At 28.6% G+C, this 115,343-nt stretch carries 127 protein-coding genes, 3 riboswitches and 3 other annotated features (1 of these 133 running past the window's edge); of the genes, 89 read left to right on the forward strand and 38 right to left on the reverse strand.

The annotated features are described in order from the left end of the window. From GSH19_RS00005 to GSH19_RS00040, 8 genes are all read left to right on the forward strand, one after another. Positions 1–355: YdcF family protein (locus tag GSH19_RS00005; RefSeq protein ID WP_237025862.1), on the forward strand; the 355-nt coding region annotated here is incomplete at its 5' end. 107 nt (positions 356–462) lie between these two features. Beyond that, positions 463–708, forward strand: coding sequence for a hypothetical protein (locus GSH19_RS00010; protein WP_237025863.1), 246 nt, complete (start codon positions 463–465; stop codon positions 706–708). 114 nt (positions 709–822) lie between these two features. Beyond that, positions 823–1,407, forward strand: coding sequence for a LemA family protein (locus tag GSH19_RS00015; RefSeq protein ID WP_237025864.1), 585 nt, complete (start codon positions 823–825; stop codon positions 1,405–1,407). Between the two features lie 54 nt (positions 1,408–1,461). Next, the gene (locus GSH19_RS00020) at positions 1,462–2,406 is read left to right on the forward strand and encodes a M48 family metalloprotease (protein ID WP_237025865.1); all 945 of its coding nucleotides are present in this window, start codon (positions 1,462–1,464) and stop codon (positions 2,404–2,406) included. A gap of 159 nt (positions 2,407–2,565) precedes the next feature. Beyond that, entirely contained in the window at positions 2,566–3,054 is a 489-nt protein-coding gene (locus GSH19_RS00025; protein WP_237025866.1) for a hypothetical protein, read from the forward strand. 5 nt (positions 3,055–3,059) lie between these two features. Then, positions 3,060–3,203 (forward strand): hypothetical protein, encoded by a 144-nt coding sequence (locus GSH19_RS00030; protein ID WP_237025867.1) that lies wholly within the window; start codon positions 3,060–3,062, stop codon positions 3,201–3,203. Positions 3,204–3,277: 74 nt separating this feature from the next. Next, positions 3,278–4,594 carry an MFS transporter gene (locus GSH19_RS00035; protein WP_237025868.1) on the forward strand — a complete coding sequence of 439 codons (1,317 nt, stop codon included), beginning with the start codon at positions 3,278–3,280 and terminating at the stop codon, positions 4,592–4,594. A gap of 14 nt (positions 4,595–4,608) precedes the next feature. Beyond that, positions 4,609–6,297 carry an alpha-glucosidase gene (locus tag GSH19_RS00040; protein WP_237025869.1) on the forward strand — a complete coding sequence of 563 codons (1,689 nt, stop codon included), beginning with the start codon at positions 4,609–4,611 and terminating at the stop codon, positions 6,295–6,297. A gap of 123 nt (positions 6,298–6,420) precedes the next feature. Here the strand turns inward: GSH19_RS00040 and GSH19_RS00045 are convergent, their stop codons facing one another. Together GSH19_RS00045 and GSH19_RS00050 are read right to left on the reverse strand one after the other, a co-directional pair. Continuing rightward, positions 6,421–7,785: a GH25 family lysozyme gene (locus GSH19_RS00045; RefSeq protein WP_237025870.1), complete on the reverse strand. Its 1,365-nt coding sequence runs from the start codon at positions 7,783–7,785 to the stop codon at positions 6,421–6,423. Positions 7,786–7,838: 53 nt separating this feature from the next. Then, complete coding sequence (locus tag GSH19_RS00050; protein ID WP_237025871.1) at positions 7,839–8,315, reverse strand: C40 family peptidase; 477 nt, start codon at positions 8,313–8,315, stop codon at positions 7,839–7,841. A 337-nt stretch (positions 8,316–8,652) separates the two neighbouring features. Between GSH19_RS00050 and GSH19_RS00055 the strand changes: the two genes are divergently transcribed. Both GSH19_RS00055 and GSH19_RS00060 read left to right on the forward strand, forming a co-directional pair. Continuing rightward, positions 8,653–9,729: an AEC family transporter gene (locus GSH19_RS00055; protein ID WP_237025872.1), complete on the forward strand. Its 1,077-nt coding sequence runs from the start codon at positions 8,653–8,655 to the stop codon at positions 9,727–9,729. Positions 9,730–9,747: 18 nt separating this feature from the next. Continuing rightward, positions 9,748–10,746, forward strand: coding sequence for an NAD(P)-dependent oxidoreductase (locus tag GSH19_RS00060; RefSeq protein WP_237025873.1), 999 nt, complete (start codon positions 9,748–9,750; stop codon positions 10,744–10,746). A gap of 58 nt (positions 10,747–10,804) precedes the next feature. Here the strand turns inward: GSH19_RS00060 and GSH19_RS00065 are convergent, their stop codons facing one another. The 4 genes from GSH19_RS00065 to GSH19_RS00080 form a co-directional block, all read right to left on the reverse strand. Next, positions 10,805–11,044 carry a hypothetical protein gene (locus tag GSH19_RS00065; protein ID WP_237025874.1) on the reverse strand — a complete coding sequence of 80 codons (240 nt, stop codon included), beginning with the start codon at positions 11,042–11,044 and terminating at the stop codon, positions 10,805–10,807. 232 nt (positions 11,045–11,276) lie between these two features. Next, on the reverse strand, positions 11,277–11,630 hold the full coding sequence (locus GSH19_RS00070; protein WP_237025875.1) for a hypothetical protein: 354 nt from the start codon (positions 11,628–11,630) through the stop codon (positions 11,277–11,279). 75 nt (positions 11,631–11,705) lie between these two features. Then, positions 11,706–12,902, reverse strand: coding sequence for an MFS transporter (locus GSH19_RS00075; RefSeq protein WP_237025876.1), 1,197 nt, complete (start codon positions 12,900–12,902; stop codon positions 11,706–11,708). 81 nt (positions 12,903–12,983) lie between these two features. Beyond that, complete coding sequence (locus GSH19_RS00080; RefSeq protein WP_237025877.1) at positions 12,984–13,928, reverse strand: nitronate monooxygenase family protein; 945 nt, start codon at positions 13,926–13,928, stop codon at positions 12,984–12,986. Positions 13,929–14,060: 132 nt separating this feature from the next. Between GSH19_RS00080 and GSH19_RS00085 the strand changes: the two genes are divergently transcribed. Further along, positions 14,061–15,296 carry an aminopeptidase gene (locus GSH19_RS00085; protein ID WP_237025878.1) on the forward strand — a complete coding sequence of 412 codons (1,236 nt, stop codon included), beginning with the start codon at positions 14,061–14,063 and terminating at the stop codon, positions 15,294–15,296. Positions 15,297–15,363: 67 nt separating this feature from the next. Here the strand turns inward: GSH19_RS00085 and GSH19_RS00090 are convergent, their stop codons facing one another. After that, positions 15,364–15,717, reverse strand: a complete 354-nt coding sequence (locus GSH19_RS00090; RefSeq protein ID WP_237025879.1) for a MerR family transcriptional regulator — start codon at positions 15,715–15,717, stop codon at positions 15,364–15,366. A gap of 82 nt (positions 15,718–15,799) precedes the next feature. Here GSH19_RS00090 and GSH19_RS00095 point away from each other — a divergent pair, with 82 nt between their 5' ends. The 9 genes from GSH19_RS00095 to GSH19_RS00135 all read left to right on the forward strand — a co-directional run bounded on the left by GSH19_RS00095 (position 15,800) and on the right by GSH19_RS00135 (position 21,219). Next, complete coding sequence (locus GSH19_RS00095) at positions 15,800–16,843, forward strand: zinc-binding dehydrogenase (protein WP_237025880.1); 1,044 nt, start codon at positions 15,800–15,802, stop codon at positions 16,841–16,843. A gap of 105 nt (positions 16,844–16,948) precedes the next feature. Then, positions 16,949–17,332, forward strand: a complete 384-nt coding sequence (locus GSH19_RS00100) for a DUF488 domain-containing protein (RefSeq protein WP_237025881.1) — start codon at positions 16,949–16,951, stop codon at positions 17,330–17,332. Beyond that, the gene (locus GSH19_RS00105) at positions 17,319–17,657 is read left to right on the forward strand and encodes a MazG-like family protein (RefSeq protein WP_237025882.1); all 339 of its coding nucleotides are present in this window, start codon (positions 17,319–17,321) and stop codon (positions 17,655–17,657) included. The genes GSH19_RS00100 and GSH19_RS00105 overlap by 14 nt, the downstream gene beginning before the upstream one ends. Next, positions 17,650–17,817, forward strand: a complete 168-nt coding sequence (locus GSH19_RS00110; protein ID WP_237025883.1) for a hypothetical protein — start codon at positions 17,650–17,652, stop codon at positions 17,815–17,817. The genes GSH19_RS00105 and GSH19_RS00110 overlap by 8 nt, the downstream gene beginning before the upstream one ends. Then, on the forward strand, positions 17,818–18,186 hold the full coding sequence (locus tag GSH19_RS00115; protein WP_237025884.1) for a GNAT family N-acetyltransferase: 369 nt from the start codon (positions 17,818–17,820) through the stop codon (positions 18,184–18,186). 114 nt (positions 18,187–18,300) lie between these two features. Continuing rightward, a complete protein-coding gene (locus GSH19_RS00120; RefSeq protein ID WP_237026122.1) occupies positions 18,301–18,675 on the forward strand; it encodes a cupredoxin domain-containing protein in 375 nt (124 codons plus the stop codon). A 33-nt stretch (positions 18,676–18,708) separates the two neighbouring features. Next, complete coding sequence (locus tag GSH19_RS00125; protein ID WP_237025885.1) at positions 18,709–18,987, forward strand: cupredoxin domain-containing protein; 279 nt, start codon at positions 18,709–18,711, stop codon at positions 18,985–18,987. 38 nt (positions 18,988–19,025) lie between these two features. Further along, a complete protein-coding gene (locus tag GSH19_RS00130) occupies positions 19,026–20,933 on the forward strand; it encodes a copper-translocating P-type ATPase (protein ID WP_237025886.1) in 1,908 nt (635 codons plus the stop codon). Between the two features lie 91 nt (positions 20,934–21,024). Continuing rightward, entirely contained in the window at positions 21,025–21,219 is a 195-nt protein-coding gene (locus GSH19_RS00135) for a hypothetical protein (protein WP_237025887.1), read from the forward strand. A gap of 43 nt (positions 21,220–21,262) precedes the next feature. Here GSH19_RS00135 and GSH19_RS00140 read toward each other — a convergent pair whose 3' ends face one another. Both GSH19_RS00140 and GSH19_RS00145 read right to left on the reverse strand, forming a co-directional pair. Then, positions 21,263–22,684 carry an APC family permease gene (locus tag GSH19_RS00140; protein ID WP_237025888.1) on the reverse strand — a complete coding sequence of 474 codons (1,422 nt, stop codon included), beginning with the start codon at positions 22,682–22,684 and terminating at the stop codon, positions 21,263–21,265. A gap of 14 nt (positions 22,685–22,698) precedes the next feature. Next, the gene (locus GSH19_RS00145) at positions 22,699–24,036 is read right to left on the reverse strand and encodes an aspartate aminotransferase family protein (protein WP_237025889.1); all 1,338 of its coding nucleotides are present in this window, start codon (positions 24,034–24,036) and stop codon (positions 22,699–22,701) included. A gap of 404 nt (positions 24,037–24,440) precedes the next feature. Beyond that, positions 24,441–24,684 (forward strand) — a binding site (T-box leader). Between the two features lie 58 nt (positions 24,685–24,742). On the opposite strand from GSH19_RS00145, the gene GSH19_RS00150 reads away from it, so the two are divergent. From GSH19_RS00150 to GSH19_RS00165, 4 genes are all read left to right on the forward strand, one after another. Then, entirely contained in the window at positions 24,743–25,585 is an 843-nt protein-coding gene (locus GSH19_RS00150; RefSeq protein WP_237025890.1) for a MetQ/NlpA family ABC transporter substrate-binding protein, read from the forward strand. Between the two features lie 19 nt (positions 25,586–25,604). Further along, positions 25,605–26,834 carry a peptidase T gene (pepT, locus tag GSH19_RS00155; RefSeq protein ID WP_237025891.1) on the forward strand — a complete coding sequence of 410 codons (1,230 nt, stop codon included), beginning with the start codon at positions 25,605–25,607 and terminating at the stop codon, positions 26,832–26,834. A 263-nt stretch (positions 26,835–27,097) separates the two neighbouring features. Further along, positions 27,098–28,741: a peptide ABC transporter substrate-binding protein gene (locus tag GSH19_RS00160; RefSeq protein ID WP_237025892.1), complete on the forward strand. Its 1,644-nt coding sequence runs from the start codon at positions 27,098–27,100 to the stop codon at positions 28,739–28,741. A gap of 69 nt (positions 28,742–28,810) precedes the next feature. Continuing rightward, on the forward strand, positions 28,811–29,341 hold the full coding sequence (locus GSH19_RS00165) for a hypothetical protein (RefSeq protein ID WP_237025893.1): 531 nt from the start codon (positions 28,811–28,813) through the stop codon (positions 29,339–29,341). Here the strand turns inward: GSH19_RS00165 and thiW are convergent. The 7 genes from thiW to GSH19_RS00200 form a co-directional block, all read right to left on the reverse strand. Further along, entirely contained in the window at positions 29,334–29,834 is a 501-nt protein-coding gene (gene thiW / locus GSH19_RS00170) for an energy coupling factor transporter S component ThiW (protein ID WP_237025894.1), read from the reverse strand. The two genes, GSH19_RS00165 and thiW, sit on opposite strands and share 8 nt — an antisense overlap. Positions 29,835–29,914: 80 nt before the next feature. Beyond that, positions 29,915–30,001, reverse strand: a riboswitch (TPP riboswitch). Between the two features lie 57 nt (positions 30,002–30,058). Then, entirely contained in the window at positions 30,059–31,222 is a 1,164-nt protein-coding gene (locus tag GSH19_RS00175) for an aminotransferase class I/II-fold pyridoxal phosphate-dependent enzyme (protein ID WP_237025895.1), read from the reverse strand. Beyond that, entirely contained in the window at positions 31,213–31,731 is a 519-nt protein-coding gene (locus GSH19_RS00180; RefSeq protein ID WP_237025896.1) for a shikimate kinase, read from the reverse strand. The genes GSH19_RS00175 and GSH19_RS00180 overlap by 10 nt, the downstream gene beginning before the upstream one ends. A 14-nt stretch (positions 31,732–31,745) precedes the next feature. Next, entirely contained in the window at positions 31,746–32,597 is an 852-nt protein-coding gene (locus GSH19_RS00185) for a prephenate dehydrogenase/arogenate dehydrogenase family protein (RefSeq protein ID WP_237025897.1), read from the reverse strand. Between the two features lie 10 nt (positions 32,598–32,607). Then, positions 32,608–33,900, reverse strand: a complete 1,293-nt coding sequence (aroA, locus tag GSH19_RS00190; protein WP_237025898.1) for a 3-phosphoshikimate 1-carboxyvinyltransferase — start codon at positions 33,898–33,900, stop codon at positions 32,608–32,610. Between the two features lie 11 nt (positions 33,901–33,911). Then, complete coding sequence (aroC, locus tag GSH19_RS00195; protein ID WP_237025899.1) at positions 33,912–35,081, reverse strand: chorismate synthase; 1,170 nt, start codon at positions 35,079–35,081, stop codon at positions 33,912–33,914. Positions 35,082–35,093: 12 nt separating this feature from the next. Continuing rightward, complete coding sequence (locus tag GSH19_RS00200; RefSeq protein ID WP_237025900.1) at positions 35,094–36,545, reverse strand: MFS transporter; 1,452 nt, start codon at positions 36,543–36,545, stop codon at positions 35,094–35,096. A gap of 461 nt (positions 36,546–37,006) precedes the next feature. Here GSH19_RS00200 and GSH19_RS00205 point away from each other — a divergent pair, with 461 nt between their 5' ends. Continuing rightward, positions 37,007–37,642, forward strand: a complete 636-nt coding sequence (locus GSH19_RS00205) for a nitroreductase family protein (RefSeq protein WP_237025901.1) — start codon at positions 37,007–37,009, stop codon at positions 37,640–37,642. Between the two features lie 18 nt (positions 37,643–37,660). On the opposite strand, the gene GSH19_RS00210 is transcribed toward GSH19_RS00205, so the two are convergent. The 5 genes from GSH19_RS00210 to GSH19_RS00225 form a co-directional block, all read right to left on the reverse strand. Next, complete coding sequence (locus GSH19_RS00210) at positions 37,661–38,371, reverse strand: hypothetical protein (protein WP_237025902.1); 711 nt, start codon at positions 38,369–38,371, stop codon at positions 37,661–37,663. Further along, positions 38,364–39,011, reverse strand: a complete 648-nt coding sequence (locus GSH19_RS00215; protein ID WP_370636106.1) for an ATP-binding cassette domain-containing protein — start codon at positions 39,009–39,011, stop codon at positions 38,364–38,366. The genes GSH19_RS00210 and GSH19_RS00215 overlap by 8 nt, the downstream gene beginning before the upstream one ends. Positions 39,012–39,025: 14 nt before the next feature. After that, positions 39,026–39,265 carry a helix-turn-helix domain-containing protein gene (locus GSH19_RS07230; RefSeq protein WP_370636108.1) on the reverse strand — a complete coding sequence of 80 codons (240 nt, stop codon included), beginning with the start codon at positions 39,263–39,265 and terminating at the stop codon, positions 39,026–39,028. 172 nt (positions 39,266–39,437) lie between these two features. Then, a complete protein-coding gene (gene guaA / locus GSH19_RS00220) occupies positions 39,438–40,994 on the reverse strand; it encodes a glutamine-hydrolyzing GMP synthase (protein WP_237025903.1) in 1,557 nt (518 codons plus the stop codon). 15 nt (positions 40,995–41,009) lie between these two features. Continuing rightward, the gene (locus GSH19_RS00225; RefSeq protein WP_237025904.1) at positions 41,010–42,143 is read right to left on the reverse strand and encodes an IMP dehydrogenase; all 1,134 of its coding nucleotides are present in this window, start codon (positions 42,141–42,143) and stop codon (positions 41,010–41,012) included. Between the two features lie 218 nt (positions 42,144–42,361). On the opposite strand from GSH19_RS00225, the gene hisS reads away from it, so the two are divergent. The 3 genes from hisS to GSH19_RS00240 all read left to right on the forward strand — a co-directional run bounded on the left by hisS (position 42,362) and on the right by GSH19_RS00240 (position 46,106). Beyond that, complete coding sequence (gene hisS, locus GSH19_RS00230; RefSeq protein WP_237025905.1) at positions 42,362–43,549, forward strand: histidine--tRNA ligase; 1,188 nt, start codon at positions 42,362–42,364, stop codon at positions 43,547–43,549. 106 nt (positions 43,550–43,655) lie between these two features. Then, positions 43,656–45,107 (forward strand): amino acid permease, encoded by a 1,452-nt coding sequence (locus GSH19_RS00235; RefSeq protein WP_237025906.1) that lies wholly within the window; start codon positions 43,656–43,658, stop codon positions 45,105–45,107. A gap of 72 nt (positions 45,108–45,179) precedes the next feature. After that, positions 45,180–46,106 (forward strand): alpha/beta hydrolase, encoded by a 927-nt coding sequence (locus tag GSH19_RS00240; RefSeq protein ID WP_237025907.1) that lies wholly within the window; start codon positions 45,180–45,182, stop codon positions 46,104–46,106. A 28-nt stretch (positions 46,107–46,134) separates the two neighbouring features. Here GSH19_RS00240 and GSH19_RS00245 read toward each other — a convergent pair whose 3' ends face one another. Continuing rightward, on the reverse strand, positions 46,135–46,920 hold the full coding sequence (locus GSH19_RS00245; protein ID WP_237026123.1) for a glucose-1-dehydrogenase: 786 nt from the start codon (positions 46,918–46,920) through the stop codon (positions 46,135–46,137). Between the two features lie 177 nt (positions 46,921–47,097). Here GSH19_RS00245 and GSH19_RS00250 point away from each other — a divergent pair, with 177 nt between their 5' ends. After that, on the forward strand, positions 47,098–47,445 hold the full coding sequence (locus GSH19_RS00250; protein WP_237025908.1) for an iron-sulfur cluster biosynthesis family protein: 348 nt from the start codon (positions 47,098–47,100) through the stop codon (positions 47,443–47,445). Between the two features lie 22 nt (positions 47,446–47,467). On the opposite strand, the gene greA is transcribed toward GSH19_RS00250, so the two are convergent. From greA to GSH19_RS00265, 3 genes are all read right to left on the reverse strand, one after another. After that, positions 47,468–47,944: a transcription elongation factor GreA gene (gene greA, locus GSH19_RS00255; protein ID WP_237025909.1), complete on the reverse strand. Its 477-nt coding sequence runs from the start codon at positions 47,942–47,944 to the stop codon at positions 47,468–47,470. 72 nt (positions 47,945–48,016) lie between these two features. Next, complete coding sequence (locus GSH19_RS00260; protein WP_237025910.1) at positions 48,017–48,766, reverse strand: ABC transporter permease; 750 nt, start codon at positions 48,764–48,766, stop codon at positions 48,017–48,019. Further along, positions 48,766–49,671, reverse strand: coding sequence for an ABC transporter ATP-binding protein (locus GSH19_RS00265; protein WP_237025911.1), 906 nt, complete (start codon positions 49,669–49,671; stop codon positions 48,766–48,768). The genes GSH19_RS00260 and GSH19_RS00265 overlap by 1 nt, the downstream gene beginning before the upstream one ends. A 190-nt stretch (positions 49,672–49,861) precedes the next feature. On the opposite strand from GSH19_RS00265, the gene GSH19_RS00270 reads away from it, so the two are divergent. From GSH19_RS00270 to GSH19_RS00290, 5 genes are all read left to right on the forward strand, one after another. Next, a complete protein-coding gene (locus GSH19_RS00270) occupies positions 49,862–50,170 on the forward strand; it encodes an aggregation promoting factor surface protein (protein ID WP_237025912.1) in 309 nt (102 codons plus the stop codon). A 118-nt stretch (positions 50,171–50,288) separates the two neighbouring features. After that, entirely contained in the window at positions 50,289–50,870 is a 582-nt protein-coding gene (locus tag GSH19_RS00275) for a LysM peptidoglycan-binding domain-containing protein (RefSeq protein WP_237025913.1), read from the forward strand. 85 nt (positions 50,871–50,955) lie between these two features. Continuing rightward, positions 50,956–51,612 (forward strand): hemolysin III family protein, encoded by a 657-nt coding sequence (locus tag GSH19_RS00280; protein WP_237025914.1) that lies wholly within the window; start codon positions 50,956–50,958, stop codon positions 51,610–51,612. An 18-nt stretch (positions 51,613–51,630) separates the two neighbouring features. Then, positions 51,631–52,620, forward strand: a complete 990-nt coding sequence (locus GSH19_RS00285; protein ID WP_237025915.1) for an NAD(P)-dependent oxidoreductase — start codon at positions 51,631–51,633, stop codon at positions 52,618–52,620. Between the two features lie 91 nt (positions 52,621–52,711). Beyond that, the gene (locus GSH19_RS00290; RefSeq protein WP_237025916.1) at positions 52,712–53,311 is read left to right on the forward strand and encodes a nitroreductase family protein; all 600 of its coding nucleotides are present in this window, start codon (positions 52,712–52,714) and stop codon (positions 53,309–53,311) included. A 32-nt stretch (positions 53,312–53,343) separates the two neighbouring features. On the opposite strand, the gene GSH19_RS00295 is transcribed toward GSH19_RS00290, so the two are convergent. Continuing rightward, positions 53,344–54,513, reverse strand: a complete 1,170-nt coding sequence (locus tag GSH19_RS00295; RefSeq protein ID WP_237025917.1) for a DUF3290 family protein — start codon at positions 54,511–54,513, stop codon at positions 53,344–53,346. Between the two features lie 261 nt (positions 54,514–54,774). Here GSH19_RS00295 and GSH19_RS00300 point away from each other — a divergent pair, with 261 nt between their 5' ends. The 11 genes from GSH19_RS00300 to GSH19_RS00350 all read left to right on the forward strand — a co-directional run bounded on the left by GSH19_RS00300 (position 54,775) and on the right by GSH19_RS00350 (position 64,868). Beyond that, positions 54,775–55,242 (forward strand): C40 family peptidase, encoded by a 468-nt coding sequence (locus tag GSH19_RS00300; protein WP_237025918.1) that lies wholly within the window; start codon positions 54,775–54,777, stop codon positions 55,240–55,242. A gap of 113 nt (positions 55,243–55,355) precedes the next feature. Beyond that, a complete protein-coding gene (locus GSH19_RS00305; RefSeq protein ID WP_237025919.1) occupies positions 55,356–55,589 on the forward strand; it encodes a DUF2614 family zinc ribbon-containing protein in 234 nt (77 codons plus the stop codon). Between the two features lie 32 nt (positions 55,590–55,621). Continuing rightward, positions 55,622–56,140, forward strand: coding sequence for a methylated-DNA--[protein]-cysteine S-methyltransferase (locus GSH19_RS00310; RefSeq protein WP_237025920.1), 519 nt, complete (start codon positions 55,622–55,624; stop codon positions 56,138–56,140). A gap of 72 nt (positions 56,141–56,212) precedes the next feature. Further along, on the forward strand, positions 56,213–57,697 hold the full coding sequence (yjeM, locus tag GSH19_RS00315; RefSeq protein ID WP_237025921.1) for a glutamate/gamma-aminobutyrate family transporter YjeM: 1,485 nt from the start codon (positions 56,213–56,215) through the stop codon (positions 57,695–57,697). A 110-nt stretch (positions 57,698–57,807) separates the two neighbouring features. Beyond that, on the forward strand, positions 57,808–58,563 hold the full coding sequence (locus tag GSH19_RS00320) for a hypothetical protein (RefSeq protein WP_237025922.1): 756 nt from the start codon (positions 57,808–57,810) through the stop codon (positions 58,561–58,563). An 83-nt stretch (positions 58,564–58,646) separates the two neighbouring features. After that, positions 58,647–58,882, forward strand: a binding site (T-box leader). A 64-nt stretch (positions 58,883–58,946) separates the two neighbouring features. Further along, positions 58,947–59,420, forward strand: a complete 474-nt coding sequence (locus GSH19_RS00325; RefSeq protein ID WP_237025923.1) for an S-ribosylhomocysteine lyase — start codon at positions 58,947–58,949, stop codon at positions 59,418–59,420. 11 nt (positions 59,421–59,431) lie between these two features. Next, the gene (locus GSH19_RS00330; RefSeq protein WP_237025924.1) at positions 59,432–60,565 is read left to right on the forward strand and encodes a 5-methyltetrahydropteroyltriglutamate--homocysteine S-methyltransferase; all 1,134 of its coding nucleotides are present in this window, start codon (positions 59,432–59,434) and stop codon (positions 60,563–60,565) included. Between the two features lie 296 nt (positions 60,566–60,861). Then, positions 60,862–61,755: an ABC transporter ATP-binding protein gene (locus tag GSH19_RS00335; RefSeq protein WP_237025925.1), complete on the forward strand. Its 894-nt coding sequence runs from the start codon at positions 60,862–60,864 to the stop codon at positions 61,753–61,755. Beyond that, positions 61,748–63,004: an ABC transporter permease gene (locus GSH19_RS00340; RefSeq protein ID WP_237025926.1), complete on the forward strand. Its 1,257-nt coding sequence runs from the start codon at positions 61,748–61,750 to the stop codon at positions 63,002–63,004. The genes GSH19_RS00335 and GSH19_RS00340 overlap by 8 nt, the downstream gene beginning before the upstream one ends. Positions 63,005–63,302: 298 nt before the next feature. After that, positions 63,303–63,827: a hypothetical protein gene (locus tag GSH19_RS00345; protein WP_237025927.1), complete on the forward strand. Its 525-nt coding sequence runs from the start codon at positions 63,303–63,305 to the stop codon at positions 63,825–63,827. 114 nt (positions 63,828–63,941) lie between these two features. Continuing rightward, the gene (locus GSH19_RS00350) at positions 63,942–64,868 is read left to right on the forward strand and encodes an L-lactate dehydrogenase (RefSeq protein WP_237025928.1); all 927 of its coding nucleotides are present in this window, start codon (positions 63,942–63,944) and stop codon (positions 64,866–64,868) included. Positions 64,869–64,905: 37 nt separating this feature from the next. Here GSH19_RS00350 and GSH19_RS00355 read toward each other — a convergent pair whose 3' ends face one another. Continuing rightward, the gene (locus GSH19_RS00355; protein WP_237025929.1) at positions 64,906–65,790 is read right to left on the reverse strand and encodes a GH25 family lysozyme; all 885 of its coding nucleotides are present in this window, start codon (positions 65,788–65,790) and stop codon (positions 64,906–64,908) included. A 171-nt stretch (positions 65,791–65,961) separates the two neighbouring features. Here GSH19_RS00355 and GSH19_RS00360 point away from each other — a divergent pair, with 171 nt between their 5' ends. Further along, complete coding sequence (locus GSH19_RS00360) at positions 65,962–68,580, forward strand: YfhO family protein (RefSeq protein WP_237025930.1); 2,619 nt, start codon at positions 65,962–65,964, stop codon at positions 68,578–68,580. A gap of 27 nt (positions 68,581–68,607) precedes the next feature. On the opposite strand, the gene GSH19_RS00365 is transcribed toward GSH19_RS00360, so the two are convergent. After that, entirely contained in the window at positions 68,608–69,102 is a 495-nt protein-coding gene (locus GSH19_RS00365) for a GtrA family protein (protein WP_237025931.1), read from the reverse strand. Positions 69,103–69,244: 142 nt separating this feature from the next. On the opposite strand from GSH19_RS00365, the gene GSH19_RS00370 reads away from it, so the two are divergent. Together GSH19_RS00370 and ppcA are read left to right on the forward strand one after the other, a co-directional pair. Continuing rightward, positions 69,245–69,901 (forward strand): histidine phosphatase family protein, encoded by a 657-nt coding sequence (locus GSH19_RS00370; protein ID WP_237025932.1) that lies wholly within the window; start codon positions 69,245–69,247, stop codon positions 69,899–69,901. A 133-nt stretch (positions 69,902–70,034) separates the two neighbouring features. Then, positions 70,035–71,519, forward strand: a complete 1,485-nt coding sequence (ppcA, locus tag GSH19_RS00375; RefSeq protein ID WP_237026124.1) for a phosphoenolpyruvate carboxylase — start codon at positions 70,035–70,037, stop codon at positions 71,517–71,519. Positions 71,520–71,548: 29 nt separating this feature from the next. Here ppcA and GSH19_RS00380 read toward each other — a convergent pair whose 3' ends face one another. Together GSH19_RS00380 and proC are read right to left on the reverse strand one after the other, a co-directional pair. Further along, on the reverse strand, positions 71,549–72,955 hold the full coding sequence (locus tag GSH19_RS00380) for an MFS transporter (RefSeq protein ID WP_237025933.1): 1,407 nt from the start codon (positions 72,953–72,955) through the stop codon (positions 71,549–71,551). Positions 72,956–73,014: 59 nt separating this feature from the next. After that, the gene (gene proC / locus GSH19_RS00385) at positions 73,015–73,803 is read right to left on the reverse strand and encodes a pyrroline-5-carboxylate reductase (RefSeq protein WP_237025934.1); all 789 of its coding nucleotides are present in this window, start codon (positions 73,801–73,803) and stop codon (positions 73,015–73,017) included. Positions 73,804–73,921: 118 nt separating this feature from the next. On the opposite strand from proC, the gene GSH19_RS00390 reads away from it, so the two are divergent. From GSH19_RS00390 to GSH19_RS00410, 5 genes are all read left to right on the forward strand, one after another. Next, entirely contained in the window at positions 73,922–74,200 is a 279-nt protein-coding gene (locus GSH19_RS00390) for a GNAT family N-acetyltransferase (protein ID WP_237025935.1), read from the forward strand. A 30-nt stretch (positions 74,201–74,230) separates the two neighbouring features. Then, the gene (locus tag GSH19_RS00395) at positions 74,231–75,133 is read left to right on the forward strand and encodes a DMT family transporter (RefSeq protein ID WP_237025936.1); all 903 of its coding nucleotides are present in this window, start codon (positions 74,231–74,233) and stop codon (positions 75,131–75,133) included. A 113-nt stretch (positions 75,134–75,246) separates the two neighbouring features. After that, on the forward strand, positions 75,247–76,185 hold the full coding sequence (locus GSH19_RS00400) for a DMT family transporter (RefSeq protein ID WP_237025937.1): 939 nt from the start codon (positions 75,247–75,249) through the stop codon (positions 76,183–76,185). Positions 76,186–76,225: 40 nt separating this feature from the next. Next, complete coding sequence (locus GSH19_RS00405) at positions 76,226–76,528, forward strand: hypothetical protein (RefSeq protein WP_237025938.1); 303 nt, start codon at positions 76,226–76,228, stop codon at positions 76,526–76,528. Between the two features lie 53 nt (positions 76,529–76,581). Continuing rightward, the gene (locus tag GSH19_RS00410) at positions 76,582–77,523 is read left to right on the forward strand and encodes a DMT family transporter (protein WP_237025939.1); all 942 of its coding nucleotides are present in this window, start codon (positions 76,582–76,584) and stop codon (positions 77,521–77,523) included. 45 nt (positions 77,524–77,568) lie between these two features. On the opposite strand, the gene GSH19_RS00415 is transcribed toward GSH19_RS00410, so the two are convergent. Next, positions 77,569–77,784, reverse strand: coding sequence for a hypothetical protein (locus GSH19_RS00415; RefSeq protein ID WP_237025940.1), 216 nt, complete (start codon positions 77,782–77,784; stop codon positions 77,569–77,571). A 145-nt stretch (positions 77,785–77,929) separates the two neighbouring features. Between GSH19_RS00415 and GSH19_RS00420 the strand changes: the two genes are divergently transcribed. The 4 genes from GSH19_RS00420 (at position 77,930) to GSH19_RS00435 (ending at position 81,621) form a co-directional block, all read left to right on the forward strand. Then, entirely contained in the window at positions 77,930–78,814 is an 885-nt protein-coding gene (locus tag GSH19_RS00420) for an aldo/keto reductase (protein WP_237025941.1), read from the forward strand. Positions 78,815–78,957: 143 nt separating this feature from the next. Continuing rightward, positions 78,958–79,839: a ribose/proton symporter RbsU gene (rbsU, locus tag GSH19_RS00425; protein WP_237025942.1), complete on the forward strand. Its 882-nt coding sequence runs from the start codon at positions 78,958–78,960 to the stop codon at positions 79,837–79,839. 119 nt (positions 79,840–79,958) lie between these two features. Further along, entirely contained in the window at positions 79,959–80,768 is an 810-nt protein-coding gene (locus GSH19_RS00430; protein ID WP_237025943.1) for a hypothetical protein, read from the forward strand. 10 nt (positions 80,769–80,778) lie between these two features. Continuing rightward, positions 80,779–81,621, forward strand: a complete 843-nt coding sequence (locus GSH19_RS00435; protein WP_237025944.1) for a hypothetical protein — start codon at positions 80,779–80,781, stop codon at positions 81,619–81,621. Positions 81,622–82,467: 846 nt separating this feature from the next. Here GSH19_RS00435 and GSH19_RS00440 read toward each other — a convergent pair. Beyond that, complete coding sequence (locus GSH19_RS00440) at positions 82,468–83,403, reverse strand: aldo/keto reductase (protein ID WP_237025945.1); 936 nt, start codon at positions 83,401–83,403, stop codon at positions 82,468–82,470. 314 nt (positions 83,404–83,717) lie between these two features. Between GSH19_RS00440 and fabZ the strand changes: the two genes are divergently transcribed. The 13 genes from fabZ to GSH19_RS00505 all read left to right on the forward strand — a co-directional run bounded on the left by fabZ (position 83,718) and on the right by GSH19_RS00505 (position 93,631). Then, positions 83,718–84,164 carry a 3-hydroxyacyl-ACP dehydratase FabZ gene (gene fabZ / locus GSH19_RS00445; protein ID WP_237025946.1) on the forward strand — a complete coding sequence of 149 codons (447 nt, stop codon included), beginning with the start codon at positions 83,718–83,720 and terminating at the stop codon, positions 84,162–84,164. Positions 84,165–84,188: 24 nt separating this feature from the next. Continuing rightward, positions 84,189–85,160, forward strand: a complete 972-nt coding sequence (locus tag GSH19_RS00450) for a beta-ketoacyl-ACP synthase III (protein WP_237025947.1) — start codon at positions 84,189–84,191, stop codon at positions 85,158–85,160. Positions 85,161–85,185: 25 nt separating this feature from the next. Next, the gene (locus GSH19_RS00455; protein WP_237025948.1) at positions 85,186–85,428 is read left to right on the forward strand and encodes an acyl carrier protein; all 243 of its coding nucleotides are present in this window, start codon (positions 85,186–85,188) and stop codon (positions 85,426–85,428) included. Between the two features lie 33 nt (positions 85,429–85,461). Continuing rightward, a complete protein-coding gene (locus tag GSH19_RS00460; protein WP_237025949.1) occupies positions 85,462–86,379 on the forward strand; it encodes an ACP S-malonyltransferase in 918 nt (305 codons plus the stop codon). Then, positions 86,375–87,112 (forward strand): 3-oxoacyl-ACP reductase family protein, encoded by a 738-nt coding sequence (locus GSH19_RS00465; RefSeq protein ID WP_237026125.1) that lies wholly within the window; start codon positions 86,375–86,377, stop codon positions 87,110–87,112. The genes GSH19_RS00460 and GSH19_RS00465 overlap by 5 nt, the downstream gene beginning before the upstream one ends. Positions 87,113–87,130: 18 nt before the next feature. Continuing rightward, on the forward strand, positions 87,131–88,366 hold the full coding sequence (fabF, locus tag GSH19_RS00470) for a beta-ketoacyl-ACP synthase II (RefSeq protein ID WP_237025950.1): 1,236 nt from the start codon (positions 87,131–87,133) through the stop codon (positions 88,364–88,366). Beyond that, positions 88,366–88,809 (forward strand): biotin/lipoyl-containing protein, encoded by a 444-nt coding sequence (locus tag GSH19_RS00475; RefSeq protein WP_237025951.1) that lies wholly within the window; start codon positions 88,366–88,368, stop codon positions 88,807–88,809. Before fabF ends, GSH19_RS00475 begins: the two co-directional genes overlap by 1 nt. A 4-nt stretch (positions 88,810–88,813) precedes the next feature. Beyond that, positions 88,814–89,227, forward strand: coding sequence for a 3-hydroxyacyl-ACP dehydratase FabZ family protein (locus tag GSH19_RS00480; protein ID WP_237025952.1), 414 nt, complete (start codon positions 88,814–88,816; stop codon positions 89,225–89,227). 11 nt (positions 89,228–89,238) lie between these two features. Next, positions 89,239–90,612 (forward strand): acetyl/propionyl/methylcrotonyl-CoA carboxylase subunit alpha, encoded by a 1,374-nt coding sequence (locus tag GSH19_RS00485; RefSeq protein WP_237025953.1) that lies wholly within the window; start codon positions 89,239–89,241, stop codon positions 90,610–90,612. After that, on the forward strand, positions 90,593–91,426 hold the full coding sequence (locus GSH19_RS00490) for an acetyl-CoA carboxylase carboxyltransferase subunit beta (RefSeq protein ID WP_237025954.1): 834 nt from the start codon (positions 90,593–90,595) through the stop codon (positions 91,424–91,426). The genes GSH19_RS00485 and GSH19_RS00490 overlap by 20 nt, the downstream gene beginning before the upstream one ends. Position 91,427: 1 nt before the next feature. Beyond that, positions 91,428–92,204 carry a carboxyltransferase subunit alpha gene (gene accA / locus GSH19_RS00495; RefSeq protein ID WP_237025955.1) on the forward strand — a complete coding sequence of 259 codons (777 nt, stop codon included), beginning with the start codon at positions 91,428–91,430 and terminating at the stop codon, positions 92,202–92,204. Positions 92,205–92,276: 72 nt separating this feature from the next. After that, complete coding sequence (gene fabI / locus GSH19_RS00500; protein WP_237025956.1) at positions 92,277–93,041, forward strand: enoyl-ACP reductase FabI; 765 nt, start codon at positions 92,277–92,279, stop codon at positions 93,039–93,041. A gap of 23 nt (positions 93,042–93,064) precedes the next feature. Beyond that, positions 93,065–93,631, forward strand: coding sequence for a 4'-phosphopantetheinyl transferase superfamily protein (locus GSH19_RS00505; protein ID WP_237025957.1), 567 nt, complete (start codon positions 93,065–93,067; stop codon positions 93,629–93,631). 13 nt (positions 93,632–93,644) lie between these two features. Here GSH19_RS00505 and GSH19_RS00510 read toward each other — a convergent pair whose 3' ends face one another. Beyond that, complete coding sequence (locus GSH19_RS00510) at positions 93,645–94,925, reverse strand: adenylosuccinate synthase (protein WP_237025958.1); 1,281 nt, start codon at positions 94,923–94,925, stop codon at positions 93,645–93,647. 215 nt (positions 94,926–95,140) lie between these two features. Between GSH19_RS00510 and purB the strand changes: the two genes are divergently transcribed. The 3 genes from purB to GSH19_RS00525 all read left to right on the forward strand — a co-directional run bounded on the left by purB (position 95,141) and on the right by GSH19_RS00525 (position 98,660). Further along, entirely contained in the window at positions 95,141–96,433 is a 1,293-nt protein-coding gene (gene purB, locus GSH19_RS00515; protein ID WP_237025959.1) for an adenylosuccinate lyase, read from the forward strand. A gap of 39 nt (positions 96,434–96,472) precedes the next feature. After that, positions 96,473–96,563: riboswitch (TPP riboswitch) on the forward strand. 79 nt (positions 96,564–96,642) lie between these two features. After that, positions 96,643–97,197, forward strand: coding sequence for an ECF transporter S component (locus GSH19_RS00520; protein WP_237025960.1), 555 nt, complete (start codon positions 96,643–96,645; stop codon positions 97,195–97,197). Between the two features lie 80 nt (positions 97,198–97,277). After that, positions 97,278–98,660 (forward strand): class II fumarate hydratase, encoded by a 1,383-nt coding sequence (locus tag GSH19_RS00525; RefSeq protein ID WP_237025961.1) that lies wholly within the window; start codon positions 97,278–97,280, stop codon positions 98,658–98,660. Here GSH19_RS00525 and GSH19_RS00530 read toward each other — a convergent pair. Next, positions 98,657–99,622, reverse strand: coding sequence for a YitT family protein (locus GSH19_RS00530; RefSeq protein WP_237025962.1), 966 nt, complete (start codon positions 99,620–99,622; stop codon positions 98,657–98,659). The genes GSH19_RS00525 and GSH19_RS00530 overlap by 4 nt on opposite strands. Positions 99,623–99,776: 154 nt before the next feature. Between GSH19_RS00530 and GSH19_RS00535 the strand changes: the two genes are divergently transcribed. The 6 genes from GSH19_RS00535 (at position 99,777) to GSH19_RS00560 (ending at position 105,573) form a co-directional block, all read left to right on the forward strand. Then, positions 99,777–100,301, forward strand: coding sequence for a TetR/AcrR family transcriptional regulator (locus GSH19_RS00535; protein WP_237025963.1), 525 nt, complete (start codon positions 99,777–99,779; stop codon positions 100,299–100,301). A gap of 57 nt (positions 100,302–100,358) precedes the next feature. Continuing rightward, positions 100,359–100,601 (forward strand) — a binding site (T-box leader). Between the two features lie 58 nt (positions 100,602–100,659). Continuing rightward, positions 100,660–101,505, forward strand: a complete 846-nt coding sequence (locus GSH19_RS00540; RefSeq protein WP_237025964.1) for a MetQ/NlpA family ABC transporter substrate-binding protein — start codon at positions 100,660–100,662, stop codon at positions 101,503–101,505. Between the two features lie 11 nt (positions 101,506–101,516). After that, positions 101,517–102,572 carry a methionine ABC transporter ATP-binding protein gene (locus tag GSH19_RS00545; RefSeq protein ID WP_237025965.1) on the forward strand — a complete coding sequence of 352 codons (1,056 nt, stop codon included), beginning with the start codon at positions 101,517–101,519 and terminating at the stop codon, positions 102,570–102,572. Then, the gene (locus tag GSH19_RS00550; RefSeq protein WP_237025966.1) at positions 102,572–103,276 is read left to right on the forward strand and encodes a methionine ABC transporter permease; all 705 of its coding nucleotides are present in this window, start codon (positions 102,572–102,574) and stop codon (positions 103,274–103,276) included. The genes GSH19_RS00545 and GSH19_RS00550 overlap by 1 nt, the downstream gene beginning before the upstream one ends. 136 nt (positions 103,277–103,412) lie before the next feature. Further along, positions 103,413–104,372 (forward strand): ketopantoate reductase family protein, encoded by a 960-nt coding sequence (locus GSH19_RS00555; protein ID WP_237025967.1) that lies wholly within the window; start codon positions 103,413–103,415, stop codon positions 104,370–104,372. A 16-nt stretch (positions 104,373–104,388) separates the two neighbouring features. Further along, positions 104,389–105,573 carry a PLP-dependent aminotransferase family protein gene (locus tag GSH19_RS00560; RefSeq protein ID WP_237025968.1) on the forward strand — a complete coding sequence of 395 codons (1,185 nt, stop codon included), beginning with the start codon at positions 104,389–104,391 and terminating at the stop codon, positions 105,571–105,573. 75 nt (positions 105,574–105,648) lie between these two features. On the opposite strand, the gene GSH19_RS00565 is transcribed toward GSH19_RS00560, so the two are convergent. Beyond that, positions 105,649–105,846 (reverse strand): cold-shock protein, encoded by a 198-nt coding sequence (locus GSH19_RS00565; protein ID WP_237025969.1) that lies wholly within the window; start codon positions 105,844–105,846, stop codon positions 105,649–105,651. Positions 105,847–106,061: 215 nt separating this feature from the next. Between GSH19_RS00565 and GSH19_RS00570 the strand changes: the two genes are divergently transcribed. Then, on the forward strand, positions 106,062–106,751 hold the full coding sequence (locus GSH19_RS00570) for an NAD(P)H-dependent oxidoreductase (protein ID WP_237025970.1): 690 nt from the start codon (positions 106,062–106,064) through the stop codon (positions 106,749–106,751). Between the two features lie 6 nt (positions 106,752–106,757). Further along, the gene (locus GSH19_RS00575) at positions 106,758–106,934 is read left to right on the forward strand and encodes a hypothetical protein (protein WP_237025971.1); all 177 of its coding nucleotides are present in this window, start codon (positions 106,758–106,760) and stop codon (positions 106,932–106,934) included. Between the two features lie 15 nt (positions 106,935–106,949). Here the strand turns inward: GSH19_RS00575 and thiD (GSH19_RS00580) are convergent, their stop codons facing one another. Beyond that, on the reverse strand, positions 106,950–107,747 hold the full coding sequence (gene thiD, locus GSH19_RS00580) for a bifunctional hydroxymethylpyrimidine kinase/phosphomethylpyrimidine kinase (protein ID WP_237026126.1): 798 nt from the start codon (positions 107,745–107,747) through the stop codon (positions 106,950–106,952). A gap of 128 nt (positions 107,748–107,875) precedes the next feature. Here thiD (GSH19_RS00580) and GSH19_RS00585 point away from each other — a divergent pair, with 128 nt between their 5' ends. Then, a complete protein-coding gene (locus GSH19_RS00585; RefSeq protein ID WP_237025972.1) occupies positions 107,876–108,034 on the forward strand; it encodes a hypothetical protein in 159 nt (52 codons plus the stop codon). Between the two features lie 28 nt (positions 108,035–108,062). Here GSH19_RS00585 and GSH19_RS00590 read toward each other — a convergent pair whose 3' ends face one another. Continuing rightward, entirely contained in the window at positions 108,063–108,509 is a 447-nt protein-coding gene (locus GSH19_RS00590) for a hypothetical protein (RefSeq protein WP_237025973.1), read from the reverse strand. Between the two features lie 96 nt (positions 108,510–108,605). Between GSH19_RS00590 and GSH19_RS00595 the strand changes: the two genes are divergently transcribed. The 4 genes from GSH19_RS00595 (at position 108,606) to GSH19_RS00610 (ending at position 112,156) form a co-directional block, all read left to right on the forward strand. Continuing rightward, entirely contained in the window at positions 108,606–109,298 is a 693-nt protein-coding gene (locus tag GSH19_RS00595) for a ribonuclease H family protein (RefSeq protein ID WP_237025974.1), read from the forward strand. A gap of 92 nt (positions 109,299–109,390) precedes the next feature. After that, positions 109,391–109,939 (forward strand): sugar O-acetyltransferase, encoded by a 549-nt coding sequence (locus GSH19_RS00600; RefSeq protein ID WP_237025975.1) that lies wholly within the window; start codon positions 109,391–109,393, stop codon positions 109,937–109,939. A 161-nt stretch (positions 109,940–110,100) separates the two neighbouring features. Beyond that, positions 110,101–111,645, forward strand: coding sequence for a BCCT family transporter (locus tag GSH19_RS00605; RefSeq protein ID WP_237026127.1), 1,545 nt, complete (start codon positions 110,101–110,103; stop codon positions 111,643–111,645). A 61-nt stretch (positions 111,646–111,706) separates the two neighbouring features. Then, positions 111,707–112,156 carry a universal stress protein gene (locus tag GSH19_RS00610; protein ID WP_237025976.1) on the forward strand — a complete coding sequence of 150 codons (450 nt, stop codon included), beginning with the start codon at positions 111,707–111,709 and terminating at the stop codon, positions 112,154–112,156. Positions 112,157–112,197: 41 nt separating this feature from the next. On the opposite strand, the gene map is transcribed toward GSH19_RS00610, so the two are convergent. Beyond that, the gene (map, locus tag GSH19_RS00615) at positions 112,198–112,992 is read right to left on the reverse strand and encodes a type I methionyl aminopeptidase (protein ID WP_237025977.1); all 795 of its coding nucleotides are present in this window, start codon (positions 112,990–112,992) and stop codon (positions 112,198–112,200) included. 148 nt (positions 112,993–113,140) lie between these two features. Here map and GSH19_RS00620 point away from each other — a divergent pair, with 148 nt between their 5' ends. The 3 genes from GSH19_RS00620 to thiD (GSH19_RS00630) form a co-directional block, all read left to right on the forward strand. Beyond that, positions 113,141–113,887, forward strand: coding sequence for an alpha/beta hydrolase (locus tag GSH19_RS00620; RefSeq protein ID WP_237025978.1), 747 nt, complete (start codon positions 113,141–113,143; stop codon positions 113,885–113,887). A 53-nt stretch (positions 113,888–113,940) separates the two neighbouring features. Then, positions 113,941–114,030: riboswitch (TPP riboswitch) on the forward strand. A gap of 80 nt (positions 114,031–114,110) precedes the next feature. Beyond that, a complete protein-coding gene (locus tag GSH19_RS00625; protein ID WP_237025979.1) occupies positions 114,111–114,767 on the forward strand; it encodes a hypothetical protein in 657 nt (218 codons plus the stop codon). A gap of 1 nt (position 114,768) precedes the next feature. Continuing rightward, positions 114,769–115,343, forward strand: the 5' portion of a protein-coding gene (gene thiD / locus GSH19_RS00630) for a bifunctional hydroxymethylpyrimidine kinase/phosphomethylpyrimidine kinase (RefSeq protein WP_237025980.1). The gene runs 235 nt beyond the window's last position; 575 of the gene's 810 nt are visible here — the first part of the coding sequence; it begins with the start codon at positions 114,769–114,771; its stop codon lies beyond the right edge, outside the window.

The raw sequence follows: 115,343 nt of genomic DNA on the forward strand, positions 1-115,343 counted from the left end.
TATGAAACAATATGCTCTTGATAAAGGACTCCCATCATCTGATTTAATTGCAGAAACGGAATCAAAAACAACCTTTCAAAATATGTTATTTTCTAAAAAAATTATTGAAAAGAATCATTTTGCATTAGATAATGGAATTTATGTATCTAGTAATTATCATATTTATCGTGCAGGAACCTATGCTCGAAAAGCAGGATTAAAGATTGATGGATTAGGTGCTAAAACAAGTCGTTTTTTTGTACCTAATGCAATTATTAGGGAATATATTGCAGTTTTATCTAATCATCGAATTTTTAATTTATCGATAGCAGGATTAATTTTAATCATTTCAATAATTACAGCAACTGTTGGATAAAGAGTATTTTTGATAATCTTTTTTATTTCTTTTATCATTGTTTTTTAAACTTGATTTAAACATTTAATTGTAAAATTCATAGAAATAAAGCTTAGAAGGTGAAATAAATGTCTAAATTAATTGATGATACAAAAATGACCAAAAATATAGTATCAGCAAAGTTAATTAAAGTATTTTATCCATTAGTAATTGTTAAAACAATTGATGGTGATACTTTAATCGTTAAACTATCTAAAAATGAAAAGAAAGATCCAATGTTTTGGTATTCAATGAGGAGAATAATGGATTCTAAAATTAGTATTCCCATCGGAAGAAAGTATCATCAAATTTTGGATAATGATTGGGAAGTTTAAAAATTTATAATTATACTTTCTAATTTTGTATTAAATTAAAAAACTCAAGATATAATTAAATTGTTTAAAAAATAATAAGATGATATGATAGTCTAAACAATAGTTGGGATTTTAATGAAAGGAACTAATAATATGGTTATTGGAATAGTAATTATTGTTATTTTAGTTTTACTTGTAATTATTGGATTTTCAATCTATAACAAATTACAAAGGCTAAGATTACAAGTTGATCAAAGTGCAGCAGATATAGATGTGCAATTAAAGAAAAGATATGATTTAATTCCTAATTTGATGGAAACAGTTAAGGGAAGCGTTAATGCTGAAAGAGGTACTTTAACAAAAGTAACTGCTTTGAGAGATCAAATGAAAGATGGAATTGATAATAAAGATTATGATAAAGCGATTAAAGCTAGTAATCAGTTAAGCCGTTCTATTAATGTAACAATGGAAGCATATCCACAATTACAATCTAATAGTTCATTTACATCATTAATGGAAACTATGACAACAATTGCTAATCAAATATCTGCATGCCAAAGTGCATATAATAGTTCAGTTACTAATTATAATTTAGCAATTGTATCTATTCCTTCTTCTTGGATAGCAAATATGATGCATTTAAAACAAGTTGATAAGTTAGTTAGTGCAAGTACAGAAGAACAAAAAAATGTAAATGTTAATTTTGATGATTTAAAATAAAAGTGCTATTTGATAGCGCTTTTTTATTAACTTTACTTGAAAGCGAGTTATATTATGCAACAAAATTGGTTTGAACAACAAAGGTCGAATAAAAAAAGAACAATTTATTTGATAACCTTGTTTATTTTACTTGTGATTGCAATAGGAGCTTTATTTGGTGGATTATTAAATAAAGGATCAATAAATGGGATGATTGGTGGAGCAATAATTGGACTTATTATAAGCTTGATTTATGCATTGTTAATGCAGAGTAGTTTATCGATGGATTTAGTTATGTCAATGAATCATGCAAAGCCAATTGATGTTAATGATTATTTACAATTAGATAATATTGTGACAGAAATGTGTTTGGCAGCTCAAATTCCTAAACCTAAATTATATTTAGTTGATACTGAAGAAAAAAATGCATTTGCTACAGGAATTAATCCACAAAAAGCCGGTTTAGCAGTTACTTCTGGAATTTTAAATGCTTTAAATCGAGAAGAATTAACTGGAGTAATTGGTCACGAAGTTTCACATATTAAAAACGGCGATATGAAAGTAACTACTTTAGCTAATGCTTTTAGTTCGGCGATTAATATTATGGGATTAATTGCTACTGAAATATCTTATTGGATGATGTGGTTTGGACCAAGAGATGATGATGACCAAGATTCTAATTCAGGTGCTTCTGCAATGGTTTATTTAGTAATATATTTAGTTGCTAATTTAATATCTTTTGTGGGTAACTTATTAGCATCAGTTTTAACTTTAGCATTATCAAGAAATCGTGAATATTTAGCAGATGCATCTTCAGCAGAATTAACTAAAAATCCAAAAGGATTGATTCAAGCTCTTCAAAAAATTTCAATGAATACAAAAGAAGAAGAGAAAGATCAAAAAGAAAATCATTCCTATGCTACTGCTGGATATATTAATAAGCCTAAACAAAAAGATGGATTATTTGATACTCATCCATCAATTGAATCTAGAATAAATAAGTTAAATAAAATGTTATAAAAGAGAAGTCATATATGATTTCTCTTTTATTGTTTTTTATATTACAAATTGATTAAAATTTCGAATATAAAAAATTTTCATGTTAAAATGTTATCTATTATAGGAGGGTTTTTACTTGAAAATTAAAAAAATACGGGTTTGATGATATTTTTACTATTTTTGATTTCATTTATTAATATTAAAAATGTAGAAGTTAAAGCAGATATAAATGAAAATTCTACTTTAGAATTAAATAATAATGTAGCTCCATTTTTTACTCATGGGGAAAGAATTGTTAGACAGCCTTTACAAGATAATCGAGTAATTTATTATAAATTAACCGGTAATAAAAATAATGATAGGATTTGGAAGGCTGCAGTTAATCGTTGGAATAAACTAAAAGTTATAAAATTTGTTGAAGCAAATGATAATTATAACGATTATTACGTAGATTTACATAGTAATTATGATAATCAATCAGCAAAAGACATTAAAGGTAATTCTGAAAATTCTAATTCAGTAAAAGGGATTACAGTTATTAACAAAATTAAATATTCAAATGCAAATAGTAATACACCAGCTTTTTGTAATTCAACGCAAGCGTATCTCTATAATAATATTAAAAAATTAGATATGCTACAAGAGTTAATGTTGCAACTCATGAATTAGGTCATGTGTTAGGATTTGAACATGATAACTCTAAAGTTAAAGTTGGACATAATAAATTAAAAGTAATTATGAATCCAATTTTAGAGTCTAAAATGAAACCTTTAGGTAGTTATGAAAAAAGAGCATTAGAAGAATATTATCCAGAATAAAAGACAAAACTTTCAAAGTTTGTCTTTTTTTATTATCATTTATTATAATTAATAATTAAATAAAGGAGATATTTATGTCAAAAAGTGATAATAAATATAAATTAAACAATCTTTCTGTCAAAATACTTTGGTTATTGAGCTTTGGGATGTTTGGTACACAAATGGCATTTGCTTTAGAAAGTTCACAATTGGGAAGATTATTTCAGACGATTGGTGCATCTCCTAACTTATTAGGGATTCTTTTTATAATTCCTCCAATTACGGGATTATTTTGTCAGCCAATCATTGGAAAATATTCTGATAAAACATGGATTCCTCATTTTGGTAGAAGAATACCATATCTCGTGATTGGTACAGTTTTTACTATTTTGACATTGATAGCATTACCTAATGTGGGAAATTTTAATTGGGGTTCAAATACGGCTGTGATTGTTGCTTCAATAATTGTTTTTATATTTATGATTGCTTCTAATGTTTGTGTGCAACCTTATAAAATGTTAGTTGGCGATTTAGTAAATGATAAACAGCAAGGTCAAGCTTTTTCAATTCAAAGTTTTTTATTGAATTCTGGAAGTGTTTTAGCAACCTTTTTGCCATTTTTATTAACTATATTAGGAATTAAAAACACTGCTAAACCTGGTCAAATACCACAATCAGTCAGTTGGACTTTTTATATTGCAGCAATTGCAATTGCAATTTCGTCACTTATAACAGTAATGAATGTTAGGGAAGTCGATCCAGAAACATTTAGAAATCAACATGATATTAGTGATAATAAAAAGTCTAAAAGTATGATTCAATTATTAAAAGAGGCTCCTAAGATTTTTTGGTCAGTCGCGTTAGTTCAATTTTTTGCTTTCTTTGCATTTGGCTACTTATGGATTTATGGTAATGGTTTTATTGCAAATAATATTTATAAAACTTTAGATGCAACTACTGAGGCCTACCAAAAAGGTGGTAATTTATTTGGCATTTTATCTGCAGTTTATGCATTGTCTGCTTTGGTTACTGCATCAATTTTTTTAAAATTTAAAACTAAAAATTATAAAAAAACATTTGCTATTAGTTTATTGATTGGTTCATTAGGATATTTATTAGCATTTTTCACTCATCAAATAACGATAATGGTTATTGCTTTTGGTTTGATTGGTGTTGGCTGGGCAAGTATAACTATTTTTCCACTAACAATGGTAACTAGTTCTGTTTCAAAAGATAATTTAGGAACATACTTAGGCTTATTTAATTCACAAGTATGTATTCCACAAATTTTAGGGTCAATTTTAAGTATTGTAATTCTTCCAATTGTTGGAGGAGTTTCACAAATGATATTTTTATCTAGTATTTTTATGTTGTTTGCCAGTCTTAGTGTATTTACAATTAAGTATAAATAATAAGGAGTTTATCTATGAATACAAATATTCCATGGTGGAAAAATGATACATTTTATCAAATTTATCCACGTTCTTTTCAAGATTCAAATAATGATGGTATTGGGGATATACAAGGGATTATTTCAAGATTAGATTATCTTCAGGATCTACATGTTGATGATATTTGGTTATCACCAATTTATCAATCACCAATGTTTGATATGGGATATGATATTTCTGATTACCAAGCAATTGATCCTATTTTCGGAACAATGGATGATTTTGATGAACTTTTAACAGAAAGTAAAAAAAGAAATATGAATATTATTATGGATTTAGTAGTTAATCATACTTCTGATCAGCATAAATGGTTTCAAGAAGCAATCAGTAACCCAAATAGTAAATATCGAGATTATTATATCTTTAAAACTACATCTGATGGTAAAGAGCCAAATAACTGGCGTGCAATCTTTGGTGGTTCTACTTGGGATCCTGTCCCTAATGAACCAGGAACTTATTATTTTCATACTTTTGCAAAACAACAACCAGATTTAAATTGGGAAAATCCAAAGTTAAGAAAAGAAATATATCAAATGATCAATTGGTGGTTAGGTAAGGGAATCGCCGGTTTTCGAATTGATGCAATTACTCACATAAAAAAAGATTTGGATTGGAAATCGTTACCACCAGATGCAGAAGATGGATTAGCTTCAGTAGTTAAAAAAGGAAGAAATCGTCCAGGAGTTCAAGAATTTTTAAATGAATTATCTAATGAAACCTTTAAAAAATATGATGCTGTTACAATTGGTGAAGCATATGGATTAACAGATCGTGATTTACCAAAGTTTGTTGGTAAAGATGGTTATTTTTCAATGGTATTTGATTTTAATTATATGAATATTGATGTCTTAGATGTTGATGAATGGTTCAGAGGACAAAATAACTGGACAGTTAAAGAACTAAAAAAAGTTATTTTTAAAAGCCAAAATGAAATCAAACAATCGGGTGGTTGGTATGCTAATGTTTTAGAAAATCATGATCAACCACGAGTTTTATCTAAGTTAATTAAAAATAAAGAATATCAAAATGCTAATGCTGCTAAGGCATTGGGAATTATGTATTATTTTCTTCCAGGAGTTCCATTTATTTATCAAGGTCAGGAATTAGGAATGAAAAATTTTGAAAGAGAATTTTTAGAAGATTTTGATGATATTTCTTCGATTAATAATTATAATTTAGCAATTGAAAATGGATATTCTAATGAAGAATCATTATCGATTATTAATAATAAATCTCGTGATAATGCTAGAACTCCAATGCAATGGAATAATAGTATTTATGCTGGTTTTAGTGAACATAAACCATGGTTAAAAATGAGTGATGAAATTGATGGAATTAATGTTTTAGAAGAATCATCTGATAATTTATCAGTTTTAAAAATGTATCAAAAGTTAGGTGAAATTAGGCATGATGAAATTATATCTTCAATAATTACTGAAGGTGATCTACATGAAATTTATAATTTGCCTGATTCAATTATTGGATATGAAATCAAAACTGAAACACAAAGTTTAATTGTTCTTGTTAATTTGAGTGAAAATCCAGTTGAATTATCAAATGAATATAATGGATGCTTGTTAATTAATAGTTTAACCAATAAATCATCTGATCATATAACAATTAGTAATTTATCAGGCTATCAAGCATTAGTTATTTGTAAATAAAAAGAAGAGTTATATAATAACTCTTCTTTATTTCTTTATTTCTTTATTTCTTTATTTCTTTATTTCTTTATTTCTTTATTTCTTTATTTCTTTATTTCTTTATTTCTTTATTTCTTTATTTCTTTATTTCTTTAAAATTGAAGCTCCGTAAATCCATCCAATTAATTTTCCGTTTGCATAACAACGATAATATTTATGACTGTAACCATCCTTGGTTGCAACTTTGTTGGTTGTTATAGTTTGATTTGCAAAGGTATTACCATTGTATTTTTTCTTTACACTGTATTTACTATTGGTTACATGATTATAAAAATGTGACTTAGGATTATTTACTATTTTTAATTTTTCATTTGTATTTTTATATGTGATTAGTGGACCAATTGAAGATGATCGAATCCAACCTAATTTCTTACCTTTATAATATGCACGATAGTAAACGCCATCTTTAGAATTAATTCCTTTACTATTAACCGTTACATTTTTACTAGCGTAATTTTTACTGAAGTAAGTTCTTTTATTTTTATATCTGGTATCTTTTGGAACATGTAAGTAGAAATCATTAGCTGGACTGTTTTTAATTGTCATTGTTTTATTAATTTTTTGGTATTTTGCTGGAGTAGTAGTACTTACATTAGAATCAACGTTATTGTTAGTACTATTATTGTTGTTAACAGTACCTTCTTCGTTAGTGTTTCCAATAAACCAACTAGTGTTTTTTGAATTAGATACACTTGCATCTAAGTTTAAATTTAAAGCAGATGAATAATAATTATCTGTAAATTGCCATAAAACATGTTCACGAGTTGGTTCACTGTTTTGATAAGCAGCTAACCAATAACCATCGTAATTACTGATTGCTTTGGATGCATATTTTAACATGAAGCTTTGATAAGAATAGAAAAGTACTTTTTTATTTCCGGAGTATTTTCTGATTTCGTTAACCCAACTATTAGTTGCATCGTTTGTTGAACCACTTGTTACAGTTTGATCTTCGTAATCGTTAATGTAGAATTTAGCATTTGGAGCTTTTTGATATAAAGTTTTAGCTTCATATGCAGCATCACTTGAATTTTCGTATTGACTAAATGAATAAACACCATAAGGAACATTATATTTTTCCATTAAGCTTTTATTGTATTCAAAAGTTTTATCTGCATAAGCACTTCCGTACTGAACTCTTAAAATGATAAAAGGAACTTCATTTTTTAACTTTTTAACTTTTGCAGCGGTAAATTTTCCTTGCCATTCGGAAACATCATAAACTGGATTTTGTGATGTGATTTGAGAAAAATTAGATTTCAAATTAGAATTGCTTGATTTACTTCCAACTTTCATTTTTGCTAAATTTGATGATTTATTTGTAGTTACATTTTTAGAATAGTTATATCCCATTGTACCTTTGTGAGTTTGATCTGCTGATACATTACATCCTAATAGTGTAAATAGTAGTAGTGATGACATTATGATAATTGTTCTTTTGAAAGACATATGCTCTCCTTTGTATTCTTTATTATTAATAAAGAATGAGAAAAAAATTTGTTTTAATTTTGATTAGTATCTAATTTAGCAGGTCTACTATAACCAACTGTGTGCCACCATGGTGAATTAATTCTTTCAACGATAACACCACGATTTTGCGCATCAATCATTTTACCTTTACCAATGTATAGTCCAACGTGTGAGATACTTCTTTTACTGTATCCAAAGTGAACAAGATCACCTTTTTTTAAGTTTTTACGAGATATTTTTTTTACGTTACTGTATTGAGCTTGTGCAGTTCTTGGAATATTTACTTTAATTCCTTTTTTGTATGCATAGCTAGTTAAACCAGAACAATCAAATCCTTTTGGTCCAACTGAACCCCAAATATAAGGTTTTCCTAGTTGCTTTTTAGCTACTTTATAAACATCATTGTATTTATGAACTGATGATGCTTCAGTGTTAGAATTTTGAATTCCAATAATTCCAATCATTAAACTTGCAATAATTAATAAACTAAATTTTATAATTTTATTCATAATATAATTATTCCTTTCGTAATTAACATGATTAATCATAACTAATTAATAATTCAGAATAATTTCACAATAATTTCTTTTTTGAGTATTTTAATTACAAAAATATAAAATATTGTAACTTTGAAACATATTTGTTACTTAATCTGCTGACTAAGCATATCGATGATATATGGATATTTAGTTATAAATACTATTTAAAATAGGATAGAAAGAACTTTGTTAAATAATTAATTAGTGCTTTACATCTATTATATAAATAAGGTAAAATGATAGAGCAAAATAGTTGAATGCGCTTACACCCCCCTAATTAAGTGTATATAATATGGAGGAAAGAAATATGAGTATTACAGACGCAATAATGAAGACTGTCACTAATCAAAGTATTCTTAGTGCAATCTCTTCAACCATTTTTATTATTTTACTAGGATTTTTCTTACGAAAGAAAAATGTTTTTTCAGAAAATTTTGGTAAAATTTTATCGAAAGTAACTTTAACTGTTGCCATTCCAGCATTAGCATTGAATTCATTTATGGCACCTATTGATAATAAAACTTTATCTGAGGGAATCAATGTTTTAATTTGGGGATTCTTAATTATCATTATTTTGATGTTTGTATCACCTTTACTTTATTCTAAGCAGGAGAAAAGTAAACGTGATGTGTTAGGAATTCTTACCACTTTTGGATCAACTACTTTCTTTGGAATTCCAGTTGTAGGTGCTGTTTTTGGTGCTAAAGGAATTATGTATAGTTCTATTTTTAACATTGGATACCGTGTATTCTTATATTCATATGCGTACATTAAAATGTCTGGTTTAAAAATGGAAGTACAAAACTTAAAGAAAATGTTATTAAACCCAGTTGTTATTGCAACTTTCTTAGGTTTAATTTTATGGCTTATTCAACCATATATGCCACAAGTTTCTGCACCTACAGTTGTTAAAGGTGTAATTAATGAAGCTGCAGGAATGCATAATGTTGCTTTCTTTAGAATTGATCAAACAGCATTATGGATTTGGCAACCATTAAATTATTTAGCTCAATTATCATCACCACTAGCATGGTTATCAATTGGGATTACACTTGGATCAATTTCATTTAAAGATGCCGCTTCTGATAAAATTTCTTGGTACTATGGATTAAGTAAAGTTATCTTAGTTCCATTATTTACTCTAGCAATCACAGTTTTACTATCATCAATTGGTTTAATGCCAATGAGTTATGTTGCTATTGCAACAATGGTAATTATGATGGCTACTCCAACTGCAACAGTTGCTTCAGCTTATGCAATTAGTTTTGATCGCAATGCAGTTTTAGCTTCAAATGCTTCTTTAATTTCAACTGTTTTAGCTGTTATTATGATGCCAATTTGGATTGCTATTTTAGAGATAATTAATAATTCAGGGATTTTATAATTAGTTAGGGGTATTAAAATGTTTAAAATAACTGCTTATGGTGTTCGACCAATTGAAGTTGAATATTTTAAAAAGTTAAATGTATATGATTATGAACTAAACTTAGTTTCTGATATGTTAAATCATGAAAATGCAATTGAATCAAAAGGTTCAGATGCAGTATTAGTTCGTGGAACATGTGTAACTGATGAAGAAAATTTATCTAAATTCAAAGAGTGGGGCATTAATTATGTATTTACTCGAACAGTTGGTTATGATCATGTAGATTTAACTGCTGCAGATAAATTAGGAATCAAAGTTGCTCGAGTACCTGGTTACTCTCCATACGCGGTTGCAGAACTTGCAATGTCTATGGGAGTCACATTATATCGAGGAATTGCTCCAGCAATTGTTAATACACATAATGGTAATTTTAAGGTTGAAAATTCATATTTTAGCCGTGAAATTCATAGCTCAACAATCGGAATTATTGGATTAGGTAAGATTGGTTCAACTGAAGCTAAGTTATATAAAGGTATGGGAGCACGTGTTCTTTCATATTCACGTAGAGCTTCAACCAAAGCAAAAGAATATGCTGAAATGGTTAGTTTTGAAGAATTAATTAAAGAATCTGATATATTATCACTTCATATTCCTTACGTACCTGGAGACAATGATAATCTAATTGGTAAAGATGAAATTGCGATGATGAAAGATGATGCAATTATAATTAATACAGCTAGAGCTCAAGTTGTAGATACTAAAGCAGTAACTGAAGCTTTGGATAATCATACTTTAGGTGGTTACGGAACTGATGTTTTAGTTGATGAAGGTAGTATTTTTGGAAAAGAATTTAATAATTTATCAGATTTACCAAATGATGATGTTATTAAATTAATGAGTCAATATCCTAATGCAATCGTAACTCCACACGTTGGATCTTTTACAGAACCTGCATTAGAAGATATGATTTCAATTAGTTATAAGAATTTTAATGATGTTTTAAATAATGGATCTTCTGAAAATGAGTTAAATTAAATAAAAAAGCACTCTTATGAGTGCTTTTTTGATTATTATTTTTGTTTTCTTCCATATTTTAAATGTTTTGATTTTTTCTTCTATCTATAATTTTATAGTAATTACTAATATGAATACTTTTTTTACCCAAATTTTTTTGGTCTGAGATATCTTTATTTAATAGCTTAGTTTCAATTGCTTGTGCAATTGTATATCCTATAATTATAAGTTCTGTAAAAAAATCAATTATATTTGTATCAACATTACTAATTAAAATATGTAGAATTGGTTGAATTATTAAAATCGAAGTAGTTAACACAAAAATGAAAGATCTCATTAAATAGACTTCTTGACGTTTAATTTCTTTAGATGTGTTTTTTAGTATATATATAATCAATAACAATCATTGTAGTGATTATTAATAACGTAAGAATACTCCATTTATATGTTTCATAATAACATTGAATGAATTTTTTATTAAACGTAGTGTTATTTTAATGAAAAAAATTAATACAAAAAAAATCATCGAAAATAAAATTCGATGATTTTTTTTATTTAACTATTTCCATCCATTTAGTTGATGGTGTTGCAATATTATAAATAACATTTTTATTAGGTTTTAAATTAGTTTTATTTTGAACAATCCAAGTATAACTTGCTCCTGCTCCCCAAACCGTTAATTTTGTACCTTTTTTAATTTTAATATTTTTAGTTACTTTAGAATTTGATTGAGGAATTCTAGGATGTATTTTTTGCACAGAAACATCTTTTTTGGTAATTACTTGATGTGAATTAACCCAATATTTTGACCATGAATTTGGAATTTTATTGGCACTAATACTGCTAACAGAAAATAAAGTTGATAGTAGTAGAGAAAAGGTAATTAATTTAAGTGTTTTTTTCATAATGCATTACTTCCTTTATCCTTGAATGAACCAAGTATAACACAAACGTAATTTTTTTGTAATGTATTTGTAATGTTATTTAATTAAATTTTGCTTTCTCATTTCATGACTAACTAAAAATGTTATTGATCCAGCAATTGCCAAAATGATTGCTACTAAGGAATATGGATAAAAATGATTAATATCCATTAAAGAACCTGCAATAATAGGTCCAAATATGTTTCCAATACTGGTTAATGACATATTCAATCCATTAATTGTACCTTGATTGTTTTTACCGAATTTTGTTAAAACTGTTGTAATTGCTGGTCTTAGTACATCGAAAGCACAAAAGATAAGTAATGTTGCGATAACTACTGATATTTTATCATGAGCTAATAAAATCCAAACAATACCAATAGCACTTAAGAAGTAACAATCACGAATTAATTTAATGGATCCACGAGAATTAATTAGTTTATCAAAAAATACAACTTGAAGAATTAATGATAAAACTCCGTTTAAGATTAATACTACAGAAATATTATTTAATGAGAAGTTGAATACTTGATGTACATAGATAGTATAAATACTTTCAAAGCCTTGAAGACCAAATGCTGCGACTAAAATCATTAAGAATAAAGTTACAACAGCACTATTTTTTAAAAGATGTTTAACACCTGCTTGAGAAACTTGTGGGGTATCTAAAGAATTATCTAAATCAGCTTCGTAATCTTTGATGTGTTTTGGAACAAGTACAAAGAATACAAATGCACTAATGATTCCTAAACAGGCAGAAGCCCAAAATGGTGTTTTATAATCAATCGTTGCTAATAATCCACCAATACCAGGACCAACAATTAATCCTCCACTAAAAGCTGCAGACAGCCATCCAATTACTTTAGCTCGATCTTTTTCAGTTGTTAAATCAGCAGCCATTGCCATTGATGTTGGAACAACCATTGCTGCGGAAATTCCACCAATAATTCTAGAAAAGTTAAAAACCATTACAGTACTAGCGATAGCAAAAATAAATTCAGAAATGGCAAAGATTATTAATCCTCCAATAATAACTGGACTACGTCCGATTTTGTCTGAAATTCTTCCAATGATTGGTGAAAAAATAAACTGAGCAAATGAAAATAAAGCGGTCATAATTCCCATTTGAGTTGTTGTTAAATGATATTCAGTTTTGATAAAAGGTTCAACAGGAATTATTAAACTTATTCCTAAACAAATTAAAAAGTTAGAAAAAATTAAAATATAAATTGCTCTTTTGGCATCTTTTGACATTATAAATACACTCCTTTCATTAATTTAAAGTTTAATTTCTATTTTAAGCAATATTGATAACAAAGTCGATAAAAAGATATTTTACTTAAAATCAATCATTAATCGATTAATTAATTCTTTGACTGATGGAATATCATGTATTTGATCAATTCCTAATCCGACAGAAATAACTCCATCATCAATTTTACCTTCAAGCATTGCGGTTCTTGTTCCACCTTGAATTCTGGTTTTTTGAAAGGTATCTTTAGCGCCATTTTTATATTCATCAGCCCAAATTTGACTAATTTTATTTTTGATAGATCTTTGATTAGGTGCAGCATAAAGAATGTCTTCATTATTAGAGTTTAAAATGATATTTTTAATGGCTTTGTCAGCACGATTTTCTTTTGTTGCAATAAAACGAGTACCAAGATAAACGCCCTGGGCACCTAAAGCAAATGCAGCTCTAATTCCTCTAATGTCGTCAATTCCACCAGCTCCAATGACAGGAATATTAACTGCATCGACTATTCTTGGGATAGTTGTAAAAGTTCCATGTCCAGAAGTTGGAATGACACCACCTTCATCATCTCCGGTTGCTATGATTATATCTGCTCCAAGTTTTTCAGCTCTTTTGGCTTCGTTAGCAGTAGGATCTATTTCACGAATAATTAGAATGGAATTGTTATCTTTTACTAAATGTGAAATTTCATCGTCTACGATACCAGAGACGATGAAAATATTTACGCCTTCTTGAATTGCTGTATTAAAAACTCTTTTGGCATATTTATTTTCTCCATTTGGTGAAGTTAGCATTAAATTAACTGCAAAAGGATTAGAAGTTAATTTTTTGGTTTTTATAATTTCATTTTTTAGAGTTTCCATAGAATCTTCTTCTAAAGAATTTCGACCTGCGTTTGGACCTAATACACCAAGTCCACCAGCATTAGAAACCGATGCTACTAAATTAGCATCAGTTAGCCAATTCATAGATGCTTGAATAATTGGATATTTAATATTTAGAATATCAGTAATTTTGTTTGTCATAATTTCACCTACTTATAAATAGTTAGCTTAATGATTATAAAGTCTATTTAAAATAATTTCAATTTATTAAGCAAATAAACTTTAGTTTCATGTATAATGTACAACAATATAAAATTGAATGGGGGAATTTTGATGACAATTGCAAATTTTGATGAAACATTAAAAAAGTATGCTGAACTAACAATTAAAACTGGGGTTAATTTACAAAAGGGACAAGAAGTGGTTCTTTATATATCGGTTACTCAACAAAAATTAGCGCATTTAATTATTAAAGAAGCTTATAAGGCCGGTGCTTCTAACGTGATGGTTAAATGGGATGATGTTTTTACAGCAAAACAATTTTTAGAAAATGCAGATGAAAAGCATTTGACCGAAGTTCCAAATTTTAAGGTTGAAGAAGCAAATTATATTGCTGATAATCGAGTAGTAAGAATTTCAGTGTTATCTGAAGATCCAGCTGCTTTTGCTGGTGTAGATGAAGAACGAATTGCAAAAAAACAAGCTTCTAGTGGTAAAGCATTACGTGCAGTTAGATTAGCAACTCAAAATAATGATTTAAGTTGGACAATTATTGGGGCTGCTGATTATGCATGGGCTAAGCAAGTATTTCCTGACTTAGATAAAGAAGAGGCTTTAGATGCATTATGGAAAGAGATCTTTAAAACTGCTCGAGTAGATAATGATGATCCAATTGCTGAATGGGAAAGACATGCTAAAACTTTACAAGATAAAGCTGAATGGTTAAATCAAGAACAGTTTTCAGCTTTGAAATATAAATCACCTAGAACTGATTTAACAATTGGGTTACCTAAAAATCATGTGTGGGCAGGTGCTGGAAGTACAAGTGCTGATGGAGTATTCTTCATGCCAAATATGCCAACTGAAGAAGTTTTTACATCTGCAGATAATACTAGAATTGACGGATATGTAACTTCTACTAAACCATTAAGTTATTCAGGTAGTATTTTAGAAAATATGCGTTTTACTTTTAAAGATGGAAAAGTAATTGAAGCAACTGCAGATAAAGGTCAAAAAGTATTAAATCATTTATTAGCAACTGATGAAGGAGCTAAATCATTAGGAGAAGTCTCATTAGTTCCTGATCCATCACCAATTTCACAATCAGGAATTATTTTTTATAATACTTTATATGATGAAAATGCTAGTGATCATTTAGCATTAGGTGCATCTTATCCATTTAATATTGAAGGTGGAACTGAAATGACAGATGAAGAACTAGCAAGTAACCACATGAATATATCTCAAACTCATGTTGATTTCATGATGGGATCAGCTGATATGGATATTGATGGAATTAAAGAAGACGGGTCTACAGTTCCAGTATTTAGAAATGGTGACTGGGTTTAGTTCCATTATTTTAATTAGGATATTAAAAAAGCTTAGTTATTTACTAAGCTTTTTTTATTTACATATTTTAATTAATTAGTCCATCATCATAGGCTTGGATTTTATTTTCTAAGTGATTAATTGTGTTATTGATAATTTCAGATTGATTTTTTAATTCAGTTAATTGTTCTGTTAATATTTCTCTTCTTTCTGCTTTTGTATCAAATTTTTCTCTAAATAAATTTGTGTATTCTAATAATGATTTTACAGGAAGACCAGCTTCGCGCATACATTTAATGAATTCTATCCAACCTAGGTCTTGATTAGAATAATTACGAATCCCACTTTTTCTTGGAATTGGAGGAATTAGTCCTGCTTTTTCATAATATCTAATTGTTACCTCAGTTAAACTTGTTTTTTCAGCAATTTCAGAAATCTTCATAAGTTACCTCATTTCGTTTGACTTAACCTTAACTTTAAGTATTATAGTATCAACATATTAATAAATAAAGGGGAATTTACACATGAAAACAACAATGTTTGTAGAACCAGGAAAAGTTGAAGTACAAGATGTTGAAAAGCCAACAATTCAAGCTAATGATGACGTAGTAATTAGAGTTATTCGTGCTTGTGTTTGTGGATCAGATCTTTGGGGATATCGTGGTGATGATAATAAACCTCATAATTCAATTAACAGTGGTCATGAAGCAATTGGAATTATTGAAGAAGTTGGATCAGATATCACAACAGTTAAACCAGGTGATTTTGTAATTGCACCATTTGTTCATGGATGTGGACATTGTGCTGCATGTCTTGCTGGTTATGATGGAAGTTGTCAAAATCATGCTGATAATTTTAGTGATGGGTTCCAAGGACAATACATTAGATTCCAACATGCACAATGGTCTTTAATTAAAGTTCCAGGTAAACCTGAAGATTACTCTGATGTAATGTTAAATTCTTTATTAACTTTATCTGATGTAATGGCAACTGGATATCACGCAGCAAGAACTGCTCGTGTACAAAAAGGTGATACAGTTGTTGTAGTTGGGGATGGTGCAGTTGGTTTGTGTGGTGTAATTGCTGCTAAAATGCGAGGAGCTAAACAAATTATTGCAATGAGTCGTCATGAAGATCGTCAAAATATGGCAATTGAATTTGGAGCAACTGATATTGTTTCAGAACGTGGTGATGAAGCAGTTGAAAAGGTTATGGAATTAACTCATAATGTTGGTGCAGATGCTGTTCTAGAATGTGTAGGGACTGGATTATCTAATGAAACAGCAATCAAAGTTGCTCGTCCTGGTGCAACCGTTGGTCGTGTAGGATTACCTCATGATGCAGATACTGATATGGCTCAAACATTTTACAAGAATGTTTCTATTGCAGGTGGTCCTGCTTCAGTAAGTACTTATGATAAAAAGGAATTATTAAAGGCTGTTTTAGATGGTCAAATCAACCCAGGAAAAGTATTTACTAAACGTTTTAATTTATCTGAAATTGATGATGCTTATCAAGCAATGCGAAATCATGATGCAATTAAATCATTAGTTATTATAGAAAAGTAAAACTAAAACAGATGATTAAATTCATCTGTTTTTTTATACATATCTTTTTAGAATTTAAATTAATGTGGGATAATTAATTTAATAAATTCAGTTAGGAGTTTTTTTATGATTAGAATTGAAAGAATTTATGAAAAAGATGAAGATTTAAATGAATATCGAATTTTAACTGATCGAATCTGGCCTAGAGGAATTTCTAAAGTAAAGGCTCGATTAGATGATTGGACTAAAGATATTGCTCCAACAAATGAATTAAGAAAATGGTTTAATCACGAACCAGCTAAGTTTCCAGAATTTAAATTAAAATATGAAGAAGAATTAAGAAATAATCCTAATTTGGACGACTTTTTACAATTAGTTTATAATATGTCAAAAGTAAAAGATGTTGTTTTATTATATGGAGCAAAAGATGAAAGGCATAATCAAGCAGTTATTTTATGTGAGTTTACAAAAAATAAATTAAAAGAGGAATTTAGTGATGGAGATAAATAAACATATTGATTGGTTACAAGATTTTTATGAAGAACGAGGATGGTATAAACTTTCTTCAGAAATTAGAATGAACTTTTTGATTGAAGAAGTTGGTGAATTATCTAGAGCAATTCGAGCTATTGAATTAGGTAGACATCATCCAGGTGAAGCTACACTAACTGAAGTAGATAAAATGGATAATTTAAAAGAAGAATTATCTGATGTAATGGATCAAGTATTTATCATCTGTCGTAAATATGATTTAAATCCAGAAGATTTATTTACATATGGTGAAAATAAAATAAATAAGAGATGGCACCGAGACGAAGGTGAAAATCATGTTTGATTATACGGTTGATAATGAGATTAAATTATCATTACCAAATCCAGAAGTTGATAGTTACGAATTATTCGATGTTATCAATGATAATCGAGAATCACTTAAGAAATATTTACCATGGGTTGATAATATGCTTTCTTATCAAGATGAAATGAAAGTTATGTGAATGCAACTAATTAACTTTAGTCGAAATATTTCTTTAAACGTAATTATTAAATATCATGATAAGGCAGTTGGAACAATTAGCTTTAATAATATTGATAAAAAAAATCGAATTGCTGATATTGGATATTGGCTGTCACCTATATTTGAACATCAAGGAATTATGGCTCGTTCTTTAAATGCAATGTGTAAAATTGGATTTATAGAGTATAATTTGAACAAAATTATAATTAATGCAGTAATTGATAATGATAAAAGTAATCAAGTTGCAAAAAAAGCTGGCTTTCATTTAGATGGTACTTTTAGAGATCAAGAATTGCTTAGCGACGGGTTTCATGATGAAAATCAATGGTCTCTTTTAAAAAGAGAATGAGATCAAGACGAATAAATCGTCTTTTTTTATAACTTTATTGTTTACAATTGTAAATTTAAGATATATAATAATTCATATTAAATTTACAATTGTAATTTTAAATAAGGAGAGGTAATTATGACTAAATTATTAGTGTTATTAATTGGAATTATTTTGATTTTGTTCATTTTATGGTGGTTTTTTGCTCCACGGACTGAATCAGAAGTGGTTGCTAAAAATGAAAATAATCAGCAATCAGTGACAATTGAAGTAAATGGTGGATATAAACCTGGAAAAGTTGTTTTGAAAAAGGGTGTACCAGCGACAATTAATTTTAATCGTAAAGATGCATCAAGTTGTTTAGATTCTGTTGTTTTATCTGATTTTGGAATTGAAAAAGATTTGCCATTAAATGAAACAGTTTCAGTTAATTTAAATCCTGATAAAGCAGGTGAATATGGTTTTGCTTGTGGAATGAATATGTTCCATGGAAAGATAATTGTTAAATAAAAAATATTAAATAATAAAGTGAGGATTTTAAAAATGTTAAAAAATAATAAAGAACAAGTTGTAACAGTAAATGTCGATGGTGGATATAAACCAAATAAACTTAAATTAAAAAAAGGTGTACCAACAACTATTAATTTTAATCGTAAAGATCCATCAGGTTGCTTATCAGAAGTATTGATTCCAGATTTTGATGTGAAAGAAGAATTACCATTAAATGAAACAGTTTCTGTTGATATTACTCCAGAAGCAGCTGGAGAATATGAATTTACATGTGGGATGCAAATGTTTCGTGGAAAAATTGTTGTTAAGTAAAGGATAGTTAAATCTAATATGAAAGTAGGTATTTGATAATGAGTATGACCAAAAGATTTTATATAGCATTGATTCTATCTTTACCAATGTTATTACAGATGATTTTAATGCCAATTAATCATTTTATGCTTCCGGGTGGATCCTTTACTGATTTTATCTTAACAACTTTAGTTATGATATTTGCTGCAGGTCCATTTTTAAAGAGTGCATGGGCTTCTTTTAATAATCATTTTGCAAATATGGATACTTTAATTGCAGTTGGAACTAAAACTGCCTATGTATATAGTATTTATGCAATGTTAAATCATCAATCAGTTTTCTTTGAAGTTGCAGCTTTTGTGATTGTTTTTATCACATTGGGGCAAGTATTTGAAGAAAAAATGAGAAATCGTGCATCAGATTCTATTAGTAAATTAATGCAATTACAAGCTGATGTTGCTAATGTAATTAGAAACAATGAAGTGGTTGAAGTTCCTCTATCTGAAGTTAAAATTAATGATGTTTTAATTGTAAAACCAGGACAAAAGTTACCGGTTGATGGAGAAATAATTGAAGGACAATCAACCATTGATGAATCAATGTTAACTGGTGAAAGTATGCCAGTTAATAAAGTAGTTGGTGATCAAGTAACTGGATCTACAATGAATAAAACAGGTAGCTTTAAATACAAAGCTACTAAAGTTGGAAATTATACGATGTTATCACAAATTGTAGAAATGGTTTCTAAAGCACAAAATAGTAGTGCTCCTGTTCAAAAAACAGTTGATAAGATTTCAAGTATTTTCGTTCCCGTTGTTTTAATTGCTGCAATTATTACTTTCTTAGTTTGGTATGTTTTTATTGGTAATGATTTTGTTTCTTCATTACTATATGCAGTTTCAGTAATTATTATTGCATGTCCATGTGCACTTGGATTAGCTACACCAACAGCTTTAATGGTTGGAACTGGTGTTGGATCTAAAAAAGGAATCTTAATTAAAAATGGTGAAGCAATTGAAATTGCTAACCAAATTAGAACAGTTGTTTTTGATAAAACAGGAACAATTACAGCTGGTAATCCAGAAGTTACTGATGTAATTGGTGATCAAAAGATTATTTTAAAACAAGCTGCTTCCTTAGAAAACAACTCTGAACATCCTTTAGCTAAAGCAGTAATGGATAAGGCCAAAGATATGAGAGTTGAATTAGATGAAGTTCAAAGTTTTAACGCAATTGAAGGTAAAGGAATCATTGGAAAAATTAGAAATCAAGATATTTTCGTGGGAAATTTGAAGTTAATTGAAGATAAAAGAATTTCTGATGAATTAAAAGAAAAGCTTCATCAACTAGAAAGTGAAGCTAAAACAGTGGTTGTTGTAGGAATGAATGATTCAGTTACTGGCTTAATTGCAATTAAAGATGTAATTAAGCCAACCTCTAAAGCTGCTATTGCTGAACTTAAAAAAATGAAAATGAAAACAGTAATGATTACAGGTGATAATCAATTAGTAGCTAATTCAGTTGCTAAAGAAGTTGGAATTGATGAAGTTATTTCAGAAGTATTACCAGGTGAAAAAGCAGAAAAAATTAAAGAATTACAATCGGATAATCGTGTGGCATTCGTTGGAGATGGAATTAATGATGCTCCAGCTCTTGAAACTGCAGACTTAGGAATTGCAATGGGTTCTGGTTCTGACATTGCAATTGAATCTGGTGAAATTGTATTAATTAAAAATGATTTAATGGATGTTGTTAGATCACTTCGATTAGGTAGAAAAACTTTTGGTCGAATTAAATTAAATCTATTCTGGTCATTTATTTATAATGCAATTGGAATTCCAATTGCTGCTGGAATTTTTAGCTTTATTGGATTGAGCTTGAGTCCTGAATTAGCAGGTCTTGCAATGGCTTTTAGTTCTATTTCGGTTGTTTTAAGTTCGTTATTCTTAAATCGTGTAAAAATATAAATTTATTAATATATTAAGTTTTAAATAAGTAACTTGATAAGTAACTAATACGTGTTAGAATGAGTTAACTCATAAGAAGGGAGTATTAGTTATGGAATTTAAAGAAATGAACGGAAAATATACTTCACTCAGTTTAAATCAAGTTGCATCAATTAAGAAATTTAATTACGAAGGAAAAGACTGTTATTCAGTGTCTTTCTTGAACCGTAATATTATTATTTCAAAAGGTGAAGGTTTAAGATTGAAAAAGTATCTTTTAAAAACCAATATTAAAAACTTAATTTAATAAAATAGCACTTAGAGATTATCTCTAAGTGCTATTTTTATGATTATTTTTTAGAATGTTTCATACCGTAAGCAAAATAAATAATAATTCCAATAATTAACCAAACAGCAGAATATATTTTTGCTTGAATATCTAACCCAAGAAAAACGGTTAGTGAACCAAGAAAACCAAGTGCTGGGAAAATAGGAAAGAAAGGAGCTTTAAATGCAGGAACAGGTAAATCTTTTCCTTCTCTTTTTCTAAGTGGATACATTGCGAGTGAAACCATCATAAATGCAATTAATGTACCAGCGGAAATTAATTGTGCTAAGAAATCGAATGGGAAAATTGCTCCCATTATGATTCCAGAAATGGTAATTAACCATAATGATACACTTGGAACTTTTTTACTGTTTAACTTACTGATTGCTTTTGGAAGCATATTGTCACGTCCAAATGAATAAATTAAACGTGAGGCCGCCATCATCATGGCAATTAATGCAGCTAGCATTCCAATTACTGATATTGCTTGAACAACACTAGCAATAATTACATGTCCTTGTTGTCTAAGAGCCCAACCAACTGGTTCGGCGTTACCATTATAAGCAGTATATTTAAACATACCAACTAATACTAGTGATACTGCAATGAAGAACATAGTACCAATAACTAATGAACCAATAATTCCACGAGGCATAGTTTTTTCGGGGTTTTTTGCTTCAGCAGAGTTTGCAGCGATTGAGTCGAATCCAATGTATGATAAGAAAATCATTGAAACTCCAGCATAGATACCTTTCCATCCACCAAAAGCACTACCATCAGGATTAGTACTTGGTTTTGGAATAAATGGAGTATAATTCTGAGTTTTGATGGCAGTTGCACCAACAACTACAAAAACAACGATTGCTGCAAGTTTTAGAAGTACTAAGATATTAGCAAATTTTGATGAGTTTTTATCACCTCTAAATAGTAGAAATGCAACAAACCCAATTACAATAACAGCAGTAATGTCAATTAAGCCACCATTATTTCCCATTGGATGTGCTAACATATTAGGGATTTTTAATCCTAGTGGAGAAATTAATCCTTGAAAATTAGATGATATACCTGCACCAACGAATGCGACAGCAATCAAATATTCTGCTATTAGAGACCATCCAACAATCCAACCCCAAAATTTACCAAATACAACACTAATCCAAGAATAAGCAGATCCGGCAAATGGTAACGATGAAGCCATCTCTGCATAATTCATTGCTACTAATCCAGCAACAATCGCTGCAATAATATAAGAAATAATTACAGCTGGTCCAGCGTGCTTTGCTGCTACTAAACCTGGTAATGTAAAAATAGAAGTTGATAAGATTGTACCGATTCCCAATGCTAAGAAATCTTTTACAGTCATTGTTCTTTCAAGATTTGCATCATTTTTTTTGAATGAATTAAAATCTGCTTTTTCATTCATAATCTTGAATATTTTGTTCATATATAATACCCCTTTTACCATCCGATATGTTTCATATCTTCAGTTATTTTTATTTTTTCGTCTTGAAACTCTAGCATTACTCTTTCTATAATATCATATCCTTGAATTAGTTCGTTATTACTAATTACTAATGGTGGTTGAAATCTTAGAATGTTTCCTCTAACTGTAATCATTAATAATCCTAGTTCAAACATTCTAGATATCAATAAAGATGCAATGTTTGAGTCTGGTTGATTAGTTTGTGGATTGATAATATCAATACCGCCATTTAATCCATAAATGCGAACATCACCTATAAATGGAAATTCATTTTGAAGCTGATGAAAAAAGGCTGATGCTTTAATGCCTAAATCATGACTTCGCTTAACTAATTGTTCATTTTCAATCACATCTAAAGTTGCGTTAGCTGCTGCTGCGGAAATTGGATTTCCGGCTGTTGTATAAACATTTCCCGGTGCATCAAGTGCATCAATAATATCAGATTTTCCAATAACTGCACTTAATGGTAATCCAGATGCTAATGATTTTCCAACAGCAATCATATCTGGATTTACTTGTGGGAAGTGATCAATTGACCACATTTTACCAGTTCTACCTAGTCCTTGATTAACTTCGTCGATTGCAAATAAAATACCATGTTCCTTTGCAAAATTAAATATTTTATTCATATATCTTTCTGGAACTTTACAAAATCCTCCATCTCCTTGAATGGCCTCAATTTCAATTAAAGCTGTTTCATCAGCAGGTAAATAAGTATCAAATGGAATTTTGAATTGTTCAAACATACGATCACTGAATTGATCTTCAGTCTCATTAGGATATTTATTCCATGGACTTGGAAATGGAATTTTAATTACACCTGGTAGTAAAGGACCAATTTTTCTAGTCATATTTAAACTAACTCCAGAAAGTGAAATAGATCCATAAGTTGATCCATGATATGCTCCGGTAAAGGTAATTATGTATTGTCTTTGGGTATAAGCACGAGCAAATTTGATGATTGCATCATTTGCATCTGAACCAGAATTCCCCCAAGCTAATTTTGTATTTCCTTTAATGGGGGAAATAGAGTTTAGTTTAGAGGCTAATTTTGTTTCCACTTCATTTGCAAAGTAAGCGGGTGTGTATTGAATTAATTTTTCTGCTTGTTTTTGAATAGCTTTGACTACTTTTGGATGTGAATGTCCGGTATTAGTAGATGAAGCACTAGATAAAAAATCAATATAGTGATTATCTTCTATATCGTATAGATTGGCACCTTTACCTTTTTTTATAACCATATTAAAAAATTTAATTCTCGAAGCTGGTGCAAGATTTTTACTTTCTTCATCAATGATTTCTTTATTAAGCATAGTATTTTCCCTCCAATTATTAAAAATTAAAAAACAATTTCACCTCTAATCAAAAAGGGACTCTCAATAGATATAATCTACGGGAGTCCCTTTTTAATATCCACCGTAGAAGTTATTTTAGTGGATATTAAATGTGATTTAGAAAAAGTTATGCTAAAAAATCATCTTAATATCCACTACCTAATCAATAAGACTAATAATGAAATTAAGATGTTAATGATTAAAATGTTATTAGCATTTATCCATTTATTTTTTATCATAGTATTTCTCCTTTTTTATATTGTTGATGATTATACGGGTTAATTAAAATTTGTCAATATATGAAAGTTTAAAATTATTAAAAAATTTCTTGACAATATGATATTTAAGCTATATTGTTATTAACAATTATTAACTTAATATTTAAAAAGGCTGAAAAATTGAGTACATTTAGATATCTGTCAGAGAGTTCTTGGTTGGTGAGAAAGAATGAGATAAATATTTGGAAGATGGATTTGGAGCTAATCACTGATGAATTTATTTTAAAAATTAATCATTGACGTAGTTGCTAACGTTATAATTGCAAGATTATTCATTTTATATGAGCAATCTACCAAGGTAGTTTTTACTATAAATTAAGGTGGTACCACGAAAGCATTCGTCCTTTACAGGATGAATGCTTTTTTTGTTAATAATAAAAAATACATAATTTATGGAGGATAAGATAATGAGTAAAAAATTTAAATGGGTAATAGGTGTTTTAGTTTTATTAGTTATTTTTGTAATCGGATATTTTAGTTTTTTTTCTTCTAATTCATCAAATGGATCTAAAACTATTAAAGTAGGAATAATGACTGGTTCCAAGCAAGATCAAATAATTTGGGATTCTGTAGCTAAAACTGCTAAAGAAAAATATGGGTTAAAGGTAGAATATAAAAAATTCACTGATTATAGTCAACCAAATCGAGCATTAAGTCAGGGAGAGATTAATGTTAATGCATTTCAACATTATGAATTTTTGAGACAATATAATAAAGCAAGTCATACAAATATTGTTCCAATTGGAAAGACTATGATAGGACAAGGAAGAATATATTCTAAGAAAATTAAACATTTAAATGATATTAAAGATGGTGGAACAATTGTGATTCCAAATGATAGTACCAATGAGGCTAGAGCATTAAATATTTTACAAAGTGCTGGTTTAATAAAAGTTAAGAAAAATGTTGAATTTCCAACTACTAAAGATATTATAAATAATCCTAAAAATTTGAAAATTAAAGAAGTAGATGCAAGTCAAACAGTTAATAGTTTATCAAGTGTTGATGCAGCAAATATAAATGGTAATTATGCTCAAAGTGCTGGTCTTAGTCCTAATAGTGCAATATATGTTGAACCTTTAAATAAACTTTCAGAGAAGTGGGTTAATATAATTGCTGCTAATAAAAAAGATAAAGATAATAAATTAAATAAAGAATTTGTCAAAGCATATCAAACTGATAAGACAAAAAGACTAATGAAAAAATATTATGGGAAATCACAGATAACTGCCTGGGATGTAAAATTTTAGATATGTGAGGTTTTACTTAATGAAATATAACAATTTACTTAATAATTTTTTGGAACTTGTAAAAATAAATTTAAGGTCTGATTTTAAATCTATCTCAATTCCAACTACAGTAGGACAAACAAGAATTTTAAAATTATTGTATAAAAAATTAAAAGATTTAAATTTATCGAATGTTCACTTTAGTGATGGAAGTTTCTTATTTGCAAAATTAGAAAATAATTTAGATATAAATAATGTTTCTAAAGTAGGATTTATTGCACACGTAGATACTGCTGATTTTAATGCAGAAAATGTTTGTCCACAAATACATGAAAAATATCAAGGAAATAAAATTACTTTAAACCAAAATGAAGAAATTGTATTAGATCCAAAAGAGTTTCCAAACTTACTTAATTATAAAAATCATACTTTGATTACTACTGATGGAAATACTCTACTTGGAGCAGATGATAAATCAGGAATTGCTGAAATACTTTCAATGTTAGAGTATTTTAAAGATAATAAAAATATTAAACATGGTGATATTATGATTGCATTTGGTCCAGATGAAGAAATTGGAAGAGGCGCTGATAAATTTAATGTAAAAGATTTTGGTGCTGATTATGCTTATACTTTAGATGTCGGTCCAGTTGGTCATATTCAATATGAAACTTTCAATGCTGCAGAAGCAAAGATTAATATTAATGGATCTAGTGTTCATCCATCTTCAGCTAAAGGTTTATTAGTTAGTGCTATACAGCTAGGAATTGATTTTCATAATAAAATTCCAAGTAAGGATAGACCTGATTTAACAAGTGGAAGAGAAGGCTTTTTCTTTTTAACTGATTTTAATGCAAATATAGATAGTGCAAATTTATCTTATATAATAAGAGATTTTGATGAAAACAATTTTTTAGATAGAAAAGAAAAAATTAAATCAGTAGCAAAAGAATTAAATGAGAAATATGGAGCTAAAAGGGTCGATATAATAATTAAAGATCAATATTATAATATGGCTCCAATTATAAAAAAAGATTTAAGTGTTGTTGAATTTTTAGAAGAAGCATGCAAATCTGAAAATGTTAGTCCGATAATTGAGCCTTTCAGAGGTGGAACAGATGGATCAAAAATAACTTTAAAAGGACTACCAACACCTAATTTAACTAATGGTGGAGAAAATGCACATGGGAAATTTGAATTTACAAGTATAGAAGCAATGGAAAAAGTTACAGATATTTTAATTAAATGTGTTATAAATAAAGTTGAATAAAAAGTTTTAAAATGGTATATTAAATAAAATTAAAAATGAAAGGGAGTTATCAACTATGTCAGTAAATATTAAATTAATTTGTATGTGTTGTTTGGTTAGCGCTGATATAGGTGGTAACTCTTTTCAACACGGCTAACTGTTTTATTAATTAAAATAGATTAGTAATGTAGAGAGGAGGGCTCTCTATTCAGTGCTTTTATTAGTTCTGAATAGAGGGCCCTTTTTTATTTTTATTTAATACATAAATAGGAGAGTATTAGTTAATGAAATTAAAAAGAAAAATTTTATTGTTATTTGGAGTTGGAATGATTATTATAGGGCTTAGTGCCTGTGGTACAAATAAAACTGATATTAAAAATACAGATAATAAAACCTTTGCTACTAACGCTAAAGATGTCATTTCAACAATGGATTCATCATTGAATTCAACGATAATTGGTTCACAACAATTAAAAAACACAATGGAAGGTCTCTATCGTTTCAATGGGAATAAAGTTATTCCTGGAGTTGCAAAAGAAATCGCTAAGCCAACAAATAATGGGAAAAAATATATTTTCAATTTAAGAAAATCAAAATGGTCAAATGGAGATCCAGTGACAGCATCTGATTTTGTATATGCTTGGAGAAGAATTGTTAATCCAAAAACTGGGTCATCATTTTCATATGCATATAGTGGAATTAAAAACGCTGATAAAATAAGTTCTGGTAAAATGAATCCAGATAAATTAGGTGTTAAAGCATTGGATGATTACACGTTGGAAGTAAATCTAGAACATCCTATTAGTTATTTTAATGAATTAATCGTTAGTTCAAGATTCTTACCATTGAATAAAAAAGCAGTTAAAAAAGCTGGTGATCAATATGGAACTAATAGTGAAAATGTTGTTTACAATGGACCCTTTAAACTGATTAATTGGAAGGTTGGAGATACTTCTTGGAAAGAAGTTAAAAACAACAATTATTGGAATGAAAAGCAAGTAAAATTAAATACCTTAAAATATAATGTTGTTAAAGATCCAAATACAGGGATTAACCTTTATAATACTCATAAAATTGATCGTTACAGTGATTTGAGTGGAGATACAGCATTACAATTAAAAAATAAAAAGGATTTTGTGACCGATCCATCACAAGCGATGTATTATTTACAATTAAATCAAAAAGATAATCCATTATTTAAAAATGAAAAAATTAGACAAGCGATTTCCCATTCAATTAATCGTAATCAATTAGCTAATAATATTTTGGGTAATACTGTGAAGGCTGCTTCAAGTGTTGTTCCAAGTCAAACAATTTTTAATAAAAAGACTAATAAAGATTTTAAACAAGAAAAATCTTCAGTTAATGATTTAAAATATACAAAATATAATCCTAAACTTGCAAAGAAATTATGGAAGGAAGGATTAAAGGAAACCAATATAAAAAATCCATCAATAAGCTTAGTTACTGATGATCAAGATTCTTCAAAAAAGATTTCTGAATATTTACAATCAGTTTTAACTTCAAATTTAGATGGGCTAAAAGTTAATGTTTCTAATGTTCCATTCAAAAATCGTCTTCAAAAAGGTAATAGTGGAGATTTTGATTTGATTTTATGGGGATGGATTCCTGATTATCCAGATCCAAGTACTACTTTAGATTTATTTACAACTAACAACTCAATGAATACTGGTAAGTGGTCAAATAAAGAGTATGATAAATTACAAAAATTAAGTAGTATTACAGATGCAAATAATTATCAAAAACGTTGGAATGATTTGTTGAAACAACAACATATTTTAACTAAAGAACAAGGAGTAGTTCCCTTATATCAAAATAAAATTGCTGCATTAATGCGAAGTGATGTAAAAAATTATCGTCCTTCACCAGATGGATTATTTGATATGGTTGATGTTTATAAAAAATAGCATTATATTAAAGCTTAAATAAAAACCCATAAGATTTTAACTTATGGGTTTACTACATAGGAGATTTATATGAAATTGCATACTTTGGGACCAAATACAACTGATAGTTATTGTGCATATCTTTATTGGAAAGATAAAAGTATTTCAGATATAAAACTAGTTATGCATAATTCATTTGAAGAAATTTATAATAATTTATCTAATTATAAAAACGATTTATTTTTGGTTCCAACAATGTATCGTGATCGTTATTTTGATTGGGCAACTTATCATTATCAATATCTTGATCAATTAAACATATATGATACTTTTGTATTAGATACAAAGCCGATGATTTTAATCAAAAATAAGCAAATTAAAAATCAAAAAATTGGATTACATCGAGCAACTGAACCATTTTTAAATAATTTTGAATCTGAAACAGCAATTAATTTAAAAAGAGAATTTACTAATAGTAAAAGTATTGCTCTAGAAAAATTTTCAAATAATGAATTGGAATATGCCATCGTTACTGAATCAAATCAAATAAAGCAATCCGATTTTGAAATTATTAAAAGATATGAACCGAAAATAATTTGGTGTGTATATCAGATTATTTAAAATATGAAGTGATAGTTTTAAAGATATTTGTTTTTTGTAATTTAGCTAAAACTATAATAGATATAATAATTCCAATGATAGCTGCGCCACAGAATTTTGGAATAAACATTAACCAAAATAATTTGGAATTAGTTCCAGTATAAAGTATTAATAGTGGATAAGAAGCAATTGCACCAATGATTCCAGTGCCAATGAATTCACCAGTCATTGCCATATAATTTTTATGATTAATTTTAAACAAAAGTCCAACTAATATTGCACCGAAAACAGCACCTGTAAGAGCAAATGGTGGTGCTCCTAAAATGAAAATCCTAAGTAGTCCAGTAGTTAATGCCATATAGAATGCATATAATGGTCCCATAATAATTCCTGCCAAAATATTCATAAAACTAGATATTGGAGCCATTCCTTCAATTCTAAAAATGGATGTGAAGATAAAGTTAAACGCAATCATTAGTGCTAAAAAAGTTAATTTTCTTGAATTTTTATTCATTTTTTCCTCCCTAATTTGGGTGAAAAGAAAACCGCTACCTAGATTTATTAGATAACGGTTGAAATTATTTAAGACAAAAAACGACCTTAATTAATTTTCCTTTCGCCAGCATTATCTGGATCAAGTTAATGGGTATAATCTCAGCCGAAGCACCCCAAAATATTTGTATTATTATCTTATCAAATTATTGAAAAATAAAAAAGTTTCTTTTTAAAAGAAGCTTTTTATTTTTTCATAAATGATTTTAATCGATTAACTGCTAGTTTTAAATCTTCCATTGATGCTGCATAGCTTATTCTTAAGTATCCATCACCAAATTCACTGAATGCAGCTCCTGGAATTGTTCCAATTTTTGCTTTAGTAGCAAGTTCATATGCAAATTCAAAACTATTTTGGGTAAACTGTTTAGGTATTTTTATAAATAAATAGAAAGCACCTTTTGGAGTTGCTGATTCAAAACCAATTTTTTGTAAATTAGTTGTTAAGTAATCTCTTCTTTTTTGATATTCATTTTTCATATCAATTACATCTTGATCACTGTTATCAAATGCATCCACTGATGCAAATTGTGCAACTGTATTAGCAGAAGCAGTGGACATCGTGTGAGTAATATTAATTTTTTGGATAATATTTTTTGGACCAGCAATAATTCCAATGCGATAACCAGTCATTGCAAATGCTTTTGAAACACCATTTAAGACAATTGTTTGTTCTGGAAGTAATTCGCCCATTGAAACATGTGAATTATCATAGGTTAATTCACTATAAATCTCATCACTAATACAAAAGATTTCATGTTTTGAAATTATTTCTGCAAATTTTGCTAATTCATTTCGATTATAAGTAACTCCAGTTGGATTATTAGGATAGTTAAGAATAATCGCTTTTACTGTTTCTTGGTTATCTTGGATTGCTTTAGTTAATTTATCTGGAGTTAATTTAAAATCAGTATCAGTTGTATCAATTAGAACAGGTTTTGCACCAGTCATCGTAATATCTAACATATATAAAGAAAATAGAGGAGCAGGTAGTAAAACTGTATCACCTGGATTTAAGATTGCCGATAAAGTTGCATGTAATCCTTCAGATACACCAGTTGTTATTAGAATTTCATTTTCAAAATCATAGTTAAGATTATATTTTCTATGTAGAAAATTAGCGACACTTTTTCTTAATGCTTCGATACCACGCATATCTGTATAATGACTTTCATTATTATTAATAGCATCAATGGCAGCCTGTTTGATATGTTCTGGAGTCATAAAATCAGGTTCACCAAGTGTTAGAGAAACCATATCAGGAATTGCTGCAATTTTTTGGTTAAATGCGATAATCGGATTTTGTTTGGTTGCTTTGATTGTTTCATTCATTTTATTTACTAAATCCATAATTGTTGTCTCCTTAAATTATTTTCAATTTGTTCAAGTGTACCACTGATTGAAAAATCATCAGTCATTATTTTCATATTACTTAATTGTTCATATTTTTTATTTCTTTGATGTTTTAAATTAATTAATCCAGAAATTCCTAGTTCTTTAACTAACGGGCGATTTGTATCATTTTCTAATCTTCTTTGAATGGTTTTATCAGAAATATCAAGAAAAATGATTTGGGTATTTGAATTATTTAGAAGATTTATATTTTCAATATCTTCAATAGTTCCACCACCTGTGGAAATAATTCCAGATGAACTATTTAATATTTGTTTGAAAATTTTATTTTCAATTTGTCTAAATTGATTTTCATCATATTTTTTAAAGTATTCAGGAATTGTCATATGAATTTGTTCTTCAATTACTTGGTCTAAATCGTAAAAAGGAAGGTTCATTTTTTCTGCTAATTTGCTTCCAATTGTAGTTTTTCCACTGCTCATAAATCCAATTAAAACTAATTGCATATTATCACTTCCTTTTAATCTAATGATTTACGGCTATTCTGTGCTTTTAAAAATGTTTGAAAAATTTCATCTTGATTATTTGTATCTAATAATTTTTTGAAATGATTAAGATTTTCACACATTTTATCAATTTGTTGTAATAATAAATTCTTATTGCTTAATGAAATATTTGTCCACACGGTGGGGTCTGATTTAGCAATCCGAGTTACACTTTTAAATCCACCAGCAACAATATCTAAACTAACATCTTGATTACTTAAATCATCATTAACCATATTAACTAATCCTGCAGCCATGATATGAGGAAGGTGACTAATTTCACTGACAACTTGATCATGTTGTTGAGCATTAAAATTTAAAAAATTGACATTACTAAATTTCATTAATTTTTTAAAGTGATTAGTTTGTCCTTCAGTTTGATTTCCATTAATTAAAAAGTAGTATGCATTATTAAATAAGGTTATTTTACCTGCTTTACTACCGGTTAAATGTGATCCTGCCATTGGGTGACCGCCCATAAATGAACAGTGTTTTTTTAACATTAAATTTTTTGCTGTCTGCATGATGTCAACTTTAGTGCTACCAACATCAGTAATTAGAACACCTCTTTTTAAATCGATTTTTTCTAGTGTTTTGATTTGTTGATTAATTACTGATACTGGAGCTGCCAATACAATTAAGTCAGCTTTTGGAGCTGCTAATTTAAAATTAACTTTTTTGTTGATAAAACCTTTTTCTAACATGAAATCAATGTTTTCCTTATTTGGATCAGATCCCATAATAAAGGTTTCTTCATGGCTACTTTGCATTATTCTAGCGATTGAACTACCAATTAAGCCTAAGCCACTAATTAATATTTTTGTCATTATTATTCTCCTAACTTGTTTTAATTAATTTATTTAAATCATTAAAAAAGGTTGGATAGGAAATATTAATGCTTTCAGAATCTTTTAAGGTAGTTGAATCTTTTATTAATAAAGCTGCAATCGCCATTGTCATTCCAATTCGATGGTCTCCATGACTATCTAGTAATAAATCAGTAGGATTCCAATTTTTTGAACCATCAATAATAAATCCATCTTCTAATTCTGTAATTGAAATACCTAACTTTTTAAATTCTTGGACTAAAGTTTTAATTCGATCAGTTTCTTTAAATCTTAATTCTTTAGCACCAGTGATTTTACTAACTCCATTGGCACAAGCGGCTAGTAAGCCAACTAAAGGTAGTTCATCAATCATCATTGGAATATCTTGTTCGGTTAAATTAATTGGTTTTAGAGATGAGCTTTTGATATTAATATCAGCAGTTGGTTCACCATCTAAATTTTGATTTAATAAAGTATAATTAGCCCCCATTAAATTTAAAACTTTTAAAATTCCAGTTCTTGTTTGATTGATGCCAATATTTTTAAGTGTAATATTTGAATTTTTGGTAATTGCTCCGGCAACTAAAAAGAAGGCTGCTGAAGATATATCTCCAGGAACATTGATATTTTGACCAATTAATTGAGTTACTGGATTAATCGTAATTGTATTTTCTTCTGTAATAATAGTATTAGGAGAAAAAGTATTTAACATTAATTCAGTATGATTTCTAGTTTTAATTGGTTCTTTAATAGTGCTTTTATTTTTTGCTTGAATAGCAGCTAAGATAATTGCACTTTTGACTTGAGCACTTGCTATTGGAAGAGTATAGTCAATTTCATTTAATGATTTTCCATGAATGATAGCGGGTAATGTATTTTCGTTTAGTTTAATTTGTGCTCCCATTTGTTCTAAAGGTGTAGATATTCGCTTCATTGGACGTTTTGATAGTGAATTATCACCAATTAAATTAGAATCAAAATTTTGACCAGCTAATAAACCCATCATTAGTCTAGTTGAAGTTCCTGAATTACCCATATCTAAATCTTTGTTTGGTTTTTTTAGACCATGAAAACCAACTCCATGGACGATAATATTATTTTCATTTTGTTCTATTTCGACGCCCATATCTTTAAAAGCATTAATTGTTGAAATACAATCATCAGACATTAAAAAATTTTTGATAGTAGTTTCACCATTTGCAATTGAACCTAGCATAATTGAACGATGAGAAATACTTTTATCACCAGGGATCAATAATTCACCATTTAATCCTGAATTTAAACTATTAATTAATTTTTTCATGATATTCCTTTCTAGAATTCTTTAAATTCTTTTTTGTAATTATCAATTTGTTCTTCTAAACGTTTAAGATTACTACCATCAAAGGTTTCAGTAATTGCTTTAGCTAATTCAATTGCAACGACTGATTCAATAACAATTGACGCTGGAACAATCGCTGTTGTATCAGATCTTTCAACGTTTGCTTTTTTTACTTCTTTGGTATTAATATCAGCACTTTGTAATGGACGGTATAATGTTGGAATTGGCTTCATAGCTGCTTTAACAATGATTGGCATTCCGTTAGTCATACCACCTTCAAATCCTCCAAGGTGATCTGAATTTCTAGAAAATCCTGTTTCTTGATTCCAATCAATTTCATCCATTACATTACTGCCCATTGATGTGGCTGCATCAAATCCATCACCAATTTCAACACCTTTCATCGCATTTACTCCGACAACTGCACCTGCAATTTTTGCATCTAATTTTGTATCCCAGCTAGTGTAACTTCCAAGACCAGCAGGAACGTTATTAGCGACTACTCTAATAATTCCACCTAATGTATCACCATTTTTTTTAGTTTTATCGATTAAGTCATGAATTTCTGCGACTTTGTTTTGATTAACAATTCTTAAATCGTTTTTATCGATTAATTGTTCGATTTCTTTAGTATCAATAGGATTTGATTCATCAGCATTAATTGAACCAATTTGTTCTACATATCCAGAAATAGAAATGCCAAGTTGATTTAAAAGTTGTTTACAAATTGCACCGATTGCTACTCGCATAGCAGTTTCTCTTGCTGATGATCTTTCTAAAACATTACGTAGATCTTTATGATTGTATTTCATTCCACCAATTAAATCAGCATGTCCAGGACGTGGTCTTGTAACTTGTCTAAGAGTATTTTCTTTAGTTTCTGCAGAGTAGGGGTCCATAATTTTATTCCAATGGGCATGATCTCGATTTTTTACAGTTAATGCAATTGGAGAGCCTAAAGTTTTTTGATGTCGAACTCCTCCAGTTATGATTATTTCATCATGTTCAATTTGTTGACGATTTCCACGACCGTAACCGCCTTGTCTTTTACTAAGCATTTCGTTAATTTTATCAATATCTAAAGTTAATCCAGCTGGTATTCCAGTTAAAATTCCAGATAGTTCTGGTCCATGTGATTCTCCTGCAGTTAAGTAATTTATCATTGTAATTCTCCTTTAATTTTGATTATTTTTTTGAAATTTTTTCGATTCTGACATTATATTTTTAAAAATATTTTCTGAATAAAGATTGAATTTAGAATTTTTAAATTTATTGTGTAAACTTTTTAAAACATCATTTTCTCTTGTTTCATCTAAAATAGGTAAATTATTCTCTTGCTTGTAATTATTGACTTTTTGTACTTCTTCAAATCTTTGATTAATTAATTTTGCTAGCTTTTGATCGATTTGATTAATATTTTGTCTAGCTTCGATTAGTTCATTTGGTGAATCAGTTTTAATAAAATTAGCAATTAAAATAACGATAATACTAATTAAATTAATAATTAGTGCAAATAACATAACGGCATTTAAATTAATTGAAGTTAATTTTCCAGTTATGATAGGAACAGTAAATGATGCAATGCTTCCTGCCATAAAGAAAATTCCGGTCATTAATCCTTTTCTTTTGATGAAATTAGTTAATAATTCTTCTAATCCCATTTGCATTACACCGCTGGCTGCGGTGAATCCAAAGCCAAAAGAACAAATTATTGAAATTATCGGATTATGAATTAAAAAGATTCCAGTAATCATGATTCCTGCAACAACGTTAATTAAAAGCATTAAGTTTTTACGATTTATTGGTTTCTTTAATATAAAAAACATACTAATTGATCCTGCAATGGAACCTAAACTGTATGCTGATAATAAAAGATGAGATATCCACATATTGTAATGAAGAACGTTACTAGCGAAGAGAGTAATCCATTGGATAAAACTAAGCATTAAAGCCATTGAAGTGTAACCGAAAATGATAAATAGAATAGTTAAAGCAATTCTTTTTGCTTTTGAAAGTTGTGTTTGATGAAGCTCTTCATTTTCTTCAACAACGTTTTTATTAGGAAATTTAATCATTGAAATATTAATTAAATTAATTAATAAAATTGTGGCAGGGATGATGAAACTCCATCCGAACCATTGATTGGTACTATGAAGACTTACAACGAATAGTGGAAGAATGAATTCACCAATTGACATGCAAGATTTAATTAAAATTGAATTAGTACTTCCTGAGTTATCATTCTTTAAATCAGAAAAAATAGGATAAGTAGCAGAGTCAAGAGCTGAATTGGAAATTCCAGCAAGAATAGCAAGAAAGTAAGCAATTGTGATGCTTTGGTTGATTGGTGTAGCGATAAAAAAGATTAAGTAAGAAGTCATTCCAAAAATTAAAATATTTTTTCGTCCAATTTTATCTGATAAGTAACCTAAAATAATGTAAGCAATTAATCGCCCAATTCCAGTACCAGATAAAACATATGTAGCTGTAACCAATGGTTTTTGCCAAATTTCACTAAGTTGAGTAATATTTTGTGCCAAAATTGTTAATGCAATTCCATGAATCAGGTAATTTACAAAGAGACTAATTTTAAGTCTGCTTTTGCTTTGAATTTTTAATGTATTCATAAATTATTCTCCTTTTTGAATAAAAAAAGCCAACTAGATAATTAAAATCTAGTTGGCTTTGAAAATGGGAAAAATTTATCAATTATTTGAAATAAACTCTTACACCAACTAGATTCATTAAAGTATCTAGTCGGCATGATTAATTAGCTCTTGCTTCTTAGACACGAATGCTTTGATGAGCATTCGTGTCTTTTTACGAATGCTCTAGTTAAAGAAGTAATAGCTATAATACCAATTATTCAATTTTGTATTTAAATTAATCATTTGAGTTATTTCCTTTCATTTATTTGTTGAACTAATTAAATCATTTCAAAAAGTAAAAGTCAAACATTAATTTGAAATTATTTATTATATAAGCCAAATTACGAATGATAAATAACGTTTTTTAGAATTTTTAAATCATATGTTAATATTTGTTAATGAGAGATATGGAGGAATGTAAAATAGAATTTAATGAATTAATGAAAAATAGAAAATCAACACGTGCTTTTACTGATAAAAAAGTTTCAATTGATGATTTAAAAGAAATTATTAAACTAGCACAAATGTCACCATCTTGGGTTAATTCCCAACCAGTGCGAGTAGACATTGCAACTGGAAATACATTGGAAATAATCCGTAAGGAACATGGAGAAATTAATCAAAATCCTAATTTACACACTAAATCTGATATTTCATTTGTTTCAGCTAAAGATTGGGACATTGATTCACAAAATAATATGAAAATAAAAGGTGAATTGGACATTGAAAATGTTGGAGAAAAAGTAAAAGAATTAAAAAGTGAACAAGGAAATAAATTATTTAATGCTCCAGCTGTTGTTTATTTAACTTTACCTGATGGTTATAATGAATGGTCATTATACGATACTGGATCATTTGCAGAAACAATTATTTTAGCAGCCAAAGAAAAGGGAATTGATTCAATTCCAGCATTTGAATTTGTAAAATATGCAGATAAATTAAGAGAACACTTAAATGTAAATGGGCGTAAATTTATTATTGGAATTGGATTAGGATACCAAGATGATAGTCATCCAATTAATCAAATTTATGGAAATAGAATGCCATTAGAGGATGTTTTAAATATTCATGAATAAATAATAAAAAGCAATCTATTAATTTGATTGCTTTTTTAATTTTTTGGCTAAAATCCACAAAATAGGAATAGTGGTTAAAATTAATGAAATAAAAAAATAAGATAAGTTTTGTAAGTAATTATGATTAGCGGAAAGATTTATCAAATAGTAAGTGGGAAAGATTTGTTGCATTTTATTAATAATTTCAAAAATAATTATATTTTTTGTGAATAGATGAAATGGAATAACTAAAAACATCGCAAATATCATCATTGGGAAATTGAGAGCATCTAAAACGCTTGATTTCATTAATAATCCAATCGTAAAACCAATTAAACTTAAATAAAGTCCGATAATTTCTAATAAAATAAAAATAGTAAAAAATTTTAAATTAATTGATAATGGCTGCATGATAGTTGCTAACAAAATTAGTAGAACAATAATTAATGTATTTAGTATAATTTGAATTGTCATTGAATCTTTTAAGTAATTAAAAACGGAATAATTAGAAATTTTAAAGTGAATTTCATAATAGTTTTTTTTATTAGAAACTCTTTTTCCAAAAGTAATTAATGAATTTCCAATAATTCCGATACAAGTTGATAAGGTGAGCAGATATAAAGTATCATTTTTTTGCCAAATTGAGTTTAAATTAAACATTAATATGTACCAAAATGCAGGAATTAAAAGTGTGAAAAAAATAAATCTTTTATTTCTTATGACCTGTTTTAATTGTATTTTTTTAATCATTTATTTGTTCATCTCCATCATTAAATTTGCGGTACCATTGTTCAATCGCCTGATTGTGCTGATGAATTTCTTCCACACTAACATCTTTGATTAATTGACCATTTTTTAATAGCCAAATGCGAGAAAAATACTTATCAATTTGATTGAAATCATGAGTGATAGTTAAGACAGTACTGCCTAATTTGTATAAATAATTCCATAAATAATCAATTAATTTTAAATCCATTCCAACGGTTGGTTCATCTAAAATTAATAATTTAGCTTCTCTTAAAGTACATAATAAAAGGGATAATCTTCTTTTTTCACCACCTGATAAATTATTAATAATAGTATTTCTTTTATAGTCTAGACTAAATTTCATCAGCATTTCATTTAATAATTGATTAGATTTGATTTTCATTATTTCAGCTTCAATTTTAACCTGTTCCAAAACAGTCAAATCTTCAATTAAAATATTCTCTTGACTAAGATAATTAATATCTGTATTAGAATTAATTTTTCTAATTATTTCACCATCAGTTTGTTGAATTAAGCCAATGATAATTTTGATTAATGTTGATTTACCAGCTCCATTACTTCCTAGTAAAGCTATGCGATCGCCTTCTTTAATTTTGAAATTAATATTATTTAAAATAGGCATATCAAATTTTTTAATTATATTTTTCCTTGAATAAGTAATTTCTTTTGATTTTCTTTTCCTAATAATAAAAAATCTAAGTCAACATTAAAAATAGTTGTTAAATTTAAAATGGTATCTAAGCTAGGTTCAGAATCACCCCGTTCCCATTTAGAAATTGATTGACGAGAAATATTTAATTTACTAGAAAGCATTCCTTGTGACATCTTTTTTTGTTGTCTTAAAAAAGTTAATTGTTCAGAAAATTTATTTTTCATAATTGTATGCTCCTTTCAAATATTAATTATGCTTTTTTAGTGGTCTATGTAAATATTTTTTATAATAAAAGTGTTTCTAATTGATAGAATAGGTGACAACTAGTAGTTGCATCGTTGATATATCAATAATTTGAGCATAAAAAAAGCAGGTTGATTAACCTGCTTTTTGTGTTTATTCATATTCAATTGTTGCAGGTGGTTTACCGGTAATATCGTATAGTACACGGTTAACTCCACTTACTTCATTTACGATTTTAGCTGATATTTTTCCAAGAACTTCCCATGGAACTTCAGCAAATTCAGCAGTCATTCCATCAATTGATGTAACGGCACGAATTACAATTGATTCATCATAACTTCTTTCATCACCCATTACTCCAACTGAGAAAATACCTGGAAGGGCAGTGAAATATTGCCAAACTGTTTTATCTAATCCAGCATTTTTGAATTCTTCACGTAGAATTGCATCAGATTCACGAACCATTTCTAAACGATCCGGAGTGATTTCTCCAATGATACGAATAGCTAAACCTGGACCAGGGAATGGTTGACGCCAAACAAGATTATTTGGCATGCCAAGTTTTTCACCTAGAGCACGAACTTCATCTTTAAATAGTTTGTTTAATGGTTCAATTAATTTAAATTGAAGGTCATCAGGTAATCCACCAACATTATGGTGAGATTTAATAGTTTGAGCAGTATCAGTACCTGATTCAATCACATCAGTATATAAAGTACCTTGAGCTAAGAAATCGACATCATCAAATTTACGAGCTTCATCTGAAAAAACATCAATAAATTCTTTTCCGATAATTTTACGTTTTTGTTCTGGATCAGTTACACCAGCTAACTTAGTGAGATAACGATCAGAAGCATTAACAAAATCAATGTTTAAACCAAATTTAGTTCCTAGAGCATCAAGAACTTCTTCAGCTTCATTCTTTCTAAGTAGACCGTGATCAACAAATACTGAAATAAGTTGGTCGCCAATTGCTTTGTGTAATAAAACCGCAACAACACTTGAGTCAACACCACCAGAAAGGCCAAGAAGAACATGACGATCACCAACTGCTTCTCTGATGTTTTCAATTTGGTCTTCAATGAAATCGTCCATTGACCAATTAGCTTTTGCGCCAGCTACATCGAAAACAAATTTACGAAGCATGTCAGTTCCTTGTTCAGTTAAACGAACTTCTGGATGAAATTGGAAAGCGTAGAAGTTACGATTTTCATCAGCCATTGCAGAGATAGGACAACCAGGGCTAGTAGCAGTAATTTCAAATCCTTCTGGAACTTTAGTAACAAAATCACCATGTGACATTAAGACAGTCTGATTTTCATCAAGTCCTTTAAAAGTTTTTGAATCTTTGTTTGTGATACTGATATTAGCTTGACCATATTCACTATTTTCTGCAGTTTCAGTTTCTCCACCTTTTAAATCGTGAGCCATTAATTGCATACCATAACAAATTCCAAGAATTGGAAGACCCATTTCAAAAATTTCAGGATCAACATCCAAAGCATTTTCACCATGAACACTGTTAGGGCCACCAGAGAAGATAATTGCTTTTGGATTTAATTCTTTAATTTCTTTTGCAGTCATTGTATGTGGTTTTAATTCTGAATAAACATTCATTTCACGAATTCTTCTAGTAATTAGTTGGTTATATTGGCTACCAAAGTCTAATACTAAAACAGAATCGTAATTTTTATTGGGATCTTTTGCCATTATTATCTCCTGTGATTATTTGTAGTTTGGTGCTTCTTTTGTAATAACAACATCATGAGGATGTGATTCACGTAATCCGGCACCAGTAATTTGAACAAATTGGGCATGATTAATCAAATCATCGATTGTTCTAGAACCAGTATAACCCATACCTGATCTAATTCCTCCAAGAATTTGGAAAATTACATCAGTTACATCACCTTTATAAGCTGTTTGTCCTTCAATTCCTTCAGGAACTAATTTCTTTTCTTCTTTTACATCGCCTTGGAAGTAACGATCTGAAGAACCTTGTTCCATTGCAGAAATTGAACCCATTCCACGATAAGTTTTGTATTGATTACCATCAACAGCAGTGAAAATTTCACCTGGAGCTTCAGTGGTACCAGCAAGCATACTACCAAGCATTACAGCATTTCCACCGGCAGCCATTGCTTTAATAACATCACCAGAATATTGCATTCCACCATCTACGATAATTTGTTTACCATATTCTTTAGCTACTTCTGCAGCATCAAATGCGGCAGTTATTTGCGGTACACCAACACCCGCAACTACACGAGTAGTACAGATTGAACCAGGACCAATTCCAACTTTAACGATATCAACACCGGTATCGAAAAGATCTCTAGTTGCTTGAGCAGTTGCAACGTTTCCAGCAATTAAAGTCTTGTCAGAAAATTGTTTTCTAATTTCACCAATTTTATCAATTACTCCTTTTGAATGACCATGAGCAGTATCAATAACAATTGCATCTGCACCTGCATCAAATAGAGCAGTAGCACGTTCAAAAGTATCATGGGAAACCCCAACAGCTGCAGCAACTAAGTAATTACCGTTTTCATCGATTGCAGGTTCTTCACCAGTTACTTTTGCATCTTTAACTTTTTTTACTTCGGCAGCTTGTTCTTCAATTGTCATGTTTTTATGAACAACTCCAAGACCACCATTTTCTGCCATTTTAATAGCTAAGTCTGATTCTGTGACTGTATCCATTCCTGCACTTATAATAGGAATGTTCAATTGGAGGTTATTGCCTAATTTTGTTTTTAAGCTTACTTGACCAGGTAGCACGTCACTTGCTGCTGGAATCAATAGGACATCATCAAAAGTTAATCCTTTTTTGCCAAACTTGTTTTCCCAATTATTCATTAAATATCTCCTCCATTAAATTTATTAAATTGTTACTAGATTATCAGATAAAACAATTTAAATCAACCTAAAAACCGAACTATTTTATAGCTGTAATAATAAGTGTACGGTTGACTGGAAATGATTAGTATATGTTCGCGATTTACTAAAAATAAAGCAAAAACTTTGATTTAATGTTAAAATTTAACTATTAGTTTAATTAAGTGAGGTTATCAAATATGGATGGAAAGTTTAAAAAAGTAAGAGGTATGGAAGATGTTTTGCCAACTCATTCATCAATTTGGCAAAGAATCGAAGATACATCAAGAAATGTTTTTTCAAAATATAATTTTAAAGAGATTAGAACTCCAATGGTAGAAAAAACTGAAGTATTTACAAGATCATCAGGAGATAGTTCAGATATTGTGTCAAAACAAATGTATAGTTTTGATGATAAAGGTGGAAGAAATATTACCTTGCGACCTGAAGGAACTGCTGGAATTGTTAGGTCTTTTGTGGAAAATAAGTTATTTGGACCAGAACATCAAAAACCAGTTAAATTATTTTATATGGGATCTATGTATCGTTACGAACGACCAGGTGCTACTCATAATCGTGAGTTTCATCAAATCGGATGTGAAGCAATTGGTGCAATTAGCCCACAAATTGATGCAGAAGTTATTTCACTTGCTTTGAATATTTTTAAAGAACTTGATGTTAAAAATATGAAAGTAGAAATTAATACTTTAGGTGATGAAGAGAGTAGAGAAAATTATACTGAAGCGTTAGTAAATTACTTTAGAAAATATGAAGATGAATTGAGTGAAGACTCAAAACGTCGTTTAGATCAAAATCCGTTACGTATTTTAGATAGTAAAGATAAAAATGATCAAAAACTTGTAGCAAATGCACCTAAAATTCAAGATAGTTTAAATGAAAGATCAAAAAATTACTTTAATGATGTATTAAGTTCACTTGATGCCTTAAATATTGAATATGTGATTGATCAAAAATTAGTTCGTGGACTTGATTACTATACTGATACAGTATTTGAAATTATGACTGAAAATGAAGCATTTGGTGAAGGTGAAACAACTATTTGTGCTGGTGGACGTTATAATAATATGGTTGAACAGTTTGGTGGACCAGAAAATACTGGTGGATTTGGGTTTGCTTTTGGTGAAGAAAGAGCAGTTGCTTTATTAGATAGTCAAATTGAAGATGACCAAATTGATTACTTCATTATTACAGATGTTAAAGATAAAGAACCAAATGAAAGAACTGAAATTTTGCAAAAGGCTTTACAAACGGCTGATGAATTAAGAGCTGATGGTAATGTTGTTGAAGTTAATTATCAAGAACGAAGCATAAAAAGCCAAGAAAAGGCAGCAAAAAAATTCAATGCTAAAAATGTTTTAAAATATTAATAAAAGCACATTTAAGTGCTTTTTTATTTTTCTATTTTCAAACTTATAAATTAAAGGTAGAATAAAATAATATACTTTATAATCGAATGAGAAAAGGAATGATTAAATGAAGCAAGATAAAGAGAAAATTGGGGTAGTTGGTTTAACTGCTTTTGTTCTTTCTGCTATGGTTGGTGGAGGATTTTATGATCTTCCACAAAATATGGCTTCAGTAGCAGGAGTTGTTGGTCAAATATTAGGTTGGATTTTAACTGGATTTATTATTTGGTTTATTGTTCGATCATTTATGACTTTGTCAGAAGTTAGGCCCGAATATACAACTGGACTATATCATTATGCTGAAGCAGGATTTGGTAAATTTACAGCATTTTTTGTAAGTTGGGGATATTGGATTTGTGAATCATTTGCAGTTAGTGCTTATTCAGTATTATTAATGTCAACTTTAGATGCATTTTGGCCAGGAACATTTAGTGGTGGAAATAATTTAAATTCTATTATTGGTGGATCTGTTATTTTATGGGTAATGATTTTCTTACTTATGCGTGGAATTAGAGTTACTAGTCATGTTGATGTATTTGGAACTATTTGTATGTTAGCAATTACTACTACATTTATATTAACGATGGTGGTTGCTTTTAATTGGGATACATTTACTACTAATATTTTTGCAAATCAAAATATGCCTGCAATTCAAGATAAAGCATTAGGTAATCTTGCATCACAAATGAAAAATACAACTATGATTACTTTATGGGTATTTGCCGGAATTGAAGGTGCAGTAATGCTATCTGGTAAAGCTAAACGTACAAAAGATGTACAAAGAGCTACTAAGTATGGTTTCTTAATTTGTTTATGTATTTATGCATTAGCTTCATTATTACCACTTGGAGTTAGAAGTTATGGCCAATTAGCCGGACTTTCAAGTCCTTCAACTGCTGCCTTAATGGAAATCGTATTAGGACCAATTGGTCGATTAATTATTACAGCTGGAATTATTATTGCAGTATCATCTAGTTGGTTAACATGGGTATTAGTGTTATCTGAGATGCCAAGAGCTGCTGCACAAGATGGAACTTTTCCAAAGATTTTTGCTAAAGTAAACAAGGGGAATGTAGCTTATGTATCATTGTTCTTCTCTGCTTTAGTAATTGAAATTATTTTATTTTCAACTAGCTTTGCAGAACGCGCTTTTAATAATGCAGTTACGATTGTTGCAACGATGACGGTACCACCTTATTTAATATCGATGCTATATTTAGCTAAGATTAGTCGTAAGGATGAAACTTTTAATCCAAATAATAATCCAACAACTATTACACGTAAGAAAGCACGTGTAATTTCTACTTTAGCTGTTATTGGAGCTTTATTTATTGGTTATGCAGCTGGAATTAAATATTTAACAATTGCTTTTGCAATATATGCAGTTGGAATTCCGGTATTTATGTATGCAAGAAAACAATATCAACCAGATCAACCTATCTTTACTAAGAATGAAAAGATATTTGCAGTTATTATTGTCTTATTAGCTGTAGTCGGTTTATTCTTATTGTTCACTTAAAGCGCTATATTTTTAGCGTTTTTTTTATGAAGAATGTTATATTGTAAATGAATGAAAGAAGGCATGAGGACTTTGAAAAAGCAGAAAAAAAGATTTAAACTTTGGCATAAATTGGTATTAATGATTATTTTTATTCTGTTAATTGTACTGATGATAGTAAGTTATGCACTATTTAATTTTGCTTTTGGAAAAAATGGATTTAGTTCACAGATATATACACCTGCTGGGAAAACTACTCAATGGTATGATGATCAGAAAACAACAACTTGGAATCAAACATCTTATGATGGTAAACATTTAAAAGCACATTTTATTCCAGCAGCTCAAAAGACTAATAAAACAATGGTTGTAGTTCATGGGTATGGTGGATCAGCACGTAAAATGAGTGTTTACTTAAAAATGTTCCATGATCAGGGATATAATGTTTTAGCACCTGATAATCGTTCCTATGGAGATAGTGGGGGACAATATTCAGGATTTGGTTGGCAAGATCGAAAAGATGTATTGAAGTGGATTAATATTTTAAATAAGAAACAACCTAATTCAGAAATTGGGATGTATGGAATTAGTATGGGAGCTTCAACAGTTTTATATACTCTAAATAAAGTACCAAGTAATGTTAAATTTGCAGTAGCAGATTGCGGATATGCAACTATTTCTGGTGAATTAAAAACACAGTTAGAGCAAAAATTTAAATTACCTAGTTTTCCACTATTACAAATTACTGATCAATTTACAAAATATTTAGCTGGATATAAATTTACTGATGCCAATACGAAAGACACTTTAAAAAATAATCATGTCCCACTATTTATAATTCATGGTAAAGATGATGATTTTGTGCCAGTTAAGAATGCTTATACCAATTACAATAATGATGATAATAGTAAGAAGCAGTTATGGATTGTTGATGGAGCTGAGCATGCACAGTCTTATATTAAACAACCAGTTCAATATAAAGATAAAGTCGGTCAGTTTGCTAATAAATATTTTAAATAAAAAAAGAAGCTTATAAGCTTCTTTTTTATTATCCTTTTCCATCTTTAAATGCTGGATAAAGTGTCATTCCACCATCAACAAATAAAGTGATGCCAGTAACATAACTTGATTCATCAGAAGCTAACCAAGCTGCTGCAGCTGATACTTCTTCAGGTTTTCCAATACGGTTCATAGGAACACGTTCAACTGTTTCGTCATATTGAACAGGATCACTGAATTTCTTAGCATTAATTGGAGTATTAATTGCTCCAGGTGCAATTGAGTTAATTCTAATATTTCGACTAGCGTATTCCATTGCTGCTGATTCAGTGAATAATTTCATACCACCTTTACTTGCAGCATAACTAGAAAATGTTGGCCAAGGAATTTGTTGATGAACAGAAGATGTATTAATTATATTTCCTTTTTTATTGTTTTTTAAGAAATAATTAATGGCAGCTTTAGTTCCTAAAAAAGTACCATTTAAATTAATATCTAAAACTTTTTTCCAATCTTCTAATGATATTTCATGTGTTGGCATTTGTTTTTCCATACCAGCATTATTAAACCAAAAGTCTAAGTCACCATAAGTATCGACCGCAGCTTTTACTAGTTTATCAGCTGTTTCTTCTTTACTTACATCACCTTGAACAATAACTGCTTCACCGCCGTTATCTTCAATGATTTTTTTTGTGTCATTTGCACTGTCTGTATTTCTATTGTAATTAATTACGACTTTAACTTCTTCTTGACCTAATCTTTGTGCAATTGCTGCACCAAGGCCTGAGTTACCACCAGTGATAACTGCTACTTTACCTTTTAAATCTTCATATATGGACATTGGAACACCTCTTGATTCAAAATTTAGTTTTAGTTAACTAATGATTTAATATTACGATAAATTGTTAGTTAATAAAAGAAATTGCATTTTCAAAATAACATTGTGTGCAACTTATTTGTATCAATTTTTTAAAGTAGTAGAATATATTTAGATTAATTAAGGAGGGGTATTATGAATTTAACAATTACAGATGAAGCATTAGATTATATGAAAAGTCGTCTTGATGGTGCAACTAACTATCTTTTAGCTGCTGATGATGGTTCAAATGATTATTCAATCGGTAAAGGTGGAGCTTGTTCTGTTGGCGATTCATTTCAAGTTGTAGGTGTAAATGAAGTAAAACCCGAATACAATGTAAAGTTAGAAAATAATCAAGGAATTAATTTTTATACAAGTGATAACGATAAGAAATTTTTTGGTGAAGGATTAAAAATTGATTTTAAAAACAATTTTTTGAATTTAAAAGATAATTCAGAAATTTTAGATGGACAAATGATTTCAAATAATCAAGTTAAATAAAAAATAGCAGTCGTAACGGCTGCTATTTTTTTATTTCTTTAATTTTTAATTGGTAACTAAAAGAAGGGGCGTTAACAGTAACTATTTCATTGATTCCATGTTCAATTAATGCTAATCCAATTGGTGAGTTATAAAATATTTTATTATCTTCTAATTCAGACATTTCAGCTTCTTGTTTTCCCACAATTTGAAATGTTTCTGTACTATTATCTTCTAAAAATTCAACCGTTGTACTTTTTCCAATTGAAATTAAATTATCGGTGCTAGGCCTAACAACTTCAGCATATTGTTCTTGTTTTCTAAAATAATCTAATCTAGATTCTAAGTGTCTCAATTCTTTTTTTGATGTTGTATATTCTGCGTTTTCTGATCGATCACCTAATGCAGCAGCTTCACTTAATCTTTTTATTTTTTTAGGTCGGTCCTTTTTTAATCGTTCGATTTCATTTTGAATTTGTAATAATCCATTTGGCGTCATTTTATTGAAATATTCTACCATATTAATATTATCCTCATGAATTGATAAAGGAATTTTACCATAAATAAAAAAGAAAGCTCAAAGGCTTTCCTTTTAAATATTTTTCTTTTTGAAGACATAATAAGCAATAATATAAAATAAAAGACTATAAATTACAGTTCCTAAAATCATTTGGTTTGTATTAAATTGAGTTATTTTATTAAGTGCCCCTGATGTGATTTGATAATTAGTAAGAAAGAAATTTAATGGAGTCCATTTTAACCATTCATATCTTGGAATGAAGTTAATAGCAATTGCTTGAATGATTTGACTACCAAATAATGCAGCAACTCCAAGTCCAATTGCAGCTCCAGAACTTTTAGCAATATAACTTACTAGAATAACTAAAGAAATTAATAGTAATAAAAAGATTGAGTTTTCCTCAATAGTTGTACCTAACCAATTCCAAGCTTCATGTGGAAACTTATTGAATTTTAAGAAAAACATAGAACCTGCAATTGCAGCAATTAATGTTACAATGATTGCTTGTATATAATAGAAGAAAATAATAATAATTTTACTCATAAAAATTTGTAAACGACTATATCTTCTAGCAAGTAAGGTTTTAATTGTATCATTAGAGAATTCTCCAGCGATAATTGTACTTGCCATGATTATTGTAAATAAAATGATTGCTAGAGGTACTTGAATGCCTAAGTGAAAAATAAAGAAAAATCCATCTGTTCCATTATTTTTTTGATAAAAAGCTGCAAAAATAGTGATTGCTGCAAGAAAAAGATTATATATATGAATATCTCTTCTTCTAAATAATTTATAAAATTCTTGTTTTATTAAAATTGACATTATTTTTCCTCCTTATTATTACTAGTTAAAATGCTTAATAATGAAGTTTCTAAATCAGTTTGATCTTTTTCGATATCTAAAATCTTAATTTCATACTTAACTAATATAATCATTGCTTCGTTTAATCCACTATTGTCATATTTAACAGTTAATTTATCTGTTAATTCAGTTTCTACGCCACCAGCTTGTAAAACTTCAAATGCTTTTTTATCATTATTAGTTTTAATGGTTAAAGAATTACCTTTTGAACTTAAAAATTCAGTAGCAGGAGCTTGTTTTAATACACGTCCATTATTAATTATTACATAATCATCTGCGATTCTTTCTAATTCATCAAGTAAATGACTTGAGATTAGGATTCCAATTCCTTCATTTGCTAGGTTAACTAGTAAATCTCTTAGGTCATGAGTTGATTGAGGATCTAAAGCATTCATTGGTTCATCAAGAATTAGTAATTTTGGATGGTTTAATAAAGATAATGCAATGCCTAAGCGTTGCTTCATTCCTAATGAATAACCTTTTGCTTTTCGATTAGCAAATGAGTCCATTTGTGATTTTTTCATAATATCTTGGATATCGGCTTCAGTAGTTCCTTTTTCTGCAAATAGTTTTAAATGTTGATACCCAGTTAAATATCCATAAATACCTGGAGTTTCAATCATTGTTCCTACGTTATCTAATGCTTTTCTTCTAGTAGGTGTTAAATTTTCTCCATCAATTTTAATTGAACCAGTTGTATAATTCGTTAATCCAACAATTGTTTTCATAATTGTTGATTTACCAGCACCGTTTGGTCCGATTAATCCAACAATTTTTCCTGGCTCAATATTGAAATTTACGTCAAATAAAGCTTTTCTTTTACCATAACTTTTATTTAAGTTGTTTACTTCTAGTATGTTAGTCATTTTTAATCCTCCTAATATCTAATATGTAAAGTATAACTATATTATACATATTATAATATAGTTTGCAAACTTATTTGACGTAATTTAATTGTAATGTAAATTAATTATTTTGTAATATATCTATAAAATTTATGAAATGAACATTAGTTACCCTTTTTATATAATATATAACAATTAATCGGAGGCACATATGAATCTGAAAAAAATAATATTTATAACTCTTACAACAATAACTGTATTCATCGGAGTATTATCAACTAGTGATAATACTCATGCATCAGAATTGTCTGCTAAAAGATTTATTGCAAGAGTTGAATCTGGAAGCCGTTATCATGCAAGAAATGGAATCTATATTGGTAAATATCAATTAAGCTCATACATGCTTAGAGGAAATTATTCAGCAGCAAATCAAGAAAGAACAGCAAATCGTTACGTATATTCTAAATATGGTTCATGGACAAATGCAGCTAATCATTGGAAGATGTATAAATCTTTTTAAAATTAGACATTTGTCTTTTTTTATAGTTACATTTAATTTAATTGTAATATTTTGATAATTTATTTGTTATTTTAATTAGATATACTCTTCATTGTTAAACAACTAGGAGGAAACTAATTTGAAAATTAAACAGATGATTATTATATCGATTGCTACCTTATCAATCTTAATTGGTGTAATTTTTAATATCGGTAACGTACAAGCTAGCGAAATGACTAAGAACTCAATTAACTATACGGTGCAAGAAAATGAAACATTACAAGATATTGCTAATCGTTATGGAGTAACTATTAATGATCTTGAAAATGATAATGGATTAAGTTCTAATTCAGTAGTTGCTGGACAAGAAATTACGATTAATAAAAATGAAAAAGCATCTGATACAGCTAAAGATAGCAAAAAGAAAAAAACAAATAAACCAAAAAAGGTTACTACAAAGAAAAAAAAAGTTACTAAAAAGAAAAGTACAATGTCAAAAGCTAACATTAGAGCAAAAAAATGGATTGCACAAAGAGAATCCGGTGGTAATTATCGTGCAAGAAACGGAATTTATATTGGTAAATATCAATTAGGTTCAAGTATGCTTAAAGGTAATTATTCAGCTAAAAACCAAGAAAAAACTGCAGATAGATATGTAAAAAGTCGTTATGGATCATGGGTTAACGCAAAAAAACATTGGTTAAAATTTCATTGGTATTAAAAAAGATTGGGAAATTTATTTTCCAATCTTTTTTTTATTATCATGATAAAATTATATTAAATGGATAAGGAGGATCTTGAAATAAATGAAAGAAAAATATAATAATTTTTTGCAAAGTAGAAATTATAAATTACTTAATGAAGTATTAAGTGCTTTAACTCATGGAGTTGGAGTTGTTTTGAGTATTGTGGCACTTGTTTTATTAGTTATTCAAGGTGTGAATCGTGGTGGTGCAATAAGAATTACTACTTTTGCAATTTATGGATCAATTTTAGTAATTTTTTATTTAGCATCGACTCTTTTTCATAGTCTTTATTTCACAGGTGGACGTAAAGTTTTTCAAATATTTGATCATTGTGCTATTTTTATCTTAATTGCAGGGACTTATTTACCTTATTGTTTGGTTACAATTGGCGGATTTTTAGGTTGGTTTTTATTAATTGTAATTTGGATAATGGCAATTTCAGGAATTATTTATAAAGCAATTTGGATGAATGCTGGAACAGTTTTTTCTACAGTAGTTTATGTTGTAATGGGTTGGATGTGTTTAATTGGAATTGTACCTTTATGGAATAATATGAATCATCTTGGATTCTTATTATTAGTTCTTGGAGGAATCGCATTTACTTTAGGTGCAATTATTTATAGTTTTAAAAATATACCATTTGGACATGTGATTTGGCATGTTTTTGTTATTATTGGAACTGTATTAATGTTCTTTTCAATTTATTTATATGTTTAAGTCTAGGGGGAATAAAAAATGAAAATTACAGTATTTTATGTATCAGATACGCAAAAGCCATACTTTGAAAAATTTAATAAATATAATTATGAATTAAACTTAGTTTCTGAAAGATTATCTATTGAAACAGTTGAGAATGCTAAAGGTAGTGATGGAGTTTTAATTCAAGGTGGCTGTGATGCAAGTAAACCAGTTGTTGAAAAATTAGCTGAATATGGAATTAAGTACTTATATTCTCGTTCTGTTGGAATTAATAATATTGATTTAGAAACTGCTAAAAATAACGGAATGATGGTAGCCAATGTACCTAATTATTCTCCAAGGGCTGTTGGAGAACTTGCAATGACAATGGGAATGACTTTATTTAGAAAATTATCTCAGGCTAGTTATAATACTGCTAATGGTGATTTTATGGTGAAATCTTCTTATTTTTCTAAAGAAATTAGAGATGCAACGGTTGGAATAATTGGTGCAGGAACAATTGGAATGGCTGAAGCAAAATTGTATGATGCTTTAGGTGCAAAGGTAATTGCATATAATCGTCATCCAAAAGAAAGTGAATTTGTTGAATTTGTTGATTTAGATAATCTTTTAAAAGAATCAGATATTATATCAATCCATATTCCTTATGTTCTAGATGTTACAGACAAATTTATTAGTGAAGCTGAAATTGATAAAATGAAAGATAGTGTAATTTTGATTAATACTGCTAGAGGACAAGTTGTTGATAATGAAGCAGTAGCTAAAGCTATTGAAAATAAAAAAATCGGTGGTTTTGGAACTGATGTTTTAATTGATGAAGAAAACACAATGGCTCGAAAATTCGATTCTATTGATGATATTCCAAATCATATTAATCAACAATTAGTTAGAGAACATCCAAATGTAATTGTGACACCTCATATTGGTTTTTATACTGAAGAAGCAGTAATAGATATGATTACAATTAGTTATGAAAACTTTGAACAAACATTAAAAACTGGCAAACCGGTTAATCCAGTTCAATAAAAGCAAATATGTAAAATAATACACTTGTAATTAGTAAGTAATAGTGTTATATTTTTCAGTGGTTAAAATTATTGAAAAGAGGTAATTCGATATGAAAAAAGAATTATTGAATATTACAAAAAATAGAAGATCAATTTATGCATTAGGAAAAGATGTTAAATTTTCTGATGATGAGTTATATGACTATATTACTGAAGTGATTCAGAATACACCATCTGCATTTAATAGCCAAACTGTAAGAGCAATTGTATTGTTTGGTGAATCTCATGATAAATTGTGGGATATTACTGCTGATGTTTTAAAAGAAAGAGTTCCAGTTGATGGATTCTTAAGAACTAAAGCTAAACTAGATACTTTTAAGAATGCTTACGCTTCTATTCTTTTCTTTACTGAAATGGATACAGTTAAAAATCTAGAAGAAAAATTTACTACTTATAAAGATCAATTTTATAATTGGTCAGAACAAGGCCAAGGAAATGCCCAATTTGCTGTTTGGTCTGGATTAGAAGAAAATGGATTAGGTGTTAATATTCAACATTACAATCCATTAATTGATACAAAAATTAAAGAAGCTTTTGATGTTCCTGAAAATTGGAAATTAATTAGTCAAATGAACTTTGGCTCAATTGAAGAAAATGCTGGAGACAAAGACTTTATTGATAAGTCAGAGAAATTCAAAAGATTTGATTAATAAAAAAAGATTCCAACTTTGGAATCTTTTTTTTATTTTCTTTTAATACGTAATTTGTTGTTATTATTTCTTTCAACTTTATAGTTAGTTAAATTATTAGTAGGGTATTTTACAATTTCAATATCATGATTATTTTCATTTAACTGACCAATATATATGTTCTTTAGTTTTACATGTTTTTCTTGAACGATTTTTTCAATTTGTTCTTCATTTAATCCTTGTCGATTCATAACAACTTGATTGATTTTTCCATCAGTAATAATTGGATAATTAACTGCTTCTTGATCATAAGTTGATGCTGTAATTTGTCCGTTTTGCTCTAGAACAGCATTTTTAACTTCTCTAAAATCTTTGATACCCATAGTTCTAAGTTTAAATGAAAGTTCACTTCCGTTAATACCTTGTCTGAGCGCAGTTTTAACATTGATACGACCATTATTAATAATAACTTGTGGACTTCCATTTAACATTCGATTTAATATATCACTCTGACTCGTGACGAACTTACTCATAAAAATAATAATAGACCAAATCAATAGAATAATAATGAATTGAATTACACTAATATCAGAATTATAAATAACTCCACCAATAATTCCACCTAATGTATAATTTTGAAGTTGATCAATGGCGTTAGATGGTGCAAGGTTTCCTTTTCCTGAAAGATTAATTTGTAAGACAATCATAATAAATCCAACTAATAGTTTAAGAATTATATCTCCGTATTGTAAACCAAAAACATTCCAATCAAATTTTTGTTTATTGACTATCTTAAAATCAGTATTAACTGGATTAGTTTTATTAAGTGTATAGTTGGTAAGTCCATCATCAAATTGTAATTGATAATATTTATCACCAGCTTTAACTAACATACCTTTTCCAAGTGTAGTTTGAGAAACATATACTTTATTAACTGAAGTATGTGTTTTTTTACTGATTGATTTCATAATCAAAGCAGTTTGGTTTGATTGATTACTGCTAGTTCTTTGTTGCATGATTTTATTGGCCTGTAATCCAAGCATCAAACAACCGAATAAAACAAATAAAATAAATAAGTTTCTGAATCTTAAATCTGACTTATTTTTAAAATATATAATACCTGATCCCATAATAATAATTGCGATTAGAGCAAAAATAGCCCAATATACAAATCCTAGGGAATTCAGGTTATGACTAACATAGTAAAACGAATACATATTCATAACAAAACTTTCTCCTAACTAGATTATTGCAAAGTTTATTATACTTTTAATTTTTATTATTTCCAAATCAAACAGTTATAAAATTATTAAAGACTATTTTAATAGGCTTTCAGTACATTTATTACAATAATATTTCAAAATTCTATTTTTTTTAATTGAATTGCAATTAATAAGACATTTTTTCATAATATTTATTAGTTATTATTTGTATTGTTGATTAGGTTAATTAAAAAATAAAAAATGAAATTTAAGGAGTTTATTATGTCACTGAAAAATATCGTAAAAAGTTTAGTATTAGTAATGGTTACAGTTGGTTTTATCGGAGTTATTAATTCAAATTCAGCAAAAGCGAGTGCAAATGATTTTGATGATGTTTACAGTGTTGCAAAACAACAATTAGGTAAACCTTATGGTTGGGGTGCTGTTGGACCAAACACTTTTGACTGTTCAGGATTTACTAAATATGTTTATAAAAAATCTGTTTCAAAGACTTTACCAAGGACTGCTCAAGCACAATACAACAATGGTAGTAAAGTTTCAGCTTCTAATGCAAAACCTGGGGATTTAGTATACTTTGGTGGATCAAGATCAAGTATTTATCATGTAGGTCTATACGTTGGTAATGGAAAAATGATTGATTCACAAAATCGTGGAGTAATTACTGAAAAAGTTAATTCACCTTGGTGGAATGCTGTTGGATACACAAGACCTGTAAGTAATTTAAATTAAAATCAACTTAATATTTCATTTTTAAAACCATGGGAATCCTTAAATCTCATGGTTTTTTTTATTTAATCAAAGTTAAATTATGATATTATTATATGAAGATAGGATGGTATAACATGAAAAAAAATTACAATAGAAAAGAATTAAATCAAAAAATTCAAGCACTTAGAAAGTTTGCTAATTGGGGCGTAACATCCTTTGTAATTATTATGTTTTTAGTATATTTAGCTTCTGATAAAAAAATTACTATTTGGGTAGTTTTAACTATGTTATTGGTAGTTATTAGCACAGCTTATTATTGTGTAATGGGGTTAATTTATAATCATAAATTAAAGCAACTAGATAAATAATTTTTTATTGGTTAAAAAAGTGAGGTGAAACAATGCAGAAGTTATATTGGGAATCTTTTCATATTAATGGAAGCAAATCTTTCTTTACCGTAACTGATAAAGGAATAAATTTTATCTCTAGTCCTGGTAAAGGGCTTTCGCAAATTAATGAATTTTATCCAAATCATGAATTTGAATTCATTTATGATAGTACTTATACTAGCCAGTATTACAAAGAGATAAAAGAATATATTAAAGGTAAAAGAAAATATTTTGATTTAGCGATTGATTATTTAGGTATTGGAACTGATTTACAGCTAAAAGTCTGGAAAAGAATTCAAGAAATACCTTATGGAGAAAAAATAACTTATTCTAAGTTAGCCGATGAAGTTCATAGTAATGCTACAAGAGCAGTTGCTTCAGCTGTTGCAAAGAATCCTATATTGATAATAGTTCCTTGTCATCGAGTTGTTAGAAAAGATAATAAATCATTAAAGTATCGTGGTGGACTTGAATTAATAGAATATTTAAATTACTTAGAAGCTAATCCTAAGAAAAAGCAAAAGAAATAATACCAATTATAGCTATCTTTTAGTAGTTATAATTGGTATATTTATATAAATAAATTTAAGGGAGTTTAAATGATGAATAAACAGAAATTGACTTTTGTTTCATTGATATTGATGATTTTCACATCTACATATGCTTTTTCTAATATTATTAGAGCGTATTATTTGATGGGTTATGCTTCAATTATTTTCTATATTGGTGCAGCAATATGTTATTTTTTACCATATGCATTTATGATTATTGAATTTGGTTCGGCATATCAGAAATCGAAAGGTGGAATTTATACTTGGATGAGTGATTCAGTAAATCCAAAATTTGCCTTTATTGGAGTTCTTATTTGGTATGCTGGTTTTATTACATTCATGATTAATATTAGTTCAATTATTTGGATTCCCTTTTCAACTGCTATTTTTGGAGTTGATAAAACTCAAACTTGGTCATTATTTGGATTAAATGATGTTCAAACAATGGGTTTACTAGCTGCTGTCTTAATTATTTTAGTAACATTTATCGCTACTCGTGGAGTTCAAAGATTTAAAACAATAACTTCAATCGGTGGAATTGCAATGTTCTCGATTACTGGAGTTATTATTATTGGTGGTGCAATTGTTCTACTATTAAATGGACATCCATTACAGCCAATCAATTTGAGTGCTTTCTTTCATTCTCCTAATCCTTCATATGGAAGTATTTTTTCAGTACTTAGTTTTGCAGTTTATGCTATTTTTGCATTCGGTGGATTTGAAGTTATGGGTGGTTTAGTTGATCAAACTGATGAACCTCAAAAAACTTTCCAAAAAGGAATGGTTGTGGCTTCAATATTAATTACACTTTGTTATGCTGTTGGTATTTTGATGATGGGGATGTTTACCAATTGGAATGAAGTCTTTAATCAAAATAATTCAACACAAATAACATTAGGAAATGTTGTCTTTATTGCTATGAAAAATTTTGGCTATCAATTAGGATTAGCTCTTCATCTTTCTGAAAGTGTATCTGTTCAAATGGGATTATGGGTTAGTCGTTATCTTGGTATTGCAATGGTATTTACTACGATTGGCTTATTTGTAACCATTATTTTCTCACCATTAAAACAATTAATTGAAGGTGCACCAAAAGAAATTTGGCCAAAATATATGAGAAAAGAAAAGAATGATTTACCAGTTAATGCAATGAAAGTACAAGCTTTATTAGTTGTAGGATTTGTTTTAATGGTTTCATTTGGTGGTAAAACAGCACAAAATTTCTTTGACGTATTAGTTTCAATGACTAATGTTTCAATGTCAGTTCCATATATCTTTATTGTGTATGCATACTTTAAATTTAGACAAAAAAATCAGGTTAAACGCCCTATCTCATTTTTTAAATCATACAGATCAGCTAAATATGCATCTATTTTAGTATTAGTGACTGTTACTTTAGCAATTTTCTTTACTGTTATCTCACCAGCATTAGAAGGTAATTTAAGTAATACCATTTGGATGATTATTGGACCAATTTTCTTTGGGATAGTTGGTTGGTTAATGTATAATCGATATGAGAAGAAGTATCTTAAATAGTTAAAAAATTACTATTTTAATGCCAAAGCTATTTTGGTTTTGAAATGTTACTGATATTATTAAATTAGTTAACTTTTAAATATAAAAGTTAAGAAGGGATATATATATAAATGAGACATATTATTACTTCAGACAATAGTGCTAGTTTTAAAAATATTATTGCCAATTCAATTAATGAGTCAACAAATCAATTCGATTTTGATATGATTCGTCCAATTCCAGCACCAATTAGAAATGCAGTGGTTAATTCAGATATTGCCAATGCTGCAATTGGTGCATATATGATTAATTTAGATTTTAATCGTGATGACATACCATCAACGGTTGAAGCTCTTGCAATGGATTTGAACCAAGATGCTGATGATTTTTTTGATTCTTTAGAAGAAATTCAACAAACATTTTTAGAGACTTTTAATGAAGTTTATTCACAATTTAGTGTTGAAATGGATGATTCTTTAAAAGAAGGTATCTTGCAAGCTGTTAGATCGGAAGAAAATCAAGTAAAGGCACAATTAACACAAGACAATATTGATTTAGGTGTTTTCTTAAGTATTAATCCTGATAATTTATCTGATGTTTTAATGAATTCTTTTGAAGATTTAGATATTAAGTTAATGTCATGGTTAGTTAGACAAGGAAAACTTTTAATTGATAACTATATCGCTTTTCAAGCTTTTAATCAGGTAGATTGGTTAAAAGAAAACTGGAAAATTGATGATCGTGCATTTAATACAGAAGTTGATAAAAAAGAAAATCGAATTGTTTTCGAAACATCTAACATTGTTGGATTAACTGATTTAGTTAATTCATTAATTGAAACTAGTGGTGTAGATAAAGAAGATATTCATTATAGTTACGAAATTTAGGAGAATCTTTGTAAGGTTCTTTTTTATTTTGTGTTGACTTTAAAAATTAATTCTGTATACTAATCAACAATAATTAAATTAAAGAAAACAAGATGATCAGGAGAGTAATTATCAAAGATGGTTCAGAAAGTCTACATTAGATGAGAGTAGACCAATTTGATGATAATGAAGATGGCCTGTAATTTGGCGGCATTGAAATTTAAATGTCGATGGGTTGGCAACCATTACTAATTGCACGCGTTGATAGACGTTAGTAAGGAGATTTGTGTAAGTGAATCTCAAATTAGAATGGTACCGTGGATAAAAATCCGCTTCTAGCAATTGGCTAGGAGCGGATTTTTTTATTTAATTATTAAATAAAAATTAGAGAATGGAGCGATATTATGGCAAAAGTAGAAAGTTTTTCATTAGATCACACAAAGGTTTTAGCACCATATGTAAGATTAATTGCAGAAGAAAAAGGTAAAAATGGAGATGTAATTTCAAATTATGATTTGAGATTAGTTCAACCTAATGAAAATGCAATTCCAACTGCAGGTTTACATACAATCGAGCATGTTTTAGCTGGATTATTAAGAGATCGAATTGATGGAGTAATTGATTGTTCACCATTTGGTTGTCGAACAGGATTTCATTTAATTGTTTGGGGAGAACATTCAACTAAAGAAATTGCAGAAGCATTAAAAGGCGCTTTAGAAGATATTGTAAATAAAGTTGAATGGAAAGATGTTCCAGGTACAGATAAATATAGTTGTGGTAATTATCGTGATCATTCTTTATTTTCAGCTAAAGAATGGAGTAAAGATATTTTAGCTAAAGGAATTAGTTCAGAACCATTTGAAAGAAAAGAAGTATAGGAGGAAATGAGATGCCAAAAGTTAAAAATTTAGATTTACATTATGATATTGTTGGAAGTTTTTTAAGACCAGAGAAATTAAAAAATGCACGAAGCGATTATTTCGATAATAAATCAATTGATAGAGATAAATTAACTGAAATTGAAAATGAAGAAATAAAGCATCTAGTAGAAAAAGAAAAATCAATTGGTTTAAAAATAGTTACTGATGGTGAATTTAGAAGAAGTTATTGGCATTTAGATACTTTTTGGGGTTTTGATGGAATCAAACATACTAAGCAAGAACATGGATATTTATTTCATGGTGTAGAAACAAGAAATGATTCAGCTCAACTTGAAGGTAAAATTAAATTTAATTCAAAGCATCCAGACTTAAAAGCTTTTAAATTTTTACAATCATTAGTTGGCGATAATGAAGATGTTATTGCTCGTCAAAGTATTCCAGCACCAGCTCAACTATATGGTGAACTTACAAGAGGAAAAGAAAATGTGGAAGCTTTAAGAAAAGTATATCCAACTGATGAAGCACTAATCAAAGATATCGGAAGTGCATATCATGAATTAATATTAGCTCTATATAATGCAGGATGTCGTGATATTAAATTTGATGATTGTACATGGGGAATGTTAGCTGATAATGATTTCTTAAAAACAATTACTGATGATTATACTAATATCGATACTTTACAGAATTTATATTTAAGTTTTAATAATGAAGCTTTAAAAAATTTACCAGAAGATTTAAGAATTAGTACACATGTATGTCGTGGAAATTATGCTTCAACTTGGGCTGCCAGTGGTGGATATGAAAAGGTAGCTAAAACTTTATTTGGAAAAGAAAATGTCGATGCTTTTTATTTAGAATTTGATGATGAAAGATCAGGTGATTTTACTCCATTAGAAAATGTAAAAGAAAATCACGAGGTTGTGCTTGGATTAGTTACTTCAAAAAAACCAGAATTAGAAAATGAAGATACATTGATTAAAAGAATTGAAGAAGCTAGTCAATTTGTCGAAAAGGATAAACTATCATTAAGTACTCAATGTGGATTTGCTTCAACTGAAGAAGGGAATAAGCTAACTGAAGAACAACAATGGAATAAAATTAAATTGGTTATTGATGTAGCAAAAAGAGTTTGGGGATAATTAATTTCAAATTATGTCTTTGATTTCAGAAAGGATGATTTGAATGATTGATTTTTTAAAAATATTATTATTAATTATATTTATACTAGGTTACTATGATTTAATTGTAGTTATTTTTAATGGTAAATTACCTAGCAAGTTAAATTGGATAAATATAATAAATCAAAAAATACGAAACAGATTTTAAAACTTTGACTAATATCAAAGTTTTTTTTGTCTGTGATTTATAGACTTCATACATAGCAAGATATATCCATGATAAAATAGTTCTTACTTATAGTTGAGGAGGAGAATTAATGTTACATATTGAGAATGTTTCAAAGCAATTTAATGATGTTAATGCATTAAATAATGTTAGTTTTGATGTTCCAACGGGACAAATAATTGGATTGATTGGACAAAACGGTGCAGGAAAGTCGACAACTTTTCATAGTATTTTAAACTTTATTAAATATGATGGAAAAATTACGTTAGATAATCAACCAATTGATCAAAATAAATTGGAAGTGATTGGTTATTTACCAGAAGAAAGAGGACTATTAACTGATCTAACTATTAAAGAACAAGTAATTTATTTTGCTGAGTTAAAGGGATGTTCTAAAAAGAATATTTTAAAAGTATTGCCAGATTGGATGGAAAAGTTTGAAGTAAAAGGAAATTTAAAAACAAAAATCAAAAATTTATCTAAAGGAAATCAACAGAAGGTTCAATTGATTTGTACTTTAATTCATAAACCAAAATTTATTATTTTAGATGAACCATTTAGTGGATTAGATCCTGTTAATGCAGATTTATTAATGCAAGCAATTTTTGAAGCTAAAGCAGATGGAGCGAGTATTATTTTTTCTAGTCATAATATGGCTAATTTTGAAGAAGTATGTGATAACTTAGTGATGTTAAAAAATGGACGAGTTGTTTTAAATGGAACAATTGAAGAAGTAAAAGGTCAATTTAAAAAAGATCATATTTATGTTAAAACTCCAATGGATATAGAACAATTGAACAATTTAAAGCATATTATTCATGTTTCAAAAATAAGTTCTAATCGTTATTTATTAAAAATTGATGATGAAAATGCTGGAAGAGAAATCTTTAATCAAATTAGTCATGGTGAGTATTTAGAGGAATTTAGCCAGCAAGCACCAAGCCTTGATGATATCTTTAGAAGGGAAGTTTTGAATCATGAATAAATTAAATGTAGTTATTTCGAATACATATAAAGAACAAATTAAAAGTAAAAGTTTTATTATTATGATTTTGTCACCAATCATTATTGTAATTATTGCTGGAATTATTGGATATTTTGTTTCAACTAGTTCTAATAGTAATGATAGTAGTGATAAAAATGATTTTAAAATTGCAATGATTACTAAAAATCCAGAATTAGTTAAAAGTTTTAAACAAAAATATTCAAGTAATGTTATTAAATCTATCGATACTGAAATCAAAGCTAAAAAAGCAACTAAAAGTGGAAAAATTGATGGATATCTTAATGTTTATACTAAAAATCAGCAAATTAAATTAAAATATTCTGGTAATCAACAGTTTGATGATGAATTAAAAAAAGATTTGATGATTTCTATTAACCAAGAACAACAAAAATTGAATTTAAAAAATTCTGGAATTAATAATCGTCAAATCAATCAATTAAAAATAAAACCTACTTATGTTTCTGATTATCATGAATCAAAACATAATCAAGAAAAAGAAGATCAAAAGGATATGATTATTGGTGCAAATTATATTTATATGACAATTTTATTCTTCCTTACATTAACTTATTCGTCTATAGTAGCAACTTCAATTGCTAAGGATAAGGGCTCTAAAACGGCAGAATATATTTTATCTAGTATTGATGCATTCACATATTTCTCAGGGAAAGTAATTGCAACGATTCTAATGTTATTAACGCAAATTATTATTTATATTATATTAGGTCTAGTAGCCTATCGAGTAATATCTGAAATTTCATCAATCGGTAAGATAATTAATGAAAATCAACATATGATAAATAAAGTAATTGAGAATATGTTTGGCTTTAATTTGCTTTATTTTATTTTAGGAGCAGTTATTATTATCCTTATTTCTGCAATTTCAGGAGCATTAGTTGGAAAAGTAGAAGATAGTTCAAAAGCTGCTCAACCGGTATCAATTTTCTTGTTATTATGTTTTTATATCAACATCTTTTTAAGTAATAATTCTGATGCTTTGTTCTTTAAGATAGTGTCTTATATTCCGGTTATATCAACATTTACAATGAATACAAGAATTGCAAATGACAATGTAACTTTAATTGGAATCTTAATTTCATTGCTAATTAGTTTTGTTTTTATAATAATTTGTTTATATTGGGTGAAATTAAATTATAAAGGTTTGCTATTAAAAAATGATGATAGTGGATTTTTTAAAAAAATTAAAAATGCGGTTAATTATAAATAATGCGGTAAACGTTGTTAGTCAGTTTGACACTTTAGATTTTAAAGGTTAGAATGCAATGAATTGGAATATCTAGCATTAATTTGGATACTTAGACTGTCTATTAAGAAAAGAGGGCATACCAATATTTTTGGTGGCCCTCTTTATTTAGATATATTCCAATTTTATTAAAATAATGTTAATTGTTTAACTAATTAGCACTTTCAGTCTATAATAGTGTTTAGAGATAGTGAATACTATTGTCAAACCAATAATGCCTTAGGAAAGCTAGGTTCGTGTTTCATTTAAAGGGGTTTTATATATGACAGACTTATTCTATGTACAAGATATCAAATCAGGAAAATGTGTTTATTTTAACAAATTTAGTTATGAAGGCATTATTAAAGGTTTTGATGAATGTATTAGTTTAAACCTACCCACCAACAATATTTTTAGCAAATTTTCGCCAAAATTCATTGATGGAGCAATGGAAACAATTGAACATGAAGATTTCAATAACAAGGTTCAAAATAAAGAAGACTTTCAGTTTATGCATGTTGATTTTGCTTATAATTCAAAAGAAAGTAATCTTGATGTAATTTCATATGATTTAATTTATGATGGTTATATATCTAGATTAAAAATTCAAGCAAATCCATCCAAAACAAAAGATCAAATTGATCGTGACAAAATTGAAATATTGTGTGACATGATGTTAACGATTGAAAATAGTAAATTAGAACTTTTTCAATTTAATCGTCAATACATTGATGCAATGAATTCTAAATTATATGAAGAAGCAAATAAAATTAGAAGAAGCTTAAAAAATATTACATTGGCAGCTTAAAAAAGCAAAACTTGTTATCAAGTTTTGCTTTTTTATTTATAAATTAAAATTTTAGTTGATAGTTATTTTAATAGATGTAAAATAAGTAACAATAAACTTGAAAGGGTGGATTATATGACAAGAAAAATTGGAATAATTGGTGATGGACATGTAGGATCAACAGTTGCACATTATATTGTAGCAAACGGATTTACTGATGAATTAGTAATGATTGATAAGAATGAGGCCAAAGTTAAATCTGATGCAATTGATTTTGAAGAAGCAATGCCTAATTTAGATAATCATACTAAAATTTATGTTAATCAGTATGAAGAATTAAAAGATGCTGATGTTATTATTTCTGCATTAGGAAAAATTAAATTAGTGGATACTCCAGAAGGTCAAAATAATCGATTTATAGAACTTGTACATAATCGTGATAATGTTAAAGAAGTTTCAAAAAAAATTAAAGAATCGGGATTTCATGGCGTTATTATTGCAATTACTAATCCAGTAGATGTAATAACATCCTTATATCAAAAGTATACTGGTCTAGATAAAAGCCAAGTAATTGGTACAGGGACTCTTTTAGATTCGGCTAGAATGAAAAGAGCAGTTGCTAACAAGTTGAACATTGATTCTAGATCTGTATCTGGTTACAATTTGGGTGAACATGGTAATTCTCAATTTACTGCATGGTCAACTGTTCGAGTATTTGATCGACCAATTAGTGAATTAGTAGATAAGTATAATTTAGATCTTGATCAATTAGATGATGAGGCTAGAAAAGGTGGCTTTACAGTTTTTTCAGGTAAAAAATATACTAACTATGGTGTTGCTACTGCAGCAGTTCGCTTAGCTAATATTGTTATGAGTGATGCCTTAACAGTTTTACCTGTTTCTAATTATCGTGAAGAATATGGAATCTATTTATCATATCCTGCAGTTATTGGAAGAAATGGAGTAGTAAAACAATTAGATTTAGATTTAACTAAAGATGAATTAAAGAAATTACAAAATTCAGCTGATTTTATCCAAAATAAATATCAAGAAAGTTTATAAAAAAAGATTGGAATGAATTAAACATTCCAATCTTTTTTTATTTGAATGATGCAAAAGTAGTATTTGCAGATACGTAATTACCATTACTTAATTTAAAACGGTAAGCACGTCCAGAACCTTTTTCAGCATCAATAACATCTAAGGTTGAACCTTTAGTAACACGACCAACTTTATTTCTTAAATTAACATCTGAATATTCATTAATATTTTTCTTAGTAACAATTTGGTTACTTCTTAATTTAGTATAATAACTAGCTTTTGAAGTAGTACCTTTAAACCAGCTATTTACTTTACTTGGATTTAACATACGATCTAAATCAACGTTTCCACTAATTCCCTTTACACGACCAGTACTTGTGTATTGGTGTAAGTCAGCTTTAACATCAGGAGTGGTACTGTAATTAGCAATCCAAGATCCATCAAAACGACTGTAATTGATTTTGTTTACATGAACAAAGTTTTGGTATGAATAGTAGATTAAAGGCTTGTTAGTTAATTTACGCATCTCTGAATACCATGCGTCTACAAATTTTTGTTCTCTAATTCTAGTATTGAATCTAGTTTCATTATCCATTACATAAAATTTTGTGTTTTTATTACTTCTTTTATAGAAATCTCTTGCTTCTTTTCTTGCTTCAGAAGTTGAAGTGAATTTAGTACGAGCATATTGTCCAAATGGTACATTGTATTTGGTTGCTTGTTTTGTGTTGAAATCTTTTTTTGTATCAACTTCATCACTACCTCTTTGGGCTCTAATGATTACGTATTTTAAATCAGTTGATGCTTTTGCCCAATTAATATTACCCTGATATTGTGATATATCAGCAATCTTTTTACCACTTGCTGATGCATTGCTTGCTAAACCGATGATGGCTACTGTAGCAATCAATAAACTTAAAATAATTTTTTTACTTAGTCTCATCTGTTAAATCTCCTTAATTTATATTGTTTAAATTCATTTTAGTATAAAAATAATTCACAGAGATAACAGTATTTTTTCAATTATATTAAGTTAATTAAACCTTTTTTTAAAAAAAGAATAATTTATGGCATAATGTAAGAGGTTAAAATTAAATTATGGAGAATTATTTCGATGAAAAAAATGAAATCAACAATTAATTATTTATTAGCATTTTTAATTCCAGTGTTAGTAGCTAGCGTAGTTTTTGCTTTAAACGGAATTACGCCTTTTGGAGATCATAATCTTTTAATTAGTGATTTGGGTACGCAATACTTTCCCTTCTTTAATATGTTAAGAAATCATTTGGTTAATCATAATTTTAGTTCTTATTCTTTTTTATTATCAATTGGTAATAATACAATTCCAGTTTATACATATTATTTAATGAGTCCTTTAAATTTAATAGTTGGTCTATTTGATATTAGTAAATTACCAATTCTAATTAATGTCATAATTCTAATTAAAATTGGTTTAATTGGTCTTTCAATGTCATTATTTTTGAGAATTAAATATAAAAGATTTGATATTGGTCAATTAATTGCTTCAGTTTCATTTGCTTTATGTGGATTTGTTGCAATGTATTTTTATGATTTCATGTGGTTAGAAGCTTTGATAATGCTTCCACTTGTTACACTAGGAATTGAAAGACTATTCTACCGAAGTAAGTGGGGAGTTTATGTTTTAACGTTAACTTTAATGATTATTTTTAATTACTACATGGGATATATGACATGTATTTATTCTGTAATTTACTTTAGTTATTTAGTTATTAAAAATAAAGCTGATGGTGAAGGCTTCTTTAAGTATCTTAAGTATCATTCAAAAATGACAACCAAATATATATTAAATTCAATAATTTCTGGATTACTATCGGCTGCGTTACTGATTCCAACAATGATTTCAATGCTTGGAACAGATAAAGGAAGCTTTTCACTCTCTAGTTTTATTCCTTATCCAAGATTTAGTCCAGCAGTTTTTACAAATATAGGCGTTGGCGCTAATGATTTTATGGGTAGATTAAAACATGATCCAAGTATTTTTACAGGTACTTTGATTGCAATGGGAGTTATTTTATATTTCATTAGTCATAAAATAACGAAAAAATCAAAAAAAGCCAGTGGATTTTTAATTGGATCTTTAGCTTTAAGCATGTGGATAACGCTATTTTATACAGTTTTTCATATGTTTCAATTACCAGCTGGTTTTCCATATAGAAATGTATTTATGATTAGTTTTGTTGCAATTATGCTTGCTTATGAAGCCTATGTAGAAGGTTCATTTTCTGATTTTAAATTAGTTAAAAAATCAGGAATATATGTAGCCTTAGCATTAGTTTTAGGTTATTTATTTGCATATCAACAACAACTTATTGTTAATAATTTAACTTCTACAAAACATTGGTTTATTAATAAATCAACACTTGGACATATTCAATATATAACTAGTCTAAGACATCTATTTTATGCGTTGATTTTTGTGGTTCTGATTGTTTTAATTTTTAAATATATTCGTAATTCTAAGTATTTAAAGATAGTTTTATTATTCGTAGTTGCCTTTGAGTTGGGAACTAATTTTTATTTATCATTGAATAATATTCCTTTTGGGTCACAAGCTAAGTTTGAACAAACTTATAATAAGTCAAAAAAAATAATTGATTCGACTAAAAATAAAAGTTCCAATGAATTTGGACGCTATGATATTGATAATCAATTATATAGTAATATTTTTAATGATCCGTATAATCAATATAATGATTCTTTAATATACAATATTAATGGAGTTAGCGGATATAGTTCTACTTTGGATAGTAAAACACATGATGTTTTAAATGATTTAGGTTTATTTAGCCGAAATGCTAGAAGAATTAGTGTAGTCGGTAGTACTAAAATTACTGATCAATTATTGGGTGTTTCAAAACAATTAACAATCAGTAATGATGGGTATCAATATAAAGAAAATAAAAAATATGCAGGATTGGGATATATGAATCCTGATAAAATTAATAAATTTGAATTTAGTGATGACGTATTCAGTAATTTAGATCGTTTAGTTCAATCACAAGCTGATAATCATAAAAAGTATTTGATTAGACCTTCAATTGAAAGAATTGGTAAATTTAAAGATCAAACTTACTTTGATTCTTTGGGTAATCGAGTGAAAAAGCATCATTATCAAGTTGATCTTACTGCATTAACTACTGGACCACAGTATATGTATTTACCAAAAGAAAATCTGATTAGTGATAAAATCAAAGTTAACGGTAAGAAAATTCCTGAGCGTTATAATATGTTAGGTACAGAAATTATTTCACTAGGTAATTTTAAAAAGAATCAAAGTATTTCAATTGATTTATTAGCTTCAAGTAAATTAGAAAAGTTCAATAAATATTTTGCTGGATTAGATGAAACCAAATTTAATCGTTTCATAAACTCTAATCAAGCATATAAATTTAAATTAGATTCTGGTCAAAAAGCTGGCTCTAAATTTAGTGGATCAATTAAAGCAACTCATCAACGTAATATGTTAGTTCTTGGCATTACTAATGATCCAGGTTGGAATGTTAAAGCTGATGATAAAAAGATTGAAACTAAAGATGTTATTGGTGGATTAATGGGGATAAAATTAAGTCCTGGTAAGCACCATTTACAATTTGATTATCAAGTTCCAGGATTAAAATTAGGAATATTAATTTCTATATTTGGTTTTATATTAATCTTTGCTCAATTAATAATAAAAAAAATTCGTAAATAAAAAAAGGATCTGAAATAGATCCTTTTTTTATTTGAATGCAAAATATTTTGAAACTAAATAATTAATTACAATTGCTAAAACTTGAATTAACATCACACAAATGAAAGTATTTAATAAAACTGGATTCCCAATTGTTTTGTGAATAATACCGATATTAAAGAAATCGCTATGATAATTAATTTTATTTAAAAATAAAAATTTAATTGAAAGATTAGAAAATTTATCAATCATGATAAAAGTAAGTAAATAATCCAGCACGAAAACAATTAATCGACCAGATACAAAATTAATAATTTGAATAATCAAAGATTTAGTATGATCATTTGAATTAAAAACAAAAAATTTATTTACGATAAAAGCAAATGTAATCGAAACAATTTGTGCAATCCAAACTGGAATGAAATCACTAGTAAATAAATGAACTGAAATTAGTCTAGTTACTAAGTATACTAAGGTAGTTAAAACTCCCCAAAACAAATATTCAATTCGCTCATCAAAGATTATTTTTTTAATTTTTTTCATTATGTATAACACCCTTTATTTAAATTAACTTTTTTATTATATGCTTAATTTATTTTTTTTAAAAGGTGATGCTAAATTCTTCAGTTTAGCAAGTTAAATATAGTAGAATAACTGTAAAGATATTAAAATAAGGAAAATTCAAATGAAAATAACTGCATATATTGTAAGACATGGTCAGACTTATTTGAATTTATACAATAAAGTACAGGGATGGATTGACTCACCTTTAACTGAAAAGGGAATTCAAGATGCTAAAAATGCGGGATCAAAATTATCTGGAATTAATTTTCAGTCTGCTTTCACTAGTGATTCAGGTCGTGCAATTGAAACTGGAGATGAAATTTTAAAATGTAATCGAAATAATATGAACATTATTCGTTATCAATATCCAGAACTACGTGAACAATTCCATGGTTATTTTGAAGGAGATAATTTGGAACAAATGTGGCAGTTTGTTGGTCAACAAGTTAAAATAAATGATGAATCAACAGTTTTGAATAGTTTTGGATTAGAAAAAGCAAGAGATTTAATTGCAAAAGCTGATTTATATAATAATGCTGAAGATAATAAAACTTTTTGGAAACGATTAGATCGAGGATTTGATAAAATTAGAAAAAATAGTAATGATGGTGATCAAGTTTTAGTCGTATCCCATGGAATGACAATTCGTTCGATTGTTGATCGTTATGCTCCTGATTTGGATATTGGCGAAGCAACTAAAAATGGAAGTGTAACAAAGGTAATTATCGAAGATAATGATATTAAAGTTGAATATTTTAATCGATTAGAAAATATTTAAAGAATTAAACGAACGTTTAGTTCTTTTTTTAATTTTTGATTGAATCATTAACGTATAAATGCTAGTATTTTAACAACTACAGTAAAGATTTATTAGGGGGATTTTAACCGTGAAAAGAATTATTCCAAGTGTTATGGGAACTCAGCATCCAGATAATGCCAATGTACCTTTTTTTAAGCACCATAATAATCCATTTGTGTCTGCTTTCAGAGAAATTGATGAAGCTTACCAAAATTATTCTGTACTTGATGCAGATGAATATATGTGGGATTGGGAAGGTAAACATGCTGATTCCTCAGTAATTAATCGATTATATTCCAAACATTATGATTATTTTTCAAAATATCCACTTGGGAAAGATAAATTCTTAACTTTTAGATTGCCTAATATATGGGAAGAAAAAGGTTATAGTTTAATGCAAGCAATGACAACCATGTTGCTTGCTGAAGATTTTGCTTCTGATTTAGAATTTAAGAATCGTCCATTATTTGAAGCAATTTTACCAATGACTAGAAATGCAGATCAATTAATTGCGATGGAAGATAAATTTGCTGCATTAGCAAAATTTAAAAAGGAAGAATTTTCAAATGGACATGAAGATAATGAAACTCTTGAAATGATTCCTTTATTTGAAAGTTTTGAATCACAGTTAGAAGCTCCTGCAATTTTAAAAAAATATCTCGAATTATATAAAGAACATTTTGGAAAAGATGTTGAATACATGCGCGTATTCTTAGCTGGATCTGATTCAGCACTATCAAATGGATTCTTAAATAGTATTATTGGAAATAAATTAGCACTAACTAAGCTAGGTGAATTTTCAAGAGAATCTGGGTTACCAGTTTATCCAATTGCTGGAACTGGAAGTACTATTTTTAGAGGTGGACTTTCACCAGAATTAATTGATCGATATTTAGAAGAATTTCCGGGATTAAAAACAGCTACCATTCAATCAGCATTTAGATATGATTTTCCAACTGATCAAGTTAAAGATGCTGTAACTAGATTACGTAATGGATTACAAAGTAGTGAATTTAAAGAAATTAGTGAAACTGAACAAAATACACTAATGGAAATTTCTAAAAAAGCAGCAAAAGAATATCATAATACTTTAGATTCATTAATTGATCAATTACAATCAGTTTTTGATGCATTTCCAAAACGTCGAGATCGTCAACAACATGTTGGAATGATTGGTTATTCTAGAGATGTAGATGGATATAAGATGCCAAGGGCAATTACTTTCACTGGTGCACTTTACTCAGTAGGAGTTCCTCCAGAAATTATTGGTTCTGGAAGAGTATTGAAAAATTTATCTACTGAAGAATTTTCAGTATTAGAAAAGAATTATCCAAATATCAAAAATGATTTTAAACATGTTTTACAATACTTTAGCAAAGATGCTTTAGATGTTTTAATTAGTAAAAATGATGCTTGGTCAGCAATTCAAACTGATGTTGATGATTTATGCGAATTTTTTGGAATTAATGCTGGACCAACTAATGAAGATCAAGAAAGTCATTCACAATTGGCAACTGATGTTGTAAGCATTAATGATCAAGAAATTAGAACATTATTAATTGAAAAAATGAGTAAATTAAGACATTTTCTTGGATAATAAAAAAGCCTTTAAAAAAGGCTTTTTTATTATGCTTTAATTTTATTTTTTCTTTGAAGATTCCAATTAATAATTGCGATAATTAAGGCAATTGTTGCAATTATACTTAATAATAGATAGTCAACATGACCACCAGCATAAGTTTTGGCTACTTTACTAACTCCTTCAATAACTTGATTTTGATGAAAGGCAATAATCGCTGCTAAAATACTTGTTCCAATTGAACCTGCAAACTGTTGAATCATATTGAAAATAGAATTGACATCTGAAGTATTTTTTTTATCTACATTTGCAGTAGCATTAGAAATAGTATTGGAAAATGCAAGATTAAAACCAAATCTTACGATTGCAAAGAAAACTAACATTAAAAAGGCAGTATAGAAATCTTGTAGATGTGCAAATAATGATGTACCAATAATTACGATTACTAGTCCAGTTGTAATTGGAACAAAGGCACCATATCTATCATAGATCATACCTGCGACTGGAGCCATAACACCACCAATTAAAGAACCAGGAAGTAAAACTAATCCAGCAATCATCGGACTAAGTCCTAAAACAGATTCTGCATAGATTGGAATTACAAATGAAATACCGATATTAATAAACATCAAAATAAAATAGTTAATTGCATTTAAAGCTACTTCAGGTTTTTTTAGTATTTTAACGTTTAATACTTCTGATTCACCATGATTATTTAATTTGATGAAACCAAATAAAAAGATTAAACCAATAATAATTGATCCATATTTAACTAAATTTGATGAACCACTGATTCCGAATTGACTTGTTGACCAAACTAAAGTAATTAATGCTAGCGCAAGTAAAATCAAACTAGGGTAGTCAAATCTCTTTGCATTTCCTCTTGGTTGAATATCAATTACTTTAATTCCAATAAAGAATGAAATAACAATTAAAGGTAATACCAAAATATAAATATATTGCCATGATAGTAATGAAGATAAGATACCACCATAAGTTGGCCCCAAAGCAGGGGCTAAAGAAATTACCATAGCTGTAATTCCAGCGTATAATCCGATTTTCGATTCTGGTATTTGTGTAAATACTACTTGATACATCATTGGCATTGCTAAACCAGTTGCAACTGCTTGAATAATTCTTGCAATTAAAAGAACCACAAAAGAGGGCGCAATAATTGCTAAAATATCTCCAATTAAAAAAGCGGAAATTGCTAAAATGAAAATGTTTTTAATTGGAAATTTTTTAAATGCAAAGGCAGTCGTTCCCATAATAATTGTTACGGTTAAAAGATAACCAGTTGTAATCCATTGAATACTACCAAGAGAAACGTTAAAAAGTTGTGATAGCTCAGGAAAAGTAACATTCATTGATGTTTCTACTAAAACTCCACAAAAAGAAAGTAGAGCTGTTGCTAATAAAGATAATTTTGTTTGTAAACTTACTTTATCTTTCAAAATAAAACCTCCATTTAAATAAAATAAAACGAAAATAAAACGCCGATTAATCGGCGTTTTTAATTATTTAATGTTCCATTAGCTGCATTAACAGCTTTGTTGATAGTGCTACGGAAATTGTTGTGATCTAATTCAACAACACCTTTAATTGTGGATCCACCTGGAGATGTAACTTGATCTTTTAAATCCGCAGGGGATATTTCTTTCTGAAATGCTAATTGACCTGCTCCTGATACCATACTAGCAGCCACTTTATATGCGGTTTTGCGATCCAAACCATTTTGTACTTGAGCATCTGCTAGAGCATCCATAAATAAGTCAACAAAAGCAGGTCCGCAACCACCAACTGTTCCAACAATTCCAAAATTCTGTTCATCAACAGAAATTACATTACCTAAACTATTTAGAAGATTATTAATAATTTTTTCATCCTGTGGATTATTATAGTTTTTTGAATTGGCAAGTGCAATAGTTCCTTGATTAATTGCAACTGGGATGTTTGGAATTGTAATCGCATTACTGTTGTTTGGTAAGATTTGCTTTATTTGATCACTAGTAATTCCTTGAACTGCAGAAATGATAATTGATTTAGAATTAAGTTCATTTAATTGATTTAAGATTTTTTTAGTTACTAATACTGGAGTAACAACAAAAATAACATCTAAATTATAGTTAACAAATGTTTCTAATTGATCTGATAGATTAAATTGTATTTTATTTTGTAATTCTTTTACGTGATCAGAAAGTCGATGATTGTAAACATACAAATTTTCAACTGGGTATTTATTGGATAGCCCTTCAATAATTGCGCTACCCATATGACCTGAACCCATAATACCTATTTTCATAATTTTACTTCCTTTTTTATTAGTCTTATTTGTTAAGATAAATTATAATTAACGCTTATTTTTAAGTCAATTAAGATTTTATTTTAATATGTTATAATTTCAAAAGGAGATGGTAAGAATGAAAGAATGGATTAATGAAGAAAATCGTATTTATTTGAAAGATGAAAATAATAATATTTTGGCTTCAGTTGATTTTGTAGCACATGATAGTATTTATGATATTACTCATACAAATGTTGATCCCAGCTTTAGAAATCAAGGATTAGCGGGTAAATTAATGTTGAAAATGATTGATAAAGCTAAAAAAGATAATTTTAAAATAAATCCTATTTGTTCATATGCCGTATCATTTTTTGATCGTTTTGATAAATATAATTATTTATTAGCAAATGATTAAATTAATAATATAAGTTGATTGAGGGATAGTATGGAAAGTTCAAAAAAATATATCGGAGTTTTATTAGCTATTTCTGGAGCTATTATGTGGGGAATTCAAGGTCCAATTTCACAGGCTCTTTTTTCAAATCATAGTTTTTCAACAGAATGGTTAATGAGTGTAAAGATGTTATTTGCCGGTATATTAATTCTGTTATTTACAAAGTTTGTGCAAAAAAAGAAAATTTTAGATGTTTGGAAGAATAAGAAAAATTGGGTAGTGTTAATTTTATACTCAGTATTTGGACTTTCAGCAGTACAATATCTTTTTTTGATTACTGTAAGATACAGCAATGCAGCAGTAGCCACTATAATGCAAAGCTTAGGAACTGTATTTATTATTATATTGACTATTTTGATATATAAAAAGGCTCCGTCATTGCAAGAAGGAATGGGAGTTTTTGTTGCGTTAATAGGTACATGGTTATTAGTTACTAAAGGTGATTTTACCCATTTAGGTATTGGATTTAATGCGACCTTTTTTGGCTTATTGTTAGCATTAGCAGGTGCAATTCAAACAATGCTGCCCGTTAATTTATTAAATAAGTATACAACTTTTCCAATTATTGGTTGGGCAATGATTATTGGAGGAATTTTATTTAATATCTATCATCCTTTTTGGATGGATGTACCAGAATTAGATTTTAAAAGTATTTTAGTAGTAGCATTTATTGTAATATTTGGAACAATTTTATCTTTTATTTGTTTTATGTCTAGTTTGAAATATATAACGCCAACAACAGCAGGACTTTTAGGTACTTTTGAACCATTATCAGCAACTTTAGGAGCTGTTTTATTTTTAAACATCAGTTTTAATTTCTTTGAAGTAGTTGGTGGAGTAATGGTTCTAAGTACAGTATTTATTTTGGCAATCCCAAATAAAAAAATTAAATAAAATATAAAGATGATTTAATGTTAATTTTGTTTACATGAAAAATTGCTTAAATCTTTTTTTGTTGATACTATTAGATAGTTTTGAAAATTAAAATACACATTTGAGGTGTTATTATGAGCGAAAAAAAAATAAAGCTAATGCAGAGTAATGTTGTTAAGGGAATTGGTTGGGCTGCTTTAGCATCAGCATTTTGGGGGATATCAGGAACAGTTTTACAATATGTTTCCCAAACAGCTGCTATTCCTGCTGGATGGTATTTATCAGCAAGAACTATTATTGCAAGTGTTATATTATTAGTAATTGGTGCAATTATTTATCCTTCAAAATTTTTTAATGTTTTTAAAGATAAAAAATCAATTATTTGTATTCTTGCATATGGAATTTTTGGATTAGGCTTGAATTTACTAACTTTTTATATGAGTATTCAAACCGGTAATGCAGCAGCAGCTACTATTCTCCAGTATTTATCACCCTTATTTATTTTATTGGGTGGATTAATATTTATGCGTAAGAGACCACAAAAAATTGATATTATTGTTTTTGTGATTGCTTTAGTTGGAGTATTTTTAGCAATTACTAGAGGTGACTTTAGTCAATTATCTATTCCAATGGTTTCACTTCTTTGGGGAATTGGATCTGGAATTACTGCAGCTGGTTATGTTGTAATACCAAGACCTTTAGTTAAAGATAATCCATCTATTTTAGTTCTTGGATGGGGAACTTTTATTGCTGGAGTAATGTTTAATATTCATCAACCAGTTTGGGTTGGCGTACCTAATTTAAATGTAGGTAGTGTACTTGGAATTCTTTCTGCAGTTGTTTTGGGAACAATCCTTCCATTTATCTGTTTATTATATAGTTTGAATTTCGCTTCTTCTGAAGAAGTTAGTTTAGTAGATGCAATTCAACCAGTTATGACTTTTATTTTATCTATTATTTTCTTCCATGTAGATATTAATATAGTTGAAGTAATTGGTTCAATTTTAGTTGTTTTAGCAATTTATATATTGCAAGATTATAAACGAAAGCATAAAAAAACATTAGATATTTAAAGTCTGAATTTTCAGACTTTTTTTATAAGGATAATTAAAGATGAAAAATAAATATGATGTAAGAATTTTCTGGGGAATTGTTGTTCAACAAAATAATGCTGGAAATTATCAACCAATTGATAATCATAAAATAAGTATTTGGCGAATTGGAAAGCATACTTCTGGTAAATTTAAAAAGATTGGTCAAATTTTTTTGACAGAAAATAATTTAAGAGTCATGATAATTAAAGATGAACCTTTAAAATTCAATCGAAGACATGAATATCAACCAATGAAACGATTTTTAGATGATTATGTTAGTGATGAATTATTAAATGAATTCAGAGAAAGTAGTCAAAATTAAAAAAAATATGGTAAACTACATAAATTAGTTAAAAAATTTTGAGGTGTAATAAGATGAGTAAATTAAGTAACTCAACAAAAGGTATTTTATTAGCAACTTTTGCTTCAATTTCTTGGGGAATTGCTGGTGTAATAACAGAATTTGTTTCACATGCTGAAGCAATTCCAGCAGATTGGTTTTTATCTGCAAGAACGACTGGAGCAGGGTTGATTCTAATTATAATTAGTGCAATTATTTATCGTGGTAAGATTTTCAATGTTTTTAAATCATGGCAATCAATCATGTGGATTGTTTTATATGGATTATTTGGTTTAGCTGCTAACATGGGAAGCTTTTACATAAGTATTCAACAAGGTAATGCGGCAGCTGCAACTATCCTACAATATTTAGCTCCTTTATTTATTGCAATTGGTTCATTTATTTTTATGAAAAAGAAACCATTAAAAATTGATTTATTAGTTTTTGTGATTGCTTTATTAGGGGTTGCTTTATCAATTACTAAGGGTGACTTTACGCAACTTTCTATTCCTTTACCTTCATTTATCTGGGGAATTGTAGCTGGTATTACAGCTGCATTATATGTTGTTTTACCTAGAAAATTAGCTGAAGATAATTCACCGATTGTTGTACTTGGATGGGGAACCTTAATTGCTAGTTTGGCATATAATATTAATCATCCAGTATTCATGGATGTTCCTAAACTTTCTAGTGGTGCAGTTCTTGGAATTTTTGGAATAATTTTATTTGGAACTTTATTAACTTTTACATCATTAATTTGGGCTACGAGATTTACTTCTTCTGAGGTTATTAGTTTACTTGATGCAGCTCAACCAGTATCAACTTTTATTTTTTCAGTTATATTTTTAGGAACTCCTTTGAGTTTTTGGGAAGTTGTAGGAGCAATTTTAGTTATTACTGCTGTATATATTCTTCAATATGCACAGAGGAAAAGAGAAAATTTAAGTATTCCTTCGGGACCTAATTTTAAAAAATAGAAAAAAAGAAGCCAATTAATTGGCTTCTTTTTTTACTTTGTTAAATTATTTAAGAAGTTTTTCTGCTGCTTCTCTAACTTCAGAATCAGACATATCTAAATACTTTTTCATATCGTCAGTAGTTTTTAAGGTGTTATGGTTATTATTTTCCATGTAATGATCCCATAAAGCATCACGTACTTGAAGTGAATCATCGCTCCAATCAAAAGCTTCCTTCATTTGTAAATCTAAAACTTTAGTGTTATTTAAAGTTTGTGTCATTATCAAGATCTCCTTCATTTGATTTCATGTATATAGTAGTTCTTTTTTGATAAAAAGGTAAACAATTGGCTCAGAAAGTTTAGAAAACATATAATGTGACAAAATAAATCCCATATACTACCATACTAAGTGGAGGTGTTAGGTTATGAAATTAGATTTGAATTCAACTGTTACATTAAATAATGGAATTAAAATGCCTTTATTAGGAATGGGTGTATGGAAGTCTGCAAATAAGACTGCTAGTCAATCCGTTAGATGGGCATTAAAACATGGATATAAATTAATTGATACAGCCAAACAATATGGTAATGAACGTGGTGTAGGTGAAGGATTAACAAAAGGCTTATCAGAAAATGGACTTAAAAGAGAAGATATCTTTTTAACTACTAAAATTTTTAATGGTGACGAAGGATATGAATCAACTCTTGATGCCTTTGATAATCAATTGAAAAATCTACAAACTGATTATGTTGATTTATTATTAATTCATTGGCCAGTATCAGGAAAATATAACGAAACATGGAAAGCTTTAGAAAAAATCTATAATGAAGGAAAAGCAAAAGCAATTGGAGTATCAAACTTTAATGTTGAGCGCTTAACTGATTTATTATCTGAAGCAACCATAACTCCAGCAGTAAATCAAATGGAATTTCATCCATTAGAACAAGAAACTGATATTAAGAATTTTTGTGATCAAAATGATATTCAACTTGAAGCTTGGTCACCTCTTGGTGGAGGAGAAGTTCTAAATAATCCACAAATTACTAATTTAGCTGAAAAATATAATAAATCTACAGCTCAAATCATCTTAAGATGGGATATGCAACGTAAAATCATTGCAATTCCTAAATCAACTCATGAAAAATATATTCAACAAAATACTGATATTTATGATTTTGAATTATCTAATGAAGATGTACAATTAATTAATAACTTGGATTTAGAGAAAAGATCACTTTGGTATGGTAACTTTGCTTGGAATGGAAATCCTGATGGGATAAAAGATACCATTGATGAATGGGATGATTAGTGAAATTAAGGAAGAATTATAATTTCTTCCTTTTTTATTAAAAAAAGCTTGATGAAAACGTTTTCATAAGTTATGATAGACAAATAAATAAATACTAATAAATTTTTTATAATAAAAGAATTATAAATTCGGAGGATAAGTTTATGAATATGTTTGCAATCTTGGTTGGTTTGGGACCATTAATTGGATGGGGACTTTTTCCAACTATTTCTTCTAAAATAGGTGGTAAACCAACTAACCAAATTTTTGGTGCAACAGTAGGTACTCTTATTTTTGCAATTATCTTAATGTTAATTAATGGTACACAAATTCCTACTGGTAGTGCTTTATTTTTTGGAATTGTTTCTGGTGCTGCTTGGTCATTTGGCCAAATTATGTCATTTAAGGCATTTGAATTCATTGGATCATCAAAAACAATGCCTATTACAACAGCTTTTCAATTAATTGTTACATCTTTATGGGGAGCATTTGCATTAGGTAACTGGCCTGGTGTATCTCATAAAGTAGTAGGGATTATCGCATTAATTGTTATTATTGCTGGTGCTACTATGACTACTTATAGTGAAACATCAACTAAGAAATCTTCATCTAACTTAAAAAAAGCAGTTATTATTTTAGCTATTGGAGTAATTGGATACTGGGGTTACTCAGCAGCTCCTCAAGCTGTTTCAAATATGAATGGTATGGAAGCATTTTTACCACAAGCAATTGGAATGGTATTAGTAGCAGTTATTTATAGTTTATTTAATATTAAGAAAGAAAATATTTTTAAAGATCCAATTTCTTACAAACAAATCATATCTGGATTTTTCTTTGCATTTGCTGCATTTACTTATCTAATTTCAGCTCAACCTGATATGAATGGTTTAGCTACTGGATTTGTTTTATCACAGACTTCAGTTGTTGTTGCAACATTAACTGGAATTTATATGTTAGGTCAGAAGAAGACAAAAAAAGAAATGTTAATCACAATTATTGGATTAATTTTAATTATTCTTGCTGCTTCTGTAACAGTATTACTTTAATAAAATAATAAGAATTCTTCATATTTTTATGAAGAATTTTTTTTATTTTGATGAAAAATGAATATGATTAAGTTACAATGATAAACAGTTAACTTTTGTTTGGAGGAATTATACATACTATGATAAAAAATGTTTTATCAAAAGCGTTTGAAATTTCGCGAAAGAATTTTTTAAGGTTATTGTTGATGTCATTGCCATTACTTTTTGCTGGGATGTTATCTAACTTAGGTAATTATAGTAATAACGGATTATTATTATTATTTTCTTTCATTTTTATGATTATTACTGCGTTTCTATATTTAGCAACAGATATTGGTTTACTAATTAGTAAACGTAATGATTCATATCAATTTAAAAATATATTTGAAATGTTTCGTCACAAAGGGTTCACTTTAAAAGTGATTGGAATTTTCTTTATTTTATTTTTTATGATAATTGCAGTTGCAATTATTGGCCTAATTTCTAGTATTTTTATTGGAATTGGAATTATTAATGTATTCATTGGTAACCAAATGGGGATTTTTCCTTTTGTTGGATTATTAATTTCCTTAGTAATTGTAATTGGAATTTTTGCTTTGAGCTTTATCATTTCTTATGGTTTAGCTTTTATATTCATTAAATTCTATGATGACTTTTTAAATGGTCAAGATAATATTATTTATTCTTTCAGAAATGCATGGAATTTAATGAAAGGGTATAAGTTTAAATTATTTTTAGTTAATTTAATTTCGATATTGATTGTTTTAGTACTAATAGGTGTCTTTGGTCTTGTTCTTTATTTATTGTCATTGTTAATGTCATTATCTTCATTGTTATCAGGAATTTTAATAGCTATTTTAATTATTATTTTTGTGATTGCTTTTATTTTTTGGTGGATTTGGAATGAAATGACAATGATTACATTTTATGAAGAAATAAATTCAAAATAAGGAGAATTATATGATTTCACGGGTTTTATCAGATTCATTTATAACAATAAAAAATAATTTTAAAAAAATATTTTTTATGAGTTTGCCAGTTATTGTCTTTGGATTATTTTTTAATGGAATGTCTAGTTCATTAGATAGAACAGTTCTTAATTCTTTGGATAATTTGACAGATGTAACTGTTGATTCTGTCTTTGGTGTTTTAAACAATTATATTGGTTTAGGACTTGGAACTTATATTTTAGTTCTTATATTATCTTATTTACAACTTTCTTTGAGCATGGGTTATTTGAAAAGTGATCAAGAAGATAATTTTGAATTTAAAAATGCTTTTGCATTATTTTTACAAAAGAATACATGGTGGAAAATTATTTTGATTTCAATTGTTTTCTCAATAGCAGTATCACTAGTTATCGGAGTTTTCGCTTTATTAATTTTTGTATCAGCATACTTTATTCAAAGTGGATTATTAACTGCTATTTTTATTATAGGATTGATTGTTTTACTTTTTTATATTGCTATAACTTTTGGATTTAATTATTTGAATTATTATGATGATATTAATAAACAAAACAAAACAGGTGTATTTTTATCATTTAAAAATGTTTGGAATTTAATAAGTGGATATAGAGGAGCTTATTTTGGACTAATGATAATAATTGGATTGCTTACATTTGGATTTACTAGTGTATTTGGTCTTGCAATTGGAATATTTTCAGCTTTATTTAGTTTAATTCCAGTTATAGGAAGTTTTTTAGGGTGGATTGTTAATATTCTAATTACTTTATTTGGTTTGATTTTTGCTATCTATACTAATATGGTTACAATTAAATTTTTCAAAGAAATTAAAAAATAAAAGTTGATCTTGGATCAACTTTTTTGTAGGAGGATTAAATGTACCGAATTATGCTTCAAAATGTTATAAATATTAAACGTTATTTTGTTAAATTATTTTTAATGGCTTTGCCGACATGTTTTTCTTTTGGACTTTTTTTATTGAGCGGATTCCTTAATGAAGGACCTACATCAGAATATGAAAATGTATTTATTCATTTTAATAATTTTGAAAGTAGTTTGATATCAATTGTTTGTTTAATTTTTTTGGATTATCTATTTTATTTTATGTTTCATTTATTCTTGGGTTTACATCAAATGACTCAGTTGCAATGATTAAAATACGTCAAACCTTTAAATTATTTACTAACGTTATACTATTTTTTAAATATTTAGGATTAATCATTGTGTATTTTGTAATTTTATTTATCTTACATTACATAATGTTTAAATTAGATAATTTATTACTTGGAATTGGATATGTTATTATCACGTTTACAATTATTCCGGGAATTTTTATTACTTTTAATAATTTAATTACCTTGTTCTATAATTATAATATTAAAAATCATACTAAAAGTATATTTGGCTTTATAATCTTATATTTTAAAATAATTTTTACCTCGATGTTAAATTACATATTATTAATAATTATTTTTACAGGTTTATTCTTATTTATAGTGATAATCTTTTTTTCTACAGTGATGGCAGAAGTATTTTTATTACATATGATAGATGAAACCATTTTAAATGGACTGTTTTATATAATCACTGCATTTTTTTATGCATTAGGTTGTATTGTAGCAGTATGGTTTAATTTAGTATTAATTGATCTAAATAAAAAATCGCTAAATTAATTAGCGATTTTTTATTTGAAAATTTTATCGATTTTATCATATTCATTTTGAGTTAAATCAATTTCTAATGCTTTAGCATTGGTTTGAACTTGTTCAGGTTCCTTTGCTCCAGGAATAACAACTGAAATATTTGGATTTTTAATATACCAAGCTAGGATAGTTTGAGCAGTTGTAACGTTATGATTTTGAGCAATTTCTTTAACTTGATTTACCTTTTCAACATTATTAATAAATTGTTGACCAATAAAATCAGGATTTCCATTACGGATATCATTTTCTGGGAAAGAAGTTTCTTTTGAATACTTACCAGTTAGTAGACCTGATGCTAGTGGGAAGAAAGGTACAAAAGAAATGTTATTTTGATTTAGGTATGGGAATCTTTCTTTTTCAGCTTCACGATCAAAAAGATTATAAGCTTCTTCGTCAATATCAACTAAACCATCTTTATTAGCTTCTTTTAATTGTTCTAATGAGAAGTTTGATACTCCGATTGCTTTAATTTTTCCTTCTTTTTTTAATTCATTCAAACAATTAACAGCTTCATCTTTAGGTGTTTTATCATCTGGGAAATGAATATAAAAAATATCGATATAGTCTGTTTGTAGTCTTTTTAGGCTTGCTTCTACAGTTTCTCTTAAAAATTCAGGAGAATTATCAATTTCGACATCGCCATTATTTAATACTTTTTGTGCTCCTTTAGTTGCAATTATAATTTTTGAACGATCATATCCTTTAATTGCTTCACCAATTAATTCTTCAGATCTACCCATTCCATAAGCAAAAGCTGTATCTAATAATGTAATTCCAGAATTAAGTGCTTGTTTAATTATTTTAATACCAGTTTCGTCGTTTAAATTAGGAAAAAGATTATGACCACCAACTGCATTAGTTCCAAGACCAAGAGGCAATGTTGTAACGTTTGATTTTCCAATTGTGATTTTATTCATTAATTTCTTCCTCCTTTAATAATTTTGAATTTTTTAATAAATAATTCAGTGTGAAATTATACAACAGTTTTTTTGATAAGATAAGTAATATGTTTTGATTAAATGAATTTATTTGTTACGGTATTAATCTTATGTAACATATATATAATTAAGTGATTAGTTGTGTAAAAGTTGATATAAAAGCATTTATTTGATTTTTTGATTCAATTTGTTGAAAATAACTTGATAATTATTTTATTTTCTAAGAAACTATAAATACTGATTATTTTAATCATATAAAATTAATAAGAAAGTATCACACAGAGGTGAACAACGTGAGTTTAATGAACGCAAAGGAAATTATGGATTTAATTCCAAATCGTTACCCAATTCTATTTATTGATCGTGTTGAAGAAATGGTTCCAGGAGAATCAATTGTTGCAACAAAAAATGTTACAATTAATGAAGAATTCTTCCAAGGCCATTTTCCTGGCGATCCTGTTATGCCTGGTGTTTTAATTATTGAATCAATGGCACAAGTTGCTTCAATTTTAATTTTAAAATCACCTGAATTTAAAAATAAAACGGCATACATGGGTGATATTAAAAACGCTAAATTTAGACAAATGGTTAGACCTGGTGATGTAATCACTTTTAAGGTAAACATGATTAAAAAGCGTAGTAATACCGGTTCAGTTGAATGTGAAGCGTATGTGGGAGAAAATAAAGTATGTGATGCTAAGTTGACTTTTATAGTAAGTAAAGAAGAAAGAAATCAATAAGGCTCACTTTAGGAGTTAAAACTCATGAATAATTTTTCTATTCTTGCATCTGCAAATAGTATTCCACAAAAAAAGGTATCTAATAATGATTTAGCTAAAATTATGGATACTTCAGATGAGTGGATTAGTCGTAGAACTGGAATTAAAAACAGATACATCGCTATTGAAGAAACAAATACTTCAATGGCAACTGATGTGGCAAATAAATTATTAAAGCAAGCAAAAATAAACGCAAATGAAATTGATTATATTATTGTGGCAACAATGTCACCAGATTATCTAACTCCATCAGTTTCAGCAACAGTACAAGGTAATTTAAAAGCAACAAATGCAATTGCTTTTGATATCAATGCGGCTTGTTCTGGATTCGCATATGGAGTAGATTTATTGAATTCTTTACTTTCAAAAAAAGAAAATAGTAAAGGAATCGTAATCGGTAGTGAAAAATTGAGTAAATTAATTGATTGGAATGATCGATCAACAGCTGTATTATTCGGAGATGGAGCGGCAGGTGTTTTGGCTGAAAATAGTCAAGGTGGTGAGGTTCTTGCATCTGATTTAAATACTTTTGGTGAAATGGGATCTTCATTGACTGCAGGTCATATGAATGGAAATAATCCATTTGGTAAATCTGATGATCAAAGTAATCAATTTTTCCAAATGGATGGACATGCCGTTTATAATTTTGCGACAAAAAATGTACCATTATCAATTAATCGTGCTTTAGAAAAAGCAAACTTAGAATTAAAAGATATTAAGTATTTTATTTTACATCAAGCTAATGCGAGAATTGTTGATAAAGTTGCAAAAAAATTAGATTTACCAGCAGATAAATTACCTATAAACATTGATAGTTATGGGAATACTGCTGCTGCAAGTGAACCTTTATTGTTGTCAGAATTGATAAATGAGGGTAGAATTAATCGAGGCGACTATCTAGTACTAACTGGATTTGGCGGTGGACTTACCGTTGGTACAGTTGTTGTTAGATATTAAATATATTTATATGGAGTGTTAAATTATGGCAAACAAAGAACAAGTTTTAGATAAGATTAAAGAAATCGTTGCAGATCAAACTGATGTTAAAATTGAAGACATCAAACCAGAAACTAATTTTAAAGAAAATCTTGATTTAGATAGTTTAGATATCTTTGAAATTGTTGATGCATTAGAAGATGAATATGACATCGAAATTGATGGCGATGAAGGTATGGAAACAGTTCAACAATTAGTTGATTATGTTGCAAATAAAGTTAATGATTAATCATTAACTTTTTTTTCTAAGGAGTGTTTTATTTTGAAAATTGGTTATTTATTTAGTGGACAAGGGCAACAATTTGCCGACATGGGAAAAGATTTTTATGAATCTGAACCTTTATATAAAGAAGTAATTGATCAAGCTTCAAAAGCACTTAACTTAGATCTTTCTGATTCAGATAAATTAAATAATCCTGAAAATACTCAAGTTTCGATTTTAGCAATGAGTTATGGAATCAATCGTTTAATTGAAACGATTGGACTTAAACCTATTGCAATGACTGGGTTAAGTCTGGGCGAATATAGTGCTTTAGTTTCGGCTGAAGCACTATCTTTTGATTTAGGACTTAAATTGGTTTCAGATCGTTCTAAGTATATGGATGAAGCTGGCCTTGAAAATCCTGGAAAGATGGCTGCTGTTTTAAAGATTGATCCTAAGTTGGTGGTTGAAGTATGTAATGAAATAGATGGAGTTTATCCAGCTAATTTTAATACAAAAGATCAAACAGTAATTGGTGGAACTGTTCAAGGAGTTAAAGAAGCAACCGATAAATTATTGGAAAAAGGTGCCAAAAGAGTTGTGCCCTTAAACGTTAAGGTGTCTTCTCATACTCCTTTAATGCAATCTGCTAGTGATAAACTTTATCAAAGATTACAACAAGTTGATTTTAAAGAACCGAAATTTCCAGTGATTAGTAATACAACTAAAGAATCATTTAATGTTACATCAATTAAAGAAGTTTTAAGAGATCAATTAGTTACACCAACTCATTTTTATGAAGATTTAGAAAAAATGGTTGAAGATTATGATGTTGATACTTTAATTGAAATAGGTCCTGGAGATACATTGTCCAAATTCGCCAAGAAAACATATAAAAATTTAAAAATATTTAACGTAGATAGTATAGACAAGTTTAATAAGCTAAAAGAAGAACTTACAACGGGAGAAAATAATTAATATGGATAAAAAAATTACTTTAATTACTGGTGCCGCTAAGGGAATTGGATTAGCAACAGCTGTAAAATTAGCAGAAGATGAAAATAATTTTGTAATTATTAATTCTCATCGTGATTTATCAGATGATGAAAAGAATTCCATTAAAGAACAAATGAACAATGAAATTGATTTTATCGTTGGTGATGTTTCAAAAGATGAAGATGCCAATCGTATGATTTCAGAAATCGTTGAAAAATATGGTCAAATTGATGCATTAGTTAATAATGCAGGAATTACTGAAGATAAGTTAATGACCAGAATGTCGGAAGAATCATTTGAAAATGTTATAAGTACTAATTTAGTTGGTACTTTTAATATGTCAAAATATGCTTTAAAAGTAATGCAAAAGAAACGTACTGGTGTAATTATTAATATGTCAAGTATTTCAGGACTTCATGGAAATGTTGGACAAGCTAATTATTCTGCAAGTAAATCTGGAATTGTCGGATTAACTAAGACAATTGCTCAAGAAGGTGCTTTAAGAGGAGTACGTTCAAATGCAGTTGCTCCAGGGATGATTAGAACTGCAATGACTGATAAATTGAGTGATAAAATTGCAAGTGATTTTGAAAACAAAATTCCATTAAAACGATTTGGTAAACCTGAAGAAATTGCTGAAACTGTTCAGTTTTTAATTTCAAATGATTACATTACAGGTCAAGTAATTACAGTTGATGGTGGATTAACTATTTAGTTTTTTAGGAGGATACACATGAGTAAAAGAGTTGTTATTACAGGAATGGGAGCTTTGACTTCTGTTGGAAATGACGCAAAAGAAACAATTGACGGATTTTTAAATTCTAAGCAAGGAATTGCACCAATTACTAAATTTGATGCCAGTGAAACTGGAATTACAGTTGCTGCAGAATTAAAAGATTTTGATCCAACTGAAAGATTAGAAAAGAAAAACTTTCGTAAATTAGATGATTACGCAACTTATGCTTTATACACTTCAGTTGAAGCAATGCAACAAGCTGGATTAGAAAAAGGAAGTTATAAACCAGAAGATTTAGGCGTTATTTACGCAACTGGAATTGGTGGTTTAACAACGATTCAAGAACAAGTTATTAAAATGCATGATAAAGGGCCAAAACGTGTATCACCTTTATTTGTTCCAAAAGCAATTGCTAACATGGCTGCTGGTAATGTATCAATGTTTTTTGATGCAAAAAATACTAGTCAAACAATTGTAACTGCTTGTGCTTCTGGTACAAATGCCATTGGAAATGCTTTTAGAGCAATTAAAAATGGTGAAGCTAAAATTATTATAGCTGGTGGTTCAGAAGCTTCAGTTAATGAAATTGGAATTGCTGGTTTTGCTGCTTTAACTGCATTATCTGATTCTACTGATCCAAAACGTGCTTCAATGCCTTTTGATAAGGATCGTAATGGATTTGTTATGGGTGAAGGTGCAGGAACTGTTGTTTTAGAAGACTATGATCATGCTAAAGCTCGTGGAGCAAATATTTTAGCTGAGGTAGTTGGTTATGGAACAACAAGTGATGCATATCATTTAACTTCTCCAGATCCAGAAGGTACTGGGGCAATTGCAGCTATGAAACAAGCAATTGATGAAGGTAATATCGATGTTAATGAATTAGATTATGTCAATGCTCATGGAACTGCTACTCATGCAAATGATGAAGCTGAATCAAGAGCAATTAACAAGTTATTTAAAGATAATGATCATCTAAAAGTTAGTTCAACTAAAGGGATGACAGGTCATGCATTAGGTGCTGCAGGTGCAATTGAAGCTATTGCTTTAATTGGTGCATTACAAAATGATCAAATGCCAGTTAACGTTGGATTAGAAAATCTTGATTCAGAAGTTAATGTTGAAATTGTAAATGATAGTAATAATAAAGGTACAGTAAACACTGCAATTAGTAATTCATTTGGATTTGGTGGACATAACGCCGTAATTGCATTTAGAAAGTGGGAAGGTTAATGAACGGGAAAGACATTGAACATTTAATGGATAAGTTCGATCAATCTAGTTTGAAAGAATTAAAGATTGATGGGAATGACGTTAACGTCTATTTCAGTAAATTAGATCAAAAAGTGGAAAATACTACTTTAAAAAATAATTCTAATGTAGAAAATAATGTTCAATCAGAAGATGTTAGTAATCAAAGTAGTCAATCAAATGATAACTATAAATTAAAAGCACCAATGGTTGGATTAGTTTACTTTTCTCCTAGCCCTGAAAAACCAGTCTTTAAAGAAGAAGGAGATCACATCAAAAAAGGTGAAGTTATCTGTGTGATTGAAGCTATGAAAGTAATTAATGAAATTAAAAGTACTGTAAGTGGTACATTAGTTAAAAAATTAGTAAATAATGGTGACATGATTGAATATGATGAGCCTTTATTTGAAATTGAGGAGGATTAATTTAATGAGTTTTGAAGTTAATAATTATATTCCTCAAAGATATCCATTTGAAATGATTGATCGAATTGATGAAGTTGTGCCAGGTGAAAGAGCTAGTTCAACTAAATTATTATCAATTAATGAATGGTTTTTTCAAAATCAAGAAGATCCAAAAATGCCAAGGCCAATTGTAATTGAAGCACTTGCTCAAACAGGAGTTGTTTCAATTCTTTCAATGGATGAACATAAAGGAAAGAATGTTTTCTTTGGTGGAATTAAAAAAGCTGAATTTTTTGATCATTTTCGTCCGGGAGACCAATTACATCTAAGTGTTGAACTTTCAAAATTAAAGAAAAACATCGGAGTAGGTCACGGAATTGTAAAACGAGATGATGAAGTGATTTGTGAAGCTGATTTAATGTTTGCCATTGAATCTTAAGGTGATTTAATATGATTAAAAAAGTTTTAATTGCTAATCGTGGTGAAATTGCAGTTCAAATTATTCGTTCATTACATGAAATGAATATGAAAGCTGTTGCTATTTATTCTACTGCTGATGCAGAAAGTTTATTTGTTGATTTAGCCGATGAAGCAGTTTGTGTTGGTGGTCCTAATGATGCATATTTGAACATTCCAGCAATTTTAAATGCCGCTGTTTTAACTGGTAGTGATGCAATTCATCCTGGTTATGGCTTTTTATCAGAAAATAATGAATTTGCGGAATTATGTGAAAAATGTAATGTGAAATTCATTGGTCCAAGTTCTTCTGTAATTGATTTAATGGGAAATAAATCAAATGCAAAGACTGCAATGAAGAATAATGGAGTTCCAACCATCCCAGGTTCTGAAGGATTCTTAAATTCTTTTGATGAAGCAAAAAAAATTTCAAATGAAATTGGATATCCAGTGATGTTAAAAGCTGCTGCCGGTGGTGGTGGTAAAGGAATTAGAAGAGTTGATAATGATGATGAATTAAAAGTTGCATATGAAGATACTAAACGTGAAAGTAAATTGTCATATGGTGATGATCGTCTTTATCTTGAAAAAGATATTAGTGATGCTAAACATATTGAAATGCAAGCAATTCGTGATCAATTTGGTAAAGCAATTTATTTTCCAGAACGTGATTGTTCACTTCAACGTAATCATCAAAAAATCATCGAAGAAAGTCCTTCTTTAAAATTATCAGAGCAAGAAAGAACCGAGTTAGGTCAAATTGTTGTTAAGGCAATGCAAGGAATTGATTATGAAAATACTGGAACTTTTGAGTTTCTAATGGATAGAAATCATAATTTTTATTTTATGGAAATGAATACTAGATTACAGGTTGAACATACAATTACTGAAGAAGTAGCACAAGTTGAACTAATCAAGTCACAGATTATGGTTGCTAATGGAGACCACTTACCATATGATCAAAAAGATTGTAAGGTTAAAGGTTATGCGATTGAATGCCGAATTAATGCTGAGGATCCAAAAAATAATTTTATTCCACAGGCTGGTAAAATCAAATCTGTTCGTTTTCCATATGGAACAATGGGTGTAAGAATTGATTCAGGTATTGAGAGTGGTAGTGTTATTTCACCTTACTATGATTCAATGATTGCTAAAATAATTGTTCATATGCCAACTAAAGAAAAGGCAATTAATAAAATGTTAAGAGCATTAACTGAATTCGAAATTGAAGGTGTTAATACAAACCGTGATTTCTTGATTGATTTATTAAAAGATCAATGCTTTAATTCAGGTGATTTCAACAACAATTATATTGAATCTACTTTTCTAAAAGAATGGATGAAAAAAAATGAAGACAAACAAGTTTAATACTCCAACTACAAAGGAATTAGAATTGAGAAATCAAAAAATTCCTGATGGATTATGGATTAAGTGTAAATCTTGTGGAGAAAATATTTACTATAAAGATTTAGGTAAATTTAAAGAGTGCCCAAACTGTAGTTATGGCATGAGATTAGGTGCAAAAGAAAGAATTGAAATGATTTGTGATGATTTTGAACAAATAAATTCTGATATAACAGTACCTAGTCGCTTCGATGATGATAAATATCAAAATAAAATAAAAAAAGCAAAAGATGTAACAGGGTTAAATGAAAGTGTTATTACAGGTTTTGGAAAAATTAATGGTCATAAAGTAGGACTTGCAGTGATGGACTCAAGATTTATTATGGCTAGTTTAGGAATTGCTACAGGTGAATTATTAGCAAAACTATTTGAAGGTGCTACTGAAAAGCAATTACCAGTTATTGTATTTACAGCTTCTGGTGGTGCTAGAATGCAAGAAGGAATTAATTCTTTAATGCAGATGGCTAAAGTTTCAGAAGCAATTAATGAACATTCAAAAGCTGGTTTATTGTATATAAGTTTAATTACAGACCCAACTTTTGGTGGAGTTACAGCCAGTTTTGCAATGCAAGGTGATATTATTATTTCAGAACCTAAAGCATCGATTGGCTTTGCCGGTCGTCGAGTTATTGAAAATACAATTCAGCAAAGACCCCCAGAAGATTTTCAACAAGCTGAAACTTTATTAAAAAATGGTTTTTTAGATGCAATTATAAAAAGATCTAATTTAAAAAGTGAGTTGAGTAAAATTTTAGCAATTCATGAAGGTGGTGCTTAAAATGTCAGAGGAAAAGAGTGCTTTTGAAAAAGTACAAAAAGCCAGAAATTCTGATAAAATTTCAATTCAAAAGTTAGTTTCTGGTCTTACAAATGAATTCATTGAATTACATGGAGATCGAGCTTATGGCGATGATTCTGCTGTTTATTCAGGAATTGGGATGATTGATAATCAACCAGTTACAATTATTGGAATTCAAAAAGGAACTAATAATGAAGAAAATGTAGAACGCCATTTTGGTTCAGCTGAACCTGATGGTTATCGAAAAGCACTTCGATTAATGGAACAAGCTGAAAAGTTTAAAAGACCAATTATAACTTTGATTAATACCCCTGGAGCTTATCCGGGAGTTGATGCAGAATATCATGGTCAAGGATATATGATTTCTCAATTAATCTTAAAGGGAATGCAATTAAAGACGCCATATATTTCAGTAATAATTGGTGAAGGTGGTAGTGGAGGTGCGCTAGCACTTGCAGTTGGTGATTGTGTTTGGTCTTTTGAAAATAGTATTTATTCTGTTCTTTCCCCTGAAGGATATGCAACAATTTTATGGAAAAATTCAAGTAAAGTTAAAGAAGCGGCAGATGTAATGCGATTAACGCCAGAAGAATTATTAGAAGATGGAATTATTGATAAAATCATTCCGGAAGTAAAAAATGATACTGATATTGAGAATTTTAAGAATATGATTTTGAATAAAATTTCTGAATTATCTAATATGTCAGTGGATGATTTACTAAAAAAACGTTTTGCAAGATATCGTAGTTTTAAATAAAAAATTTTTATTTTTATATTTTTATTGCTATAATATATAGTATTGATAAATTCCGGAGGGAGAAAGACTAGTATGACTGGTATTTTAGAAGGTAAAAAAATTTTAGTTATGGGTGTAGCTAATAAAAAAAGTATTGCTTGGGGATGTGTACAAGCAATACAAGCCCAAGGTGGGGAAGTAATATTAACTTACCAAAATGAAAGAATGAAAAAAAGTATTGATCGAATTGTTGATGAAAATCAAGCAATGATTGAATGTGATGTTGCTGAAGATAGTAATGTTGAAAAAGCTTTTAAAGAAATTAAAGATCGTTTTGGAAAAATTGATGGTGTTATTCATGCAATTGCATATGCTGATAAAGAAACTTTGGAAAATGGTGTAATTAACACTAAGAAAGATGGATATAACTTAGCTCAAGATGTTAGTGCATACTCATTGATTTCTGTTACTAGACATGCTAAAGAAGTTTTAAAGCAACCAGGAAGTATTGTAACTCTTACATACTTAGGTTCAATTCGTGCAATTCCAAATTATAATATGATGGGAATTGCTAAGGCTTCTCTTGAAGCTTCAGTACGTTATTTAGCTGCAGAACTAGGTAAAGATAAAATTAGAGTTAATGCAATCTCTGCTGGTGCAGTTAAAACATTAGCTGTTACAGGTATTAAAGGACATGATGATTTATTAAGAATGTCTGATGCTTTAACAGTTGATAATGAGAGTGTAACCAAACAAGAAATTGGAAATGTTGCAGCTTTCTTAATGAGTGATTTATCAACAGGAATGACAGGAGACATTGTTTTTGCTGATAAAGGGGTTCATTTGATGGGTGGATAATATTTTTTTATGGAGATTTTAAAATGAAATATTTATTTGATTCAATTAAAAATCCTAAATACAAAAAATATTATTTAAAATTAAATATTAATCAAGATAATAAAAAACAACAAAAATTAGTTGGAAGAGTTTTATTGAGTGAATTATTAAATTTACCAGTTAATGAATTAATTAACGATAAGATTGTCAATTTTGATAAATTGGGACGTCCAATTATCGATAACAATAATTTATTTTTTTCTATTTCTCATTCTCATGAATTAGTAGTAGTTGTTGTATCTGATGAAGAAATTGGGGTGGATCTAGAAATGATTCGTCCTTTTTCTTTTAATAAAATCAAAAAAGCATTTACGGATAATGAAATAGATTATTTAAAAGAAAATCCTAGTAAAACTCTAACATTATGGACAATTAAAGAAGCTGTCCTAAAATTATTAGGAGTTGGATTGATGGGAAGACCTCAGTCTGTTCATGTTGATTTAATTAATTTTAATATTGCAACTCGTAAAAATGAAAAATTTAAAGTAAATAATTTATTAATTGATAAAGATTATATTTGTACGATTGTAAAAAAAAAACATAGCAATTAGCTATGTTTTTTTTTTACCATAAATCTTTTAAAATATTAGTTTGTTCACGATCTGGTCCTACTGAGAATGCGGCTAGTTTTACACCAGTCAATTCTTCAACTTTGCGTAAATAATTTTGTGCATTTTGTGGTAGGTCGTCAAATTTTTTAATATTAGTAGTATCTTCTTTCCATCCAGGTAATTCTTCATAAATTGGTTCACAATCATCTAAAACATCAAGATTAGCAGGATAGTGACTAATTTCTTTACCGTTTAATTTGTAAGCACGACAAATTTTGATTGTATCTAAATCATCTAAAACATCAAGGCAATTTAAAGCTAAGTTAGTAAATCCTGAGACACGAGCTGCATGACGCATTGCAACACTATCAAACCATCCAATTCTTCTTGGTCTTTTAGTAACAACACCATATTCGTGGCCAGTTTCTCTAATTTTATCACCAATTTCATCATTAAGTTCAGTTGGGAATGGACCTTCACCAACTCTGGAAGTGTAAGCTTTACATGTTCCGATGATTTGATTAATTTTAGTTGGTCCAATACCAGAACCTACTGCAGCACCACCAGCAATTGGATTTGATGAAGTTACATATGGATAAGTACCATGATCAACATCAAGCATTACTCCTTGAGCACCTTCAAATAAAATATTTTCATTATTATCTAGTTTGTCTTCTAAAATAATTGAAGTATCATCAACATATTTTTCAATACGTTTACCATATTCAAGATATTCATTGTAAATTTCGTCAAAATCTAATTCAGGTTCGCCATATAAGTTTTTAAGAATGTTGTTTTTAAGTTTTAAATTAGATTTTAATTTTTTTTCAAGGGTTTTAGGATTGATTAAATCAGCAATTCTTATTCCAATTCTTTCCACCTTATCCATGTAAGCTGGTCCAATTCCCTTATTAGTAGTACCAATTTTTTCTTCCTTCATCTTTTCTTGTAAGGAATCAAATAAAGTATGATAAGGCATAATTACATGAGCTCTACTAGAAATTCGTAGGTTATCAGTATTAACACCTCTGTCATTAAGATATTTTAATTCATTGAAAAGAGATTTAGGATTCAATACCACGCCATTACCAATTACTGCTATTTTATCTGAGTAAAAAATCCCAGATGGAATAAGCTGTAATTGAAATTTTTGGTTGTTGAAAACAATTGTATGACCGGCATTATCGCCACCTTGGTAGCGAGCAATTACGTCAGCATCATTACTTAAATAATCAACGATCTTACCTTTACCTTCGTCTCCCCATTGACTTCCAACTACTACAATTGATGACATTTTTTGCACCTCATAATTAAATTTAATTTTTATCCATATACTAGCTTATCAATGAAATCGGATAAAATCAAGAACTATCATATTTTCAAAAAAACTATAGTTCGTGTTTTGATGTGTATTTGCTAAAAACCTAATATAATGTTAAGTTATAACAGTGAAAAACAAATATTAAATAATACTTCAAGATAGATTCACTTAAAGGAGAACATTTAAAAATGATTGAAAGATATACACGTGATGTAATGAGGGATATTTGGTCAAAAAAAAATCAATATCAATCTTGGTTAGAAGTTGAAATTGCAATTGATGAAGCTTGGTCTAAGTTAGGGGAAATACCAGCAGACGATGTAAAAAAAATCAATGAAAATGCTACTTTTAATGTTGATAGAATCGATGAAATTGAAGCAATTACACACCATGATATTGTTGCATTTACTAGAAATGTTTCTGAATCATTAGGTGATGAAAAAAAATGGATTCACTACGGAGTAACCAGTACAGATGTTGTTGATACAGCACAAGGTTATCGTTTGAAACAAGCAAATGAAGTAATAAAAGAAGATTTAAATACATTATTAGAAACAATTAAAGAAAAAGCACTGAAATATAAATACACAGTTATGATGGGAAGAACCCATGGAGTTCAAGCTGAACCAACTACTTTTGGTTTGAAAATTGCTCGTTGGTATGCTGAAATGAAACGAAATATTAATCGTTTCGAATATGTTTCAAAAGAGGTTGAAGCAGGTAAGATTTCTGGTGCAGTTGGAACTTTTGCTAATGTTCCTCCATTTGTAGAGGAATATGTTTGTAATAAATTAGGTATTCGTAATCAAGATATTGCAAGTCAAGTATTACCAAGAGATTTGCATGCAGATTATATTGCTACAATTGGTCTAATTGCAACTAGTATTGAAAATTTTGCTACTGAAATTAGATCATTACAAAGATCTGAAATTCACGAAGTAGAAGAACATTTTAATAAAGGACAAAAAGGATCTTCAGCAATGCCACATAAAAGAAATCCAATTGGTTCAGAAAATGTTACTGGTCTTGCTCGAGTGATTAGAGGACATATTCAGACTGCATATGAAGATGTAACTTTGTGGCATGAAAGAGATATTTCACATTCATCTGCTGAAAGAATTATTTTACCTAGTTCAACTTCTTTAATTGATTATATGCTTCATAGATTTAATAATATTTTGAAAAATCTTGATGTATTCGAAGATACAATGAAAGAAAATATGACTAAAACATATGGTTTAATTTATTCTCAACGTGTTTTATTAAAATTAATTGATAAAGGTATGAGTAGAGAAGAAGCATATGATACTGTACAACCTTTAACTGCTAAATCATGGGATGAAAAAATCCAATTTAAAGATTTAGTTAATAACGAAAGTAAAATTACCGATAAATTAAATGACGATGAAATTGATGATGCATTTGATTACAATTATCATTTAAGAAATGTTGACGAAGTTTATAAGCGACTTAATTTATAAAAGATTGATATTAAGATATAAATAATATAGAATAAAGATAACAAATATGCGGGGTGCCTTTTGGCTGAGATCATACCCATTGAACCTGATTAAGTTAAAGCTTACGAAGGGAAAATGTTTTTTAGGAAGTAGACGTACTTCTTAATCTATTTATGATGATTTCAAGGGTCTCCAATTATTTGGAGATCTTTTATTTTGGAGGAATCATCATGAATGTATTAAAAAAATGGCACTTGAAAGATATTATATCAATTGCTTTAATTGCAGTATTTAGTGGAGTTATTTTTTGGGGAACTGGATTTTTATATAGTGTTTTAAATGCACTTTTAACTCCAATTGGATTAGCACCATTTAGTAATGAAATATTATTTGGATTATGGACTTTAGCTGGACCATTAGCAGCTTTTGTAATTAGAATTCCGCTATCATCTACATTAGGAGAATTTTTAGCTTCTGCTGTTGAAATGATATTTGGTGGACAATGGGGAGCTGCAACCTTAATTTCTGGATTAATTCAGGGGTTAGCTTCTGAAGTAGGTTTTGCTGCTACTGCATATAAACTTTATAATTGGATTACAATTTGTATTACAACACTTTCAACAACTTTAATTACATTTATGTGGTCATATTTTAAAGATGGATATAATGGTTATTCAGGATTTCTAATTGCTATGTTATTTATTGTTAGATTAGTATCAGTTTTTATTTTTAGTGGTGTATTAGTAAAAATAGTATCTGATATGATTGAAAAAAATAGAAACTAAAAGGGATGAATTTATCATTCCTTTTTTATTTTGTAGATTGATTAGTGTAAAATAATGTTTAATAAAAGGAGGATTAATTTATGGATTATCGAGTTGAATCAGATAGTATTGGTGAAGTAAAAGTACCAAAGGATGCCCTATGGGGAGCACAAACACAAAGGAGTCGATTTAATTTTCCAAATGGACCAACTATGCCAGTAGTTTTAATTAGATCATTAATTAAAATTAAAAAATGTGTGGCTAAAGTTAATTTGGACAATAAAAAGATTGATGAAATAAAGGGAGAATTAATCGTTCAGACTTGTGATAATCTCTTATCTTTTAATGATGAAGAATTAATGAAAGATTTTCCATTACATATCTATCAAACTGGTTCTGGTACACAAACCAATATGAATGTTAATGAAGTAATTGTTAACTTAGCATATGAAATTAATCCGGATGTTAAATTATTAGCTAATGATGATGTTAATCGTTGTCAAAGTTCAAATGATGTATTTCCAACAGCAATGAACATTGCAATTATTAAAGAAACCGAAAGTTTAATGTCTTCTTTAAAAAATATGAAGTTAGTATTACAAGATAAAGAAATTGAATTTTCTGAAATTGTTAAAATTGGTAGAACTCATTTACAAGATGCAACACCATTGACTGTAGGGCAAGAAATTTCTGGATGGGTTAGTACAATTGATCATGATATTAAATATTTGAATGATAATATTAATGCAGTTTATGAAATTCCAATTGGTGGAACTGCTGTTGGTACAGGAATGAATACTTATGAAAATTTTGATAAATTTATAGTTAATGAATTATCAAAAGAAACGGGACTTGATTTAAAAGTTCAAAACAAATTTTTTGGATTAGCTAGTCATTCAACGATTGTTAATTTTCATAGCTCTGTTAAAGTTATGGATACAGATTTGATGAAAATAGCTAATGACATTAGATTTTTATCATCTGGTCCAAGAGCAGGGTATGGAGAATTTATTATTCCATCAAATGAACCAGGATCATCGATAATGCCTGGGAAGGTTAATCCAACTCAAGCGGAAGCTTTAATAATGGCTGCAACTAAAGTTGTTGGAAATGATACAACAATTGGATTAGCAAATAGTCAAGGTAATTTTGAATTAAATGTTTATAAGCCTTTGATTATTGATACTGTTTTAGAATCAATACAATTAATGGCTGGGTTAATTAAATCTTTCACCGATAAATTAATCAAAGGATTAGAAGTTAACTCAGAACAAATGAAAAAATTAGTAAATGAGTCATTAATGACAGTAACATCTTTATCACCACATATTGGATATCATAAAGCTGCAGAAATTGCTCAATTTGCCTTAAAAAATAAATTAAATTTAAAAGAAGCCGCAATTAAAACTGGTTATGTAAATGAAAATGATTTTAATAATTGGGTTGATCCTTATCAAATGACAAATAAAAAAACGAAATCTTAAGATTTCGTTTTTTTATTCTTATATTTTTTTTGTTCTTCTTTTTCTCTTCTTTTAACTAGTTCAGCAGTTAACATTCTAAATTGTGTACGATATGCATTAAATGCTTTTTGTGAATCATTCATATTCTTTTCAGCTTCATGTAATCTTTCTGATAATTCCTTGAATGAGTAACCAGATAAATTCATTTGTACATCAACTGTTGTATTATATGCAGAACTTAAAAAATGATAACCATTAACGGTTGCTTTAGAAACTCCGGTTGCAACATGTTTAATTGATGGTTGAAATGAGAAGTTATCAATTGCTGTAACAATTGGTTTACTAATAACTTTAGTCCAAAATGAAATTAGTGGACCAGCAAAAAATGCAGTAATAATTGTAGCAATTGCGATTGGACCACCAACAACTAATCCAGCAATCAAGAATAGAATATCTTGAATAACTCTTGCGGTTCTATATTTAACATGTAATCTATCGGAAGCAATTGGTGCAATCGCATCATATGGTGCAACCCCTAAATTAGGTGCCATATAAATTGAACTACCAGCAGTGAATAAAACTAAACCTAAGAATAGGTTGGTAATGATAACGAAAAAATTAACATTTCCTGGGAGAATTGATTCATAAATAGATGAGAACCATTGAATTTCATAACCTACAAGAATCATATTCATAATTGTTCCAATTCCAATTTTCTTACGATCTAAAATTAAAATAAAGATAAAAATAACAAAGTTGGCTCCAAGTTGAAATGTACCAAGGTCTGTATGTAAAATACTAGCCATTCCTGTATTCACAGCAGTAAACGGATCAAGACCTAAATTACCTTCTTTTAAGAAAGTAGCACCAAGAGCTAGCATTGCAATTCCAACAAATGACATTAGAGATTTTAATAGTATATTTATAAATCTACCATAGCCATTTAATCTATTTTCTTGACTATTATCCGAATTTGTATCCATAAATTTCAACATCCTTTATTAGAGATTGACTTTATTATAACTCACTTTAGATAAATTTGTTAAAAATTTAATTTGTGATTTTATATAGATTAATTTAATATTAGTAGTTGTTGGTCTCTAATATTTGGATAGTTAGTTTAGTAAGGAGCATTTTATGAGTGACACTAATAATAGTGAACAACTAATAATTGATGGGTTGTTTGATTTAATGATAGAAACTCCATATACAGAAATATCAGTAAAAAGCATTTGCGAAAAATCTGGTGTATCTAGGATGACTTTCTATCGTCATTTTCATACTAAAGAAGATGTTGTAATTGAACAAATTGCACAAGTTTTTAGGACCTTTGTTGACAGTGTTGCAACTGATAAATCAATTACATTTGATCAATTGGCATCAACTTTTTTTAATATTATTAAAGACCATAAAGATATGTTGATGATTATTTTAAATAATGATTTATCTAACTTATTATTAAGACAACTTAAAAATTATATGACGATGTTGGTTAATGATAAGATTTTAGAATTAAGAGAAAATTCATCAAAACTATTGATTGCTTTAATTTCTGGTGGCTTAACAGAAATTTTAATTGTTTGGGCTGAAGACGATATGCAAATTCCAGTTGAAGAATTAGTTATTTTTGCAATGAAATATATGCATTTTAAAATTAATTAATAAATTTGTTGACAAAGTAGTTACTTTTATTTTATTATTATAAAAATTATTTAAATATAACAAACGTGATATGAATTGAGTATTAAATGAATTCTCTCAGAGAAACTCTGGTTGGTGAAAAGAGTTGAGTTGAAATTTAAGAAGATGGGTTCTTAAAAGTTTTTATTAGTGAATATTTAGCTAATAACGGAGTTGCTTTCGATATAAGAGCAAGACTTTTCTTTTTAGAGCAGTCTTTAGAGGTAGGGTTTAATAACACTACAAACTAAGGTGGTACCACGAATAGCATTCGTCCTTTTTATAGGACGAGTGCTTTTTTTATTTAAATAAAATACATAAAAAATATGAGGTGTTAGATATGAGTAAAAGATTAAAGAACAGTATCATTGGAATTATTATTGTTGCAGTATTAGGTATTATTGCATGGTTTAGTTTTGTTGGTAACAGCGCTAAAACAGATAATAAGGTTACAATTGGAATTATGAGTGGAACTAAAAATGATGATGAGTTTTGGAATGCAGTAAAAAAGAGCGCTAAAGATAGATATGGATTAGATATTGAATATAAGAAATTTACAGATTACAGTGCTCCTAATCGTGCTTTAGAACAAAAACAAATTGATTTAGATGCCTTTCAACATTTTGCATTTTTAAATAATTGGAATAAATCTAATAAGTCAAATATTGTTTCAATTGGTGAAACTTATTTAAAACCAATGAAAATTTATTCTAATAAATATAAAAGTGTGAAAGATATTCCAGAAAATTCAAAAATTATAATTCCAAATGATACTACCAATGAAAGTAGAGCTTTATATTTATTAAAAAATGCTGGATTAATTAAATTAAGTTCTGGAAGTAATTTCAAAGGAATTAATGATATTACAGAAAATAAAAAGAATTTAAAAATTAAGGAAGTTGATGCCTCACAAACGGCCCGTTCTTTAAATGATGTTGCTGCATCAGTTGTTAATACTAATTTTGCAATTAGTGCTAACTTAACTAAAAAGCAAACTATTTTTACTGAACCTTTAAATAAAGATTCTAAGCAATGGGTTAATTTTGTAGCTGCAAATAAAGATCAAAAAAATAATGAAAAATATAAAAAAGTAGTAAAATCAATTCAGAATAAAGATATTGAAAAAGTAATTAAGAAAATTTACGGTGATAAATATATTCCTGCTTGGAATAAAACTTTTAAATAGGAGAATTTAAAATGACTGAAAATATAATTGAATTAGATAAAGTTAATGTTAAATTTCCACTCAAAGATAAAACAATTCATGCTGTTAAAGATGTATCTTTGTCAATAAAAAAGGGAGATATCTTTGGAGTAGTCGGATATTCTGGAGCAGGTAAATCAACTTTAGTAAGAACGATTAATTTATTGCAAAAACCTAGTTCAGGAATTGTTAAGGTTTTAGGAAAAGAATTTTATAAAAATGTTGATGGAAAAGAAAAAAATATTTCTGTTGGTGATTTAAGAAAAGAACGTCGAAATATTGGAATGATTTTTCAACATTTTAATCTTTTAAATGAAAGAACGGTTCAAGATAATATTGCTTTTGCATTAAAACACAGTAAATTAAAAGAAAAAGAAATCATTAATAAATCAATTGAATTATTAGATTTAGTGGGATTGAAAGAATTTGCTAAAAGTTACCCAGCTCAATTATCTGGAGGACAGCAACAAAGAGTTGCAATTGCACGTGCTTTAGCTAATGATCCTGAAATTTTAATTTCTGATGAAGCAACATCTGCACTTGATCCAGAAAATACTAATCAAATATTGGATTTATTAAAAAAAATCAATCAAAAATTAGGATTAACAGTCGTTTTAATTACTCATGAAATGGATGCTATTAAACGAATTTGTAATAATGTAGCGATCATGGATAGTGGAGAGTTAATTGAAAAAGGTAATATAATGGATATATTTGTTCATTCTACCAATCCAGTTACTAGAAAATTTATCGGAAATTCATTTGATGCAATTTCAATTTTAAATAGTTTAAATCTATCTAAAAAGCCTGATGCAATTGTTCAATTAACTTATACATCTGATGATATTGGTTCACCAATAATTGTTGAACTGTATAAACAATTTGGAGTGAAAGCAAATATAATTTATTCTAATATTGAAGTTTTGCAAGATAAACCAATTGGGACTAATTTAATTGGAATCGATGGAAATCAAGATAGTATTAAAAAGGCTTTAAATTATTTACATGAAAGTAATATTAAAGTTACAGAAATTAAGGAGGAACAATAATGAAAGAATGGTTTATAACTCATTTTCCAAATGTTGTTCAGTTAGGTTGGACTGGTGATACAGGTTGGGCAAATTCAATTGTTCAAACTCTATTTATGACTTTTTGGTCCGCTATTTTTGGTGGTATTTTAGGACTTATTTTTGGGATTGCCTTAGTCGTTTTTGATGATAATGGAATTTTACCTAATAAAATAATTTTTAATATTGTGGATAAAATTGTTTCTTTCTTTAGAGCTATTCCATTCATTATTTTATTAGCTTTTATTGCTCCATTTACTCAATTTTTAGTTGGTACTCAAATTGGTACTACTGCAGCACTTGTACCCTTAGCATTTGGTGTTTTTCCATTTTATGCAAGACAAGTACAAGTGGCTTTGGAAAGTGTTGACAGTGGAAAAATTGAAGCTGCTCAATCAATTGGTGCAACAAATTGGGATTTGATTTTTGGTGTATATGTTAAAGAAGCACGTTCAGAATTAGTACGTGTATCAACGGTTACATTAATCAGTTTAATTGGATTGACTGCAATGGCTGGTGCAATTGGTGCTGGAGGATTAGGAAACACTGCAATTTCTTATGGATATAATCGATTTGCTAGTGATACAACGTTAGTAGCAACTTTATTAGTAGTTATATTAGTAATAATAATTCAATTAATTGGGGATTTCTTAGCACGTAAATTAAATCATTCAATAAAAAAATAATAAACGAACATTAAATAAAATATTAGCCGATTTTTTTAGATTTAGGTTGAATTATTATGCTTCTTTGATATAATTGTTCAACTAATAGGTCATTTAAAAAAATTGGCTATTTTTATACAAAAGGAGAGTGAATAATATGAAATATGGAATTATTGGAGCTGGCGCAATGGGATATCGATATGGAGTCTTATTACAAGAAAATGCTGGTTTGGAAGTTGATTTTGTTGATACTTGGCAACCAAATGTTGAAAGGGTTAGAGAACAAGGTGGTGTTTATGTATCAAGAGACCATCAAGACAAAAAATTAGTTCCGATTAATATTTACTATCCTGAAGAATATGATGGACACCCAGATGTTTGGATTATTTTTAAAAAACAGATGCAATTATCAGAAGAATTAAAACGAGATCAAGCAGCTAATATTTTTTATGATGATCAATATGTATTTTCTGCAATGAACGGATTAGGACATTTTGAAAAAATAGAACAATATTTTGATAAAAATAAAATCTTATGTGGAACTGCAATGATTGCAACTGTTTTGAATGGACCTGGAGATGTTGATTTCATGGGACCTAAAAATGGTGAAGAAATGCATATGGCACCATATAATGATAAAAAACCAGATGAAATAATGAATTCAATTTTTGAAGATTTTAAAAAAGCAACTCTTGGTCCTGTCATGACTAATGACTGGCTAGGAATGTGTATGACAAAGGTTTCTTTTAATGCAGTTGCTAATACTTTATGTACAATGTTTGAGGTTACGATGGGACAGTTTATCGAATATCCGGGTGCAAGTGAAATGGCAACTCAATTATTTAATGAGGCTCATGATGCATGTGAGCGTGCTGGAATCTATTTAATTGATAATCGTCAAGAACAAGTTCAATCTGTAATAGATAGTGGAGTTAAGTTAAAATATCATTATCCTTCAATGTATCAAGATTTTTCTAAGGGAAGAATGACTGAAGTGGATTACATAAATGGGTATATTGCAAATATCGGAAGAAAAAATAATTATATTTGTTCAACTCATGAATTCATTGTTCATGAGGTACACTTAGCAGAACTTACACGTAAATATCGAAATTAAAAAGGTGGTAACTAAAATGACAAATTATGAATTTTCAAATAGTGTTCCCAAAAAAGTAAATGATGCAATTGGTGAAGTATTTAAAGCAGCTTCAGATCCAGAAGTTATTTCATTTGCAGGTGGTCTTCCGGCACCTGAACTATTTCCAGTTCAAGAAATTAAACAAGCAACCTCAGATGTTTTTGATCAATATGGAAAAGAAGTTCTTCAATATTCTGGAGCGATTGGTTATAAGGGATTAAGAGAACAAATTGTTGATATTATGGCGGAAAGAAAAGTTGAAACAAATATTGATAATATTGCAATTACAACTGGTTCACAACAATCAATTGATTTAACTGCACGAATGTTAATCAATCCTAATGATGTAATTTTTGTCGAAGATCCAACTTATTTGAGTGCGATTGATGTCTTTAAATCATATGGTGCAAAAATAATCGGAATTCCAATGGATGATGATGGAATTAGAATTGATGTATTAAGAGAGAAAATGGAAAAATATCCTAATGGAAAAATGATTTATACAATTCCTAATTTTCAAAATCCGACTGGAAGAACTTTGTCGCTAGAACGTCGAAAGGAACTAGTTAGTTTAGCAAATGAGTTTGGTACACATATTTTAGAAGATGATCCATATGGCGCAATTAGATTTTCTGGAGAGTTTTTACCTTCATTAAAAAGTTTTGATACAGAAGAACGTGTGATTTATTTAAGCTCATTTTCAAAAATTCTTGCTCCTGGATTAAGAATGGGATGGTTAGTAGCTGATAGTAAATTTATGGATAAATTTTTATTAATGAAACAATCAGCTGATTTGCATACTGATAATTTAACTCAATATATTATTTCTCAATTTATGAAAAATAATGATATTAAACAACATATTAAGTTAATTAGTGAGGCATATAAAAATAGAGCGGACTTAATGATTAAACAAATTGATAAAAAATTTCCTGAAGGAGTTAAACATAGTAACCCAGAAGGTGGGATGTTTATATGGGTAGAGTTACCTGGTAATATTGATTCTGATGAATTATTTAAAATATGTATTAAGAATAATGTAGCATTTGTATCAGGATCAGCATTTTATCCAAACAAAGTTACAAAGGGAACATTTAGAATGAATTTTTCTAATATGAGTGATGAACAAATTATATTAGGAATCGATCGAATGGCTAAGGCGATTAAAGAAATGATGTAAATTAAAAGGAGCGTAATATCTACGCTCCTTTTAATTTGAAAAAAAAAAGACCTGAAAACAGGTCTTTTAATATCATTAAGCTGGAGTAACGTTAGCAGCTTGTGGGCCACGGTCGCCATCTTCAACATCAAGAGTAACTTTTTCACCTTCGTCAAGTGTTTTGAAACCGTCTTTGTTGATAGCTGAGAAGTGAACGAATACGTCACCATCTTCAGTAGTAATAAAACCATAACCTTTGTCGGCGTTAAACCATTTTACTGTACCTTGTTTCATAATATGAAAACCTCCTTGCTTTCGCATAATTGAATCAGTGTTGTGAATCGAAAAAGGACGTCATTTCATTAAATAAAACAAGAAACCTTTAGAACTCGAAACCATTTCACTCATCTACTAAATAATAACATAATGATTTTAAATGTAAAGTTGTTTTTAATAATTATTTTTAAATATGTTAGTATGATGTAAATAAATTGCAAAGGAACTTAATAATGAAAACATTAATAATTATTTCACATCCAGAAATTTTAGATTCTGCAACACAATCGTTTTTAAAAGCGACGCAAAAGTCATTTGATAACGTAACTTGGCATAGCTTAGAAGTAGATTATGATAATGATTTGAATAAATTAGATATCGAATATGAAAAACAATTATTAAAAGAAAATGACCGAATTATTTTTCAATTTCCTCTATATTGGTATTCTGCTCCAGCATCATTAAAAAAATGGCAAGATGAAGTTTTAACGAGAACTTTTACTTATAAAGAAGATGAAGGTTTATTAAAAGGAAAAGAATTAGGAATTGTTACTTCAATTGGAAATTCATTAGATCATTTTCAAGCAGGTGGATTCGAGAATTTCAGTTTGTCAGAAATTTTAATTCCATATCAAGCTTTAGCTAAAAGAGCAGGGATGATGTTTATGAAACCATTAATAATTGATCAATTTATTTATATGAATGAAGAAACCAAATATAATTTATATATTAGTTATCAGAAATATATTTCTACTAAACAGGATATGAATTTTACTGAAAAGACTAATTGGTTGATTGATCAACTAACTAATCATTATGATTTAAATAATAATGATATTATTGATCAATTGAAAATCAATAAAGATGATTTAGATGATTTAAAAATGCAAATTAATTTAATGAGACAAGATGAAGAGGGGTAGAAAATTATGAATCATGAAGATTGGGCCATTAAAAAGATTGATGAAAAATTATCACAACCAATTTCATTTAAGGAAAAAGCTATTTTGTTTGAAACTAAAAATGTTATAAAGGAACAATTTAAAAGAATTGATCAAAGTGAAGCAGAATTAGATGGTCGAAGTTGGACACCAAATAAATGGTAAAAAAAGAGCTTAAAGTTAAGCCCAGTGATTAATTGGTCCAAATTTATGACCAACTTGAATTTCATTTTTTATTGCTTGATTAACGTAACTTTTAGCAATTCTAATTGCAGTTTCCATTTCAGAGCCCTTAGCAATTTCTGCAGTAATACAAGCCGATAAAGTATCACCAGTTCCATTAACACGATCAGTATTATGGTAAGGGGCATTTAACCAAAATTCACGACCAGATTCTAATAAAACAAAATCAGAAACTACTTTTTGATTTGGATTATCATGTTGACCTTTAATAATGATATTTTTGGCACCCATATCATGTAATTTGTGAGCTGCATTTTCCATAAAGTTAGAATCATTTTTATTAAATCCAGTTAATTTTTCTGCTTCGTAAAAATTAGGTGTAATGATTGTTGCTAAAGGAAGTAGTTTTTCTTTTAAAGTATCGAATGCTGCTTGTTCAAGAAGCAAATCTCCATGTTTAGTAATAATAACAGGATCAAGAATTAGGGGACCAAAATCATATTTTTTATAATTTTCAGCAACATCATTAATTGTTTTAGAATCAGCGAGCATTCCAGTCTTACTTGCTCTTATATGATAATCATCAGCTAAATCTTTAAATTGAGAAGCGATAAAACTAGTGGGCATTAAAACACGATCATGAATTCCATATGAGTTACCTGCAACACATGCAGTAATTACAGATGAACCATGAACTTTTTGGTTAAAAAAAGTTAAAAGATCGGCTTGAATTCCAGCACTTCCATCACTGTCAGATCCGCCAATTGTTAGAGCTTGTGGTAGTTCATTAATCATTATATCAATTCCTTTCAGTCTCATAGATTATTAATACTTTAACACTTATGGAATTCAAAAACTATAAAATTTTATGAAAATACCAATTTGCTTTTTATTATTGATATGTATTATAATAAATAAAGCTAATGTTTAATAAAGTAAATTATAAAGGAGTTTTAGAAATGAGAGCTTGTCATCCAAATGGTGTTCAAGGACGTCGTCCTATCAACCCAACTAAAGTTAAATCAAGACAAAAAGAAACTGCAGATTTACAAAAGTTTTTAAAACAAAAACCTGCTAAATAAAAAAATCGCAATTATAATTGCGATTTTTTTATTTGGTTTTTGATTGATTTTTGACAGCTTTATTTACGGCAGCTTTTTTTGGTTTAGGAAGTGCTCTTAACTGATCTTTAATTGCAGTTATATCTTCACTGTGACTTTCAGTCCACTGTTTATAAGATGAACCAGAATCAGTATCGGCAGGTTTTAAACCAGTATCAAGCCAAAACAATGCTTCTGATAAACTTGGAAAATTATGCAACCAAAGTGTTTGACCATTTGATGAATCAAAAGCTACATATGATCTTGGACGTTTTTTTAAGAAAGTATGACGTCTAATTTTAAATGCTTCCCTTTTACGTGTTAATTGATAATCTGGTAATATGTATCTACCAGGAGTCATTAATCTAGGAAAACGTTCGTTTCTTTGGGCATGTCTATCTTTAAGCATTGCCAATGCTTGATCTGCTGTAATTAACTTAGCAGGTAGTTCGGACATAATATAAATCCCCTCCTGTGTACTATTTTCGCACAAAAAAATATAAATTAAAAGTAGAATTACTTTTGATATTTTTTATTTTAAAAGGAGCTTATTTTGACAGAACAAAAATTTTACGCAGTAAAAAAAGGACGAAAAATTGGAGTTTTTAGAACCTGGGCTGAATGCCAAAAACAAGTGCAAGGATTTTCAGGAGCAAAATTTAAAAGCTTTACTAGTGAAACAGAAGCAAAGACGTATATAAACGAAAAAGCAATAAGCCAAAGTGAATCTAAAGTTAATGGTGAAATAAATAGTAAAAATTCATCTAAACCTAATATAATTGTATTTACAGATGGTGGTTCCAGAAATCATGGAAATACTGCTGGAAATCATGTTAAAGAAAATGATAAAGCAGCTTGGGCCTATTTAATTAATGGTCAGACAGGTCAACACTCAGATTCCGGTGGAGAGTATGGAGCTACCAATAATCGAATGGAAATTATGGCATTTATAGAATCGTTGCAATGGTTGTCAGAGAAACACTTGGAAAATGAATCGATTGGATTTATTTCTGATTCTAAATATGTTTTAAATGCAATTCAAAAGGGTTGGATAAAAGGTTGGAAAAAAAGAGGTTGGAAGAGAAGTGCTGGTGAATTAAAAAATGCAGAACTTTGGAAACAATTAGATCAATTATTACAATTATTTACTAACTTACAATTTGCATGGACAAAAGGTCATGCAAATAATAAAGGGAATATTTTCGTTGACGAATTGTTGAATAAAACGATGGATGAAATGAATTGATTTTAAGTATTTAATTTTTTGATTAGATTTTAAGTGTATAATGAATTCGGATAAATAATAAAAATTATTTATTTAGAAGGAGATATTACATAATGAAAACTGAAAGACAAAAAATGACAGATGGAGAAAATTATAATCAATTTGATAAAGAACTAATTAACCGAAGAATTCTTTGTCGTGAAAAGTTACAGAAAATCAATAATACTCCAGATAATGAATCAAGAAATCAACAAATTAAGGATTTATTAGCTTCTTCTACTGATAAATTCTTTGTAGAAACAGGGATTCAATTTGATTATGGATTTAACGTAAAAATTGGCGACAATTTTTATGCTAATTATGGTTTAACATTATTAGATACTTGTCCAATTACAATTGGAAATAATTGCTATTTTGGCCCAGATGCAGGACTTTATACACCAATTCATCCTCTAAATGCTGAAGAAAGAATTAATGATGTTGAATATGGTGCACCAATTACAATTGGCGATAATGCATGGTTTGGTGGACATGTTACAATTGTACCTGGAGTTACTTTAGGTAAAAATGTAGTTGTTGGTGCAGGATCTGTAGTAACAAAATCTTTTGGTGATAATATTGTTTTGGCGGGAAATCCTGCAAAAATCATAAAAGAGCTTTAAAATAAAAAGTAAAAGTGTATAATAAAATCGAAGTGTGATTTTGTTAGCATTTTGAAAAAACGCTATGTATTTTTTAGAGAATACATGGCTTTTTTTGTAAAAAAAAATAAGGGAGTTCTTTTTTCATTTTAAAAAATAGTAATATCAACAAATACGTGTTTATTCCGACGATTTCAATTTTTACAATCGTTTCTGCGATTTTAATTTTTGGAGGGCATCATTTGCAGACGTTTTTGTCTACGATGTTATCTAAAATTACAACGCAAATGGGTTGGGCTTATATGATTGTTTATATCGCCAACTTTTTGTTTTTTATGTTTTTGATTTTTAGTAAGTATGGAAATATTAAATTGGGTGATAAAGATGATAAACCCAGATATAGTAACATTCAATGGGGTAGTATGGTTTTTGCTACTGCGATTGATGCAAGTATCTTGATGTTGAGTATGGTAGATCCACTGCGTTATTTACAAAATCCACCATTTTCAATTAAACCATTTTCAGAGAATGCTTATGGTTATGCACATATGTTTGGACAATTTAATTGGGGACCAATGGCTTGGATGATGTTTGCACCTGCAGCAATTGCTATTGGATATATCCTATATGTCAAAAAGGGACATGTTCAACGTTTAAGTTCTGCAATCACTTTTTTACAAGGTGATGATAAATGGAAGTACATAGCAAGACAATTTGTAGATTTCTTAGTTGTCTTTGGAATTATGGGAGGAGTTGGTTCCTCTGTTGGAATGGAAATTCCAATTATTTCAAATGTTTTTAGTAAGTTAACTCATATTCCAGACAGTTTAGCTCTAAAAATGTTTTTATTCTTTATTTTGTTTATTATATTTGTTTGGACTGTTTATAAAGGTCTAAATGGTGGAATTGATAAACTAAGTAATGCTCATATTTGGACTGCAATTATTTTCTTATTATTTGTTTTAATTGTTGGTCCAACAGTTTATATCTTAAGTTCAGAAACAAATAGTTTAGGATTATTATTTCAAAAATTTGTTGCCATGAGTACTAATACATTACCTAATGGTGCTGTTGATACGGCAAAAGAAGAAACTATCTTTTACTGGGGATGGTGGTTATCATATATGCCAGTAATGGGGTTGTTCATTGCTCGAATTTCAAAAGGTCGAACAATTAAGCAAGTGTTAATTGGTATGATGACTTATGGAGCAATTGGATGTATGAGTTTTTATGCAATTTTAGGTGGTTATTCACTATGGTTACAAAAAACTGGTGCAGTTGATTTAGTTCATATTTTAAATACTCAAGGACAGGCGGCTACAATTACTGCTATTTTATCGACGCTTCCGTATAAAACGATTGTATTTGTGGTTTATTGTGTATCTTGCTTTATATTCTTGGCTACAACAATTTCATCTTCAGCATTCATTATTTCGTCATTTACTAGTTTAGAATTACGAGATGATCAAGAACCTAGTCAATTAAATCGAATGACTTGGGTTGTTGTATTTATGTTATTCTCAATTGGATTAGTAATTGTTGGAGGATTCTCGACAATTCAAACGTTTAGTGCAATTGCCGGATTTCCATTGATGTTTGTTTGCATTATGGTTTTAATATCAATTTATCGAATGTTGAAAAATGATCCAAGTATTGCATATAATCAAACAATGTTAGAAAAAATTAAATTTAATAATAAAAATAAAATAGAAGAGGCTGAAAAATAATATTTTCATCCTTTTTTTATATAAACATGATAATATAGTTGCATAGATGAGGTGATTTATTATGGACAAAAATACTGAGTTTGATTTAGATAAAATATTATTAACAGTTGATGTTGATGATCGTGATTCAACAGCAAAAGCATTCTCTTATGCAATAAAAATGGCCAAAATTTTTAATGCAGAGCTTGGAATTTGTTCGGTGTTAGAAAATAATGATATAAATATTTATGATTCTTTAACACCGGATAAAATCGAAGAAAAAAGAAACACGTTAAGAGATATTGTGGGTCAATATGCTGATAAAGCAGAACAAGCTGGAGTTAAAAATGTTACTCCGATTGTTGCTGAAGGTGGAGATATTGAGGACATTATTTTAGATCAAATAATTCCTGATTATAAGCCAGAATTATTAGTTTGTGGTTTTGATTCAATTAAGGACTTTCCAAGAGATGGTAAGATTAGTGCAAAATTATCTAATCGAGCTGATATATCAGTTAGTGTAATTAAATAAAAAAATAACCTTAAGGAAGCAATGTTCCTTAAGGTTATTTTTTATAGTAAGAATTCTTTGTCTAATTCAGGATCTTGGGATGTTAAAATTTTTGGACCATCATTGGTTATTACGATAGTATGTTCATACTGAGCAGATAAAGAATCATCAGCTGTATTGTAATATGTCCAATCATCTTTTTCATCATAAACTGGTTTAATTTCCCATCCACCAGTAGTAATCATTGGTTCAATTGTGATTGTCATTCCTGCCTTTAATCTCATACCTTTTCCTGCTTTTCCATAGGCAGGAACTGCAGGTTCTTCATGGATTGTTGGTTGAATACCGTGACCGATTAATTCTCTTACATCACCAAATCCGTTGTCATCTTCTACATATTTTTGAATAGCAGCACCAATGTCACCAATTCGATTACCAACTTGAGCTTCTTTAATACCGAGGTAAAGAGATTTTTTGGTAACATCCATTAATCTTTGTGCTTCATCATCAACTTTACCAACAGCGTATGTCCAGCAAGAGTCACTTTCAAATCCATCTTTATTTACACACATATCAACTTTTACTAAATCTCCCTCTTTTAATAAAAGTCCTTTTCGTGGAATACCATGAGCCACTTCATTATTAATTGAAATACACGTGGCAAATTTATAACCATCAAAGCCTTTTTCTGATGCAACTGCGTTATGTTCAGTGATATATTTATCAGCGAATTCTTCGATTTCCCAAGTATCTAAACCTGGTTTAATTATTTTTTTTAGTTCTTTGTGAACATTAGCTAAAATAGCTCCTGATTCAGCCATTTTTTGAATTTCTCGATCAGATTTTAAAGTAATCAATATAAATTTACTCCTTTAATTCATTGTATGAATATAATTTACTACTTTTTGACAATTAATGCGAATTTTATAAGTCTAGTAATTATAGTTAAAACCTAGTATGCTATTAAATGATAACATAAATTTTTCTTAAGAAAGAGTGAAAGTATTGGCAAAAAGAATCACTAAAAATATGTTTTTATTTTCATTATGTATTGTATCTTTAATAATGATTATTTTAGCGATTAATTATTGGAATCAAGGTAGTGCAGCAAAACCTAGTAACAGAACTCCAATTATGATTGTTAATAGTAAAGATAACAACCATAAACCGATGAAAACTGTTTTAAATCGTGACGGAGCACCAGAAGCAATTAAAGTAACCATTAAAAAGAATAATAATTTTTCAATTGATCATAATCATCGAATTAATGGATCTCATCCAGTTATATTATTAGATTTTCAAAAAAATTATTCCGGAAATAAATCAGAAATGATTGTAAATATTATTAATTATTTACATAATAAATATCATTATCAAAAATTTGATTCAATTGGATTTGATGATAACAGTATTAATTTATTTACAGCTTTTACGAGTCATCAAATTGATTCAAAAGTTAAATTAAATCGATTTATTAGTATTGCATCAGATTTTAAGCAAATTAATTTTAATGAATCTAAAAATAAGTTCAATAAAAATGTGAAAGTGCTTAACGTGTATGGAAAAATTAATAAAAAAGTTAATTCAGATGGAGTGGTTTTTAATAAGAACTCGCAAAGATTGAAGTATGCAGTTAATAATCATGATAATTATCAAGAAGCTAAATTAAAAGGTAAAAGTGCAAGTCATCAATCGATTGTAAAAAATCCTGTGTTATTTAGAATTGTTTCAAGATTTATTTTTGATGATTAATAATTGATTTGCAAAATTGTTATAAATTATTTATGATAATGATAATTAAATATTTATTAACTTTGGGGTGCCAATTGGCTGAGATTATACCCGTCGAACTTGATCTAGTTGATACTAGCGAAAGGAAAGTTATTACTAATTATTATTTTTAATATTAGTGAATAATGAGGCGTACCCAAAGTTGGTACGTCTTTTTTTATTATATTAAGTTAGGAGCATTTAAATGCCAGAAAAATTTACTGATAAATTAATTAATGATAAAGGGGCTTCTTTAGCGGATGAAGTTTATCAAAACCAGTTTATTCAAAATATAAAAAAAGGAATTATTGAACCACAATATTTGATTGATTATGTTAATCAAGATAATAAGTATCTTGATTTATTTGTTGAAATTCATGCTAAGTTACTTAATGAAGTTGAAAATGAAGGCCTAAAAAATCTATTTCAAAATATTATTGATAGTAAAGAAAGAATACAGCATGAAAGATTATGTGAATTAGCAGAAGTAAAATTAGATAATATTCTTAATGATGAAATGTTATCTGGGACTAAAAAATATATGAATAATATGCAACAAGCTCTTGAAACAAATAATCAATTAATGATTATTTCGGCTATTTTACCTTGTCATTGGATTTATTATCAATTTGCAACTCGATTGATGAATGAAGGGATGAAAAAGGATAACCCATACTATGATTGGGTTGTATTTTATGCTGATAGTGAGGAAAGCATTGATTTGATTTTTAACTATCTTAACCAAATTGCTGATAGTTATTCAAAAGAAGATCAGATAAAAGCACAAAACTATTTTAATGAGAATTGTGCTTATGAAAATCAATTTTTCCAACAAGTTCTTGATAAGAAAGAAGATAAATAAAATGAATGAAATAAATCAATATCCAGAAGTATTGACAATTGCTGGAACAGATTCTGGTGGTGGGGCAGGAATCCAAGCTGATACTAAAACAATGCAAGCATATGAGGTTTTTTCAACACAAGTTATTGTTGGAGTTACTGCTCAAAATACAATTGGAGTCCAAGAATTATTCCCACTACCTGCTTCAATTATTGCATCTCAGTTTAAATCAGTTTTTGGTGATTTTGATATTAAAGCTTTAAAAACAGGGGCATTATTTGATAAAGAACATGTTCAAATAGTTGTCGATAATTTAAAACAATATTCATTTAATAATTTGGTTATTGATCCAGTAATGGTTGCAAAAGGTGGAGCTAAATTATTGAGTGATGACGCGATTGCTACTTTAAAACAAAATTTATTGCCTTTAGGAACTTTAGTAACACCCAATTTATTAGAAGCAGAAATTTTATGTGATCAAGAAATTAAAACATATGATGATATGAAAATGGCTGCAAAAAAAATTAGAGATTTAGGAGTTGAAAATGTCATGATTAAAGGTGGTCATACCGATAATCAAACTGAAATTTATGACTA

Source organism: Lactobacillus sp. S2-2 (assembly GCF_021698855.1).
Classification (GTDB): domain Bacteria; phylum Bacillota; class Bacilli; order Lactobacillales; family Lactobacillaceae; genus Fructilactobacillus.

Coding starts and splice junctions, on each gene's coding strand:
- GSH19_RS00010 (WP_237025863.1), top strand. CDS start 463: ATGTCTAAATTAATTGATGATACAAAAATGACCAAAAATATAGTATCA.
- GSH19_RS00015 (WP_237025864.1), top strand. CDS start 823: ATGAAAGGAACTAATAATATGGTTATTGGAATAGTAATTATTGTTATT.
- GSH19_RS00020 (WP_237025865.1), top strand. CDS start 1,462: ATGCAACAAAATTGGTTTGAACAACAAAGGTCGAATAAAAAAAGAACA.
- GSH19_RS00035 (WP_237025868.1), top strand. CDS start 3,278: ATGTCAAAAAGTGATAATAAATATAAATTAAACAATCTTTCTGTCAAA.
- GSH19_RS00040 (WP_237025869.1), top strand. CDS start 4,609: ATGAATACAAATATTCCATGGTGGAAAAATGATACATTTTATCAAATT.
- GSH19_RS00045 (WP_237025870.1), bottom strand. CDS start 7,785: ATGTCTTTCAAAAGAACAATTATCATAATGTCATCACTACTACTATTT.
- GSH19_RS00050 (WP_237025871.1), bottom strand. CDS start 8,315: ATGAATAAAATTATAAAATTTAGTTTATTAATTATTGCAAGTTTAATG.
- GSH19_RS00055 (WP_237025872.1), top strand. CDS start 8,653: ATGAGTATTACAGACGCAATAATGAAGACTGTCACTAATCAAAGTATT.
- GSH19_RS00060 (WP_237025873.1), top strand. CDS start 9,748: ATGTTTAAAATAACTGCTTATGGTGTTCGACCAATTGAAGTTGAATAT.
- GSH19_RS00070 (WP_237025875.1), bottom strand. CDS start 11,630: ATGAAAAAAACACTTAAATTAATTACCTTTTCTCTACTACTATCAACT.
- GSH19_RS00075 (WP_237025876.1), bottom strand. CDS start 12,902: ATGTCAAAAGATGCCAAAAGAGCAATTTATATTTTAATTTTTTCTAAC.
- GSH19_RS00080 (WP_237025877.1), bottom strand. CDS start 13,928: ATGACAAACAAAATTACTGATATTCTAAATATTAAATATCCAATTATT.
- GSH19_RS00085 (WP_237025878.1), top strand. CDS start 14,061: ATGACAATTGCAAATTTTGATGAAACATTAAAAAAGTATGCTGAACTA.
- GSH19_RS00090 (WP_237025879.1), bottom strand. CDS start 15,717: ATGAAGATTTCTGAAATTGCTGAAAAAACAAGTTTAACTGAGGTAACA.
- GSH19_RS00095 (WP_237025880.1), top strand. CDS start 15,800: ATGAAAACAACAATGTTTGTAGAACCAGGAAAAGTTGAAGTACAAGAT.
- GSH19_RS00100 (WP_237025881.1), top strand. CDS start 16,949: ATGATTAGAATTGAAAGAATTTATGAAAAAGATGAAGATTTAAATGAA.
- GSH19_RS00105 (WP_237025882.1), top strand. CDS start 17,319: ATGGAGATAAATAAACATATTGATTGGTTACAAGATTTTTATGAAGAA.
- GSH19_RS00110 (WP_237025883.1), top strand. CDS start 17,650: ATGTTTGATTATACGGTTGATAATGAGATTAAATTATCATTACCAAAT.
- GSH19_RS00115 (WP_237025884.1), top strand. CDS start 17,818: ATGCAACTAATTAACTTTAGTCGAAATATTTCTTTAAACGTAATTATT.
- GSH19_RS00125 (WP_237025885.1), top strand. CDS start 18,709: ATGTTAAAAAATAATAAAGAACAAGTTGTAACAGTAAATGTCGATGGT.
- GSH19_RS00130 (WP_237025886.1), top strand. CDS start 19,026: ATGAGTATGACCAAAAGATTTTATATAGCATTGATTCTATCTTTACCA.
- GSH19_RS00135 (WP_237025887.1), top strand. CDS start 21,025: ATGGAATTTAAAGAAATGAACGGAAAATATACTTCACTCAGTTTAAAT.
- GSH19_RS00140 (WP_237025888.1), bottom strand. CDS start 22,684: ATGAACAAAATATTCAAGATTATGAATGAAAAAGCAGATTTTAATTCA.
- GSH19_RS00145 (WP_237025889.1), bottom strand. CDS start 24,036: ATGCTTAATAAAGAAATCATTGATGAAGAAAGTAAAAATCTTGCACCA.
- GSH19_RS00150 (WP_237025890.1), top strand. CDS start 24,743: ATGAGTAAAAAATTTAAATGGGTAATAGGTGTTTTAGTTTTATTAGTT.
- pepT (WP_237025891.1), top strand. CDS start 25,605: ATGAAATATAACAATTTACTTAATAATTTTTTGGAACTTGTAAAAATA.
- GSH19_RS00160 (WP_237025892.1), top strand. CDS start 27,098: ATGAAATTAAAAAGAAAAATTTTATTGTTATTTGGAGTTGGAATGATT.
- GSH19_RS00165 (WP_237025893.1), top strand. CDS start 28,811: ATGAAATTGCATACTTTGGGACCAAATACAACTGATAGTTATTGTGCA.
- thiW (WP_237025894.1), bottom strand. CDS start 29,834: ATGAATAAAAATTCAAGAAAATTAACTTTTTTAGCACTAATGATTGCG.
- GSH19_RS00175 (WP_237025895.1), bottom strand. CDS start 31,222: ATGGATTTAGTAAATAAAATGAATGAAACAATCAAAGCAACCAAACAA.
- GSH19_RS00180 (WP_237025896.1), bottom strand. CDS start 31,731: ATGCAATTAGTTTTAATTGGATTTATGAGCAGTGGAAAAACTACAATT.
- GSH19_RS00185 (WP_237025897.1), bottom strand. CDS start 32,597: ATGACAAAAATATTAATTAGTGGCTTAGGCTTAATTGGTAGTTCAATC.
- aroA (WP_237025898.1), bottom strand. CDS start 33,900: ATGAAAAAATTAATTAATAGTTTAAATTCAGGATTAAATGGTGAATTA.
- aroC (WP_237025899.1), bottom strand. CDS start 35,081: ATGATAAATTACTTAACTGCAGGAGAATCACATGGACCAGAACTATCT.
- GSH19_RS00200 (WP_237025900.1), bottom strand. CDS start 36,545: ATGAATACATTAAAAATTCAAAGCAAAAGCAGACTTAAAATTAGTCTC.
- GSH19_RS00205 (WP_237025901.1), top strand. CDS start 37,007: ATGAAAAATAGAAAATCAACACGTGCTTTTACTGATAAAAAAGTTTCA.
- GSH19_RS00210 (WP_237025902.1), bottom strand. CDS start 38,371: ATGATTAAAAAAATACAATTAAAACAGGTCATAAGAAATAAAAGATTT.
- GSH19_RS00215 (WP_370636106.1), bottom strand. CDS start 39,011: ATGCCTATTTTAAATAATATTAATTTCAAAATTAAAGAAGGCGATCGC.
- GSH19_RS07230 (WP_370636108.1), bottom strand. CDS start 39,265: ATGAAAAATAAATTTTCTGAACAATTAACTTTTTTAAGACAACAAAAA.
- guaA (WP_237025903.1), bottom strand. CDS start 40,994: ATGGCAAAAGATCCCAATAAAAATTACGATTCTGTTTTAGTATTAGAC.
- GSH19_RS00225 (WP_237025904.1), bottom strand. CDS start 42,143: ATGAATAATTGGGAAAACAAGTTTGGCAAAAAAGGATTAACTTTTGAT.
- hisS (WP_237025905.1), top strand. CDS start 42,362: ATGGATGGAAAGTTTAAAAAAGTAAGAGGTATGGAAGATGTTTTGCCA.
- GSH19_RS00235 (WP_237025906.1), top strand. CDS start 43,656: ATGAAGCAAGATAAAGAGAAAATTGGGGTAGTTGGTTTAACTGCTTTT.
- GSH19_RS00250 (WP_237025908.1), top strand. CDS start 47,098: ATGAATTTAACAATTACAGATGAAGCATTAGATTATATGAAAAGTCGT.
- greA (WP_237025909.1), bottom strand. CDS start 47,944: ATGGTAGAATATTTCAATAAAATGACGCCAAATGGATTATTACAAATT.
- GSH19_RS00260 (WP_237025910.1), bottom strand. CDS start 48,766: ATGTCAATTTTAATAAAACAAGAATTTTATAAATTATTTAGAAGAAGA.
- GSH19_RS00265 (WP_237025911.1), bottom strand. CDS start 49,671: ATGACTAACATACTAGAAGTAAACAACTTAAATAAAAGTTATGGTAAA.
- GSH19_RS00270 (WP_237025912.1), top strand. CDS start 49,862: ATGAATCTGAAAAAAATAATATTTATAACTCTTACAACAATAACTGTA.
- GSH19_RS00280 (WP_237025914.1), top strand. CDS start 50,956: ATGAAAGAAAAATATAATAATTTTTTGCAAAGTAGAAATTATAAATTA.
- GSH19_RS00285 (WP_237025915.1), top strand. CDS start 51,631: ATGAAAATTACAGTATTTTATGTATCAGATACGCAAAAGCCATACTTT.
- GSH19_RS00290 (WP_237025916.1), top strand. CDS start 52,712: ATGAAAAAAGAATTATTGAATATTACAAAAAATAGAAGATCAATTTAT.
- GSH19_RS00295 (WP_237025917.1), bottom strand. CDS start 54,513: ATGAATATGTATTCGTTTTACTATGTTAGTCATAACCTGAATTCCCTA.
- GSH19_RS00300 (WP_237025918.1), top strand. CDS start 54,775: ATGTCACTGAAAAATATCGTAAAAAGTTTAGTATTAGTAATGGTTACA.
- GSH19_RS00305 (WP_237025919.1), top strand. CDS start 55,356: ATGAAAAAAAATTACAATAGAAAAGAATTAAATCAAAAAATTCAAGCA.
- GSH19_RS00310 (WP_237025920.1), top strand. CDS start 55,622: ATGCAGAAGTTATATTGGGAATCTTTTCATATTAATGGAAGCAAATCT.
- yjeM (WP_237025921.1), top strand. CDS start 56,213: ATGAATAAACAGAAATTGACTTTTGTTTCATTGATATTGATGATTTTC.
- GSH19_RS00320 (WP_237025922.1), top strand. CDS start 57,808: ATGAGACATATTATTACTTCAGACAATAGTGCTAGTTTTAAAAATATT.
- GSH19_RS00325 (WP_237025923.1), top strand. CDS start 58,947: ATGGCAAAAGTAGAAAGTTTTTCATTAGATCACACAAAGGTTTTAGCA.
- GSH19_RS00330 (WP_237025924.1), top strand. CDS start 59,432: ATGCCAAAAGTTAAAAATTTAGATTTACATTATGATATTGTTGGAAGT.
- GSH19_RS00335 (WP_237025925.1), top strand. CDS start 60,862: ATGTTACATATTGAGAATGTTTCAAAGCAATTTAATGATGTTAATGCA.
- GSH19_RS00340 (WP_237025926.1), top strand. CDS start 61,748: ATGAATAAATTAAATGTAGTTATTTCGAATACATATAAAGAACAAATT.
- GSH19_RS00345 (WP_237025927.1), top strand. CDS start 63,303: ATGACAGACTTATTCTATGTACAAGATATCAAATCAGGAAAATGTGTT.
- GSH19_RS00350 (WP_237025928.1), top strand. CDS start 63,942: ATGACAAGAAAAATTGGAATAATTGGTGATGGACATGTAGGATCAACA.
- GSH19_RS00355 (WP_237025929.1), bottom strand. CDS start 65,790: ATGAGACTAAGTAAAAAAATTATTTTAAGTTTATTGATTGCTACAGTA.
- GSH19_RS00360 (WP_237025930.1), top strand. CDS start 65,962: ATGAAAAAAATGAAATCAACAATTAATTATTTATTAGCATTTTTAATT.
- GSH19_RS00365 (WP_237025931.1), bottom strand. CDS start 69,102: ATGAAAAAAATTAAAAAAATAATCTTTGATGAGCGAATTGAATATTTG.
- GSH19_RS00370 (WP_237025932.1), top strand. CDS start 69,245: ATGAAAATAACTGCATATATTGTAAGACATGGTCAGACTTATTTGAAT.
- ppcA (WP_237026124.1), top strand. CDS start 70,035: ATGGGAACTCAGCATCCAGATAATGCCAATGTACCTTTTTTTAAGCAC.
- proC (WP_237025934.1), bottom strand. CDS start 73,803: ATGAAAATAGGTATTATGGGTTCAGGTCATATGGGTAGCGCAATTATT.
- GSH19_RS00390 (WP_237025935.1), top strand. CDS start 73,922: ATGAAAGAATGGATTAATGAAGAAAATCGTATTTATTTGAAAGATGAA.
- GSH19_RS00395 (WP_237025936.1), top strand. CDS start 74,231: ATGGAAAGTTCAAAAAAATATATCGGAGTTTTATTAGCTATTTCTGGA.
- GSH19_RS00400 (WP_237025937.1), top strand. CDS start 75,247: ATGAGCGAAAAAAAAATAAAGCTAATGCAGAGTAATGTTGTTAAGGGA.
- GSH19_RS00405 (WP_237025938.1), top strand. CDS start 76,226: ATGAAAAATAAATATGATGTAAGAATTTTCTGGGGAATTGTTGTTCAA.
- GSH19_RS00410 (WP_237025939.1), top strand. CDS start 76,582: ATGAGTAAATTAAGTAACTCAACAAAAGGTATTTTATTAGCAACTTTT.
- GSH19_RS00415 (WP_237025940.1), bottom strand. CDS start 77,784: ATGACACAAACTTTAAATAACACTAAAGTTTTAGATTTACAAATGAAG.
- GSH19_RS00420 (WP_237025941.1), top strand. CDS start 77,930: ATGAAATTAGATTTGAATTCAACTGTTACATTAAATAATGGAATTAAA.
- rbsU (WP_237025942.1), top strand. CDS start 78,958: ATGAATATGTTTGCAATCTTGGTTGGTTTGGGACCATTAATTGGATGG.
- GSH19_RS00430 (WP_237025943.1), top strand. CDS start 79,959: ATGATAAAAAATGTTTTATCAAAAGCGTTTGAAATTTCGCGAAAGAAT.
- GSH19_RS00435 (WP_237025944.1), top strand. CDS start 80,779: ATGATTTCACGGGTTTTATCAGATTCATTTATAACAATAAAAAATAAT.
- GSH19_RS00440 (WP_237025945.1), bottom strand. CDS start 83,403: ATGAATAAAATCACAATTGGAAAATCAAACGTTACAACATTGCCTCTT.
- GSH19_RS00450 (WP_237025947.1), top strand. CDS start 84,189: ATGAATAATTTTTCTATTCTTGCATCTGCAAATAGTATTCCACAAAAA.
- GSH19_RS00455 (WP_237025948.1), top strand. CDS start 85,186: ATGGCAAACAAAGAACAAGTTTTAGATAAGATTAAAGAAATCGTTGCA.
- fabF (WP_237025950.1), top strand. CDS start 87,131: ATGAGTAAAAGAGTTGTTATTACAGGAATGGGAGCTTTGACTTCTGTT.
- GSH19_RS00475 (WP_237025951.1), top strand. CDS start 88,366: ATGAACGGGAAAGACATTGAACATTTAATGGATAAGTTCGATCAATCT.
- GSH19_RS00480 (WP_237025952.1), top strand. CDS start 88,814: ATGAGTTTTGAAGTTAATAATTATATTCCTCAAAGATATCCATTTGAA.
- GSH19_RS00485 (WP_237025953.1), top strand. CDS start 89,239: ATGATTAAAAAAGTTTTAATTGCTAATCGTGGTGAAATTGCAGTTCAA.
- GSH19_RS00490 (WP_237025954.1), top strand. CDS start 90,593: ATGAAGACAAACAAGTTTAATACTCCAACTACAAAGGAATTAGAATTG.
- accA (WP_237025955.1), top strand. CDS start 91,428: ATGTCAGAGGAAAAGAGTGCTTTTGAAAAAGTACAAAAAGCCAGAAAT.
- fabI (WP_237025956.1), top strand. CDS start 92,277: ATGACTGGTATTTTAGAAGGTAAAAAAATTTTAGTTATGGGTGTAGCT.
- GSH19_RS00505 (WP_237025957.1), top strand. CDS start 93,065: ATGAAATATTTATTTGATTCAATTAAAAATCCTAAATACAAAAAATAT.
- GSH19_RS00510 (WP_237025958.1), bottom strand. CDS start 94,925: ATGTCATCAATTGTAGTAGTTGGAAGTCAATGGGGAGACGAAGGTAAA.
- purB (WP_237025959.1), top strand. CDS start 95,141: ATGATTGAAAGATATACACGTGATGTAATGAGGGATATTTGGTCAAAA.
- GSH19_RS00520 (WP_237025960.1), top strand. CDS start 96,643: ATGAATGTATTAAAAAAATGGCACTTGAAAGATATTATATCAATTGCT.
- GSH19_RS00525 (WP_237025961.1), top strand. CDS start 97,278: ATGGATTATCGAGTTGAATCAGATAGTATTGGTGAAGTAAAAGTACCA.
- GSH19_RS00530 (WP_237025962.1), bottom strand. CDS start 99,622: ATGGATACAAATTCGGATAATAGTCAAGAAAATAGATTAAATGGCTAT.
- GSH19_RS00535 (WP_237025963.1), top strand. CDS start 99,777: ATGAGTGACACTAATAATAGTGAACAACTAATAATTGATGGGTTGTTT.
- GSH19_RS00540 (WP_237025964.1), top strand. CDS start 100,660: ATGAGTAAAAGATTAAAGAACAGTATCATTGGAATTATTATTGTTGCA.
- GSH19_RS00545 (WP_237025965.1), top strand. CDS start 101,517: ATGACTGAAAATATAATTGAATTAGATAAAGTTAATGTTAAATTTCCA.
- GSH19_RS00550 (WP_237025966.1), top strand. CDS start 102,572: ATGAAAGAATGGTTTATAACTCATTTTCCAAATGTTGTTCAGTTAGGT.
- GSH19_RS00555 (WP_237025967.1), top strand. CDS start 103,413: ATGAAATATGGAATTATTGGAGCTGGCGCAATGGGATATCGATATGGA.
- GSH19_RS00560 (WP_237025968.1), top strand. CDS start 104,389: ATGACAAATTATGAATTTTCAAATAGTGTTCCCAAAAAAGTAAATGAT.
- GSH19_RS00565 (WP_237025969.1), bottom strand. CDS start 105,846: ATGAAACAAGGTACAGTAAAATGGTTTAACGCCGACAAAGGTTATGGT.
- GSH19_RS00570 (WP_237025970.1), top strand. CDS start 106,062: ATGAAAACATTAATAATTATTTCACATCCAGAAATTTTAGATTCTGCA.
- GSH19_RS00575 (WP_237025971.1), top strand. CDS start 106,758: ATGAATCATGAAGATTGGGCCATTAAAAAGATTGATGAAAAATTATCA.
- thiD (WP_237026126.1), bottom strand. CDS start 107,747: ATGATTAATGAACTACCACAAGCTCTAACAATTGGCGGATCTGACAGT.
- GSH19_RS00585 (WP_237025972.1), top strand. CDS start 107,876: ATGTTTAATAAAGTAAATTATAAAGGAGTTTTAGAAATGAGAGCTTGT.
- GSH19_RS00590 (WP_237025973.1), bottom strand. CDS start 108,509: ATGTCCGAACTACCTGCTAAGTTAATTACAGCAGATCAAGCATTGGCA.
- GSH19_RS00600 (WP_237025975.1), top strand. CDS start 109,391: ATGAAAACTGAAAGACAAAAAATGACAGATGGAGAAAATTATAATCAA.
- GSH19_RS00610 (WP_237025976.1), top strand. CDS start 111,707: ATGGACAAAAATACTGAGTTTGATTTAGATAAAATATTATTAACAGTT.
- GSH19_RS00625 (WP_237025979.1), top strand. CDS start 114,111: ATGCCAGAAAAATTTACTGATAAATTAATTAATGATAAAGGGGCTTCT.